Raw genomic sequence first — 115343 nt, 5'->3', positions numbered from 1 at the left:
AGCAGCACCGCGATCAGGAGTTCGAAGGGTGTGGTGAATGCCAGCTCGGTGGTCGGCTTCGGATTGGCGGCGCGAAAGCGCGTGAATATTTCTAAACGTTTGGCGGAATTCATCAGTTTTGCTCAGGTTTCCCCGGCGCCGTTCCGGATGCCGTCGCAGGCGCATTCGCGGCCGCCTTCTGGCGTGCCCTTTCCATCGCGGCCGCGATGATCGCGCGCTTGCGCTCCTTTTCCGCCAGTTCTTCCGGCGTATTGGCCGCCTCCGCCGTCACCGCGCGCATCTTTTCCAGCGCCTTGGCGGCCAGGCGCGCATCGTTCTCTTCCTTTTCGCGGCGCAGGCGCGCGCTGCGGAAGTCATGGCGGTCGCGCGCCGCGTCGGCGGCCTCCTGCGACCAGGCATCCCAGCCGGTGCGCTCGCCCGTCACCGGGACCATGGCGATGCAGTCGACCGGGCAGGGCGCCACGCACAGGTCGCAGCCGGTGCACAGGCTGGGCAGGATGGTGTGCATCTGCTTGGCCGCGCCCAGGATCGCGTCCACCGGGCAGGCCTGGATGCACAGCGTGCAGCCGATGCACAGCGACTCGTCGATGAAGGCGACCGGGCGCGGGCGCTCGATGCCGTTGGCCGGATTGATCGGGATGACCGGGCGCCCGGTCACGCTCGACAGTCGCCGCACGCCCTCGAGGCCGCCCGGCGGGCACTGGTTGATCTCCGCTTCGCCGCGCGCGATCGCTTCCGCATACGGACGGCAGGCGGGATAGCCGCACTTGGTGCATTGCGTCTGCGGCAGTACGTCTTCGATCAGGTCGGCGAGGGTCTTGGTCACGGTGCGGGGCAGCGGTAAAAGCGCCATTATCCGCCAAATCCGCGGGCGGCGCGACCTGGCCGCGGCGGACGGAGGGAGGCGGGACGGGTCTGCGTGCTGGAGCGAACAGACCGCCGCATCGGCGCGTGGTGTACTGGCGGCTCGACGCTGAGAGGAGCTCACATGAACAGACTCATTGCAACGGCGCTGGCCGCTGCCGTGCTGGCCGGTGGCGCCGCGGCCCAGGCCCACCAGCGCGCGGACCAGGAAGCCCGCGCCCAGCAGCAGGCCACGATGGCCAGGACCGGACCTTACCGCAGCGTGGCCGCCAGCGGCCAGCTGCGCAAGGGTGAACAGCTGCCGTCGCGCTACCGCACGCATCACTACGTGGTGGAGAACTGGAAGACGCATCGCCTGAGCGAGCCGCCGCCCGGGCACCAGTGGGTGCAGGCCGGGAAGGACTATGCGCTGGTGGCGATTGCCACCGGGGTGGTGCAGCAAGTGCTGGTCGGGCGCTGAACCGGCCTGCGTTCAAAGCAATACCGGAGCCATGGCTCCGGTATTGCTTCTTCATTCACGCATGCTTGCGGATGAACTCACCGATCTTCGGGCAGATGATCTCGCGCCAGCGGCGGCCCGAGAAGATGCCGTAGTGGCCGCACTTGGGCGCCACGAACTCCTGGTGCATCTCGGGCGGGATGCCGGTGCACAGGTCGTGCGCGGCGCGGGTCTGACCCAGGCCCGAGATGTCGTCCAGCTCGCCCTCGACGGTGAACAGGGCCACCGTCTTGATGTCCTGCGGACGCACCAGCTGGCCGCCGACTTCCCAGGTGCCCTTCGGCAGGCGGTGTTCCTGGAACACGGTCTTGATGGTCTCGAGGTAGTACTCGGCCGGCATGTCGAGCACGGCGTTGTATTCGTCGTAGAACTGGCGGTGCGCCTCGGCCGAATCGTCGTCGCCGCGCACCAGGTGCTGGTAGAACTCGCGGTGGCTCTGGGCGTGGCGGCCCGGGTTCATGGCGATGAAGCCGGCGTGCTGCAGGAAGCCGGGATAGACCTTGCGTCCGAAGCCCGGGTAGTTGCCTGGCACCGAATAGATCACGGTATTCTCGAACCAGGAGAAGGGCTTCTCGACGGCCAGGTCGTTGACCGCGGTGGGCGACTTGCGCGGGTCGATCGGGCCGCCCATCATGGTCATGGTCTTCGGCAGCTTCGGGTCCTTGTTGGTCGCCATCAGCGCGATCGCGGCCAGCACCGGCACCGTCGGCTGGCACACGGAAATCACGTGCACGTCCGGGCCCAGGTGGCGGATGAAGTCCTGCACGTAGTAGATGTAGTCGTCGAGGTGGAACGGACCCTGCGACAGCGGCACCATGCGCGCGTCGATCCAGTCGGTGATGTAGACGTCGTGTTCGACCAGCAGTGCGCGTACGGTGTCGCGCAGCAGGGTGGCATGGTGGCCGGACAGCGGCGCCACCACCAGCACGCTCGGCTGCTGCAGCGCGGCGAAGGCCTGGTCGCTCAGGTCCTTCTTGAAATGGAGCAGCTTGCAGAACGGCTTTTCAACGACCGTGCGTTCCATGATGCCGACGTCGGCGTCGCCGATGCGCACGCTCTTGATGCCGAAGGCCGGCTTTTCGTAGTCCTTGCCGAGCCGGTACATCAGTTCGTAGCCGGCGGCGATGCGCTGCGCGAAAGGCGTGTGCGCAAAGGGGGAAACGGGATTCGAGAACAGTTTCGAGGACGCATCGGCCCACTGCATGAGCGGGTTCAGGAAGGAGCGTTGCATCTCGTGCAGTTGGTAAAGCATAAATATTCCTTCGTGGGGAAAGGCGCGTCGCACTGGTTGCGCGGGGCTGCGTTCGATTATAGGGGATAGCGATTTACTTGTGGAAACAGTCGTTTTCACTTCCCGCGGATACAGCTCACTTGTAGCATATTTGTGCAGTGCGGCTCGGTGAGGCGGACCACATAAGCAGGTAGGTCCTGTCCGACAGCGCAGCGCGCCAAAGAAAAATGCCGCCGGGCTTGCGCCGGGCGGCATTTTTTACCAAGCGGTAAAAATCAGTCGAAGACCGGGGTCTCGACGCCGAGGATCTTGTGCAACTTCGGCGAGGTCGTCGTGTACTGCATGTGGATCTTCTTGTCCGGGAAGATGTAGGGCGCGGCGCCGAAGGCGGCCAGCGCGGCTTCGTGGAAGCCCGACAGGATCAGCTTCTTCTTGCCCGGATAGGTGTTGATGTCGCCCACCGCGAAGATGCCCGGGACATTGGTCTCGAACTTCTCGGTATCGACCACCTTGAGCTGCTTGCGCTCGATGTCCAGGCCCCATTCGGCGATCGGACCGAGCTTGGGCGACAGGCCGAAGAACACCAGCAGCATGTCCAGCGGCACGCGGCGGGTGACGCCGTCGGCGCCGGTGACCTTCACTTCGGTCAGCTGGCCTGCCTTTTCTTCGAAGCCGGTGACCTGGCCGATGATCAGCTGCATCTCGTACTCGTCACACAGGGCCTTCATCTTGGCGACCGAGGCCGGGGCGGCGCGGAAGTCCTCGCGGCGGTGCAGCAGCACGACCGACTCGGCCTTGCCGACGAAGTTCAGGGCCCAGTCGAGGGCCGAATCGCCGCCGCCGCAGATGACCAGGTTCTTGCCCTCGAACAGGACCGGGTCCTTGACGCGGTAGAACAGCTGGGTGTTCTCGAACTTCTCGATACCGTCCACCTTCATGGTGCGCGCCTGGAACGAGCCGACGCCGGCCGCGATGAAGATGGTCTTGGTGATGAACCGGGTGCCCGTCGAGGTCTCGACGTTGAAGCGGCCGTCTTCGCGGCGCTGCACGGTGGTCACTTCCTGGCCCAGGTGGAAGGTCGGCTCGAACGGCTCGATCTGCTTGAGCAGGTTGTCGGTCAACTCCTGGCCGGTGCACACCGGCACGGCCGGGATGTCGTAGATCGGCTTGTCCGGATACAGTTCCACGCACTGGCCGCCGACGGCCGGCAGCGAATCGATGACGTGGGCCTTGATCTCGAGCAGGCCGAGTTCGAAGACCTGGAACAGGCCGACCGGACCGGCGCCGATGATCACGGCATCGGCATCGATCGCGCCGGCGAACGAGCTGTTGGGAGCGATGCTGCCCGCTTCGTGGGAGGCACTGATAGTCATGCGCTTGTCTTTCTGTTGAATTGGGTAGGGACGGTAAGGATGGGTAAAGGATGGGTCAGAAGCGGACGATGGCCGCTAGTGTGCCATGATCGGGGAAGCCGCGCAGGAAGCGCGCCCGGGTAGGCAGGGCCGCGCGGGCGCGGCCCTGATCATGGTCAGCGCGCCAGCTGATCCAGCTTGTCCTTGACGTCTTTCCACTCGTCGGCGTCGGGCAGCGCCGGCTTGGTCTTGGTGATCGACGGCCAGAAACGCGCGAGGTCCGCGTTGAGCTTGATGAACTGCTGCTGGTCCGACGGCACGTCTTCTTCCGCGTAGATCGCGTTCACCGGGCACTCGGCCACGCAGACGGCGCAGTCGATGCACTCGTCGGGGTCGATGGCGAGGAAATTCGGGCCTTCCCGGAAACAATCTACCGGGCATACATCGACGCAGTCGGTATAGCGACAACGGATGCACGATTCGGTGACAACGTGGGTCATAACAGTCCTATTAGTTGGTGTAAGTGTCGCGGCACCGGGCGCAACAAGGGCCGGCGGGACTTGCAAAGCACTGTATTTTAGGGCAATTCGGGCTTTCCTACAAATCAGTCTTATACACAATATATATAAGCAAATGTAGGCGATGGTGGCGCGCCGCAGGACGCCGCGGCGCGTGGCGGGATCGGGCGCAGGCGCGTCCGCCGCCTCAGGCGGGGGCGGTGGCGGCGGGCGGCACGGCCAGCTGCAGCGGCGCGGCTGCCGCCACGGAGGACGAGGCATCCTGCGGCAACGCGCAGGCACCGGGACGGCCGTTCGCCGCGCACCAGCTGGCCAGCTCGCGCTCCTCGAGGGCGAGCACGCGTTCGACCCGGCGGTATTCGGGCAGGTTCATGGTGCCGCAGCAGGCATGCCGGTCCTGGCGCGCGCCGGGCGCATCGCAGACCTTCGGTGCCACCGGCGTGCCCGGTGCCCACGGTGCCATGGCGGCTGCGGCATCGATGACCTGGCGCCGCGCGAACTGGGCCCGGATGAAGGCGCCATAGATGGCCGGCTTGCCGTCTTCCTGCACCAGGCGCAGCATGGCGTTGACCACGTCGACGTAGGCGGCGGCGCGCTCCGGCGCGGCGATCAGGGCGCGCAGCAGCAGTCCGCGCAGGTAGGCCGCGACCCGGTGCAGCACGGCGGCATCGTCGTCCAGGGCCGGATTGCGCTCGTGCTCGAACATGTCGGCCAGCACGTCGTACACGGCGCCCGTGAACACCTGCGAGATCGCGTGCACCTCAGTGCCGGCCTCGGCCAGGGTCATGTCCTGGTCGGCATTGCGCAGGCCGCCGCCTTCGCCCAGCACCGCGCCGAACTGCTCGGCGATGTCGGCCAGGTAGCTGCGGTCGTGCAGGCGGGCCTTGGTGTGGGCGACGATGGCCTCGCACTGGTCGAGCTGGGACAGGGCCAGGAAGATCGCGGTCAGGTCGCCGAAGGCTTCGTGCAGGCCGCCGGTCTGGGGCGGCGCGTCGGCCAGCAGCCACTGCGGCTTGAGACCGTCGAGCACCGCGTGCGCGGTCTCGTGGGCCACGATGTCGAACGAGCGGCAGGTGTAGACGCGCGCGGCGGCGTCCGGCGCCGCGCCGCGTTCCCGGCTGTCGGGCAGGAAGTGGCCGAACTTCAGGCAGGCCTGGTGCCGGCTGTAGTAGGCGTTCATCACGTTCGGCAGGCCGTGCGGATAGACCGCCAGCGGACGCGTGTCGCTGCCGCTGTTCCATTGCCAGGGCAGGGGCATGGCCAGGCCGGCGGCCAGCAGGGCGCGCTGGTACATGGTGAGGGTCTGACGCACCACGGCGAAGGTGTGCACGGCGTCGAACTGCGCGGTGTCGGGGCGCGGCAGGAAGTCGCCACGCGTGTCCGGCTCGACCGCGGCGATGCCGGGGCTGCCGGGCGCGATGCGGGCGTCGCGCGGGCCGGCCAGTACCGGGCCGGGCAGGTAGGCGCTGCGGGTGCCGATCTCGCCCACCGTCGGGTCCTGCTTCCACATCAGCACGCGGGCGCCGAAGTCATGCGGCGGCGCGGCCGTGGCGGCGGGCGTGGGCAGGAAGCGGACCGGGGCCTGGCCGGCCTGCTGCGGGTCCGGGCCGTCCGGAAAGAGGGTGTCTGCGTCCATGGAAGCTCCTTGCGAAGTGAGGGCGGACTCCATGGTCGCGCGCTCTGCTGTATGGACATTGAGTATGCTCAATTGCCAAGCGGACTGGCCGACTCCGCCGCCAGCTGGCATCATGGCGGATTGTCTTTTTCAAGAAGAAGGATCGTCGAGCATGTCGGAAATTCGCATCGTCCAGGAACACAGCCTGAACCCGGAACAGGCGCGCGCCGCGGCCCAGCAGGTGGCGCAGCGGATCGCCGCCGAGTACGGGCTGGACTGCAAGTGGGACGGGGACGTGCTGCGCTTCGGGCGCAGCGGCGTGGAAGGAGACTTGAGCCTGGAAGACCAGCGCGCCGCGCTGCGCATCCGGCTTGGGGTGTTCATGGGGGTGTTCGCCCCGGCCATCGAGGCCAAGGTGACGGACAAGATGCGCAAGGTGTTCGCGCCCGCGTGAGCGGGCGCCCGCCCTGCGTGCACTCAGCCCTTCAGTTCCTCGATCAGGTCGATGTACTGCTGCATCGCGTCTTCCTGCGAAGTGCCCTTCAGGGCGGCCCAGGCGTCGAACTTGGCGCGGTTGACGAAGTCGGTCATGCCGGGACGTTCGCCGGTGGCGTCGCCGCTCGCGCCCTGCTTGTACAGCGCATAGATCTTCAGCAGGGTCATGTTGTCCGGGCGTTCCGGCAGGTTTTTCGATTCGGCCTGGGCCTGGGCGAACTGTTCTTGCAAGCTCATGGATGCTCCTCGTGTCTGGTTGCGTTAGCAAGGGGAAATTGCAGGGGGCGATCTTAGCGCAGGCGGGGCGTGTTCACGGCCAAACGGGCCGAACTTTAGAGGGGACGCTCGGGCAGGGAGGCAGGCCGGCCGGGCCGGCCGGCCACCCGGTATGGCGGATCAGACGGCGAGCAGCTCGACGTCGAAGATCAGGGTCGCGTTCGGCGGGATCACGCCGCCGGCACCGCGCGCGCCGTAGCCGAGGCTGGCGGGGATGGTCAGGCGGCGCTGGCCGCCGACCTTCATGCCCTGCACGCCTTCGTCCCAGCCGCGGATCACGTGGCCGGCACCCAGCGCGAACTGGAACGGGTCGTTGCGGTCCTTGCTCGAATCGAACTTGGCGCCCTGGCTGCCGTCGTCGTTGCGCAGCCAGCCGGTGTAGTGGACGGTGACGTGCTGGCCGGCCTTGGCTTCGGCGCCGCTGCCGACGACGGTGTCTTCGTATTGCAGGCCGGAATCAGTGGTAATGGTGGACATGGTTTTCCCTGTTGTTCAAGTTGAACGGGGATTGTAGTGCATGCTTCGCGGCCGCGCCAAACGGCGCAGGCTGGCGTGCCATGCGTAGAATGTGAAGATCGACAAGCATCCAAGGAGCCACGATGTCCCCTGCCAGTGTTCCGGCCATTGCCCGCATCAGCCTGTGCCCGTGCCGGGTGCGTCCATGAAGGGCGTCGGCAGCGCCTACCGGCGCGCGCTGCGCGCCCAGTTCTCGCGCCGCATGCTGCTGCTGTCCGGCGCCCCGCTGGCGCTGTCGCTGCTGCTGTGGGGCGCGCTCCTGTGGACCGGACTGCAGCCCCTGCTCGACTGGCTGCAGGGCGTGTTCGCCGACTACGGCCTGTTCCAGGCCAGCGGCAGCCTGCTGTCCAGCTTCGGCCTGGGCGCGCTCAAGGTGATGGTGGTGCCGCTGCTGGCCGTCGCGCTGCTGCTGCCGCTGATGATCGGCTCGGCGCTGCTGTTCATGGGCGTGATCGCGATGCCGGTCATCGAGCGCCATGTCGGCGCCAGCCAGTATCCCAAGCTCGAGAAGAAGGAGGGCGGCTCCTTCGTCGGCAGCGTGGCGATCAATGTGGGCAGCACCGCGGTGTTCGCGCTGCTGTGGCTGCTCACGCTGCCGCTGTACGCGCTGCCGCCGCTGGCCTGGCTGGTGCAGGCCTGCCTGTGGGCCTGGGTGACCTCGCGCGTGATGAGCTACGACGCGCTGGCCGCGCATGCCAGTGCCGAGGAAAGGCGCAGCCTGGTACGGCGCCACCGCGGCGCGCTGCTGGCGATCGGTTTCGTGTCCGGACTGGCCGGCGCGCTGCCCGGCATCGCCTGGATGGGCGGGGCGCTGCTGTCGATCGTCCTGTTCCCTTTCCTGGCCATGCTATCGCTCTGGCTGTACATCATGATCTTCCTGTTCGCCGGCCTGTGGTTCCAGTATTTTTGCCTTGGTGCGCTGGAAGAACTGCGCACCGGCGCCGTGAGCGCCTGAGCCGCCGGCGGACCTTTGTAGGACTAGACGCCGTCGGTTTCACTCTGCCGTTGTTTTTTTGCGAAAATGCTTCGCAGGGTTCAAAATTGTGAAACCGTGCCTCGCGTGTGTCGTATTGATGTGGTGGAATGATACCTGTGGAGGTGCAATCCTGAGTGAGTTTGCACCGCGCATTTTTGCGAACTGACGAGGACAATCACTCGAACGAACCAGCAGCAAGGATGGCGGGCAGGTTGGCGGGGATTGAACACGTATTGATTCAAACCGGTTGAGCCATCATGGATAGTATTCGCCGCATGAAGCGGCCCAGTCTTGTATTTCGTGCGCTTGGCATGTTTGGGATGTCGCGTGCCCGTCCCGCCCGGGCCATGGCCGGCGGCGCACCCGTGCTCGCATCCGCGGGCGGCAACGATGTTCCGCTGTACGAAGCCTTTCCGCACCTGGCGGTGGGCGGCGCGGCGTCCGGCGGCGCCGGGGCGCCGCTACCGCCCGATCTTCCTCCGGCATCGCCACCCGATGCGTCCGGCCGCTCCGATCCGCCCGAGGGCGCGCCGGCCCCGCGCAAGCGGCGCTGGCGCACCTGGTTCGTCGTCCTGCTGCTGCTCCTGCTGGTGCTGCTGGGCGGCTGGGGCGCGTTCGAGATGCGCACGTCGCACCTGCAGGCGCGCCTGTTCGCCGACCTGGCCAGCGAGCTGAACTACCGCATGGAAAAGGGGCCGAGCCCGTCCATCCGCTTCCCCGCCGCCAGTCCCTACGACACCCGGCTGGGCTACGCCAACCTGCCGGCCTATCTCGAGAAACTGCAGGCGCGCGGCTACCTGGTCGATGCCCAGGCGCGCATCTCGCCGCGCATGGTCGAAATGGCCGACCGCGGCCTGTACGCCACCTACCACGAAAAGACTAAGGTCGGCCTCGAGATCCTCGACTGCCGCGCCCAGCCGCTGTTCAACGCGCGCTTCCCGGAACGCACCTATCCGGCGTTCGAGGACGCGCCGCCGCTGCTGGTGCAAAGCCTGCTGTTCATCGAGAACCGCGAGCTGCTCGATCCCGCCTACCCGCAGCGCAATCCGGCGGTCGAATGGGACCGCTTCTCGAAGGCCGTGTTCGACAAGACCCTGAGCAGCATCGGCCTGGGCGGCGCCGGACGGGTGGCCGGGGGCTCCACGCTGGCGACCCAGATCGAGAAGTACCGCCATTCGCCGGAAGGACGCACCGGTTCGCTGCAGGACAAGATGATCCAGATGGCCTCGGCCGCGCTGCGCGCCTACCAGGACGGCGAAGACACGACGAAGGCGCGGCGCCGGATCGTGCTCGACTACCTGAACACCGTGCCGCTGTCGGCCAAGCCCGGCTATGGCGAAGTCAACGGCATCGGCGATGGCCTCTGGGTCTGGTACGGGCGCGACTTCGACCAGACCAGCCGCATGCTGCGCGGCCCGATGGACAGCGTCGAGGCGGTCACCGCCTACAAGGAGGCGCTGTCGCTGATGATCGCCCAGCGCCGCCCCGCCTACTACCTGGGCGCCGGCGAACACGACCTGGAAACCCTGACCAACAGCCACCTGCGCGTGCTGGCCCAGGCCGGCGTGATCTCGCCCCAGCTGCGCGACGCCGCGCTGCGGGTGGAGCTGCACCCGGCCCAGGGCTCGGGCGTGGCGGCGCCGGGCGCCGACGCCTTCGTCTCGCGCAAGGCCTCCAACGCGGTGCGCAACCATCTCGGCTACCTGGTCGGCGACTCGCGCCTGTACAACCTCGACCGCCTCGACCTGTCGGTGGTGTCCACCCTGGACGCCGGCGTGCAGGGGGCCGTCACCGACACGCTGCGCAAGCTGTCCGACGCCGAGCACGCAAAAGAGGCCGGCCTGACCGGCAAGGGCCTGCTCGGCAACGGCGACCCGGCCCAGGTGGTGTACAGCTTCACCTTGTATGAACGCGGCGAGCACGTGAACTACCTGCGGGTCCAGACCGACAACTACGACCAGCCGCTCGACATCAACGAAGGCGCCAAGCTCGACCTCGGTTCGACCGCCAAGCTGCGCACCCTGGTGACCTACCTCGACATCGTCGACCAGCTGCACAAGCGCTTCGCACCGCTGGACCAGATCGGCCTGATGGGCGTGGAAGTCGATCCGAAGGACCGCCTGTCGCAATGGGCGCTCGACTACTTCCGCGCGCTGCCGGCCGGCGCCGACCGTTCGCTGGCGCCGATGCTGGCCGCGGCCATGGAGCGCAAGTACTCGGCCAGCCCGGGCGAGGCCTTCTTCACCGGCGGCGGCCTGCACACCTTCGGCAACTTCAGCAAGCTGGACAACGGCAAGATCATGACCGTGACCCAGGCACTGCGCCAGTCGACCAACCTGGTGTTCGTGCGCATGATGCGCGACGTGGTGCGCTACTACATGTTCCAGCTGCCGGGTTCCTCGGCCAAGCTGCTGGCCGACGCCGACGATCCGCGCCGCGCCGCGTACCTGGCGCGCTTCGCCGACAACGAAGGCAAGGATTTCCTCGCCAAGTTCTGGAACAAGTACAAGGGCAAGACCCCGGCCCAGATCGAGGATCAGCTGTTCTCGGGCGTGCGTCCGCTGGCCTCCAAGCTGGCCGCCGCGTACCGTACCGTGATGCCGGACGCCACGCTGGCACAGTTCGCGGCCTTCCTCGACAAGACCCTGCCGCCGTCCAGCGACATGGACCCGGAACGGGTGCCGAAGATGTACGACATGTACGATCCGAGGAACATGTCGCTGGCCGACCGCGGCTACGTGGCCTCGGTGCACCCGCTCGAACTGTGGCTGGTGAGCTACCTGCGCACCCACCCGAATGCCGGCTGGACCGAAATCACCCAGGCCAGCGTCAAGGAACGCCAGGAAGTGTATTCCTGGCTGTTCAAGACGCACCGCAAGCATGCCCAGGACAAGCGCATCGCCGGCCTGATCGAGGTGGAAGCCTTCCTCAAGATCCACGCCCAGTGGAAGAAGATGGGCTACCCCTTCGATTCGCTGGTGCCGTCCTACGCGACCACGCTGGGCGCCTCGGCCGACCGTCCGGCCTCGCTTGCCGAGCTGATGGGCATCATCGTCAACGGCGGCGTGCGCAAACCGATCGAACGCATCGACTCGCTGCATTTCGCCAAAGGCACGCCCTACGAGACCCTGGTCAAGCGCAACAAGGGCGGCGGCAAGGAACAGGTGCTGGCGCCGGAAGTGGCGCGCGTGGTGGCCGACGCGATCCAGGGCGTGGTCAGCGACGGCACCGCCAAGCGCGTCAAGACCGCGTTCACGCAGCAGGACGGCAGCGTGATCGCCGTGGGCGGCAAGACCGGCACCGGCGACCAGCGCTTCGAAGTCTATGCGCGCGGCGGCCGCGTGATCGAGTCGCGCTACGTGAACCGTTCGGCCACCTTTGTCTTCAACATTGGCGAGCGCTACTTCGGCAGCATGACCGCCTACGTGCACGGCCCGCAGTCGGGCAACTACGACTTCACCAGCGCGCTGCCGGTACAGCTGCTGGCCAACCTGGCGCCGGGCCTGATGCCGATGATCGAGCCGCCGGCGGGCAGCGCCGCCGGGACGCCGCAGATCGCCCAGCGCCAGTGCGTCAGGTGAAGGAAGGAGAGGGGAGGCGCCGCGCTTCCCTGCAGCGCGCCGTGACGCGCATGCGCCAGTTCAGCTTCGTGTCCCTGCGCGACCTGCTGGTGGCGTCCGGGCCGACGCTGCTGGCGGTACTGGCCGTGGCGCTGCTGGCCTACTGGTGGGTCGATCCGGCCCCGCCGCGCCGCCTGGCGATGGCCACCGGCCAGTTCAACAGCGCCTACCAGGAATTCGGCCGCCAGTACGCCCAGGCGCTGGCGCGCGACCAGATCGTGCTCAATCTCCAGCCTTCGCTCGGCTCGGCCGAGAACCTGGAACGCCTGCGCAAGGGCGAGGTCGACGTCGCCTTCGTCCAGAGCGGCTCCAGCACCGAAGGCCAGCAAGCGGATACGGAGAACCGGGGCGCCGACACGCAAGGCCTGGTTTCGCTGGGCAGCCTGTTCACCGAACCGGTGTGGCTGTTCCTGCGCGAGGAAGCCGGCGTGCGCAAGCTGACCGACCTGCGCGGCAAGCGCATCAACCTGGGGCCGGAGGGCACCGGCGTGCCGCGCCTGTTCCGGCGCCTGCTGGACGCGAACGGCATCGCCGCCGATGAATTGCGGGTGGGGGCGCTGGAAAACACCCCGGCCACGGTGGAACTGCTGGCCGGCCGCATCGACGGCCTGGTGTTCAGTTCGGCGCCGGAGGCGCCCCTGATCCAGATGCTGCTGCAGACGCCCGGCATCCGCCTGTTCGACTTCGGGCAGGCCGACGCCTATACGCGGCGCCTGCCCTTCCTCACCCACGTGGTGCTGCCGCGCGGGATCGTCGACCTCGGGCGCGACATCCCGGCCCAGGACTACCACCTGATCGCCCCCACCGCGACCCTGGTGGCGCGCGAGGACCTGCATCCGGCCCTGGTGGGCCTTTTGGTGAAGGCGGCCGGCGACATCCACGGCAAGGCCGGCTGGTTCCAGCAGCAGGGCCAGTTCCCTTCGCCGAAGTACAGCGAGATCCCGGTGGCGCAGGAAGCCGCGCGCTACTACCGCGACGGTCCGCCCTTCCTGCAGCGCTACCTGCGCTTCTGGCTGGCCAACCTGTTCGAGCGCCTGTGGGTGGTGGCGGTGGCGCTGGCGGCGCTCCTGATTCCGCTGTCGCGGATCGTCCCGCCGATCTACGTGTGGCGGGTGCGCTCGCGCGTGTACCGCTGGTACGGCGAACTGCGCAAGGTGGAGCAGGCGCTGGAAGCGGCCGGCCCCGAGGGGCGCGAGACCGTGCGCGCCGAACTGCTGGCACGCCTGGACGAGATCGAGGAGCGCGTCAACCACATCGCGATTCCGCTCGCCTATGCGGAAGAACTGTACCGCCTGCGCAGCCACATCAACTTCGTGCGCGAGCGGGTGCGCGGCACCATCGACCGCAACGGCCTTGCCCTGTCCTTGACCGAATAGCAAGCCCGCTGCGGATTCGGATTACACTGGCGGTCTTTTATTTCGCTTGCCAAAGGAAGCCATGATCCGCCGTCCGATTTCGATATTCGCGCTGGGTGCGCTGCTGGCCTGCGGTACCGGGGCCCAGGTCGCCGCCGCTGCCACCACCGCCGCCGCCGCCGCCGCCGATGCCGACGCTCCCGCGCAAAAGCGCAGCCCGCGCGAGGCCTACACCAAGTACGAGTACCGTATCCCGATGCGCGACGGCGCGAAGCTGTTCACCACGGTCTACGTGCCGAAGGACGCTTCCAGGCCTTACCCCTTCCTGATGCAGCGCACGCCCTACAGCGCCGGCGTGTTCGCGCAGGGCGAGCAGCGCTACGGCGTGGACTGGTTCCCCGAGGCGCTCGGCCCCTCGCGCGAACTGGAGGACGCCGGCTACATCTTCGTGACCCAGGACGTGCGCGGCCGCTACATGTCCGAGGGCAGCTGGCAGGAGATGACGCCGCATGCGAAGGCCACCCGCGCCAGGGGAGAAGGGCAGGAGAGCGAGGACATGCACGACACCGTCGAGTGGCTGCTCAAGCACGTCCCCAACAACAACGGCCGGGTCGGGATCTGGGGCATCAGCTACCCGGGTTTCTATGCGGCGGCCAGCGTCATCGACTCGCACCCGGCGATCAAGGCCGCTTCGCCGCAGGCGCCGATCGCCGACCTGTACATGGGCGACGACTCCTACCACGGCGGCGCCTTCATGCTGGCGGCGAACTTCGGCTTCTATTCGTCCTTCCTGCCGCAGCAGAACCCAACCCCCGGCAACAAGGAGCGCTCGCGCTTCGAGTACGGCGAGGCCGACGCCTATGACTTCTTCCTGAAGCGCCTGACGATGCCGAACATCCTGGCCAGCCTGAGCGCGGAGCAGCGCACGCTGCTCGAGCCCACCATCGTGCACGACACCTACGACGAATTCTGGCGTTCGCGCGCGATCACGCCGCACATGAAGAACGTGAAGGCGGCGATGCTGACCGTGGGCGGCTGGTTCGACGCGGAAGATCCGGCCGGCCCGTTCGCGATCTACAAGGCGGTCGGCAAGCACAATCCATCCACCCCGAACGCGCTGGTGATCGGCCCCTGGGTGCACGGCGGCTGGGCGCGCAGCGATGGCGCGCGCCTGGGCCACGTGAGCTTCGATGCGAAGACGGGCGAATACTTCCGGCGCGAGATCCAGTTCCCCTTCTTCGAGCAGCACCTGAAGGGAGTGAAACCGGCGCGCCCGGTGCCCGCCGTGAGTGTCTTCGAGACCGGCACCAACGTGTGGCGCAGCTATGCGGCCTGGCCGCCGGCGCCGGCCCGCGCGCGCACCCTGTACTTCGGTCCGAACGGCACGCTGGGCTGGCAGCAGCCGGCCGCCGGCGGCGCCGGCTACGGCGCGGGCTTCGACGAGTACGTGGCCGATCCGAGGAAGCCCGTGCCCTACATCGGCTATCCCTCGCTGGGCGTGCCGCGCGAGTACATGGTATCGGACCAGCGCTTCGCCGCTACCCGTCCCGACGTGCTGGTGTACCAGAGCGAGGTACTGGAAGAAGACGTGACGGTGGTGGGTTCCGTGCTGCCCAGGCTGTTCGTCTCGACCACCGGCACCGATGCCGACTGGGTCGTGAAACTGATCGACGTGTATCCGAACGCCTACCCGACGCCGGCGGCCGAGCGCAAGGGCAACGACGTGGCCCCGCCCGCGCTGAACCTGGGCGGCTACCAGCAGCTGGTGCGTGGCAATCCGCTGCGCGGCAAGTTCAGGAACAGTTTCGAGAAGCCGGAAGCCTTCGTGCCGGGCAGGCAGGAAGCGCTGTCCTTCGACATCGGCGAGGTGAACCACACCTTCCGCCGCGGCCACCGCATCATGGTGCAGGTGCAGAGTTCCTGGTTCCCGCTGGTCGACCTGAACCCGCAGACCTTCACCCATATCCCGAGCGCGAAACCGGAAGACTTCAGGAAGGCGACCCAGCGCGTCTACCGCGCGCCGGGCGCGGCATCCGGCCTGCAGCTGATGGTCATGCCCGCCAACTGACGGGAGCCTTGCGGCGGCGCGCCTGCGGTCCGCTGACATAGCGGCCACGCGCGTACCACGGCCGCGCGCCCGGTTGCAGGGCGGCGCGCACCGCGCGCCGGATCGTCGTCGCATGGACCAGGTCGGTGGCAAGGCGGCGCAGGCGCGCCGCCTCCAGGTGCTGGCCGACGCCTTCCAGCACGGCCAGCATGTGGCGCACGTCGGTGGCGTAGTTGTGGATATGGGCCGCAATGCGCGGGGCGCGCGTGAAGCGCCGGCGGCGCCCGGCGAAGCCCGTGATCAGGGAGCGGCTGCTGCCGCGGATGAAGCCTTCGGCGTCCGGGACCAGGCTGTGCGCCAGCGCATGGTCGCCGGCCGCGACGATCGCGGGCAGCCCGATGGGAGCCAGCGCCATCGCCAGTTCAGGGGCACTGCGCGCCAGGTCGGCGAACAGCGCGTGGGTGCGCCATTGCTCGCCCAGCACGCGGTGGATGGCAAGCACGTCGTGGAACAGGCCGCGCTCGTTCTTGCAGGCCAGCAGGCGCGCCGTGTCGCGCTCGCGCTGCGCGTCCAGCGCCGCGCGGGCCGGCGGGTAGACCGCGGCCAGGTCGGCCCAGCCGCCGAGCGCGTACGACAGGCGCACGCCATGGAGTGCCGGCGACTCGTCCAGCGCGTGCGCATGGAACCACTGGTATTCGGCCAGCGCCTCGGCATGGCGGCCTTCGTGCGCCAGCCGGCGCGCCTCGCTCAGGCGCCCCTCGGCAGGGGTCAGGACGATCCGGGACGGGCGCATGTCTCAGGCCCCGATCCAGGGCAGGCCGGCCTTGCACCAGCCGCCGACGGTCTTGCGGTGTCCTTCGGTGTCGCGGTCGCCCTCGAAACCTTCCAGGATGTCGTAGGACTCGGCAAACCCGAGCTCGGTGGCCGCGCGCGCGCCGTGGCGCGAGCGCACGCCCGAGCGGCACAGGAACAGCAGGACTTCGTCCCTGTCCGCCACCTGTTCCAGCTGGGCGCCGAAATCGGGATTCGGCGCGCCGCCAGGATAGGTGACCCATTGCACCGCCACGTGCTGGGACTCGGGCACGGCGACCCGTCCTACCCAGTCGCGCTCGGCATTGGTACGCACGTCCACCAGCTTGACGCGCGGATCGCCGCACAGCAGCGCGTAGGCTTCTTCAGGGGTGACGGCGCCCGCATAGGGCTGGCCGGTGGCGCGCCGGCGGGCGGCGGCAAGGATGGATTCGCTCGTACTCATGTTCTCTCGTCCGGTAAGCGGTGACAGCCAACGGGTGCTCTTGCACCAGGCTGGTTCGGTGTATGCTGCGCTGCGATGGTGCATAATAGGCTGCTGCGCACCAAACTGGTGCGTCGGTAGCCAGGTGCACAGGCATGGTGAAACAGATTGTAGGACCAAACCCGGTGCTGTCCAACGACGCAATCGGCATGTGCGCATGACAGCTGGCTGGCACAGTTCATGCTTAGACTAAGGTAATGGTCGTGCACCGGCTTCGCCAGCACGGCACCCTTTACATCAGGAGAGATACGAATGGCAAAGACGGCTGCAGACGTAATGCAATTGATCAAAGACAACGAAGTCAAGTTCGTTGATTTACGCTTCGCGGACACCCGCGGCAAAGAGCAGCACGTGACCGTTCCTGTCTCGCACTTTGATGAAGACAAGTTCGAATCGGGCCATGCCTTCGACGGTTCCTCGATCGCCGGCTGGAAAGGCATCGAAGCCTCCGACATGCTGCTGCTGCCGGATCCGAGCACCGCCAACCTCGACCCATTCATGGAAGAGACCACGCTGTTCATGCAGTGCGACGTGATCGAACCGTCGGACGGCAAGGGCTACGACCGCGACCCGCGCTCGATCGCCAAGCGCGCCGAAGCCTACCTGAAGTCGACCGGCATCGGCGACACCGCCTTCTTCGGCCCGGAACCGGAATTCTTCATCTTCGATTCGATCCGCTGGAAGATCGACATGTCGGGCTGCTTCGTCAAGATCGACTCGGATGAAGCGTCCTGGTCGACCGACAGGAAAATCGAAGGCGGCAACAGCGGCCACCGTCCGACCGTCAAGGGCGGCTACTTCCCGGTCCCGCCGGTCGACAGCTTCCAGGACATGCGCTCGGAAATGTGCCTGATCCTCGAATCGATGGGCATCCCGGTCGAAGTGCACCACCACGAAGTGGCAGGCGCCGGCCAGAACGAGATCGGCACCCGTTTCTCGACCCTGGTCGAGCGCGCCGACTGGACCCAGAACATGAAGTACGTGATCTGGAACGTCGCCCACAGCTACGGCAAGACCGCGACCTTCATGCCCAAGCCCATGAACGGCGACAACGGCTCGGGCATGCACGTGCACCAGTCGATCTGGAAGGACGGCAAGAACCTGTTCGCCGGCGACGGCTATGCGGGCCTGTCGGAAACCGCGCTGTACTACATCGGCGGCATCATCAAGCACGCCAAGGCGCTGAACGCGATCACCAACCCCGGCACCAACTCGTACAAGCGCCTGGTGCCGGGCTACGAAGCCCCGGTCAAGCTGGCCTACTCGGCCAAGAACCGCTCGGCCTCGATCCGCATTCCGCATGTGGCAAACCCGAAGGGCCGCCGCATCGAGGTACGCTTTCCGGACCCGCTGGCCAACGTCTACCTGTGCTTCGCCGCACTGATGATGGCGGGCCTGGACGGCATCCAGAACAAGATCCACCCGGGCGAAGCCGCGACCAAGGACCTGTACCACCTGCCGCCGGAAGAAGACAAGCTGATTCCGACCGTGTGCGCCTCGCTGGAAGAAGCGCTGGAAGCCCTGAACAAGGACCGCGAGTTCCTGACCCGCGGCGGCGTGTTCAGCGACGCCATGATCGATGCCTACATCGACCTCAAGATGCAGGAAGTGCAACGTCTGCGCATGACCCCGCACCCGGCCGAATTCGACATGTACTACTCGTCGTAATCTGGCCAGAGCGGCAATCTCGGCGTTGCGCCCACGCGTCAACCGGCGCCGCATGCTGATCAAACGCGGGGAAAGCGAGGGCTTTCCCCGCGTTTTTTCATGCTTGCTGTATAGTCGGGCCACACTACAATGGGTGCACGTTTATTGTGCAGAGTGATTTCTGATGGGAAAGACAATTAGCCAGTTCCGCCATCCCGGCTTCCTCTTGCTGGCCGGCTTCGCCAGCGTGGCCATCTGCGGCAGCGCCCAGGCCCAGGCTGCCGTCTACAAGTGCGTGGACGAGCAGGGCCGCGTCGAGTTCACCGACACGGCACGGCGCGGCTGCAAGGCGCTCGACCTGCCCGGCTATGCGCCGCCGCCGGCGCCGCGCGCCTCCGCCCCGATCCCGGCGGTGCGCCCGCCGGGCAACAGTCCGGCGCCCACCGTCACCCCGGCCAGCTTCCCGCGCGTCGACAGCGCCCAGCAGCGTGCGCGCGACGACGACCGCCGTGCCATCCTCAACGACGAGCTGCGCATCGAGCAGAAGAAACTGGCGGACCTGCGCCGCGACTTCAACGGCGGCGAACCCGAGCGCCAAGGCAACGAGCGCAACTACGCCAAGTACCAGGAACGCGTGGCCTCGATGCGCGACGAGATCGGCCGCACCGAGCGCAATATCGAAGCGCTGCAGCGCGAGATCGGCAACATTCGGTGAGTGACCGCGGATGAATAACAAGGGATGAGCGCCCAGGAACCAGCCCTGCGTTTCGCCGGCCTCGACCTGCTGGCTTCCAGCGTGCTGCTGCTGGGGGCGGGTGGCGAGGTGCGCTACGCCAACCCCGCTGCCGAAAACCTGCTCGAACTGTCCCTCAAATCGCTGCAGCGCGCGCCACTGCCCGAGCTGTTCGTCAACGGCCAGGAACTGGCTGCGCTGTGCGCCCAGGCCCTGGCCCACCAGTACGCCGACCTGCGCCAGGACCTGGTCCTGCAGCGCAGCGGACGCGAGCCGCTGCACGTGAACAGCATCGTCAGCGCGCTCAAGGAAGGCGAGGGCGGCGAACTGCTGATCGAGCTGCGCGAGAACGTCCAGCAGCTGAAACTCGACCGCGAGGAACGCATCCTCGACCAGAGCCAGGCCAACAAGGAGCTGATCCGCAACCTGGCGCACGAGATCAAGAACCCGCTGGGCGGCATCCGCGGGGCGGCCCAGCTGCTGGAACGCGAACTGCCGCCCCAGCACCCGGCCGACCTCACCGAATATACCCAGGTCATCATCAAGGAAGCCGACCGCCTGCAGACCCTGGTCGACCGGCTGCTGGCGCCGCACCGCCGCCCGCACATCGTGGGCGACGTCAACATCCACGAAGTGTGCGAGCGCGTGCGCAGCCTGATCCTGGCCGAGTTCCCGGCCGGCCTGTCGATCCGGCGTGACTACGACGCCTCGATCCCCGAGTTCAGGGGCGACATGGAGCAGCTGATCCAGGTGGTGCTGAACATCGCCCACAACGCGGCCCAGGCGCTGCAGGCACGCATCGCGGCGGGCGACGCCGAGATCGTGCTGCGCACCCGGGTGGCGCGCCAGGTCACCCTGGCCAAGGTCCGCTATGGGCTGGCATTAGATTTGCATATCATCGACAATGGACCGGGCATCGCCCCCGAGATCCGCGACCGCATCTTCTATCCGCTCGTGTCCGGGCGTGACGGCGGCAGCGGCCTCGGGCTGACGCTGGCGCAGACCTTCGTGCAGCAGCACCTGGGTGTGATCGAGTGCGAAAGCCGGCCTGGACTCACGGACTTCCGCATCCTGCTGCCGCTGCCCTAGGCTGCCGCGGCGGCGGGTGCGCCGCGGGTTCCCCGACAATGCGGCAACAAGGAAGCACGAACACATGAAACCAATCTGGATTGTCGACGACGACGCATCGATCCGCTGGGTGCTGGAAAAGGCGCTGGCGCGCGAAAGCCTGGAAACGCGCAGCTTCGCCAACGCGCACGACGCGCTGGCCGCCTTCGAGAGCGACACCCCGCAGGTACTGGTTTCGGACATCCGCATGCCGGGCGACTCCGGCATCGAGCTGCTGGGCGCGGTCAAGGCCCGCCACCCCGGGCTGCCGGTCATCATCATCACCGCCTTTTCCGACCTCGATTCGGCGGTTGCCTCGTTCCAGGGCGGCGCCTTCGACTACCTGGCGAAACCCTTCGACATCGACAAGGCGGTCGGCCTGATCCGGCGCGCGCTGGACGAGAGCCTGCGCGAAGCGAGCGTGGAGGCGGCGCCCCTCGAATCGCCTGAGATCCTGGGGCACGCGCCGGCCATGCAGGAAGTGTTCCGCGCCATCGGGCGCCTGTCGCAGTCCAACGTGACGGTCCTGATCACGGGCGAGAGCGGCACCGGCAAGGAACTGGTGGCGCGCGCCCTGCACAAGCACAGCCCGCGCGCCCAGCAGCCCTTCATCGCGCTGAACACGGCGGCGATCCCGAAGGACCTGCTGGAGTCCGAACTGTTCGGCCACGAGCGCGGCGCCTTCACCGGCGCCCAGGCCATGCGGCGCGGCCGCTTCGAGCAGGCCGAGAACGGCACCCTGTTCCTCGACGAGATCGGCGACATGCCGTTCGATTTGCAGACCCGTCTCCTGCGGGTGCTGTCGGACGGCCACTTCTACCGCGTCGGCGGCCACCAGCCGGTCAAGGCCAACGTGCGCGTGATCGCGGCCACCCACCAGAACCTGGAACAGCGCGTGCGCGACGGCCTGTTCCGCGAAGACCTGTACCACCGCCTGAACGTGATCCGCCTGCGCCTGCCCTCGCTGCGCGAGCGCGGCGAGGACATCCCGATCCTGGCGCGCCACTTCCTGGTGCAGAGCGCACGCCAGCTGGGCGTGGAGCCCAAGCGCCTGAGCGAAGGCGCGATGCGCTTCCTGTCCGGCCTGGCGTTGCCGGGCAATGTGCGCCAGCTGGAAAACCTGTGCAACTGGATCACCGTGATGGCACCCGGGCAGACGGTGGAGGTGAAGGACCTGCCGCGCGACCTGATCCAGGGCGCGCCGGAGTCCGCCGTGGTGCAGGAAGCACCGGCAGCCGCAGCCAGCCTGCCCGCCGCATCCGCGCCCGCGTCGCCGGTCGCGCCTGCCGCGCCGGATGGCTGGGCGGCGCTGCTCGAGCAGCAGGCTGCCGGCATGCTCAGCGCCGGCGCGGTGGACGTGATGGACACGCTCGGCCGCCAGTTCGAGTCGGTCCTGATCAAGACCGCGCTGCGCCACACGCATGGGCGCCGCAACGATGCCGCGGTCCGGCTCGGGATCGGCCGCAACACCATCACCCGCAAGATCGCGGAACTGGGCATCGAAGGTGTTCGCGAAGACTAGGCGCGATGGTGTAAGCTGGCGCATCATGTCCTTTTGCCATCGTCAATGCTGATTAACTGTGTCGCCTACCAGGAAGGCAAGAAGCTGTCCGACGTTCCCGTCGCCGACATCAGTGAATACCTGAAACAGCCCGCTACCTTTGTCTGGGTCGCCCTGCGCGACCCGGACCCGGCCGAAATCGCCACTATGCAGGAAGAGTTCGCGCTGCACGAGCTGGCGGTGGAAGACGCCGCGCGCGGCCACCAGCGCCCCAAGATGGAGGAGTATGGCGACAGCGTCTTCGTGATCGTCCACATCGTGGAGCTGGCCGGCGACGAACTGCGTGCCGGCGAGCTGGCCATCTTCGCCGGGCCGAACTACGTGCTGTCGGTGCGGCGCGATGCCAACCAGGGCTTCCTGGGCGTGCGTGCGCGTGCCGAACGCGAGCCGCACCAGTTGAAGAAGGGTTCAGGCTTCGTGCTGTACGCGCTGGTCGATGCGGTGGTGGACCGCTACTTCCCGGTGGTCGACATGCTCGAATCCGAGCTCGAATCGATCGAGGACCACATCTTTGGCCAGCAGGGCGGGCAGCGCGCCAACATCGAGCGCCTGTACGAACTGAAACGCAAGTCGCAGGTGCTGCGCCACGCGGTGGTGCCGCTGATGGACGCGATCGGACGCCTGCATGGCGGCCGCGTGCCGGCCGTGGTGGTCGAGACCCAGGATTACTTCCGCGACGTGCACGACCACCTGCTGCGCATCCTCGGGCGCCTGGACACGGTGCGCGACACCATCAACACCGCGATCCAGGTGACGCTGTCGATGGTGGCGATCGAAGAGAACGACATCAGCAAGCGGCTCGCGTCGTATGCCGCGATCTTCGCCGTGTTCACCGCCTTTGCCGGGATCTGGGGCATGAACTTCGAGTTCATGCCGGAGCTGAAGTGGAAGTATGGCTACCCGCTGGCGCTGGCGACCATGGGCGGAGTGTGCTTCTACATGTACCGGCGCTTCAAGCGGGCCGGCTGGCTGTAGCCGCCGCCCCGCCACAGGCCACGATCACGAGCAGGATCGCCAGCCACTGCATGCCGGTGAGCCGCTCGCCCAGCACCACCCAGCCGGCCAGCGCGGCGAAGGCCGGCCCGGCGCTGACCAGGATCCCGAACACCCGCCGCGGCAGCCGCCGCAGCGCCGCCATCTCCAGCGTATAGGGCAGGGCGCTCGACAGCAGCGCCACCGCCAGGCCGCCCGCCAGCACCGAAGGCAGCAGCAGCGCTGGGCCCGCGTGCGCCGCGCCCAGCGGCACCGTGAACAGGGCCGCCGCCAGCATGCCCCAGGCCACGGCCTGGCCGCCGTCGAGCGTCGAGACGCGCTTGCCGAACACGATGTACATGGCCCAGCAGAAGGCCGCGCCGAGCGCGTACGCCACGCCAACCGGGTCCAGCGGCGGCACGCCGGCATGCACCGGCGCCAGCAGCCACAGGCCGCCCGCCGCCAGCAGCACCCAGCCGACGTCGCGCGCGCGGCGCGAGGACAGCACCACCACCGCGAGAGGACCGACCACCTCGATCGCTACCGCGATCCCGATCGGGATGCGGGCGAAGGCGGCGTAGATCAGGAGGTTCATGCAGCCCAGCATCAGGCCATACACCAGCAGGTTGCGCATGTCGGCGCGCGCCGGCGGCGTGCGCCAGGGGCGTACCACGGCCAGCATGACCAGGGCCGCCAGGCCGACCCGCAGCGCGGTCACCCCCTGGCTGCCCACCAGCGGGAACAGTCCCTTGGCCCACGCGGCGCCGGCGTTCACCGACACCATCGACGCCAGGATCGCCAGGCCCGGGCCGAGCGCCGTGGGCGTGGCGGCCGGCTTCACGCGGCCATCGCCATTGCCACGGCTTCCGCCACGCGGATGCCGTCCACGGCTGCCGACATGATGCCGCCGGCGTAGCCCGCGCCTTCGCCGGCCGGGAACAGGCCACGGGTGTTCAGGCTTTGCAGGTCGGCGTCGTTGCGCTTGATGCGGATCGGCGAGGAAGTACGGGTCTCGACTCCGGTCAGCACGGCGTCGTGCTTGTAGTAGCCCTTGATCTGCTTGTCGAAAGCGACGAAGGCTTCGCGCAGCGCGACAATCGCGTACTCCGGCAGCGAAGGCGCCAGGTCGGTCAGGTGCACCGCCGGCCGGAACGAGGGGACCACCGAGCCGAATTCGGTGGAAGGCACGCCCTTGACGAAGTCGCCCATCAGCTGGCCCGGGGCGTCGTAGTTGCTGCCGCCGAGGACATAGGCGCGCGACTCCAGCTCGCGCTGGAAGGCGATGCCGGCCAGCGGGTGGCCCGGGTAGTCCTCGGGCGTGATGCCGACCACGATGGCGCTGTTGGCGTTGCGCTCGTTGCGCGAGTACTGGCTCATGCCGTTGGTGACCACGCGGCCTTCTTCCGAAGATGCCGCCACCACGGTGCCGCCCGGGCACATGCAGAAGCTGTAGACGGAGCGGCCGTTGGAAGCGTGGTGCACGATCTTGTAGTCGGCGGCGCCGAGCAGCTTGTTGCCGGCGTTCGGGCCGAAGCGGCAGACGTCGATCAGCGACTGCGGGTGCTCGACCCGGAAGCCGATCGAGAACGGCTTGGCTTCGATGTACACGCCGCGCCCGTACAGCAGCTCGAAGGTGTCGCGCGCGCTGTGGCCGATCGCCATCACCAGGTGGCGGGTGGCGATCTCCTCGCCGTTCGAGAGACGCACGCCCTGGACCTGGCGCACGCCGTTCTCTTCGCCCACGTAGATGTCGTCCACGCGCGTCTCGAACCGGATCTCGCCGCCGAGCCGGGTGATCTCGGCGCGGATCTGCTCGACCATCTTCACCAGGCGGAAGGTACCGATGTGCGGCTTGCTGACGTACAGGATCTCTTCCGGTGCGCCGGCCTTGACGAACTCGGTGAGCACCTTGCGCCCGTAATGCTTCGGGTCCTTGATCTGGCTGTACAGCTTGCCGTCCGAGAAGGTGCCGGCACCGCCCTCGCCGAACTGCACGTTCGACTCGGTATTGAGCTTGCGCTTGCGCCAGAAGCCGAAGGTGTCGACGGTGCGCTCGCGCACGATCTTGCCGCGCTCGAGCACCAGCGGATTCAGGCCCATCTGCGCCAGGATCAGCGCCACGAACATGCCGCAGGGACCCATGCCCACCACCACCGGGCGCGGTGTGCCGGGTGCCGGGCGCGCTGCCGGGACGAACTTGTAGCCGGTGTCCGGCGAGGGGCCGACGTGCTGGTCGCGGGCCAGGCGCGCCAGCACGGCCGCTTCGTCGCGCAGCTCGGCATCGATCGCATAGATCAGCACGATGGCCGACTTCTTGCGCGCATCGTAGCTGCGCTTGAACACCGTGAAGCCGAGCAGCTCGGCGCTGGCGATCCCGAGGCGGGCCAGGATGGCCTCGCGCAGGGCGGCTTCGGGATGGTCGAGGGGAAGTTTGAGTTCGCTAATTCGGAGCATGGTGTGTGGTTGCTAGTGAGGCAACAATATAAGGCTGAGACAAACCGCTATTTTACCGGACTCGCCCGTCCTGATGCCGCCGCCAGGCGCCGCACGGTCGCCGCCGCGCCGATGCTATCTCTTTTGTGAGAAAAGCAGCGATATGCATGGCAAATCGCCGTTGTGTGGGTGCAACATTAAGCTGATGCGATCGCCTGTTTCGCAAGCGGGGGGCAAGGGGAATTTTGCCTTGTCAGAATGCGCTACAAGGCATGCAGACAGGAAGTTGCTGCTTAGGATAATTACCCTGATCTTGCCGGCTTTGCGCTGTCTTCCGCATTGAATTGAGCAAACTCACATGCATACCTCGCGCCCATTGATGCAGCGCACCATCTGACCGGGAAAACGAGCAGTACCCCAGTAAGGTGTTGTTTTTCGCTGAAGCGCGCTGGTGTGTTCAATTGACACTTTTCGTTTCAATATGGTTTTATGTATTCATTCAAATAACGTTTTCTTTTATTTAGCGGTTATTTGAGGGTAAGCGTCCTAGTAGTTCAGGTACGGAAGAATGCCGCCATTAAAAAGCGGCGATATACAGATGTCGTGTTGTATGAAATAAACCTTCAAGCCCCCGGCCGGCAACTGTCGCGGCAGGGCGTGCGCATTTTGCGCCCGGTTTGCAGGAGACGACCGCAGGGCGGGACGACCGCGCTGCGGTGGCAAAAACCACTTTAAGAAAAGCCCAGAAGGAGAAGTATTCATGACGTTCAAATTGAAGTCGCTGCCGTTCGCAGTTGCTTGCGCGCTCGCCAGCGGCGCCCTGGCCGGTAGTGCGCCGGCCTTTGCACAGACGACCGAAGCCGCAGGCGGCTCGACCCCGCAGCGCGTGGTCGTGACCGGCTCGCTGATCAGCCGCGCCAACACGGAAACCCCGACCCCGGTGCAGGTGCTGACCTCGGCCGACATCCAGAAGAGCGGCAAGACCTCGGTGGCTGAACTGCTGACCGACCTGGCCTCCAACGGTGCAGGTACCCTCGGCACCGGCTTCGCCGGCGCATTCGCGAACGGCGCATCGGGCATCTCGCTGCGCGGCCTGACCGTGGGCGCGACCCTGGTCCTGATCGACGGCCACCGCATGGCCGGCTACCCGCTGTCGGACGACGCCCAGCGCCAGTTCGTCGACGTGTCCTCGATCCCCTTCGACGCCATCGAATCGATCGAAGTCCTGAAGTCCGGCGCATCGTCGCTGTACGGCTCGGACGCGATCGCCGGCGTGATCAACATCAAGCTGAAGAAGAACCTGACCGGCACCCGCCTGGCCGCCGAATACGGCGACACCCAGCACGGTGGCGGCAAGACCAAGCGCGCCTCGATCAGCTCGGGCATCGGCGACCTCGACGCCGACGGCTACAACGCCTTCTTCACCATTGAAACCCGCAAGCAGGGCGCGATCAAGGTTGCCGAGCGCGACAACTTCGAATACGCGAACCGCGACTGGCGTTCGCGCGGCGGCAACAACATCACCCTGGGTGTGCCGACCAACCTGAACAACTACCTGACCCCGACCAACAGCCCGTTCCTGTACAACCCGTCGGGCGCGGGCGGCGTGGACAATCCGGCCAACTTCGTGTTCCTGGATCCGTCGAAGTGCAACTACACCGCCTACCGCGCCGGCCAGTGCGCCGTGCGCGATACTTTCGGCTTTATCCAGCCGGAAACCGAGAACGTCAACCTGCTGGTTGGCATGACCAAGAAGCTGAACGACAACTGGGAACTGGCGCTGAAGGCGTCCATGTTCCAGCGTGAAAGCACCAACAACCGCGGCGCCACCCCGCAGGCCTACAGCCCGACTTCGTTCAACGGTGTCACCACCCTGAACAACGGCGTGCTGGTCACCCGCGTCAACAACATCCCGAGCACCCTGTTCGCTCCGGGCGCACGCGTCGGCGCCGGCGTCACCAACCCGTTCCCGAACAATGCTCGCCTGTATGGCTACATTCCGGACATCGATCCCAACCTGACCACCAACAACAAGTCGACCACCACCCGCATCTCGGCCGACCTGACCGGTAGCGCCATGGGCTGGGACGTGCAGGCCGCAGCCGGCATGACCAAAGTCAAGGTTGACGCGAACTACAGCGGCTACATCAACCGCCGCAACCTGTACAACGCGATCAACAACGGTTCCTGGAACGTCCTGGGTGGCAACTCGCCGACCCTGGTCGACGCTGTCTCGCCACGCTTCAGCAACACCCTGGAATCGACCCTGAACTACATCGACCTGGTCGGTTCGCGTGAAATCCTGCCGTCGTTCGGCGCGGGTCCGCTGGCCTTCGCAGCCGGCTACCACTGGCACAAGCGCGAGCAGAACGCACCGGCATCCTCGCTGACCGCGATTGGCGCCGTGGCCAACACCTCGGCCTTCACCATCGGCGACGAGACCAACCAGGCAATCTTCGCCGAGTTGCGCGCGACCCCGGTCAAGAACGTCGAAGTCAGCCTCTCGAGCCGCTACGACCACTACGACACCTACGGCAACTCGTTCACCCCGGCGGCCAACTTCAAGTGGACCCCGGTGCAGAACTTCGGTATCCGCGGTACCTTCGCACGTGGCTTCCGCGCGCCGAACCCGGCTGAAGTGGGCAACGCAGGTTCGTTCTTCACCTTCAACGCGATCAACGACCCGATCCTGTGCGCCAACGGCAGCCGTACCACCGCCGGCAACGTGCCATCGGCTTGCGGCTTCGCTCCGCCGTACGTCCAGACCACCAACCCGGACCTGCAGCCTGAGAAGTCGAAGTCCTATACCCTGGGCCTGATCTATGAACCGATGCGCGGCCTGAACATGACCCTGGACTACTACAAGATCAGGATCAACAACCTGGTCGTGACCCAGGCAGGTAACGACCCGAACTTCGTCCCGACCTGGGTCCGTGGTCCGGCAGCGCCGATCGACATCGCGACCGGCAACGGCACCACCACCACCGTCGGCGTGCCGTCGGTCGGCCCGATCCTGTACGGCCTGTCGCCGTACATCAACGCGGGCGGCACCGAAACCCACGGCATCGAAGCGGACGTGCGCTACCGCTGGCGCCTGGCCAACGATGGCGGCACCGTCTCGGCAGCCCTGTCGGCGGCGCATACCTTCGGTTACGAGAACATCATCGGCGGCGAGCGCATCCAGCTGGCCGGCACCCAGGGCCCGTCGTCGGTCGGCGGCGCAACCGGTAACCCGAAAGACCGTGCACAGTTCACCCTCGGCTACAACCGTGGCCCGCTGGACGTGACCGCCACCGTGAACTACACGAGCGGCTTCTCGACCATCGACCCGGCACTGGGCGAGACCGACTGCGCCACCACCGGCGAACACGTCGGCGGCCGTGCCTACTTCTCGGGCCTGGTCCAGCCGGCGAACTACTGCACCGTTCCTTCGTTCACCACGACGAACCTGAACCTGCAGTACAAGCTGACCCCGAACCTGACCCTGCGTGCAGCGGTCCTGAACCTGTTCGACAGGCAGGCGCCGATCGACGTCGCTACCTACGGTAACGCCGGCGCGTCGACTTCGTACAACGCCTCGCTGCACCAGCCGGGCGCTGTGGGCCGCTTCTACAGCCTGGGCCTGACCTACGCGTTCTAATGTTTGACAGGGCGGCGGCAGCGATGCCGTCGTCCCGACGAACACAACCCCGCAGCAGGGCGACCTGCTGCGGGGTTTCTTTTTTACCGTTTGGTAAGAATTACATGCCGTCCCAGAGGCCGCCGAGCATGGCCAGCGCCGCCAGCGCCGCCGTCTCGGTACGCAGCACGCGCGGACCAACCGTCAGTGCCAGCGCCCCGGCGGCGATCGCCGCATCTTCTTCTTCACGGCTGAAACCGCCTTCCGGGCCCACCATCAGGCTCAGGTCCTGCGGACCGTTTTCCCTGGCCCACGCCGCCAGCGAGCGCTCGCCGCGCGGACTGAGCAGGATGCGCGCGGTGGGGCAGGGCGCCGCCAGCCAGCGGCCGACTTCCTGCAGCGGATGCAGCCGGGCCAGCCGGTTGCGGCCGCACTGCTCGGAGGCGGCCTCGATCACGCCCTGCCAGTGGGCCTGGCGTTTTTCCGCGCGCTCGCCCGACAGCCGCACCACGCTGCGCTGCGCCGCCAGCGGCTGGACCGCGGCCACGCCCAGTTCCACCGCTTTTTCGATGATCCAGTCCATCTTGCTCCCTTCGGGCAAGCCCTGGGCCAGCGTGACGGCATAGGGCAGTTCGGCCTCGACGTCTTCCAGTGCCTCGACCTGCGCGCTGGCGCGCCGCTTGGCGACTTCAAGCAGGGTGGCGCGGGCCTGGCCGCCTTCGCCATTGAACAGGACCAGGGCCTCCCCCGGCTGCAGACGCAGCACGTGCAAGTGATGGGCAACGGCTTCCGGCAGCGCGACGGCGGCGCCCACGACGAGCGGCTGTGGACAGTAGAAACGGGGCATGCGGTGCTTTCTGGCGAGTAAACAGGACTGCATTTTAATAGGGCAGCACGCTGGTCTGCTAAAATACAGGGTTACGGCCAGCTGCACGCCACCGTTTTCCAATCCAGACCTTCGTATCTCCATGAAATCTACGCAAACCACCACCCTGATGGCCAACGCGATCCGCGCGCTGGCGATGGACGCTGTCCAGAAAGCCAACTCCGGCCACCCGGGCATGCCGATGGGCATGGCCGAGATCGGCGTCGCGCTGTGGGACAAGCACTACCGCCACAACCCGGCCAATCCGGGCTGGTTCAACCGTGACCGTTTCCTGCTCTCGAACGGCCACGGCTCGATGCTGCACTACGCGATGCTGCACCTGGCCGGCTACGACCTGTCGATGGACGACCTGCGCGACTTCCGCCAGCTGCACTCGAAGACCGCCGGCCACCCGGAAGTGGGCATCACTCCGGGCGTGGAAACCACCACCGGCCCGTTGGGCCAGGGCATTGCGAATTCGGTCGGCATGGCGCTGGCCGAATGGCTGCTGGGCTATGAATTCAACCGTCCGGGCTACGACGTGGTGGATCACTACACCTACGCCTTCCTGGGCGACGGCTGCCTGATGGAAGGCATCTCGCACGAAGTGGCCTCGCTGGCCGGCACCCTGCGCCTGAACAAGCTGATCTGGCTGTACGACGACAACGGCATCTCGATCGACGGCCGCGTGGAAGGCTGGTTCACCGACGACACCCGAAAGCGCTTCGAAGCCTACGGCTGGAACGTGATCGGCCAGATCGACGGCCACAGCGTCGCCGACGTGTCCGCTGCAATCGAGCAGGCGAAACAGTCGGACCGTCCGACCCTGATCTGCTGCAAGACCATCATCGGCAAGGGCGCCCCGAACCTGGAAGGCGGCGATAAAGTCCACGGCGCCCCGCTGGGCGACAAGGAAATCGCGGCCGTGCGCCAGCACCTGCTGTGGGATCCGATCCCGTTCGACATCCCGGGCGAGATCTACGCAGCCTGGGACGCGAAGGCACGCGGCGCGCAGTATGAGAACGAGTGGAACGCCAAGTTCGCCGAGTACCGCGGCGCCCACCCTGAGCTGGCTGCCGAATTCGAGCGCCGCATGAAGGGCGAGCTGCCGGGCAATTTCGACGAAGTGCTGAACGCCGCCATCGCTTCCTGCGTCGACAAGAAAGAAACCATCGCCACCCGCAAAGCCTCGCAGAACGCGATCCAGGCCCTGGCCGCGACCCTGCCGGAATTCCTCGGCGGCTCGGCCGACCTGACCGGCTCGAACCTGACCAACTGGAAGGAATCGGTGGCGGTGCGCTCGGGCATCCCGGGCAACCACATCAATTACGGCGTGCGCGAATTCGGCATGGCCGCGATCCAGAACGGCGTCGCCCTGCACGGCGGCTTCATCCCCTTCGGCGCGACCTTCCTGACCTTCTCGGACTACAGCCGCAACGCCCTGCGGATGGCGGCGCTGATGAAGATCCGCTCGCTGTTCGTGTTCACCCACGACTCGATCGGCCTGGGCGAAGACGGCCCGACCCACCAGTCGATCGAGCACGTCTCGTCGCTGCGCCTGATCCCGAACCTGGACAACTGGCGTCCATGCGACACCGTCGAGTCGATGGTGGCCTGGGGCGCGGCAGTGCAGCGCAAGGACGGCCCATCGACCCTGATCTTTTCGCGCCAGAACCTGCCGTTCATGGAGCGCGAGGCCGCGACGGTCGCCGACATCGCCAAGGGCGGCTACGTGCTGCGCGACGCGCTTGAGCCGAAAGTCATCCTGATCGCCACCGGTTCGGAAGTCGAACTGGCCATGAAGGCCGCCGATGCGCTGGCAGGCGAGGGCATCGCCGCACGCGTGGTCTCGATGCCGTCCACCGACGTGTTCGAGCGCCAGGCGGCGAGCTACAAGGCAAGCGTCCTCCCGCGCGGGATTCCGCGCGTCGCCATCGAGGCTGGCGTGACCGACTTCTGGTACAAGTACGTGGGCCTGGACGGCGCGGTAGTCGGCATCGACACCTTCGGCGAATCGGCGCCGGCGCCGGTGCTGTTCAAGCACTTCGGCTTCACCGTCGAGAACGTCGTGGCCAAGGCCAAGGGCGTGATCGGGGCGTAAGGGTTCTCGCGGGCTGCCCTGGGGCGGCCCGTTTTGCATTCGCGGCATGAAAAAAGTTTTTTTCTAATCAGGAGCTAAGCAATGACGATCAAAGTTGCAATCAACGGGTATGGCCGCATCGGCCGCAACATCCTGCGCGCCTTCTACGAAGGCGGCAAGAAACAAGACATCCAGATCGTGGCGATCAACGATCTCGGCAACGCTGAATCGAACGCCCACCTGACCCGCTACGACACCGCGCACGGCAAGTTCCCGGGCACTGTGACGGTCGAGGGCGACAACATGATCGTCAACGGCGACAAGATCCGCGTGTTCGCGCAGCGTAACCCGGCCGAGATCCCGTGGGGCGAGTTGCAGGTGGACGTGGTCCTCGAGTGCACCGGCTTCTTTACCACCAAAGAGAAGGCATCAAGCCACCTGAAGGGCGGCGCCAAGAAAGTCATCATTTCGGCACCGGGCGGCAAGGACGTCGACGCCACCATCGTCTACGGCGTCAACCAGGATGTATTGAAGAGCACCGACACCGTGATCTCGAACGCTTCCTGCACCACCAACTGCCTGGCCCCGCTGGTCAAGCCGCTGCACGACGCCATCGGCCTGGAAACCGGCCTGATGACCACCGTGCACGCCTACACCAACGACCAGGTGCTGACCGACGTGATGCACGAAGACCTGCGCCGCGCCCGTTCGGCCACCCAGTCGATGATCCCGACCAAGACCGGCGCCGCCGCCGCGGTCGGCCTGGTGCTGCCGGAACTGAACGGCAAGCTGGACGGCTTCGCGATCCGCGTGCCGACCATCAACGTATCGATCGTCGACCTGTCCTTCATCGCCAAGCGCGACACCACGGTCGAGGAAGTCAACCAGATCATGAAGTCGGCTTCGGAAGGCGCCCTCAAAGGCATCCTGACCTACAACACCGACCCGCTGGTCTCGGTGGACTTCAACCACAACCCGGCTTCGTCGAACTTCGATGCCACTCTCACCAAGGTCTCGGGCCGCCTGGTGAAGGTCAGTTCGTGGTACGACAATGAGTGGGGTTTCTCGAACCGCATGCTGGACACCACCGTTGCCCTGATGAACGCCAAGTAAGCCCGGTGTAGCGCCCGCAAGGGCGCGATACGACCTGAGGAACGACCGTTTTCCGATGACGCCTGCCAGGCGGCAGGCGCATCGGCCGCGCTTACCCTGATGTCTGGTCGTACATACGGAAGTTTGCCAAAACGCCCCGAAAGGGGCGTTTTTCGTATAGTCATATGGTCTTTATGCAGAAGAATATTCTGCGTTGAGGAAAAACAACAGATATCAAGTTTTTTTCGTCATTCCTTAAGAAAATCGTTTTCTTTGTTGCAAGTTCCTGCGAGACTAATCCTCTGTATGCACCAAGTGCATATGGTTTGCATTGAGAAATATTAAAAATCGTAGGGACGAGAAAACGTGAATAAACCACTCTTGAAACACAGTGTCGTCGCAGTTGCCCTGGCAGTTGGCGCCGCACCGTTCGCCCTGGCGCAAAATTCCGCTTCGGAAGCGCCGGCCACCGTCTATGTGACGGGCTCGAACCTGAAGCGTACGGACAAGGAAGGCACCCAGCCGATCCAGACCATTACCGCCAAGGAAATCCGCGAGTCCGGCGCAGCCACCGTCACCGAGCTGATCCGCCTGGTGCCGTCGATGGGTACCGACAACAACATCGACACGAACGACGGCGGCTTCTCGCGCGGCGTCTCGACCGCGTCGCTGCGTGGCCTGTCGTCGACCTCGACCCTGATCCTGCTGAACGGCCGCCGCATGGCGCCGTCGGCCTATGCCGACCCGAACAACGGCAATTCGACCCTGTATGACCTGAACCAGATCCCGATCAACGCGCTCGAGCGCGTCGAGATCCTGAAGGACGGCGCATCGGCAGTGTACGGCTCCGACGCGATCGGCGGCGTCATCAACTTCATCACCAAGTCCTCGTTCCGCGGCTCGGAAATCAGCGCCCGCATGAGCGCCAACGATGATGGCGAATTCGCACGCAAGGGCGTGACCTTCTTCACCGGCCTGGGCGACGTCGAGACCGACGGCTTCAACGTGTTCTTCACGGCTGACCTGTCGAAGCGCGACCGCACCCTGCGCAAGGACGTCACCGACATCAAGTTCGACGAATACAAGCGCCTGCAGAACCGCTACGCGACCAACTACGGCAGCAACATCTCGCGCGCACCGCTGTTCTACCGCGAAACCACCCCGGGTTCGCGCCAGTTCACCGCGACCCAGGCCAACGCCGCCGAGCGCTTCCGCACCCCGCTGGACAACTGCCCGACCGACCGCCAGATCGTCGGCAGCGCCGCGATGGGCTTCGCCACCAACAGCGTGTTTTTCGGCCGCACCTTCTGTAACTTCGACACCACGCCGTACCTGGAAGGTACCAGCGAAGGCGAAGACGGCAGCTTCCTGAGCCGCGGCGTCCTGAAGATCAGCGACAACGTGCGCGCCTTCGCCGAAGTGGCCTATGCCCGCACCGAGCGCCGCTACACCGCGGCCCCGATCGCGATCAGCACCGGCCCGGTGACCAACTTCACCTCGGGCGGCGTGGCGCCGTCGTACCAGACCATCCTGCCGATCGGCCACCCGGACAATCCGTTCCCGAACGCGCGCGCTTCGTTCGCCTACCGCTTCGAGAACGCGCCGAACGGCACCGAGACCATCAACCAGACCGGCCGCTTCCTGACCGGCCTGTCGGGCTCGCACTTCAACTGGGATTGGGAAACCGCCTTCCTGTACAACGAGGCACGCAAGGAAGACGGCTACAACGGCCGCCTGTACCTGCCGACCCTGAACAAGATCAACCAGGGCGCCACCATCGCCCAGGTGGCAGCTGACCCGACCCTGTTCCGCAGCACCCGCAGCGACGACCGTTCGAAGATCGCCCACGTCGACGCCAAGGCATCGACCACCTTCGGCAACCTGCCGGGCGGCCAGATTGGCATGGCAGTCGGCGCCGAATTCCGCCGCGAATCGCTGAAGATGACCCCGGACGCCGAACTGGCAGCCGGTAACATCTACGGCCTGGCCAACACCATCATCGACGGCGAGCGCGACGTCAAGTCGGGCTTCATCGAGTTCCGCACCCCGTTCTTCAAGAACTTCGAGATGGACTGGGCTGGCCGCTGGGACAAGTACGAAGGCATGAAGGCCAACTTCGTGCCGAAGGTCGGCGCCAAGTGGAACGCCACCAAGACCCTGGCATTCCGCGGTACCTACGCCGAAGGCTTCCGTGCTCCGGCACTGTCGCAGGTGACCCCGGGCGGCGCCCAGTTCTTCGTCTCGGGCCTGCATGACCCGCGTCGTTGCGAAGCCGACGAGAAGACCCCGAAACCAGGCGCGACCGAAGCAGACTGCAACAAGTCGGCATCGGGCACCGGTGGCGCGAACCCGGACCTGCGTCCGGAAACCTCGAAGTCCTACTCGTTCGGCATCCTGTTCTCGCCGACCACCAACTGGGACTTCGGCCTGGACTTCTTCAAGATCCGCAAGATCGACGAAGTGGCCCTGGGTTCGGAATTCGAAGCCCTGCGTAACGAAGACAAGAACCCGGACCTGGTCGTGCGCGACACCAACCCGGACAACCTGCTGCGTGACGCACAGGGTCGCCCGATCCCGGGTACCGGTCCGCTGCTGGCCGTCCGCCTGCCATGGACCAACCAGGGTGCAATGGAAACCCGCGGCGTCGACATCGACGTGGCCTTCCGCAAGAACCTGGGCTCGATGGGTAACTTCAGCGCCAAGCTGACCTCGACCTACACCCACGGTTACTACCTGGCGCAGCACGACGGCGACACCGAGCACAACCTCGCTGGCTACAACGCCGGCCTGATCGACTGGAACCTGTCGAGCGGCCTGGACATCCCGCGCTGGAAGACCAACATGTCGGCATCGCTGACCCGTGGCGCCCACGCGTTCAGTGCCAACCTGAACTACACCGGCCAGGTCTCGCTGCGTCGCAAGTATGACGCCGACCGTACCTATCCGGCGGCGTTCTGCCACTACGCTCCGGCTGTGAACAGCAGCACCACGGCCAACTTCCCGAGCGCCAGCGCAGCCGTTCCTGGCTACCTGGCAGCGTTCCCGGATTGCGCGGTCAAGGAATGGGTCCGTGTCGGCGTGGGTTACACCTACACCGGCATCAAGAACCTGGCTCTGACCTTCAACATCCAGAACCTGTTCGACGAAGCCGCACCGTACGATCCGCGTTACGGCGCAATCGGTGGCGTGGGTTACAACTCGGGCCTGCACAACCCATACGGCCGTTACTTCACCGTCTCGGCGAAGTACAACTTCTAAGCGCATCGCGCCTAGCAAAAACCCGGCTTCGGCCGGGTTTTTTTTTGAAGGCAGTCCACAAGCAATCCAGGGCGCAGCCTTGCCGCGGCGTGAACGCAAGGCGCCGTACAACGGCGGCAATGGGCTGCCGATTCGGGAGGAAGTGCTCGCCCGCTTCGACGAGACCGTCATTACCCGCAATTCATATGGCGCGCGCTGCCTGAATACCCCAGGCGTGCTGTGTGCCGATATCGATTTCCCCGAGGCCCCCAGCTGGCGCATGGTGCGGAACACGACCCTGCTCCTGCTCGCCGCCGTGACGGCGGCGGTGTATCTGTCGGCCGCGGCTGGCGCCGCCCCGCGCAGCTTGTGGATAACGGGCGTGATCGGCACGCTGGCAAGCCTGTGGCTGGCATCCACGTTGGCGAAGCTGGTCCACCGCAAGCTGGTTGGGGCCAGGGGCGGGCCGGAAGCGATCGCCCGTGCGCGCGTGCTGCGCTTCATGCGCACGCGCCCCGACTGGCTGCTCCATGTCTACCGTACGCCAGCCGGCCTGCGCCTGCTCGCCACCCATCGCCTGTTCGATCCACGGGAACCCGAGGTGGCCGCATGCTTCCAGGCCTTGGGCGCCGATCCCATGTACGTGGCCATGTGCCTGAACCAGCACTGCTTCCGGGCACGCCTCACGGCCAAGCCATGGCGCATCGGGTTGCAGGAACGGCTACGGCCACGGCCCGGCATCTGGCCGGTTTCGCCCGAGCGGATGCCGCAGCGACGCGCATGGCTGGAACGCTACGACCGCGCAGCCGCGGGATTCGCTGCCTGCCGCTTTGTCGAGTCGCTCGGCAATGGTGTCAGCGTACCTGCGGCGCAAGTAGTGCGGCAGTTGCACGATGAACTGAGCCAGGCCCGTTCCGGTCTGCCGATCGCTTGACCGGCCTGCCGGCCAGGGTGCCTCATATGAATGGATGGCAAGCCGGATTCCGGCATGGCGCACTGGCCCTGCTGCTGGCGACTGCGTTTCCCCCTGCGTCGATGGACCTGGGCGCGGAAAGGGTCCTGCGCTTCACGGGCCCGATCGATGCGCCCGGCGCCGACCGCATCATCGCCTTCGTCAAGTAAAGCGCGGTCTCAGGCGTCCGGCCATGGCGTCAGGATCTCGACGCCGTTCTTCGTGACCGCCACCATGTGTTCCCACTGGGCCGACAGCGAACCGTCGCTGGTCACCACGGTCCAGCCATCGTCCAGCTGGTCGACGTCGGCGCCGCCAAGGTTGATCATCGGTTCGACCGTGAAGGTCATGCCTTCCTTGAGCAGCAGGCCGGTGTTCGGCCGCCCGTAGTGCAGCACCTGCGGGTCCTCGTGGTAGACGCGGCCGATGCCGTGGCCGCAGTATTCGCGCACCACCGCGTAGCCGGCGCCCTCGGCCAGCTTCTGGATCGCGTGGCCGACGTCGCCCAGGCGCGCGCCCGGCCTGACCTGCCGGATCCCGGCCATCATGGCGCTATAGGTAGTGTCGACCAGCTTCCTCGCTTCAAGCGCGGGTTCGCCGACAAAATACATGCGGCTGGTGTCGCCGTGCCAGCCATCCTTGATCACGGTGACGTCGATGTTGACGATGTCGCCGTCCTTCAGGATCTCCTTCTCGCTCGGGATGCCGTGGCAGACCACGCCGTTGACCGAGGTGCACAGGGTCTTCGGAAAGCCGTGGTAGCCGACGTTGGCCGGCGTGGCCTTCTGTATCTTGCGGATGTATTCGTTGCAGCGGCGGTCGAGTTCCTCGGTGGAGACGCCGGGCACGACGTAATCCTTGATCATCGCGAGGACCTCGGCGGCGAGGCGGCCGGACACGCGCATCTTCGCGATATCCCTGTCGTTCTTGATGTTGATTGCCATGGTGTTCTTCTGTGTTGCGTCCGGATGGACGCCAAGCGAGCATGATACCCGCGCCCAACGAAAAATGCCCGCCGGGCGAACCCGGCGGGCATCGTGGTCCTTCGGTTCAGGCCCTGGCGGGCCCGTTCATCAGAACGACTGGTTGTAGCGCACGTAGAAGAAGCGGTCGATCGGGTAGTCCGCATCCACGCGCGAGGACGAGGCGGCGGAGGTGGTGATCAGGCGCGGCTTCTTGTCGAACAGGTTGTTCACGCCGACCATGACCTGGCCATTCCACGCGGTCTTGTAGCCCACGCTCAGGTCGGTGTAGGTCACGCTACCCAGCTTGTTGTAGTTCTTGCCCCAGCTCGCCTGGCCGCCGATGTTCGAGCACTCTTCAGCGTTGACCTTGTAGCAGCGATCCTTCACGCCGCTGTGGTAACGCGAGGTCCAGGTGGCGCTCCAGTTGCCCAGGCTCCAGTCCAGCGCCAGGTTCGACTTGACGCGGTTGTAGAAGTACTGGCCTTCGTAGTTGGTCCACTCGCCGCCGGCTTCGGCCTGGTCGCGCAGCTTGTCGACATAGGCGGTGTCGGAACGGATGCCGAACTGGCCGTACTGGGTGCGCGGCAGGCGATAGCCGATCGACAGGTCGAGCCCTTCGGTTTCCAGCGCGCCGATGTTGGCGTTGCCGCGCGCCAGCGAGATGATCTGGCCGCTGAGCGGATCACGCTTGATGACCGAGCAGTACGGTGCCAGGCCTTGCACGTAGCAGTATTCCGCCACGTCGGTCGCCGTGATCTCGGTGATCTGGTTGGTGATCTTCACGTTGAACCAGTCCAGGCCCACGGTCAGGCCCGGCACGTAGGACGGGCTGTAGACGAAGCCGGCGGTCTTGGTGATCGCGGTTTCCGGGGTCAGGGCCGCATTGCCCGCGCCCGCCATGAACGGGTAGGGGCTCTGGTCGCCAGCGGCGCTGGTGATCGGTCCGGTCTGCGATTCCTGGCGGAAGCCGGCGCCCGCGCCCGCGGCCGCGCAGCGCTGCGCCACGGCCGGGTCGCTGGTCTGGCCGTACAGCGAGTCGCACGGATCGAGATAATCGTCGAAGGTCTGCTGGCCGCCACCAAAGGTGTCTCCCACCGACGGTGCACGGAAGCCTTCCGCCCAGGTGCCGCGCACCAGCAGGTCCTTGATCGGCTTCCACATTAAGCTGGCCTTGCTGTTGTTGGTCACGCCGAAGTTGCTGTAGTCGGAGTGGCGGGTGGCCAGGTTGACGCTCAGCAGGTCGGCGAGGGGGGCGCCCTTCAGCAGTGGGACGTTGAGCTCGGCGTAGGCTTCCCTCACCGTATAGCGGCCACGGGTCGGGTTGCCGGCCAGGTCGGTCGAGTAACCGGACTGCTCGAACTGGCCCGGCAGGTCGTAGCCGCGCACTTCGCGGTGCTCGATACCGGCTGCGATACCGATTGCGCCGGCCGGCAGGGTGAACACTTCACCGGCGATGTCGGCGGTGGCGCTGTTGATGGTCGAACCGTAGGTCGCCTGGCCGGTGGCCATCACGTAGTTGATGACTTCCTGGTTGGAGGCCGACGGGCCGCCCAGGATGTCCCACGGCTTGCACTCGGCCAGGGCGATCGGGGCGTCCGGAGTGCCGCACTGGACCACGCCGGAACCGTTGCGGAACGATGGGCCGAGGGCCTTCTTGAGGTTCAGCAGGTTGACGTTGCCGGTGCCCAGCAGCGAGCCGCGCAGGGCGCTGTGGTTATAGCCCACGCTCCAGTTCCATGGCAGCGAACGGAGTTCGAATTCGCCGGCCAGGGTCGCGTCGATATGCAGGGTGCGGTTCTGGTTCTCGGTCACGCGCGGCTGCTCGATCGTGCGGCGGATGAAGTACAGGTCCTGGCCATTGCCTGCGCCCTGCACCCAGTTGCCGTACGGGTTGTACCAGTTGTCCTTGTCGATGTAGACCGGGAAGTCAGGCTGCGATCCGCTCTGCAGCGGATAGCCCGCGACCTGCGACACGCCCTTGCGCTGCGAGTACATGGCCGTGGTGGTGAAGGTCATGTTGTACGGCAGTTCGACGGTACCCTTGGTGAACAGCGTGTCGAGCTTGGTCGGCATCGCGAACATCATCTGCGACGCGCTGTTGAAGTTGTCTTCCGGACGGCCGTCCCAGTCGTGGTAGTTGGCCGGGTTGCGCGAATCGGCGCCGGTGCCGTCGCCCAGGGCGCCGCCGGTGTGGTTCAGCACCTTGTCCCAGGAGAAGTCGAGCGGCAGGATCTCGCCCCATGGGCCGGCACCGAAGCCTTCGGTCGGGTATTTCGGACCGCGCGGGAAGCCGGTGATCGGGCGCTTGTTGGCCCATACCACGCCCTGCTCGGTATGCGACAGGCCGAACATCAGCGAGACCTTGTCGCTGTTGGCGCCCATGGTCAGCGAGAAGTCCTTGCTCTTGCCGTCGCCTTCGGAGTTCTGGCCGACGTAGACGCTCAGGTTGCCGCCGTCGATGCGTTTTTTCAGGATGATGTTGACCACGCCAGCAATCGCGTCCGAACCGTAGATCGACGACGCGCCATCCTTCAGCACTTCGATGCGGTCGATCATGGAAGCCGGCACGGTCGACATGTCGGTGAAGCCGTCCACCGACTGGGTCCAGCGCTTGCCGTCCACCAGCACCAGCAGGCGGTTCGAGCCCAGGTTGCGCAGGTTGATGTACTGGCCGCCATTCTCACGGTTCGAAGTCAGCGAGCCGCCTTTGCTGAAGTCCGGCGAACCGGCCGAGGACAGCTGGTTCAGGACGTCGCCGACGGTGATCAGGCCGGTCTTCTGGATCTGCTCCTGGGTCATGATCTGGATCGGCTGGGCCGTTTCCAGGTCGACCTGGCGGATACGCGAACCGGTCACTTCGACGCGCTGCAGCGGCTGGGCTGCGTCCTGGGCGAATGCGGCGCCCATGCTGAGGGTCATGCCGCCCAGGCAGATCGCGCGGACCGACCGGGACAAGATTGTTTCCATCATGTTGCAAAACTCCTAATGTGAAAACGCGGCCGTCCTTGGGGTGCGGCCAGCGGGAAGGTCGATGAAGACCACCTGAAAGTAGTTAATCTCATAACTGGAATTACTTTCAAGTCAGCAATAAGAGCACCGCCGCGGCAGGAGTGTCAACTGAATCAACTTTAGTAAATACACAATTGTTGCAATTATGTGTATTTACTTTACAAATTTAATTTAACGATTGACGTATGCATACTGCCTGATCCAAACAAAAAAGCCCGCCTGGCTTGCGCCGGACGGGCTTGAAACGCAATTAAATTGCGTGGAACGGATCAAACGCGACTATTTTCCAGAATCAGAAGTTCTGGTTGTAGCGAACGTAGAAGAAGCGGTCGATCGGCAGTTCCGGGTTGACCGAGCTCGACGAGTTCGGGCCACCGTAGCCGCTGTTCGCGTTGTAGTTCACGATCGGGCCCTTGTTGCCGATGTTGTTGATACCGGCCAGCAGCTTCGCGTTCCATGGCAGCGCGTAGCCAACCGACAGGTCGGAATACCACATCTCCTTGAACTTGTTGTAGCCGGTGCCCCAGGTGGCCAGGCCCTCCGGGTTCGAGCACTCGACAGCCGGCTTCACGGTCCAGCAACGGTTCTTCTGGCTGCTGTAGAAGCGGTTGCCCAGGGTCACGCTCCAGTTGCCCATGCTCCAGTCGAAGGCGATGTTCGCTTTCCACTTGAAGATGTCGAACTCGCCGGCGTACTCGGTGAAGTTGGCCGTGTTGCTCGACTTCAGGCGCCAGGAGTCGACGTAGGTGGATTCCGAACGGAAGCCGAACAGGCCATAGGCCGTACGCGGCATGCGGTAGCTCAGGCTCAGGTCGTAGCCTTCGGTTTCCATCGCACCCAGGTTGGCATTGCCGCGCGACAGGTTGACGATCTGGCCAGAGATCGGATCACGCTTGATCACATCGCAGAAGCTGGTCACGCCATCGACGTAGCACTGGTTCACGACGTAGGAAGCCGTGATGCCGGTGATGCGGTTGTTGACGCGGATGTTGAACCAGTCCAGGCCGACCGACAGGCCAGGCACGTAGGACGGGCTGTAGACGAAGCCGGCGGTCTTGGTGACCGCGGTTTCCGGTTGCAGGTTGGCGTTGCCGGCGCCGGTCTGGAACGGCGTCGGGGTCTGGGCGCCGCCGGCGGTGACCGGGGTGCCTGCCTGGTTGACCTGGCGGAAGTTGACCGGCACGCCGGCGGCGGTGCAGCGCGCCTTGGTGGCCGGGGTCGTCGCCGCGTTGCCGAACTGGCTGTCGCACGGGTCGAGGTAGCTGTCATAGGATTGCGAGCCGCCACCGAAGGTGTCGTTCAGGGTCGGGGCGCGGAAACCTTCGGCCCAGGTGCCGCGTGCCAACAGGTCCTTGATCGGCTTCCACATGAAGCTGGCCTTGCTGTTGGTGGTCGAACCGAAGTTCGAGTAGTCCGAATAGCGCGACGCCAGGTTCAGGTTCAGCAGCTCGGCCATCGGCACACCCTTGAGCAGCGGGATGTTGGCTTCGAGGTAGGCTTCACGGACGGTGAAGCGGCCGAAGGTCGAGTTGCCGGCCAGGCCGGTCGAGTAGCCCGATTGCTCGAACTGGCCTGGACGGTCGTAGCCGCGGACGGTGCGGTACTCGAGGCCGCCGGCGACGCCGACCGCGCCGGCCGGCAGGGTGAAGACTTCACCGCTCAGGTCGGCGTTGGCGTTGCTGATGGTCGAACCGTAGGTAGCCTGGCCGACTGCCATGACGTAGTTCAGGGCTGCCGGGGTCGAGGCCGACGGGCCGCCGACGATGTCAAACGGCACGCACTCGGCCAGCGGGATCGGGCTGGTCGGGGTGCCGCACTGGACTACGCCGGAAGCATTCATGAAGGATGGGCCGAGGGCCTTCTTCAGGTTCAGCAGGTTCAGGTCGCCGTAGCCGGTGTTGCTGCCTTCAACCTTGTTGTAGTTGTAGGCGAGCGACCAGTTCCACGGCAGGCTGCGCAGTTCGAAGCCGCCTTCCAGGGCCGCGTCGATGTGCAGGGTGCGGTTGGTGTTGTCGGTCTGACGCGGCACTTCGATGGTGCGGCGGGCGAAGAACAGGTCGATGCCCTTGCCGGCACCGGCCACCTGGTTGCCGTACGGGTTGAAGTAGTTGTCCTTGTCGATGTAGACCGGGTACTTGGACTGGGTGGTCGAGCTCAGCGGATAGCCGGCGATCTGGCGGCTCGAGTCGCGCACGGCGTACATGGCGGTCGAGGTCAGGCGCATGTCGAACGGCAGCTCGATCTCGCCCTTGGTGAAGATCGAGGTCAGCTTGTTCGGCGACAGCAGGTGCATCTGCTGGGTCGCGTTGAACACGTCGGCGTCGGCGCCGGTGTAGGGGTGGTAGCTGTTCGGGTTGCGCGAATCCGCGCCCGTGCCCACGCCGTCGAAGCTGCCGGTGTGGTTGATGATGCGGTTGAAGCCGCCGGCGGAGGCGGTGGTGTTCGAACCGCCCGATGCGTTCACCGGGGTGATGCGGCCCCATGGTCCGCCGCCGAAGCCGGAATTGTAGTGTCCCGGACCGAAGGTGAAGGCGGTCCTGTTGCGGTCCTTGGCCCACACTTCACCCTGGGTGGTGTGGGTCAGGCCGAACAGCAGGCTCGCTTTCTCGGCGGTGGCGCCGTAGGAGACCGAGAAGTCCTTGTTCTGGCCGTCGCCCAGTGCGTTCTCGCCATAGTAGGCGCTGGCGGTGCCGCCATCCATGCTCTTCTTCAGGATGATGTTGACCACGCCTGCGATCGCATCCGAACCATAGATCGACGATGCGCCGTCCTTCAGCACTTCGATGCGCTCGATCAGTGCCGACGGAACGGTCGACATGTCGGTGAAGCCCGCCACCGATGCCGTCCAGCGCTTGCCGTTGACCAACACCAGCAGACGCTGCGCACCGAGGTTACGCATGTTGATGTACTGGCCACCCTGTTCGCGGTTCGAGGTCAGGACCGAGCCGCGGCTGAAGGCCGGGGTGCCGACCGAGGACAGCTGGTTGACGATGTCGCCAACGGTCACCAGGCCGCTCTTCTGGATCTGTTCCTGGTTCACGACCTGCACCGGCTGCGCGGTTTCCAGGTCGACCTGGCGAATACGCGAACCGGTGATTTCGACACGTTGCGGGGCTTCTTGGGCCTGCACCGCGGCACTCATCATCGACTGGAGGGCGATGGCGACGGCCAGCGCGATCTTGGTTGGTTGTTGCATGTGTTCTCCGTCTTGCACCCCTTAGGGGCACGTTTCTGTTTTTCAAAAATTGCAACCTGTGTGGCGTGGCGTAACCGTGGGTAAACGGGTAGCCAATATGCATACACATCTTTATAAGATCATCACGCGTTGACTAGCGTCAATGCCATGGAAGGGGAAATATGTCGCGAAAACAACAGTTATGACGGGAAATCTCTGACCCAAAAGTCAATAGCATATGTATGCCAGATTAGCGGGCAGACGATAGGGAAAAGATATTGAAAAAGTGACATGCACCACTCTGGTGCATGTAACTGAAAAGTACAGGCGGGGTGACGCAATAGCCTCAGGGCGGCGCTACACCAAAACAGGCTTCCCACAGGCGCCGCACCTGGGCCGGATGCTCGCCCAGCAGCTGCGGATCGACGCGCGCCTTTTCCTGTCCCTGCAGGCGTACCTGGTGCTGCAGGCGGCGCATGGCGCGGTAGGCGTCGGCCACGGCCGCGCCCAGGCCCGGGTCGATCAGGCCAAGTTCGCCCGCCAGGCGCAGCAGGGCGATGTTGCCGGCATTCGCCGTCAGCTGCGGATAGACTGCCGCATGGCGCAGTACCAGGTACTGGACGATGAACTCGATATCGATCATGCCGCCTTGGTCCTGCTTGAGGTCGAACAGGGGGCCGGGATGCACGTTGGCCTCGCGCATCCGCCGGCGCATCGCGCAGACTTCAATCTTGAGCTGTTGTTCCTGGCCGCTGCGGTCCTTGCGCAGCACGGCCTCGCGGATGCGTTCGAAACGCGCGCCGATGGCGGCGTCGCCGGCGCAGAAGCGGGCGCGGGTCAGGGCCTGGTGTTCCCAGATCCAGGCCGACGCGTGCTGGTAGCGCTCGAAGGCGGCCACGGTGGACACCAGCATGCCGCTGGCGCCATCCGGGCGCAGCGCGGTATCGATGTCGAACAGGATCCCGGCCGCCGTGTGCGCCGTGTTCCAGGTGATGAAGCGCTGGGCCAGCTTGGCGTAGTTGGACGGTGCCATCTCGTCCTCGTCGTCGAACAGGAAGATGACGTCGAGGTCGGACACGTAGCCGAGTTCCTTGCCGCCCAGCTTGCCGTAGGCGATGACGGCGAAGCGCGGCTCCTCGATGTGGCGGCTGGCCACCGTGCGCCAGGCGTGGCGCACGGTGGCGCCGACGATGGTGTCGGCCAGCAGCGACAGGTGATCGGCCAGGCGCTCGACCGAGAGTTCGCCGGCCAGGTCCAGGGCCAGCAGGCGGAACAGCTGGGCGTGGTGGGCTTCACGCAGGATGTCGAGCTGGCGCTCGGTGTCGCCGGCCGCCGCCTCCAGCTGCTCGTCGACGCTGGCGGCCAGCTGGGCGAGCTGTTCCGGACTGCCGGCGTTCTCGTTGCGGTCGTCCAGCAGTTCGTCGAGCAGGAGCGGGTGCTGGGTCAGGAACAGGGCGGCCCAGCCACTGGCGTTCATCATGCGGATCACCCGTTCCAGGGTGTGCGGGTATTCGGTCAGCAGCGACAGGTAGGCCGAGCGGCGCGCGATCGCTTCGAAAAAATCGAGCAGGCGCCCGAGCGTGGCGGTGTGGCTGCCGACCCCGGCTTCGCGCACCACGGTGGCGATCTGGCCGAGCGCGGCGTCGCCCAGCGCCAGCAGGCGGGCACGGCTGGCGTCGGGCAGGCTGGACAGGCGCGGCCCCTGCAGGGTGGCCACCAGGCGGGCGGCGGCGGCGGGCGGATCGTCATAGCCGAGTTCGGCCAGGCGGGCCGCGATGGCTTCGTGGTTTTCCGGGTCGTCGGCCAGGGTCGGCGCCTGCGGCGCGGCCGGCTCGGTCTTGTCGGCGAAGATGGCGTCGAACTGGGCGGCGACGAAGGCGCGCTGCGCGTCCAGCCGGGCCAGCAGGGTCGCGGTGTCCGGCAGGCCCATCATGTGCGCCACCGTCAGCCGGTCGTCCTCGCTGGCGGGCAGGGTATGGGTCTGGGCATCGTCCAGGTATTGCAGGCGGTGTTCCAGGTTGCGCAGGAAGGTGTAGGCTTCCAGCAGGCGCGTCACCGTGTCCTCCGGCAGCAGTTCGCGCTCGGCCAGCAGGCGCAGGGTGGCGCGGGTCGAGCGGTTGCGCAGGGCCGGGTCGCGCCCGCCGCGGATCAGCTGGAACACCTGGGCCAGGAACTCGATCTCGCGGATCCCGCCGCGCCCCAGCTTGACGTTGTGGCTGCGTTCCGGATGCAGCCGCTCCTGGCGCTTCACTTCGGCCCGGATCTGGGCATGCATATTGCGGATCGCATCGATCACCCCGAAGTCGAGGTAGCGCCGGAACACGAAGGGCCGCACGATCGCTTCCAGCGCCGCGATGTCCTGCGGATCGCCGGTAACGGCGCGCGCCTTGACCCAGGCATAGCGCTCCCATTCCCGGCCCTGCACAATGAGGTACTCTTCGACCATGTTGAGGCTGGCCGCGAGCGGCCCGGAGTTGCCGTTCGGGCGCAGCGCCATGTCGACGCGGAAGGTGAAGCCGTCCTCGATGATTTCCGACAGGGCCGCGTTCAGGCGCCGGCCGAGGCGCACGAAGAACTCGTGATTCGACAGCTGGCGCTGGCCGGGGCCGGCCGCGGTATCGCCATCCTCGGGATAGACGAAGATCAGGTCGATGTCGGACGATACGTTGAGTTCGCCCCCGCCCCCCTTGCCCATGGACAGCACGATCAGTTCCTGGGGGCGGCCCGACTCCGCGCCGGTCGGGACGCCGTGCGCGGCGCGCAGTTCCCCGGTGAGGGCGGCGCAGTGGGTCTGGATGGCGAAGTCGGCGAAGCGGGTCATGGCGGTCACCACTTCGTCCAGGCTGGCCCGGCCTTCCAGGTCGCGCCGGACGAGGGCGCAGACCAGCAGGTTGCGCAGGCGCCGCATGGCGCGCGGCAGGGGCAGGGGAAGGGCAGCGCCCGCGGCGCCGGCCTGCTCGCGCGCCAACAAGGCGCCGAAGTCGGCATCGGCCAGCGATAATCGGGACAGCTCGTCGAGCCGGGCCTGGCGCGCCGGATCGGCGCCGAGCCAGCGCTGCAGGAAACGGGAGGCGCTCGCCGGTCCGGTGGAGGCAGGCGCGGGGGCGGCCGGGGAAGGAAGAGGCATGGTGTCGGTCCGGGTGAGTTTTGCCGTCCGGCAGGCATTCGTGCGGTAGAATTGCCCGCCGTGCCGCTTGGGGTGTGCACGATGGTAAGGTAGACGCCGCGACTGTTGCAAGCGATCTGTTATTAGAGAATCAATTTACGGCGAACCTTTTTGAGCACCTTGATGGACAACCGGGAACCGCGGGCGGCCGAGGCCCACCTGCCGCTGGCCGTGCGCTGGCAGCGGCTGCGCGCGGCCTATCGTTACGCCAACCTGGCTTCCCACCATTTCCTCGGGTTCGCCATCAAGCTGGTGCTGCTGCTGTATTTCGGCCTGGGGCTGCTGTTCCTCGCACTGCGCTACGCGATCCTCCCCAACATCGACCTATATAAGAGCGACATCGAGGCCGCCGCCGGGCGCGCGCTCGGCAACCAGGTCACCATCGGGCGCCTTGGCGCGTCCTGGCGCGGCATTCATCCGGTCCTGCGCCTGGATGACGTACGCCTGATCGAGCGCGGCGGACGCCAGGCGCTGGCCCTGCCGCGGGTCGAGGCGGCGCTGTCCTGGTGGAGCCTGGCCGCCTTCGAGCCGCGCCTGCACGCGCTCGAAATTACCCGCCCGCAGCTGGACGTGCGGCGCGGCGCGGATGGCGTGCTGCGGGTGGCCGGTGTGCGCCTCGATCCGCACAAGCAGGACGACGGGCGTGGCGCCGACTGGCTGCTGCGCCAGCGCGAGATCGTGATCCGCGAGGGCCGCGTCGCCTGGACCGACGAGCTGCGCGGCACGCCCACCCTGGTCCTGGACGACGTCACCCTGGCCCTGCTGAACCGCTTCGGCGGCGGCCACCGCTTCGCGCTGCGCGCCACGCCCCCGCGCGCGCTGGGCCAGCCGATCGACCTGCGGGCGCGCTTCCGCCACCGCTTCGCCGCCCGTCCGTCCGACCTGAAGCGCTGGAAAGGCGAACTGTATGCCGACCTGCGTGGCGCCGACCTGGCCGCCTGGCAGCGCTACCTGCCGCTGCGCGACATGCCTGTCGACGTGACGGCCGGACGCGGCTCGCTGCGCGCCTGGCTCAACGTCGACCAGGCCCGCGTGGCCGGCTTCACCGCCGACCTGGCGCTGGCCGGCGTCAACGCCCGCCTTGGCGCCGGCCTGGCGCCGCTGGAGCTGGCGCGGGTGACGGGCCGGCTGGCGGCGCGCGAGGAATTGCTGCCCGGGCGCGACGAAGGCCGGCCGACCTTTGGCGCCCACGGCCATGTGCTGAGCCTGACCGGCTTCTCGGTCACCACCCGCGACGGCCGCGCGCTCCCGCCGGCCACGCTCGAGCAGCGCTGGCATCCGGCGCGCGACGGCAAGCCCGAGCATGGCGAGCTGAGCGCGCACCAGCTCGACATCGGCGCGCTGGCGACCCTGGCCGGCTACCTGCCGCTGCCGCCGCAGCAGCGCCAGCTGCTGGTCGACTACGCGCCGCGTGGCCGCGTGCTCGACCTGTCGGCCGAATGGGACGGCCGCTATCCGGCCCTGCGCGCCATGCGGGTACGCGGCAACGTGGCCGGCCTGAGCGTGAAGGCGCAGCCGGCGCGCGCCGCCCAGCCGGCGCGCAATGGCCAGCCGGCGCTGCCGGCGCGCCCCGCCACGCCCGGCTTCCAGAACCTGAGCGGCAGCATCGATGCCAACGAGCAGGGCGGCAGCCTGACGGTCGATGCCCAGCACCTGGTGCTCGACATGCCGGCCTGGTTCGCCCAGCCCGCGCTGCCGCTCGACCGGCTCGACCTGAAGGCACGCTGGAAGTTCGAACCGGCCCGCCAGCTGCTGGTCGAGGTGGAACGGCTGGCCTTCGCGCACGGCGCGCTGACCGGTTCGCTGTCGGGTCGCCACCTGCTGCCGCTGCAATCCGACGGCGCCGGGGGCAGCCGCGGCGCCGGACCGGGCACGGCCGACTTCACCGGCACCCTGGACGGCTTCGCGATCGGCACCGTGGGCCGCTACCTGCCGCGCGCCACGCCCGAGCACCTGGCGCACTGGCTGGACGGCGCGCTGCAGGGCGGTACCCTGCGCGACGCCAGCCTGCGCCTGCGCGGCGACCTGGCCAACTTCCCTTTCCGCGCCAGCAACGTGCTCGAGCGCGCGCGCGGCGAGTTCCACATCGCCGGGCGGCTCGAGGATGCGCGCCTAGAATACGCGCCCGGCCACCGGCATCCGGACGGTACGCCGCTGTGGCCGCTGGCCGAGCACATCGACGGCCGCATCGAGTTCGACCGTGCGCGCATGGAGATTCACGGCGAGCGCCTGCGTACCATGGGCGTGGCGCTGTCGAACGTGAAGGCGGTGATTCCCGACCTCGGCGCGCACGAGCACATGATGCTGGAGATCGACGGCAGCGCCGCCGCCCCCTTGCCGGAATTCCTGCGCTACGTCGCGGCCAGCCCGGTGCCGGGCTGGATCGGCCATTTCCTGGACGAGACCCGCGCCACCGGCAATGCGCGCCTGGGCCTGAAGCTGCGCATGCCGCTCGCCCATCTGCCGGATACCAAGGTGCAGGGCAGCCTGCAATTGCTGGGCAATGAAGTGAGCCTGTTCCCCGAACTGCCGCCACTGCAGGCGGCGCAGGGCAAGGTGGCGTTCTGGGAGCATGGCGTGTCGCTGGACGGCATCGGCGCCAGTTTCCTGGGCGCGCCGCTGGCCCTGGGCGGCGGCACCCAGGCCGACGGCAGCATCGCGGTGCGCTTTGGCGGCACCCTGTCCGCCGAGGGCATGCGCCGCACCGCCCCGGCGCCGGCGCTGGCCCGCCTGGCGCAGCGCCTGTCGGGCAGCACGCCCTACAGCGGCAGCGTGGTGGTGCGCGACGGCCGGCGCAGCGTGACGCTCGATTCGAACCTGGCCGGCCTCGGCCTGGAACTGCCGGCCCCGCTCAACAAGCCGCAGGCCGAGGCGCTGCCACTGCGTTTCGTGCTGGCCGGCGAGCCCACCATGAACGGCGTGGCGCGCGACGAGATCCGGGTGGCGCTGGGCGAGCACCTGGCGGCGCGCTACCTGCGCGAAAAGTCCGGCCGTGGACCCTGGACCGTGCTGCGCGGCGGCATCGGCGCCAACGTGCCGGCGCCGGAGCCGGACGGCGGCATGATGATCCACGTGAACATGCGCGCGCTGAATGCCGATGCCTGGATTGCCGCCGGCAAGGCGATCGCGGGAGAAGGCGGAGATGGTTCCGGCCAGGGCGGCGTCGGCTTCGACCAGTACGTGCTGCCGACCGTGATCGCGGGCCGGGTGGGGGAACTCACCATCGGCGAACGGCGCGTGGCCGACGTCGTGCTGGGCGCCAGCCACCTGAAGGATACCTGGCAGGCCAACCTGCATTCGCGCCATGCCAGCGGCTACCTGACCTGGGCCGAGTCCGGCAGCGGCCAGGGCCTTGGCAAGGTCACGGCGCGCCTGGCCTCGCTGGTGATCCCGGAATCGGACGAGGCCGAGGTCAAGCACCTGCTCGAATCGAACCGCGGCGCCGGCGCGACCATCCCGTCGCTCGACATCGTGGCCGAGCAGTTCCAGCTCTTCAACAAGCGCCTCGGCCGCCTTGAGCTGCAGGCCAGCAACGTGCAGGCCCTGGCCGGGCGCGAGTGGCGCATCAACCGGCTCAGCATCGACAATCCGGATGGCCAGCTGAAGGCGAACGGGCGCTGGCTGACCAAGGACGGGCGCAGCAACACCAGCCTCAACTTCATCCTCGACATCATTGATGCCGGCAGGCTGCTGGACCGCCTGGGCTTCCCCGAGACCCTGCGCCGTGGCAAGGGCAAGATGGCTGGCGATATTTCCTGGAGCGGCTTGCCGTACGCGCTGGACATTCCAAGCCTGTCCGGCCAGATCGAGATGAACGTGGAGTCGGGCCAGTTCCTGAAGCAGGACCCGGGCGCGGCCAAGCTGCTCGGCGTGCTGAGCCTGCAGGCATTGCCGCGCCTGCTCAAGCTCGACTTCCACGACGTGTTTTCCGAGGGCCTGGCCTTCGATGGCATCAGCGCCAACGCCCTGATCCAGCGTGGCGTGCTACGCACCGACAACCTCAAGATGCATGGGGTGGCGGCCACCATCCTGATGGACGGCACGGCCGACATCGCGAACGAGACGACCAACCTGCGCGTGGTGGTGATCCCGGAATTCAACCTGGGTACCGGGCCGCTGGTGTACGGGCTGGCGGTGAACCCGATCATCGGCATCGGCAGCTACCTGGCCCAGCTGTTCCTGCGTGCGCCGGTGATGAAGGCGCTGACTTACCAGATGCGGATCTCGGGACCCTGGAAGTCTCCCACCATCGTCAAGATCGACAATCCCGCGCCGCCACCGGCCCCGGCCCCGCCCCCGGCCGCCAGGCGCCCGAACGCCAGGAAGGAGTGACAGCAATGACCAAGGTAGCCGCAGTGCAGATGGTGTCCACCCCGCAGGTGGAAGAGAACCTGGCCAGCGCGCGCCGGCTGGTGGCCCGGGCCGCGGCCGAGGGCGCGCAGCTGGTGGCGCTGCCGGAGTACTGGCCGATCATGGGCATGAGCGACAGCGACAAGCTGGCGCATGCCGAGCGTGACGGCAGCGGCCCGATCCAGGACTGCATGGCCGCGCTGGCCCGCGAGCACGGTATCTGGCTGGTGGGCGGCACCCTGCCGCTGGTCTCGCCCGACGCCGCCCGGGTGCTCAATACCACCCTGGTCTACGATCCGCAGGGCGCGCGCGTGAGCCGCTACGACAAGATCCACCTGTTCGGCTTCAACAAGGGCAGCGAATCCTACGACGAGGCGCGCACCATCGTGCCGGGCGAAGCGGTGGGCATGTTCGACGCCCCCTTCGGCCGGGTTGGATTGTCGGTCTGCTACGACCTGCGCTTTCCGGAGCTGTACCGGGCGATGGGCGAGTGCGCGCTGATCGTGGTGCCGGCCGCTTTCACCCATACCACCGGCCTGGCGCACTGGGAAGTGCTGCTGCGCGCGCGCGCCATCGAGAACCAGTGCTACGTACTGGCCGCGGCCCAGGGCGGCACCCACGCCAATGGCCGCCGCACCTTCGGCCACAGCATGCTGGTCGACCCCTGGGGCGAGGTGAAGGCCGTGCTGCGCGAAGGCGAGGGCGTCATCACCGGCACGCTCGACGATGGCTTCCTGGCCAGCGTGCGCGAGAGCCTGCCGGCCCTGAAGCATCGCAAGCTGTAAAAATGGGGTCAGAGTCGAATTATTTGCCAAGGGCTTTCGGTCAATTTCCGTAAGCCTCGTTTCCGAGCTGTCGCGTAATGAATGTGGCGACCATGCCCGATAATTCGGCGCAGACTCGCATTGTTTCGAGCGGATCTGCTGTCCGGTACGAAGCGGCCGGATATGGCACAATGCCCGTTCCACACGAAGGACCGAACGCAAAATGAAACCATTCGAACCGAACCTTTCCTCCCTGGCTGTCGCACGCGACGTGCTGCTGACCCCATTCGGCCTGGACGAAGGCAAGCTGCTGAACGCGCTGGGCTCGATGTTCACGCACAAGGTCGACTACGCCGACCTGTATTTCCAGTTCACGAAAAGCGAGGGCTGGAGCCTGGAAGAAGGCATCGTCAAGACCGGCAGCTTCTCGATCGACCAGGGCGTCGGCGTGCGCGCCGTCTCCGGCGACCGCACCGCGTTCTCGTATTCGGACGATATTTCCGAAGCGGCGCTGCTGGATGCGGCCGCCGCCACCCGCACCATCGCCCGCGCCGGCGCTGGCCGCGTCAAGATCGCGGGCGCGACCCGCCCGACCGGCGGCCGCTCGCTCTACCTGCCACATGATCCGCTGGCTTCGCTCGACGCCACCGCCAAGGTGAAGCTGCTCGAGCGCGTCGAGAAGATGGCGCGCGCCAAGGATCCGCGCGTGGTGCAGGTGATGGCCGGCCTGGCCGGGGAATACGACGTGGTGCTGGTGGTGCGCAGCGACGGCGTGCTGGCGGCCGACATCCGCCCGCTGGTACGCGTGTCGGTCACCGTCATCGCCGAGCAGAACGGCCGGCGCGAAGTCGGTTCTTCCGGCGGCGGCGGACGCTACGACTACGGCTACTTCAGCGACGAACTGCTCGACCGGTACGCGACCGAGGCGGTGAAGTCGGCCTGCGTCAACCTGGAAGCGCGTCCGGCGCCGGCCGGTCCAATGACCATCGTGCTCGGCCCGGGCTGGCCCGGCGTGCTGCTGCACGAGGCGGTGGGCCATGGCCTGGAAGGCGACTTCAACCGCAAGGGTTCCTCGGCCTACGCCGGCCGCATCGGCGAACGCGTCGCGGCCAAGGGCGTCACCGTGGTCGACGACGGCACCCTGCAGGACCGCCGCGGCTCGCTCAACATGGACGACGAGGGCAACCCGACCCAGTGCACCACCCTGATCGAGGACGGCATCCTGAAGGGCTATATCCAGGACACGATGAACGCGCGCCTGATGAAGATGCCGGTCACCGGCAACGCCCGCCGCGAATCCTTCGCCCACCTGCCGATGCCGCGCATGACCAATACCTACATGCTGGCCGGCGACAAGGATCCGGAAGAAATCCTGGCCTCGGTGAAGAACGGCCTGTATGCGGTGAACTTCGGCGGCGGCCAGGTCGACATCACCAACGGCAAGTTCGTGTTCTCGGCCAGCGAAGCCTACATGATCGAGAACGGCAAGATCAGCTATCCGGTGAAGGGCGCGACCCTGATCGGCAACGGCCCGGAAGTGATGAACAATATCTCGATGATCGGCAAGGACATGCGCCTGGATTCGGGCGTCGGCGTGTGCGGCAAGGAAGGCCAGAGCGTGCCGGTCGGCGTCGGCCAGCCGACCCTGCGCATCGAAGGCGTGACCGTGGGCGGCACCGCCTGAGCGCTGTGCGGCCCGGTACCAGGGGAGCTGCTCGGAAAAGGCTTGCCAGCCTTACACAATGGGGTTATAGTCGATTGAACACGGTCCCCAGGACCCTTTCGGACTTTCCATGCGCGCATACGCCGTTTTTGCCTGCTATTTTTACTTTAGCCATTCCAGCCCCTTGGCGGTGGAGTAGCGGCAGGTTCACGAATATCAGGAAACAGTCCGACGCAACCCAGACAAACCGCCAGCGATGGCGGTTTTTTCGTTTTCAGACCAGGTAACCAGCTATCACGGAGTACAGCATGCCCCGCACCGACGACCTGCGCATCCGCGCAATGAAGGAACTGACGCCGCCCTCGCACCTGATCCGCGAGTTTCCGGTAAGCCCGGCGGCCGAGCAGACCGCGGCCGGCGCGCGCGTCGCCCTGCACCGCATCCTGCACGGCCAGGATGACCGCCTGATGGTGGTGGTGGGCCCGTGCTCGATCCACGATCCGAAGGCGGCGCTCGAGTATGCGCGCGGCCTGGCCGCACAGCGTGTGCGCTTCGCCGGCGAACTCGAGATCGTCATGCGCGTGTACTTCGAGAAGCCGCGCACCACGGTCGGCTGGAAGGGCATGATCAACGACCCCTACATGGACAACAGCTTCCGCATCAACGACGGCCTGCGCATGGCGCGCTCGCTGCTGCGCGACATCAACGAACTCGGCCTGCCTGCCGGCACCGAGTTCCTCGACGTGATCAGCCCGCAGTACATCGCCGACCTGGTCAGCTGGGGCGCGATCGGCGCCCGCACCACCGAGTCGCAGGTGCACCGCGAGCTGGCGTCCGGCCTGTCCTGTCCGGTGGGCTTCAAGAACGGCACCGACGGCAACATCAAGATCGCGGCCGACGCCATCAAGGCGGCTTCGCAGCCGCATCACTTCCTGTCGGTGACCAAGGGCGGCCATTCGGCCATCGTGTCCACCGCCGGCAACGAGGACTGCCACATCATCCTGCGCGGCGGCAAGGCCCCGAACTACGACGCGGCCAGTGTCGAGGAGGCCTGCCGCCAGCTGGCGGCCAATGGCCTGGCCAGCCGCCTGATGATCGACGCCTCGCACGCCAACAGCAGCAAGAATCCGCAGAACCAGGTGCCGGTGTGCGCCGACATCGCGCGCCAGGTGGCGGCGGGCGACGACCGCATCGTCGGCGTCATGATCGAATCGCACCTGGTGGGTGGGCGCCAGGACCTGGTGCCCGGACGCGAGCTGGTCTACGGCCAGTCGGTGACCGATGGCTGCATCGACTGGACCACCAGCGTCGAGGTGATGGAAGGCCTGGCGGAGGCGGTCAGGCTGCGCCGGGTGCGGCCGGAATAAGCGGGCTGCCCCATAAAAAAACGGCGCACCGAGGTGCGCCGTTTTTCATGTGACATGCCGGATCAGAACTTGGCGGTCAGGTTCAGGAACACATGGCGGCCCATGGCGTCATACACCTGCGGGTAGGTATTGCCGTTGCCGAACACCGCAGCCACGACACCGGTCACCGGCGGATCCTTGTCCAGCGCATTGTTCATGCCGACGCGCAGGGTGAAGTTCTTGTTGATCGCCCACTGGCCCACCAGGTCCAGGTAATTACGGGCGGCCAGTTTCTCGTCAGCCGGTTCGAAGTCGGTGGCCAGGAGCGGGTTGTCGCTGGTTGCGTCCAGCTTCACACCCTTGATGTAGCGCCAGGTGACGCCCAGTTCCAGGCCGGCCCAAGGCGTGCCCCAGACGGCGCGCACCTTGTGGCGGTACTTCGGCAGCGGCGTGCCGCAGCTGGTGCCGTGCAGGCCGGCGCAGTCATACTCGCCCGAACCCGGGAAGTCTTCCTGCTTGAACTCGTCCAGGATGGTGCCGATGTACGACAGGTCGAGGCTGCCCATGCCGGACATCTTCATGCCGTAGTTGGCACCAAGGTCGAGGCCGCGGGTCGAGCTCATGCCCAGGTTCTGGTTGGTCGCGACGATGCGGCCGGCCGGCAGGGCCCACAGGGTGCCGAGGCGGTCGCGCTGGATCAGCGAGCAGAACTTCGGATCGCCGGTCTGGAGGCACTGGGTCAGGGTGGTCGACGCCGACAGGCCGCCGATCGTGCCTTCGACTTTCATGTCGAAGGCGTCGATGGTCAGGCTCAGGTTGCGCATCGGGGTCAGCACCAGGCCCAGGGTGTAGGAATCCGACTTCTCGGGCGCCAGACCGGTATTGCCGCCGGTGATGTTGTTGTACTGCTGGGCCGGGCTATCCTCGATCTTGCCGTACTGGGCAGCGGTCACGCCGGTCAGCTGGCACTGCGCCAGGGTGGCCGATGGCGTGGCGCCGGCGCACGGGTCGCTCGACATGCCGAACAGGCTCAGGCCGCTCGGCGTGAACAGTTCGACCACGTTGGCAGCACGCGCGGCACGCTGGTAGCTGAAGCGGACCTTGGCGGCCTGCACCGGCGACCATTCAGCACCGACGCCGTAGGAATTGGTCTTCTGGCCAGTCGAATAGTCCGACTTGCGGTAGGACGCATTCAGGGTCAGCGAGTCGGCGAACGGCATTTTTTCCAGCACGGGGATACGCGCTTCGGCGTAGTAGTCGCGCACGCTGAACTGGCCGGACACGCCGAAGGTCGGGCCGCCCTGGCCGGCCAGGTCGCCGGTCTGGTAGGCCGTGTCGGTATCGAGGGACAGCTTCTCGGTGCGGTGTTCCCAGCCCAGCGCCAGGCCGATGCCGCGGCTGGTGGTCGGCAGCTTGATGCCGTATTCGCCGAGGTCGGTCGACAGGTTGATGCCCTGCACCGACTGGTGGGTGCTGCCCTTCTGGAAGCCCGGCGTCTGCAGGTAGGCCAGGGCTTCAGGCGAGACCTTGCCCAGTGCCCAGATGTTGTACGGGACGCAGTTCGGATCGGTGCCGTCGATGACGCTCTGGCAGACCGGCTGGCCGGCGGCGTTGTTGACCACGTTGAGCGCGCGGCCGATGCGCACGTTCGAGAAGTCGTTGAAATAGGTTTCCGAGTACAGCACCTTGCCGACCTGTGCGAAGGCGTCGTAGCTCCAGTTGCCGACGTCACCCTTGACGCCAATGACGCCACGGTAGGAAGTGTGGCGCTGGTCGTCCTGGCGGCCGCCGCCTTCCACGTTGCGGCGGAAGATCAGTGCGTCCGCGGTGTCGCCCGGACCGGTCAGGCCGAGGTCGCTCTTCCAGGCCGGCGACAGGAACGGGTTTTCCCAGCGGATCGCGTTGGCGCCCGAGGCGTCGAAGCCGAACAGGCCGGACGGGGCGATCTGCGCCACCGTGTGGTCATCGTGGAAGCTGGCTTCGGTGTACAGGCGCGCCTGATCGCTGATGTCGTAGTGCGTGAAGCTGCTGAAGGTATAGCGCTCGGACGGACGGCGGAAATAGTTCAGCGGACCATAGTTGTACTGGTCGGTGGCGGCGACGTAGGGACGGGTGTTGCCGTTGGCATCGGCCACGGTACGCTGGCCGGCGTCGGTGAAGAAGCGACCCGGGAAGCTGGTGCCGGAGCCGCCGCAGTTGAAGGTGTTGCCCGAGCTGAAGCCATCCAGCGAGCAGGCGGTGAAGTCGCGCTCGGACTGCAGCAGCGGATCTTCCTTCTTGTAGCCGATGAAGGCGACGGCGTTGCCGCGGCCATCGGCGAAGTTACCGCCCAGCAGCAGGTTGACGTCCTTGACCTTGCCGTCGGCGCCCTTGTCGCCCGGTACCGGGAAGTTGCGGCGCTTGGCCGCCTCGGCCGCGGCGCCACCGTTCTGCTGATGGTTGTAGAACGCGTAGTTCGATTCGATCTGCACGCCCTGGAAGTTGTCGTTCATGATGAAGTTGACGACGCCCGCCACCGCATCCGAGCCATAGATGGCCGATGCGCCGCCGGTCAGCACTTCGACGCGCTTGATCAGCGCCGCCGGAATCTGGTTCAGGTCGGCCGCGGTGTTGCGTGGCGAGCCGGCCGGCAGGCGGCGGCCGTTGACCAGCACCAGGGTGCGGTCGGCGCCGAAGTTGCGCAGGTTGACAGTCGCGGTACCGGTCGAGCCGTTCGAGATCGAGCCGCCCTGGTCGGCGAAGACCTGGGGCAGGTTGTTCAGCAGGTTTTCCACCGAACGCGTGCCTTCCAGTTTGATGTCCTTGGCGCCCACCACGGTCACCGGGCTCACGCTTTCCAGATTGGCGGTCGCGATGCGCGAGCCGGTCACTTCCACGCGCTGCAGTTGCTGGCCTTCAGGGGCGGCAGGAGCCTGTTGCGCTTCCTGCGCATAGGCAGTGGCGGCGAATGCCATGCCGCCTGCGAACATCAGTCGTACCGAACGAGAGATTACTGTTTCAACCATCATGTCGAGCTTCCCAGGTAAACTCCGCAGCGCCGCGGCTGGCCACGGAGAGGGTTCATCACATTACCGCCAAATGCACATACAAAAGCGGCATCTTTTCCTACAGGGCAATAAATACAATCCTATATGTACGTTGTCAATCGGAATGTCTGTACAAGTTAAAAATACAACTGTTGCACATATGTCTTTACAAAAAATACCTTTAGGGTTATAGGCCGGAAACGAAATGGAATGGAAGGCTGCCCTCATGGCGGGCTGCCAAGCCGCCACAATTGCGCTATCTTGTCGCCCTTGATCGATGTTCACTTTGCAGGAGATCCATGCTCAGCTTTATTGTCCGGCGTCTCTGGCAAATGTTGCCGACCATGCTCGGCGTGGTCGTGCTGGTGTTCGTGCTGTTTAACTGGGTCGGCGGCGACCCTGCTTATTTGCTCGCCGGCAAGATGGCCGACACGGCCGCGATCGAGAACATCCGGCGCCAGCTCGGCACCGACCAGCCGTACTACGTGCAGCTGGGCATCTTCATCGGCCAGATCCTGAGCTTTGACTTTGGCAATGCCTGGAGCACGGGCGAGCCGGTGTCGCAGATCATCGCCAGCCGCCTGGGACCGTCGCTCACCGTGCTGGTGCCGCTCACCATCCTCGAAACCGTGCTCGGCATCGCGCTGGCGCTGGCGATCGCCTTCGTGCGCGGCTCGCTCACGGACCGCGCCGTGATGGTGGCCTGCACGGTCGGCATGTCGATCTCGATCCTGGTCTACATCATCGTGTTCCAGTACCTGTTCGCCTACAAGCTGGGCCTGTTCCCGGTGCAGGGCTGGGGCGACAGCCTGGGCGAGAACCTGCTGCGCTATGCGCTGCTGCCGATCATCATCGGCCTTGCGGTATCGATCGCGCCAACCTTGCGCCTGTACCGCAGTTTCGTGCTGGACGAAGTAGGGCAGGACTACGTGCGCACGGCGCGCGCCAAGGGTCTTCCGGAGCGGCGCGTGGTCTGGGTGCACGTGCTGCGCAACGCGGCGATCCCGATCATCACCCATGTCATGGCCAACCTGCCGGCCCTCCTGATCGGTGCCTTCCTGCTCGAGCGCTTCTTCGGCATTCCGGGCATCGGGCGCGAAGTGATCCTGGCCGTGGAGCGCAGCGACTTCCCGGTGATCAAGGCGATCACGGTCTACGTCGCCGCCGCCACCATGCTGTTCAACCTGCTGGCCGACCTGCTGTACCGGGCGGTCGATCCGAGGGTGCAGCCAGGATGAGCGCGCAGCTGCATTCGCCGGGCCTGTGGGCACTGGCCTGGCGCCGTTTGCGCGCCGACCGCATCGCGATGGCCGCGCTGGCGGTCGTGTGCGGTTTCCTGCTGATGCTGCTGGCCTCGAGCGCCGGCCTGGTCGCCGCCGACTGGGAGCGTGAAGTGGCGGTCAACTACGCGCCGCCCACCTTCATCGGTGAAGATGCCGGCACGCGTGCGCTGGCCGCGGCGCAGGCGCCGGAAGCGCAGGCAAGGCCGCCGAACGCCTTCGACCCGCTCGCCGCCGACCTGGCCGAACTCAGGGCGCAGCTGGCCACCGTCGCGCCGCCGCCGCCAAAATCGGGCACGCTGCCTTTCGGCGCCGACAAGTGGGGGCACGACGTGATCAAGAAGACCATCAAGGGCGGCGAGACCTCGATCGTGGTGGGCCTGGTCGCGGCCTTCGTGGCGGTGGCGCTGGGCACCCTGTTCGGGGCGCTGTCGGGCTTCTACGGCGGCCTGGTGGACGACCTGTTCAACTGGTTCTACAGCATCTTCACGGCGATTCCCTCGATCCTGATGATCCTGACGGTGGCCGCGGTGCTGCAGCAGAAAGGGGTGATGACCATCGTCCTGATCCTCGGCCTCACCGGCTGGACCGGGCCCTACCGCCTGATGCGCGCCGAATACATCAAGCACAAGGCGCGCGAATACGTGATGGCGGCCGACGCCATCGGCGCGTCCGCCTGGCGCCGCATGTTCGTCCACATCCTGCCCAACGTCTCGCACGTGGCCCTGGTGCAGATGTCGATCCTGGTGGTCGGCTTCATCAAGGCCGAGGTGATCCTGTCCTTCCTCGGTTTCGGGGTGCCGGTCGGCGTGGTGTCCTGGGGCAGCATGCTGAACGAGGCGCAAAATGAGCTCATCCTCGGCAAGTGGTGGCAGCTGGCGGCCGCCGCCAGTGCGATGGCGCTGCTGGTGACGGCCTTTTCGCTGTTCGCGGACGCCTTGCGCGACGCGCTCGATCCGAAACTCAAATGATGGACCAGAACACTCCGCTGCTGCAGGTGCGCGACCTGCGCATCGCCTTCCGCGTCGACAAAAAGAACACGGTCGAGGCGGTCAAGGGCATTTCCTTCGACGTGCCCGCCAACAGCACGGTGGCGCTGGTAGGCGAGTCCGGCAGCGGCAAGTCGGTCAGTTCGCTCGCCGTGATGGGCCTGCTGCCGCCCGAGACCACGCTGATCCAGCCTGGCTCGAGCGCGCGCTTCGCGGGCCGCGAGCTTCTCGCACTGCCGCCGGCCGAGCGCCGCAAGCTGTGCGGCAAGGAGATCGCCATGATCTTCCAGGAGCCGATGTCCTCGCTCAACCCGGTGTTCACGGTGGGCTACCAGATCGGTGAAGTGCTGCGCCGGCACATGGGCATGAACGCGAAGCAGGCGCGCGCGCGCACGCTCGAGCTGCTGGCCGAGGTCGGGATTCCCGAGCCGGCGCTGAAGATCGACGCCTACCCGAGCCAGATGTCGGGCGGCCAGCAGCAGCGCGTGATGATCGCGATGGCGATCGCCTGCGAACCGCGGCTCCTGATCGCGGACGAACCGACCACGGCGCTCGACGTCACCATCCAGAAGGCGATCGTGGAGCTGATCGTGCGCCTGCAAAGGAAGCATGGCATGGCGGTGCTGTTCATCACCCACGACCTCGGTCTGGTGGCCGAGATCGCGGACCGTGTGATCGTGATGCGCCATGGCGAGGTGCGCGAGGAGGGCGCCGCAGCCCAGGTGTTCGGCGCCCCGGCCGACGCCTACACCCGCGCGCTGCTGCATTGCCGCCCGCGGCTGGACGAGCGCCCGCTGCGCCTGCCCGTGATCGACGACTACCTGGAAGGCAGGCTGCGCGCCGATGAACGGCTGCCGCAGCGCAGCCGCGGCAGCGCGCCGGACGACCAGCCGCTGCTGGTGGTGCGCAACCTGTCCAAGAGTTTTCATGTGCGCGAAGGCCTGTTGCGCAAGCGCGAATTCAAGGCCGTGCAGGACGTGTCCTTCACGCTGGCGCGCGGCAAGACCCTGGGCGTGGTGGGCGAATCCGGTTCCGGCAAGACCACGGTCGGCCTGACCCTGCTGCGCCTGCACCGTGCCACCGGCGGCAGCGCGCTGTTCGAAGGGCGCGACCTGCTCTCGATGCCGGAGCGCGACTACCAGGCCTACAAGCGGCGCATCCAGATCGTGTTCCAGAACCCGTATGCTTCGCTGAATCCGCGTTTCACGGTGGGCCAGATCCTGCTCGAGCCGATGCGCATCCACCGCATCGGCGCGGGCGACGGCGAACGGGTACGGATGGCGCAGGCGCTGCTGGCGCGCGTCGGCCTGCCGGAGCAGGCTTTTCATCGCTACCCACACGAGTTCTCTGGCGGCCAGCGCCAGCGCATCGCGATCGCCCGTTGCCTGACCATGAAGCCGGAAATCCTGGTGTGCGACGAATCGGTGTCGGCGCTCGACGTGTCAGTGCAGGCCCAGGTGCTGAACCTGCTGCAGGACCTGCAGGACGAATACGGCATGAGCTATATCTTTATCTCGCACGACCTGTCGGTGGTGAAGTACATCGCCGACCAGGTGATGGTGATGCACCATGGGCGCGTGGTCGAGATGGCGGATTCGGACGAGCTGTACCGCAATCCTCGGCACGAATACACGCGCAGCCTGCTGGCGGCGATTCCAGGCCAGGGGAAGGCTGCTTAAACAAGTATTTAATTTACATATTATGTTAAGATGAAGCCCTATCCTGAGAGAAAGGGTTTATCGTGAACATCGAGAAGTTCAGGCACCAGCACACCGACATCCTGTCCAGCATCGCGCGCCTGCGCCAGTTGTCGCACGCAGGGGTGGCGGAAAACGCTGCGGCGATCGCGGCGCAGATCGTGGAAGTCAGCGGGATCATCAAGCTGCATCTCGCGGTCGAGGACCGCAGCCTGTACCCGGCGCTGGAAGCATCCGCGGATACGCGCCTGGTGAACATGAGCCGCGCCTACCGCACTGAAATGCAGGACATCGCCCAGGCTTACCTCGGCTTTGCGGCGACGTGGAACACGGCGCGCCAGGTTGCGCGCGAACCGGAAGGCTTTCGCCGGGACGCCAACCAGGTGTTGCGTCATCTATTTGAACGGATCAAGCGCGAAGACCGTGAATTCTATCCGGCCATCGACGCCGCCGCGATTGCCGCCTGAAGAAGGGCGGGCCCATCTACCCCTGGCGTTTTTGCAGTACCATGGCGCGATGAGCCAACTTGCCGAACTCATCCAGACTTATGGTGTGCTGATCGTGTTCGGCATCGTCCTCGTCGAGCAGTTCGGCCTGCCCATTCCCGCGTTCCCGATCCTGGTCGTGGCCGGCGCGCTGTCGATCGATAGCGAACTCAGCTGGCAACTGTGCCTGCTCGCCGCGGTGGGCGCCTGCCTGATCTGCGACATGTTCTGGTTCCGTGCCGGACGCATCTACGGCAAGCGCATCCTGCGCCTGCTCTGCACGATCTCGCTGTCGCCCGATTCCTGCGTCAACCAGACCGAGGACCGCTTCCGGCGCTTCGGCGCGAAGTCGCTGCTGGTCTCGAAGTTCGTTCCCGGTTTTAACACCATCGCTGCGCCGCTCTCGGGGGCGATCGGCACCCCGGTCCGTGCGTTCCTGGCCTATTCGGGGGCCGGGGCGGCCCTGTGGAGCGGCACCGGCATCCTGCTCGGCATCCTGTTCCACGACAGCGTCGAAGACCTGCTCGGCTGGCTGCAGACCGCCGGCGGCACCGCGCTGGCGGTCGTGGCCACGCTGCTGGCCCTGTTCATCGCCGCCAAGTACATGGAACGACGGCGCCAGCGCGCCCACAAGGCGGTGCCACGCATCGACATTGTCGAACTCAAGGCGCTGTTCAAAGACGGCCATGACCCGCTCATCGTTGATGCACGCAGCCTGACGGCCCACCAGCTCGAGGCGGCGATTCCCGGTGCGCTGCTGTTCCACGCCTGCGAGCCAGGCCAGTTGATGGCGTCCATCGATCGCGACCGCCATATCGTCATTTACTGCAGCTGTCCGGACGACGTAACGGCGGCCGAGCTGGCCAGACGCTTCCTGGCCAAGGGCTTCCACCGCGCCCGTCCGCTGCGCGGCGGCCTGGATGCCTGGAACGCGCAGCGCGATGTCGATCCGGAACTGACGCCAGTGAGCTGCTGAGGTAATTCGACTACTTAAATCGTGTATGAAACCGATACAGCGATAGCAGCCCTTACTGCAGATGTACCTAAACTACAGAATGTACTTGTAAGAGTACTACAAAGTTTAGTAAGCTTGGTCATCGCTCCTTCATTAGCTGCAATGACCGCCTTCTCTTCCAGCCCCGATCCTGTCTCCATTGCCCACGCCGGCGGCGCGCGCCTGCTTGCCGATATTGGCGGCACCAACGCCCGCTTTGCGCTGGAGAGCGGCCGGGGGTGCTTCGAAGCCATCGAGGTCCTGTCCTGCCAGCAGTACCCGACTCTGGCCGATGCGATACGCGCTTATCTGGCGCTGCCTTCGGTGGACGGTGTGAGCAGTGGCATCCGCCACGCCGCGATCGCCATCGCCAATCCGGTGACCGGGGACCAGGTCCGCATGACCAATCACCACTGGGCCTTCTCGATCGAGGCGCTGCGCCAGGAGTGCGGTTTCGACACCCTGCTGGTTGTTAACGATTTCTCGGCGCTGGCGCGTTCGCTGCCGCACCTGGGCGAGCACAGGCGCCAGGTCGGCGGTGGCGCACCCGTGCCGGACGCTCCGCTCGGCCTGCTGGGCGCCGGCACCGGCCTCGGCGTGTCGGGCCTGATCCCCTGCGGCGCCAGCTGGACCGCGCTGCGCAGCGAGGGCGGCCACATCAGCTTCTCGCCGGTGGACGAGACCGAGGTCGCGATCCTGCAGTACGCCTGGCGCGAATTCCCGCATGTCTCGAGCGAGCGCCTGCTGTCGGGCGCCGGCGTGGAGCTGATCTACCGCGCGCTGAGCGAGCGGGCAGGGCGGCCCGACAGCCTGGCCGCGCCGGAAATCTCGCGCCGCGCGCTGGCCGGCGAGTGCGCCGTGTGCGACGCGGTGCTGGAAGCCTTCTGCGGCATGCTCGGCACCGCGGCCGGCAACCTCGCCATCACCCTGGGCGCCCAGGGCGGCGTCTACATCGGCGGCGGCATCGTGCCGCGCCTGGGCGAGCGTTTCGTGGCATCGTCGTTCCGCCGCCGCTTCGAGCACAAGGGGCGCTTCAGCGCCTACCTGGCCCAGGTGCCGACCTACGTGATCACGGCCGAGTACCCGGCTTTCCTGGGTGTGTCGGCGATTCTGTCGGAAAAACTGGGCGCCGCTTGACCCGAAAGGGCAAAGTCTGCGCGGCAGGCGCCGTCAGCTTGTCCGTTTCCGTGTTTTATCGGTTACAATGGCCGTCAGTTGTCGGAAATGCCGCCGTCCGTTCGCCTGCCTGCGCCGCATCCCGGGAAGCCAGCCTTCCTGACGGGCAGTTCACCGGCGCCGCGTTTCGCCTGAAAGACCAGCAGCTTGCACCCGCCTGACACGCGGGCAGCCGTGATGGGCGCCAGTCCCGTCACCTTTGTCAGCCCGGCGCATTCCGGCCCGGGCCACGGATTCCAGAGTTTTTCGCGCAGCACCTTCGCACCGCGGCCGGTTTCGGCGCGTGCTGGCATCCGCCAACCGGTTAGAGATTGATGTGTGCATTCGAGCGTGATGACACCGCGATATGAATACTGACGAGGCCAAGCGCGTCCTCGAGACCGCCCTGCTGTGCGCGCGCGAGCCCTTGACGATCCATGGCATGAAGAAATTGTTTGCCGAAGTCGATGCCCATGGACGCCAGCTGAACGCGGGCGTCGGTAGCGACACGATCAAGATCTTGCTGGAAGAATTACGCCAGGACTGGCAGGGGCGCGGCATCGAGATCGTCAGCCTGGCTTCTGGCTGGCGTTTCCAGAGCCGGCCCGAGATGAAGCCCTATCTCGAGCGCCTGGCGCCGGAGAAGCCGCCGAAGTATTCGCGGGCGACGCTGGAGACGCTCGCGATCATCGCCTACCGCCAGCCGGTGACGCGCGGCGATATCGAGGAGATCCGCGGCGTGGCCGTGAACTCGCAGACCATCAAGCTGCTCGAGGACCGCGGATGGATCGACGTGCTTGGCCACCGCGAGGTGGTGGGGCGGCCGGCGCTGCTGGGTACCACCAAGGCTTTCCTGGACGACCTCGGGCTGGCCTCGCTGTCGCAGCTGCCGCCGCTGCAGGCGGCCGGCGACGGCCCCGACAGCCGCAGCCTGGAAGCGCTGGAAGCGGCATTGAACGAGAATTTTGACAGGGCGCCCGCGCTGGCGGACGCCGACGAGACAGATACGGAAACTGGTGCGATGGCGCCCGAGGTCCCGACTTTTGACCCCAATCTTGACCATGAGTCGGCGGCAGCCGCTGGGCCGGGTCAGCACAATAAAGATACGAACGATGAACCCAACTGAACCGAACGACAAGCCCGTCGACGCCGAAGGCGCTCCCGCCAAACCCAAGCGCAGCCGCAAGCCGGCAGCGTCTGCTGCCATTGCGGCCGAGCCGCAGGACGCGAGCGCGCCGGAAAGCGCGCAGCCGGAAACGGCCAAGCCGAAGCGCACCCGCAAGGCCGCCGTGAAGGCCCCGGCCGATGCCGTTGCCGCCACCACCGCGGCTAGCGCCGCGGCCGAATCCACGGACTCGGCTGCCGCCAGGCCCCGCAAGAGCCGCGCCAAGGCCGCCACCGTGCCCGCCACCGAGCCGTTGGCTGCCGCCGAAGCGCCGGCCACGGCAGTGGAAGGCGAGCAGCGCAAGCCGCGCGGTCCGCGCCAGATGCGCGAAAAGCGCCAGGAGCGTGAGGCGCGCCAGCAGGAGCAGGCCGCCGTCGCGCCCGTGACGGCCGCTGCGGCTCCGTCCGCGGTCCCGGTTGCAGACGCTTCCGGCGAAGCCGCCCCGGCACAGCCCGAGGGCAGGCGCGAAGGACGCGGCCGCAACCAGCAGGGCAAGCGCGGCCAGCAGGGCGGGCAACAGGCCCAGCCGGGGCAGCAGAACGCCAGGGGCGGCAAGCCGGGCCAGCCGGGCAGGCTGGGCGGCAAGCAGGATGGCAAGCAGCGCGGCAAGGCCAACGATGCCGACGCCGTGTTCTCGTTCGTGACCTCGGACGCCTTCGACGCCAACGAGGGCGGCCGTGGCCAGGGCCAGAGCAAGCCCGCGCGCCGCGACCTGACCGCCGACGACGACGCGCCGAAGCTGCACAAGGTGCTGGCCGAGGCCGGCCTGGGCTCGCGCCGCGACATGGAAGAACTGATCATTGCCGGCCGCGTGTCGGTGAACGGCGAGCCGGCCCACATCGGCCAGCGCATCCTGCCGACCGACGCGGTGCGCATCAACGGCAAGCTGATCCAGCGCCGCGTGAACAACAGCAAGCCGCCGCGCGTGCTGGTGTACCACAAGCCGGCCGGCGAGATCGTCAGCCACGACGATCCGGAAGGCCGTCCGTCCGTGTTCGACCGCCTGCCGACCATGAAGACCGGCAAGTGGCTGGCCGTGGGCCGCCTCGACTTCAATACCGAGGGCCTGCTGTTGTTTACGACCTCGGGCGACCTTGCCAATCGCCTGATGCACCCGCGCTACAACATCGACCGCGAATACGCGGTACGCACCCTGGGCGTGCTGGAAGAAGGCATGCGCCAGAAACTGCTGGCCGGCGTCGAGCTCGACGACGGCCTGGCCTCGTTCTCGAAAGTCCAGGACGGCGGCGGCGAAGGCATCAACCGCTGGTACCGCGTGGTCATCGGCGAGGGCCGCAACCGCGAGGTGCGCCGCATGTTCGAGGCGGTCGGCCTGACCGTCTCGCGCCTGATCCGCACCCGCTACGGCGCCATGACCCTGCCGACCGGCCTCAAGCGCGGTCGCTGGGAAGAACTGCAGGAAAACGACGTGCGCGCCCTGATGGCCGCGTTCGGCGTCGAGAAGAAGGGCGGCGAAGCCAAGGGCAAGGCGGGCGGCAAGGGCCAGCGCGACGACGCGCGCCGCTCGGACGGCAACCGCATCGACCGCGCCGACGCCAACCGCAACGTGGACCCCTTCGGTCCGCCGGTGGTGCGCGCCGGTGTGCCGCGCCAGCAGGGCCTGGGCCAGCCGGGCTTTGGCAGCGGCGCGGGCCGCGGCCAGGGGCAAGGGCAGGGCGCCGGCAAGGGCAAGGGCCGCGGCGGCAGCAATGCCAGCCCGTTCGGCGCCAAGACCAGCAACCGTCCCAAGCAGCCGGATCCGCTGCAGACCACCTTCGGCTTTGCCGGTACCGGCGGTGGGCGCCGGGGCGGCCAGGGCCCGCGCGGTTCCGAGCACGGCCTGCCGCGCCGCGGCCGCCGCGGCTGAGTGCCGGGACGGACGGCCTGCCGTTCGTCCGCTCGGTGACATTTGAATTACGGAGAAATTTCCGTAACGATGGGCACGCAATGCTGCAATGCCGTAGAATGCAGCCCATGCCCGCTATGGTCATCCTGCCAACTGTTGCTTTTCTCGCCAGCGCCTGTCCCATTTTTGGCCTGGCGATTGCGAGCAGGGCGGGAACACTGTATAATTTGCAGCCTAATCAAAGTTCTTCCCAGTATTTTCTTGGTGCAAGTGCTTTCATCTGGTTGGGTTGTGAATACAAAAAGATGGGCAGATGCCCATTTTTTTTTTGTTATTTCGATTTACGAGTCGTGGAGAAGCGCCGTGCAGCAGTTTGAACTTATCGCCAAGACAGTCGGTGGCCTCGGCTACGAACTCGTGGATGTCGAGCGGGGCGAACGCGGCATCCTGCGCGTGTACATCGACTTTCCCGCCGACGTCGTGGAAGAGAAGGGCCCGATCACGGTCGAGGACTGCGCCACGGTCAGCCACCAGTTGACGCACGTGTTCACCGTCGAGAATGTGGATTACGAACGGCTGGAAGTATCGTCGCCGGGCCTCGATCGCCCGGTACGGACCCTGGCCGACTTTGCGCGCTTCGCCGGGCACGAATGCACGGTGAAACTGCGGGCCGCGATGCCGGGCACCGCGAACCGGAAAACCTTCACCGGTATCCTGCGCGGCGTCGAGGGCGACAAGGTCGGTCTGGAATTTGATAATAAAGATGGCGCAGCGTTGTTGGAATTTACGCTGGCCGAATTGGACAAGGCACGCCTGGTGCCACAGGTGGATTTTAGGAGTCGCAAAGCATGAGTCGCGAAATTTTATTGCTGGTGGATGCGCTCGCGCGCGAAAAGAACGTCGATAAGGAAGTGGTTTTCGGAGCGCTCGAATTCGCGCTCGCGCAAGCCACGAAAAAACGCTATGAAGGCGAGGTCGACATTCGCGTGAGCATCGATCGCGACACCGGCGAATTCGAGACCTTCCGCCGCTGGCACGTCGTTCCCGACGACGCCGGCCTGCAGCTGCCCGACCAGGAAATCCTGCATTTCGAAGCCGTGGAACAGATCCCGGACATCGAAGTGGACGAATACATCGAAGACCCGATCGAGTCGGTCGAGTTCGGCCGCCGCTTTGCCCAGGACACCAAGCAGGTCGTGCTACAGCGCGTGCGCGATGCCGAGCGCGAGCAGATCCTGCAAGACTTCCTCGAGCGCGGCGACTCGCTCGTGACCGGCACCATCAAGCGCATGGAGCGCGGCGATGCCATCGTGGAATCGGGCAAGATCGAAGCGCGCCTGCCGCGCGACCAGATGATCCCGAAAGAGAACCTGCGTATCGGCGACCGCGTCCGTGCCTACATCCTGCGCGTGGACCGCAACATGCGCGGCCCGCAGGTGATCCTGTCGCGCACCGCGCCGGAATTCATCATGAAGCTGTTCGAGCTGGAAGTGCCGGAGATCGAACAGGGCCTCCTGCAGATCAAATCGGCTGCCCGTGATGCCGGCGTGCGCGCCAAGATCGCCGTGTTCACCGCGGACAAGCGCATCGATCCGATCGGCACCTGCGTCGGCATGCGCGGTTCGCGCGTGCAGGCCGTGACCGGCGAGCTGGGCGGCGAGCGCGTGGACATCGTGCTGTGGTCGGACGATCCGGCCCAGTTCGTCATCGGCGCCCTGGCCCCGGCCAACGTCTCCTCGATCATGGTCGATGAAGACAAGCACGCCATGGATGTGGTGGTCGACGAAGAAAACCTGGCGATCGCGATCGGCCGTTCGGGCCAGAACGTGCGCCTGGCCTCGGAGCTGACCGGCTGGAAGATCAACATCATGACGGCCGAGGAATCGGCGAATAAGGTGGCCCAGGAAACCGCTGCGATCCGCACCCTGTTCATGGAAAAACTGGACGTCGACCAGGAAGTGGCCGACATCCTGGTGGACGAAGGTTTCTCGAGCCTTGAAGAAATCGCGTACGTCCCGATTTCCGAAATGCTGGAAATCGAGTCCTTCGACGAGGACACCGTCAACGAGCTGCGCACCCGCGCCCGTGACGCGCTGGTGACCGAAGCGATCGCTTCCGAAGAAGGCCTCGAAGGGATGGAAGAAGCCCTCGTGAACCTGGAAGGCATGGACCGCACCACCGCCGGCAAGCTTGGCCTGGCCGGGATCAAGACGGTCGAAGCCTTTGCGGCACTCGCCTATGACGAATTCGGCGCCATCCTGGCGCTGTCGTCGGACCGTGCCCGCGACCTGATCAAGAATGAATTTAACGATGTGACCGACGAAGAGATGAAGCTGGTCGACAGCAAATACGATGACCGCGCCAAGGCGCTGCAGGCGAAAGCCTGGAGCCTGGCAGAAACGGCCAAGGCGTAATTTGCAAATCTTTATCATCTCAGCGACACATAGAAAAGAGGACTGAATGGCGAGTAACAACGTAGCCCAATTTGCCACCGAACTGAAGATGCCCGCAGACCTGCTGCTGACACAGCTGCGCTCGGCCGGCGTCGAAAAAAGTTCGACGTCAGATCCCTTGTCGAAAGATGATAAGGACAAGCTGCTGAACCACCTGCGCCGTACCCACGGCGCCGCCGATACCGGCGAAAAGAAGAAGATCACGGTGACCCGCAAGGAAACCACCGAGATCAAGCAGGCTGACGCCAGCGGCAAGTCGCGCACCATCCAGGTCGAAGTGCGCAAGAAGCGCACCTTCGTGCAGCGCGACGACCTGGTCACTACCCCGAAGGCGGAAGCCGCCCCGGTGATCGATGCCGCCGAGCAGGCGCGCCGCGAAGAAGAAGCGCGCCGCCAGTCCGAGCTGATCGCCCGCCAGGAAGCGGACCTGCGTGAAAAGCAGGAACGCCTGGCCAAGCTGGAGGCGGAAGAAGCCGCCAACGCCAAGGCGGCCGCGGAGGAAGCCAAGCGCGACGCGGCCGAGAAGGCCAAGCGCGAAGCCGCGGAAGCCGCCGCAGCCGCCAAGGCCGCCTCGAGCGCCTCGGCACCGGCTGCGCCGGTGTCGGCGGCCGCCGAGGAAGCTGCCCAGGCCGCTGCCGCGGAAGCGAAGAAGCGCTCCGAGGAAGCTGCCAAGGAAGCCGCCGAACGCGCAGCCGCCACCGAGCGCGCGCGCAAGGCCGTGGCCGACGAAGTGGCCCAGATCAAGCTCATGATGAGCCAGCCGCGCCGCGTCATCAAGGCGCCGGAACCGGTCGCCAAGCCGGCCGCGCCGGCCGCGGCCGCGGGCACCCTGCACAAGCCGGCGGCATCGGCCGACAAGAAGCCGGGCGACGCCAAGCCGGGCGACAAGAAGCCGGGCGACAAGAAATCGATCAAGTCGGCGAACGTTTCCTCGACCTGGTCCGACGACGCCAAGAAGCGCGGCGCGCCGAGCGGCCCGAAAGGCCGTGGCGGCCCGGGCACCGGCGGCGGCCGCGACGGCTGGCGTGCGGGTGGCCGCAGCGGTGGCCGCCGTTCCTCGCACAACGAGGACCGCGAATCGAACTTCCAGGCGCCGACCGAAGCCATCGTGCGTGAAGTCCACGTGCCGGAAACCATCACCGTGGCCGAACTGGCGCACAAGATGTCGGTCAAGGCATCCGAGGTCATCAAGCAGCTGATGAAGCTGGGCCAGATGTGCACCATCAACCAGGTGCTGGACCAGGAAACCGCGATGATCCTGGTGGAAGAGATGGGCCACAAGGCCTTCCCGGCCGCCGTGGACGATCCGGAAGCACTGCTGGCCGACCAGGGCGAACACGCCGAGTTCGAAGCCAAGCCGCGCGCACCGGTCGTGACCGTCATGGGCCACGTCGACCACGGCAAGACCTCGCTGCTGGACTACATCCGCCGCGCCAAGGTCGCTGCGGGCGAAGCCGGCGGCATTACCCAGCACATCGGCGCCTACCACGTGGACACCCCGCGCGGCATGGTCACCTTCCTGGATACCCCGGGTCACGAAGCCTTCACGGCGATGCGTGCCCGCGGTGCGAAAGCGACCGACATCGTCATCCTGGTGGTGGCGGCGGACGACGGCGTGATGCCGCAGACCAAGGAGGCGATCGCCCACGCGAAGGCCGCCGGCGTGCCGCTGGTGGTGGCGATCAACAAGATCGACAAGCCGGGCGCCAACACCGACCGCGTCACCCAGGAACTGGTGGCCGAAGGCGTGGTGCCGGAAGAATACGGTGGCGATTCGCCGTTCGTGCCAGTGTCGGCCAAGATCGGTACCGGTATCGACGACCTGCTGGAACAGGTGCTGCTGCAGGCCGAGGTGCTGGAACTGACCGCGCCGAGCGACGCCCCGGCCCGCGGCCTGGTGGTCGAAGCCCGTCTGGACAAGGGCCGCGGCCCGGTCGCGACGATCCTGGTGCAGTCGGGCACCCTGAAGCGCGGCGACGTCGTGCTGGCCGGTTCCTCGTTCGGCCGCGTCCGTGCGATGCTCGACGAGAACGGCAAGCCGGTGAGCGAAGCCGGTCCGTCGATCCCGGTCGAGATCCAGGGCCTGACCGAAGTGCCGAGCGCCGGTGAAGAAGCGATGGTGATGGCCGACGAGCGCAAGGCGCGCGAAATCGCCCTGTTCCGTCAAGGCAAGTTCCGCGACGTCAAACTGGCGAAGCAGCAGGCCGCCAAGCTGGAGAACATGTTCGACCAGATGGCCGAAGGCGAAGTCAAGAACCTGCCGCTCATCGTCAAGACCGATGTGCAGGGTTCGCAGGAAGCGCTGGTCGGTTCGCTGCAGAAGCTGTCGACCTCGGAAGTGCGGGTCCAGATCGTCCACGCGGCGGTCGGTGGCATCACCGAGTCGGACGTCAACCTGGCGGTGGCCTCGAAAGCGGTCATCATCGGCTTCAATGCCCGTGCCGACGCGTCGGCGCGCAAGGTGGCCGAGGCGAATGGCGTCGACATCCGTTACTACAGCATCATTTACGATGCGATCGACGAGATCAAGACGGCACTGTCGGGCATGCTGGCGCCGGAGAAGCGCGAGACCGTCACGGGCCAGGTGGAAATCCGCCAGGTCATCATGGTGTCGAAGGTCGGCGCGATCGCGGGCTGCCTGGTCACCGATGGCGTGGTCAAGCGGTCCTCGTCGGTCCGCCTTCTGCGCAACAACATCGTCGTGTGGACTGGCGAGATCGACTCGCTCAAGCGCTTCAAGGACGATGCCAAGGAAGTGCGCGCGGGCCTCGAGTGCGGCCTGTCGCTGAGGAACATGAACGAAATCCAGGTCGGCGACGTCCTGGAGGTGTTCGAAGTCACCGAAGTGGCGCGTACGCTGTAATTTCGACTTTGGGCGTAGCATGAGGGCCAGGACGCTTCGCGGCGAATGCCGCGGAGGGCCTGGCCCTTGTTTTTGGCCCTTGTCTTTGGTCGTTCCCCCCCCTCACAAGAACAACATCCGCAACATCATGGCAAAACACAGCAAAAGCATTCCCCAGCGCGGTCTGCGCGTGGCCGACCAGATCCAGAAAGACCTGTCGGAACTGATCGCCTTCGAACTGAAGGATCCGCGGGTCGGCATGGTGACCATCAGCGAAGTCAAGCTGACGCCGGACTATGCCCACGCCAAGGTCTATTTCACCCTGCTCAAGGACAGCCCGGAGGAAGTGAAGCAGACCCTGGAAGGCTTGACCAAGGCTTCCGGCTACCTGCGCAACCTGCTCGGCAAGCGGCTCCACATCCACACCCTGCCGCAACTGCATTTCGTGCACGACACCTCGACCACGCGCGGCCTGGCGATGTCGGCCCTGATCGACCAGGCGAACGCCGTCCGTGCGGCCGACTTTGGCCAGGACGAAGATTCGGACAGCGAGTGAATTCCCGCCCCATCAAGAAGCCACGCGACCCTGTCGACGGCGTGCTGCTGCTGGACAAGCCGGTCGGCCTGTCCTCCAACGACGCGCTGATCAAGGCCAAGCGCGTGTTCAACGCGAAGAAGGCCGGCCACACCGGCACCCTGGACCCGTTCGCCACCGGCCTGCTGCCGCTGTGCTTCGGCGAAGCGACCAAGTTCTCGGAGGACCTGCTGGAAGCGGACAAGACCTACGAGGCGACCGTCCACCTGGGCATCATGACCACTACCGGCGACACCGAGGGCGAGATCATCGAGCAGCGCGAGGTGGATGTCACGCGCGAGGGGATCGAAGCGGCGCTGGCGCGCTTCCGCGGTCCGATCTTCCAGGTGCCGCCGATGTATTCGGCACTCAAGCGCGACGGCAAGGCGCTGTACGAATATGCGCGCGAAGGCATCACGCTGGAACGCGAGGCGCGGCCGGTGACCATCCACGGCCTGTCGCTGGTCGAGTACAAGGCCCCTTTCCTGAAGATCCTGGTTACCTGCAGCAAGGGCACCTATGTGCGCGTGCTGGGCGAGGACATCGGCGCCGCGCTCGGCTGCGGCGCGCACCTGAACGCGCTGCGCCGGGTGCAGGTGGGGGCGCTCACGGTCGAGCGCATGATCAGCCTGGAAGACCTGCAGGCGCATCCGGACCCGCTCTCGCTGCTGGCCCCGGTCGACGCGCTGCTGTCGAGCTTTCCGGCGGTCGTGCTCACGCCCGAACTGGCCAAGCGTTTCCTGAACGGCCAGCGCCTGGCGCTCGGCAAGGAAGACGTCAGCCTGCCGGCCGGACTGGGCCGGGTACGGGTCTACCTGGACAGCAAGCTGCTGGGCACCGCCAAGCTGCAGGAATACGGGATCCTGGCTCCGGAGCGGCTGATCGCGGTACAGCCGGCGGCTTAGCGGCGCATATTCGGCACATATCCGGCGCATGTCCGGCACAGGGCGCCGGACATCCAGGGCTTGTCCGCGGACGGCCCGGCGCAGCCTTCTCGCTGGGGGAGCCCCCTGGCACGGCGTTTGCAGTGGAAAGTTGACCAACTACGGGAGACTTTCATGCAACGCTATTTTCCACGCGCGGTCCTGCTGGCCGCATCCCTGCTGAGCTGCTCCATCCTGCACGCCGCCGCCCCGGCCGAACGTGATCGCGTGGTCGACGAGGTCCTGGCGCGCATCAAGGACGAATATGTCCATCCCGACCGCTATCCGGCGATCGAAGCCAATGTGCGCAGGCACCAGCGGCAGGGCGCGTATACCGCCGCGCCGGCGGACGAGGAGTTCGCCAGACTGCTCACCGGCCACCTGCAGGAGATCACGCATGACAAGCACATGAGCATCCGCTACCAGCCGAACGTGCGCGCCCTGCGCCCCACGGCGAACGCCAGCACGGCCGCCAAGCGCGAGCAGGAGCGTCGCGAGAACTACGGCTTGCGCAAGGTCGAGATCCTGCCAGGGAACGTCGGCTACCTGGAGATCCATCATTTCCATGACGATGCCGACCTGGTGGAAGCAAGCTATGCGGCCGCGATGGCCTTCCTGGCCCATACCGACGCCCTGATCATCGACTTGCGCGCCAACCGCGGCGGCGGGGAAGCCATGCTACTGCTGGCGAGTTATTTCTTCGATCGTGAGCGAGCTTTGATGGAATTGCGCTACCGCGGCAGGCCACCGATGCAGGCATCGACCCGGGCCACCGTCGCCGGCCCGCGCTACCTCGGCAAGCCGGTGTATGTGCTGACCTCGAACCGCACCTTTTCAGCCGGCGAAGCCTTTTCCTATTCGATGCGCAGCCTGAAGCGCGCGACCCTGGTCGGCGCCACCACCCGTGGCGGCGGCAATCCGGTCACGCTGCAGCCCTTGCGAGACAACTACCTGCTGTCGGTGCCCATCGGCGAATCCGTCAGCCCGGTCGATGGCGGCGGCTGGGAAGGCAAGGGGGTCACACCCGACCTGGAGGTGGAAGACGGCAGGACGCTGGAGGTCGCCCACCGGCAAGCCCTGGAGCGCTTGCGCGAGACTGCCAGGGACGAGGGACAGCGCGCCAGCCTGGCCGGGCAGATCGAGGCGCTCGGCAAGAGCTGAAGTCGATACAGGTTACCGCGAGCGGCGCGCCTTGAAAAGCATGCCCGCATCCCCACCTGGAGTCCTGTTCCGGAATGGGCGGCAGCACGCCGCCCGGCGGCGTCCGGACCCATCTTTCGTATCGCTACCCCGCCGCCCACGCGCCCTGCCGTTCCATCCGTGCGTCGATTCGACCCGGATGCGTCGAAAAAGACGCCTTGTTTTCCGCTGCAACGCAGCAAGCCCCGATAAGCGTGCTATAGTAGCGGGTTACGGAAATCGGTAATGCGTTCCATCGTCGCCGCTCCATCCATCACGCAACATTCACTGTTGAATACACACATGTCAGACACCAAACGCGCAATTCGTAATATTGCAATCATCGCCCACGTTGACCACGGCAAGACCACCCTGGTCGACCAGCTTCTGCGCCAGTCGGGCACCTTCCGTGAAAACCAGGCGGTGGACACCCGCGTGATGGACTCGAACGACCTCGAAAAGGAACGTGGCATCACGATTCTGTCGAAGAACTGCGCGGTCGAGTACGAAGGCACCCACATTAACATCGTCGATACCCCCGGCCACGCCGACTTCGGCGGCGAAGTCGAGCGCGTGCTGTCGATGGTGGACTCGGTGCTGCTGCTGGTCGATGCCCAGGAAGGCCCGATGCCGCAGACCCGCTTCGTGACCCGCAAGGCGCTGGCCCTGGGCCTCAAGCCGATCGTCGTCGTCAACAAGATCGACCGTCCGGGCGCGCGCGCCGACTGGGCGATCAACCAGACCTTCGAGCTGTTCGACAAGCTCGGCGCCACCGACGAGCAGCTGGACTTCCCGATCGTCTACGCCTCGGGCCTGAACGGCTACGCCGGCATGGACGAAAGCGTGCGCGGCGGCGACATGAAGCCGCTGTTCGACGCCATCCTGAAATATGTGCCGGTGCGTGACGACAACCCGGACGGCCCGCTGCAGATGCAGATCACCTCGCTGGACTATTCCTCGTACGTCGGCAAGATCGGCATCGGCCGCATCAACCGCGGCCGCGTGCGTCCTGGCATGGACGTGCTGGTCGTGAACGGCCAGGACGACAAGAACCCGATCAAGGGCCGCATCAACCAGGTGCTGAACTTCAAGGGCCTGGAGCGCGTGCAGGTGGAAGAAGCGGTCGCCGGCGACATCGTCCTGATCAACGGTATCGAAGACATCGGCATCGGCGTGACCGTGACCGCGCCGGACGTGCCGGAAGCGCTGCCGATGCTGACCGTCGACGAGCCGACCCTGACCATGAACTTCATGGTCAACACCTCGCCGCTGGCCGGCCGCGAAGGCAAGTTCGTCACCAGCCGCCAGCTGCGCGAGCGCCTGGAGCGCGAACTGAAGGCCAACGTGGCGCTGCGCGTGCTGCCGACCGACGACGATACCATCTTCGAAGTGTCGGGCCGCGGCGAACTGCACCTGACCATTCTGCTGGAAAACATGCGTCGTGAAGGCTTCGAGCTGGCCGTGTCGCGTCCACGAGTTGTCTTCAAGGAAATCGATGGCGTCAAGTGCGAGCCGTACGAGAACCTGACCGTCGACGTGGAAGAAGTGAACCAGGGCGGCGTGATGGAAGAGCTGGGCCGCCGCCGTGGCGACCTGCAGAACATGGAATCGGACGGCAAGGGCCGTGTCCGTCTCGAATACCTGATCCCGGCGCGTGGCCTGATCGGCTTCCAGGGCGAATTCATGACCCTGACCCGCGGCACCGGCCTGATGAGCCACGTGTTCCACGAGTACGCACCGGTCGACAACACCAAGGGCGACCTGGCCGGCCGCCGCAACGGCGTGCTGATCTCGCAGGACGATGGCGCCGCCGTCGCCTACGCGATCTGGAAACTGCAGGATCGCGGCCGCATGTTCGTCGAGCACAATACCCCGGTGTACGAAGGCATGATCATCGGCATCCACTCGCGCGACAACGACCTGGTCGTCAACCCGATCAAGGGCAAGCAGCTGACCAACGTGCGTTCGTCGGGTACCGACGAGGCGGTGCGCCTGGTGCCGCCGATCCAGATGTCGCTTGAATATGCCGTCGAGTTCATCGAAGACGACGAACTGGTCGAGATCACGCCGAAGTCGATCCGCCTGCGCAAGCGTTTCCTGAAGGAACACGAGCGCAAGAAAGCCAGCCGCGAAGGCGCATGATCGGATCTCAGGTTCCGCAAAAAACCCGCTGCTTGCAGCGGGTTTTTTATTATCGACCCTATCGCACGGTGTCGCGAGCCTTATGCGTCATGCATTTTCATCTATCGTCGGTGAACTGGCGAACATAAGTGCGGATATGGTCTTCATTTTGCATCTTGTTACAGTTCTTACCACTTGTTCCCTTGGGCGTAGGCGCAATCCTTGTTATTGTGATCACAACGCGATTCACTGGGAATTGCGACACAGTTCGAGATGATTGAAGGGAGTTAGTATGAAAAAGCTGATGATTGCCATGATCGCCACCGCTTCGGTCGCCACCGCCTTTGCCGGTAGCGCCCAGGCCCAGACCAACGCCGGCCGCGGCTATGTCGGCGCCGCCGCGGTGAGCGCCAAGAACACCACCCTGGATGCGCACAAGGCGGACGGCAAGCTGTTCGGTGGCTACCAGTTCGACGAGCGCCTTGGCGTGGAAGCGGGCTGGACCAACCATCACAAGACCGACTTCGCCGGTGCCAATGGCCTGCGCGGTAGCACCGAAGGCTACGGTACCTACGTCGCGGCCAAATACACGGTGCCGGTCAACGAACAGGTATCGGCTTACGGCAAGCTGGGCATTTCGCACAGCGAGCGCAAGCTCAGCAACAACCTGGGACAGCGTTTCAAGGACGATGACACCGGCGGCTACGGCGGCGTGGGCGTCGAGTACAAGCTGAACCAGAACGTGGCCCTCATGGCCGAGTACGAGCGTTATGGCAAGAGCAAGGCCTATGGCGCCAAGCCTGACGTCTGGAGCGTGGGCCTGAAGTACGGCTTCTAAGCCAGACTCCGCTGCTCGGCGAGAAAGCTCCTGCGTGCCCCGGCGCGCGGGAGCTTTTTTCATGCCAGGACACGGCGGCGCGCGCTGGAAAGCGGCAAGGCTGGCGGGTTTCGCTTATGATGTCGGGTTTTCCGGCAGCCGCCGGTGCTTCTTCGCCACCCATGAGTTCCCAGAATCCCGCCGCCGTCCTTCCTGCAACTTCGCTGCCGAGCCGCCGCCTGTCGGTGGCCCCGATGATGGACTGGACCGATCGCCACTGCCGCATGTTCCACCGCCAGATCACCCGCCACACCTGGTTGTATACGGAGATGGTCACCACCGGCGCCCTGGTCTATGGCGATGTCGAGCGCCACCTGCGCTACGACGGCGCCGAGCACCCGGTCGCCCTGCAGCTCGGCGGCAGCGATCCGGCCGACCTGGCCAGGAGTGCGAAGCTGGGCGAGCAGTGGGGCTATGACGAGATCAACCTGAACTGCGGCTGCCCGTCGGAGCGGGTGCAGAAGGGCGCCTTCGGCGCCTGCCTGATGGGCGAGCCGCAACTGGTGGCCGATTGCGTCAAGGCGATGCGCGATGCGGTGTCGGTCGACGTCACGGTCAAGCACCGCATCGGCATCGACTACAACGAGGAATACGGCTTCGTGCGCGACTTTGTCGGCACCATCGCCGATGCCGGTTGCCGTACCTTCATCGTGCATGCCCGCAACGCCGTGCTGAAGGGCCTGTCGCCCAAGGAAAACCGCGAGATCCCGCCGCTGCGCTACGAGGTGGCCTACCAGCTCAAGCGCGAGTTCCCGGCGCTCGAAATCCTCATCAATGGCGGCATCAGGACGGACGAGGAAATCGCCCTGCACCTGCAGCATGTCGATGGCGTGATGCTGGGGCGCGAGGCCTATCACAATCCCTGGGTAATGGCAGACTGGGATCGCCGCTTCCATGGCGACCTGGAGGCGCCAGTGAAGACCCGGCTGCAGGTACTGGAAGCGATGCTGCCCTATATCGCCGAGCAGCTGCGCCTGTATGGCCAGCATGGGCTAAAACTCAACAGCATCACACGCCACATGCTCGGCATCATGACCGGGCTGCCGGGCGCACGCGCGTTCCGCCAGCTGCTTTCCGATTCGAAAAAGCTCGCCAGTGGCGACCCGGCACTGCTGCTGGAGGCCGCCGCCCGCATGCCTGCCGCTGCCTGACTCCGCCCCCGGTTGCTCCCTCAAAAGCGTACCTGCGTACGCCTTTTTCTCATTTCCTGTCGGCAAATTGACACATTTCGTTGCGGAAATTGTAACGACAACGGTCAATAAGCTTGCCGTAAGGAAAGTCCACCCGCATAATTTCTCTCGTTCTTAAGATATTGATCTAGATCAATGTCGTTGTTGAGCTGAAACAAGTTCGGAGACTGCAGTCGATTTCGACTTTCCGGGCAGAATTTTTGATTTATCCTGTCGGAAATAACCGTAGCTATCCAACAGCCTACGGACGCGTCGCACGGCGCACGCACCGCGCGAATTCGATCAATAGATACAGGGAAGAACTGAATGGCTTTTTTGAATAACTTGAAGGTCGGTACCCGCCTGGTACTCGGCTTCGCGCTGGTCGTCATGCTGCTGATCGTGGTGACCGTGGTCGGTATCATGCGCATGGCCCAGATCCAGGATCGCCTGGACCAGGTTGTGAGCGTGAACAATGTCTCGACCGGTCTGGTGATCGACATGCGTAACAACGTGAGCGAGCGTGTCGCTTCGCTGCGCGTGCTGACCCTCATGACCGACCCGGCCGACATGGAACCGGAAATGGTCAAGTTCAAGGAGCAGACCCGCAAGTACGACGACGCCCAGAAGAAGCTGTCGGCCATCTTCGCCGCCCACGCTTCCGACAAGGAAAAGGCGCTGCTGGCCCAGATCAAGCAGTTCGAGGGTGAAGCCATGCCCGCCATCCAGAAGGCCTCGGATCTTTACCTGGCGAACAACGCGATGGACGCCACCCGCGTCATGATCCGCGAAGTGCGTCCGGTGCAGAAGAAGTGGACCGAAGCGCTCGACCAGCTCGCTGCGCTGGAAGACAAGCAGAATGCCCAGAGCAAGGCCGACGCCGAGTCGGAGTTCGTGAACGCCCGTAACTTCATGATCGGCATGCTGCTGACCGCCGTCGCCATGGGCGTGGCGGCAGCCTGGATGATCGCCCGCAGCCTGCGCAAGCAGCTCGGCGGCGAACCGGCCTACACCGCCCAGATCGCCGGCAGCATCGCCCACGGCGACCTGTCGATCGCGATCGAGACCGATGAGTCGGACCGTGGCAGCCTGCTGGTGGAAATGAAGGAAATGCGCAACAGCCTGGTCGGCATCGTCGAACAGGTGCGCCGCGGCACCGAAACCATTGGCACCGCATCGCGTGAAATCGCGGCCGGCAACATCGACCTGTCCTCGCGTACCGAATTGCAGGCCAGCTCGCTGGAAAAGACCGCCTCGGCCATGGAAGAGCTGACCTCGACCGTCAAGCAGAACGCCGACAACGCCCGCCAGGCGAACGCCCTGGCCGCGACTGCCTCGGACGTGGCGCGCAAGGGCGGCGAAGTGGTGTCGCAGGTGGTGGGCACCATGGGCGAGATCAACACCTCGGCCAGCAAGATCTCGGACATCATTGGCGTCATCGATGGCATCGCCTTCCAGACCAACATCCTGGCGCTGAACGCCGCGGTGGAAGCCGCCCGTGCCGGCGAACAGGGCCGCGGCTTCGCCGTGGTGGCCTCGGAAGTGCGCAACCTGGCCCAGCGTTCGGCTGCGGCTGCGAAAGAGATCAAGACACTGATCGGCGACTCCGTCGAGAAGGTCGAGCGCGGCAGCAAGCTGGTCGGCCAGGCCGGCGTGACGATGGATGAAGTGGTGACGAGCGTGAAGCGCGTGACCGACATCATGAGCGAGATCGCCAATGCCAGCGCCGAGCAGAGCGCCGGCATCGAACAGGTCAACCTGTCGATCATCGAGATGGACAGCATGACCCAGCAGAACGCCGCCCTGGTGGAAGAGGCCGCCGCCGCCGCGCAGAGCCTGCAGGACCAGGCGGACGAACTGACCCGCGTCGTCAGCATCTTCAAGCTGACCGAGGGCGAGAAGTACCAGGCCGAGGCGCCGGTTGCCGCGGCGCCGGTCGCCAGCACCGCCGTGGCGGTGCGTCCGGCAGCCGCCAAGCGTCCGGCACCGGCATTGAAGAAGCCGGCGGCCAGGAAGCCCGCCGCGGCCGCGGCCGACCCGGCCGATGCACCGGCCGCGCCTGCCGCCAAGGCCAAGAAGGCCGCCACCGTCGCCAGCGACGAGTGGGAAGAATTTTAAGAGAGAAGGCGCCGGCCTGCGGGCCGGCAAGCAGCAATCAAGACTGCCAAACCTGAACAACGACTTATTGGGGAAATCATGAAAAACCTGAGCACCAAACTGATCGCAGCAACCCTCCTCGCCAGCGCCGCCGGCGCCAGCTTCGCCGCCGAAGTGCCGGCATCGTTCGATCCGAAGAAATGCGCGGTCGAGTACCCGAAGGCGTCGCTGATGAACGAAGAGCAGGGCACCACCTCGGCCTCGTTCCTGGTCAGCGCCGACGGCACCGTAACCGAATCGAAGCTGGAAAAGTCGAGCGGCTTCAAGAACCTGGACAAGGCAGCACTGAAAGGCCTGTCCTCGTGCAAGTTCAAGCCGGGCACCAAGGATGGCGCACCGGCGGCGACCTGGACCAAGATCGACTACGCCTGGAAACTGGACTGATCCGGTTTCAGCAGCAAGAGCGAAGACAGCCGGCATTGCCGGCTGTTTTGTTTTCAGCGCTGCCGTGATTGCCCTGCGCCGTTACATTTTCATCGCAGCATGTTTCGATTGTAAGAACTTTTTTCATTTCTCCCGTGTGCACCTGGGCCTGGCTATAGTGGTTCCAACACAACCGAAAGGAGAAGTACCATGAAAAGCATTCTTGCCGCTACCGCAGCTGTCCTGATCAGTGCCGCAGCCTTCGCGCCGGCCCAGGCACAGGCCCAGGGCCGCACCGAAGTGATCGTGGTCCACAAGGCTCCGCCGCCGCCGCGCCACGAGGCAATCCCCATGGCCCGTCGTGGCTACGAATGGGTGCCAGGCTACTGGAACTGGAACGGCCGCCGTTATGAATGGGAGCGTGGCCATTACGAGCGGGTCCGCAGCGGCTATGTCTACCAGCAGCCGGTGTGGCGCCAGGACCGCAGGGGCTGGTATCTCGACCGCGGCGGCTGGGTGCGTGACGACCATCGCATGGCGCGCCGCGACCGCGACGGCGACGGCGTCCCCAACCGCATGGACCGCGACCGTGACGGCGACGGCGTCCCGAACCGTCACGACAACCGCCCGAACAACCCGACCCGCTACTAAACTGCCGGGTTGCGACACTGAACCGCCTGCATCGCAGGCGGTTTTTTTTATATCGCGAGGGACGGCTGGGCGGGCAGGCTGGAACTGTCGAGGTCGCTACAAATGCGGTTGCGGCCATTCGCCTTGGCGCGGTAGAGCAGGGCGTCGGCGCGCCGCACGAAGGTGTCGGGATCGACCTCTTCGCCATGGGTGCCATGATAGGTGCAGGCGCCACCGCTGAGGGTGGCCACCCCGTACGGATTGTCGGCGTGGACGATGCCCAGATCCATCAGCGCCAGGCGCAGGCGCTCGGCCACGTAGCGCGCCCCGACCTGCCCCGTGGCGGGCAGGATCACGGCGAATTCCTCGCCGCCGTAGCGGGCCGCCAGGTCGGTCGGGCGGGCCAGCTTGGCCTGCAGGGTGGCGGCGACCTGGCGCAGGCAATCGTCGCCGGCGACGTGGCCGTAGCGGTCGTTGTATTTCTTGAAGAAATCCACATCGAACAGGAGCAGCGACAGCGCTACCCCGGTACGCCGTGCCCGCTTGAGCTCGAGCCGCAGCGTGTCCTCGAAATGGCGGCGGTTGGCGATGCCGGTGAGACCGTCATTGGTCGCCAGCACCGTCAACTCGCGATTGCGCTCCTGCAGGTCGGCCTTGGCGATGCGCAGCTCGGCATCGAGCTCGTCGCGAATCATGATCTGGCGCACCAGGCGCGTGCCCACGCCAACCAGCAGCAGCACCACCAGCAGCGTCACGCCCGACATCAGGAGCGAGGACTGCTGCCATTCCTCCAGGATGTCCTGCTTGGACTGGGCGGTGGCCACGATCAGGGGCAGCTTGTCCAGATGGCGATAGCTGTACAGGCGCACGACGCCATCGATCTTCGAACGCAGCATCGCGGTGCCCACCGGGCCGGACCTGCGGACCATCTGGAATACGGGGCCGTCGCGCACGTCGGTGCCGACCAGGCTGTCCGTGAAGGGGCGGCGGTAGAGCAGGGTGCCGTCGTCGCGCGCCAGGAAGATCACGCCATCCTTGCCCACATCGAAGCTGCCGTACAGGTCGGCGAAGAAAGCGATCCGGATGGTGCCAAGGGCCACGCCGCCGAAGCTGCCATCGGGCCGGTCCACCCGGCGCGATACGGGCAGTACCCAGACCCCGCTGGAGCGGCTGCGCACCGGCTTGCCGATATGGACCCCGCGTCCCGGATTGTTCCGGTGATACTGGAAATATTCACGGTCGGCGTTGTTGCCGGCGACCGGGCGCTCGAGCGAGGTGACCAGCCAGCTGCCATCGGCGCCATACACGAACAGGCCGTGCAACTGCCTGACCTCGCCGACCATGTTGCGCACATGGCTGTGCAGCCGGTCGGCGGCGGCCGGCGTCATGCCGTCATGTTCGACGCGCTCGACTACGCCCGCCAGCACGGTGTCCACGATGCGCACCGTGCTTTCCGCCTGGGAGGCGAGGGCGCCGGCCATGTTCGAGGTGGCGGCCGCGTGCTCGGCCAGCCTGCTCTGGCGCGCGCTCCATGCGCTCCAGGCCTGGGCGCCGACCAGCAGGACACCGAACAGCACCAGGAGCCAGATCGCGTAGGTTACCGCTGGACGCTTCTCGGCCGTCAAGCGCAGGATCGGGGTCAGGGGAGACTGGCTATTCGGCATCAGGGGGGCCGCAGGGAAGCGGCAGGTATGCAGGTGCCTCGAGCATAGCGATCCCGCCTGTAAAAGTCGAGCGCCGGGCCTGGACGGCTCGAAAAGGTGCCGGAACACAGGAAGGGCGTCCGATGCCGGGAGCTACACGGACGCGGCGCCGGTTCATGCGCCATGCCGGGGCAGGCCCAGGTTCTGGTTGGCCGGCACCGCCACGTCGATCAGCTTCGGCTTGGGGAGATTGAGCCCGGCCATGAGCTGGACGAAGTCGGCGCGGCTGCGGTTGGCCAGGCGCGCATTGTTGCGCTTCTCCCAGCCGATCGTCGACACCGCCTGGCCCTTGTAGTCGTGGCCCGGCCACATCAGGGTGTCGTCGGGCAGCGTGAACAGCTTGTCGTTGACGCTGTCATACAGGGCATCCGCACTGCCGCTCTGGAAGTCGGTACGCCCGCAGCCATCGATCAGCAGGGTGTCCCCCGTGAAGACATTGCCACGCCACACATAGCTCATGCTGCCGGCGGTATGGCCGGGTGTATGCAGGACGCGGATTTCCTCGCCCTTGCCGAAGCGGATCACATCACCATCCCCGAGCTGCATGCCGGCGCCGGCGATACCGCAGCCGCCCGGCACCGCGGCGACGGCGCCGGTGAGCTCGCACAAGCTGCCGGCCGAGGTGACATGGTCCGCGTGGGCGTGCGTCTCGAGCACGTAGCGCAGTTTCAGGCCCAGGCGCTGGAGATGCTGGAGGTCGCGTTCCCGGTGGCGTTCCACCGGGTCGATGATGACCGCGTCATTGTCGCCCGGCGCCGCCAGGATGTAGGTGAAGGTGGAAGATTCCGTATCGAACAGCTGGATCGGGTTCATGTTCATGTCGTTCTCCAAAAAAACCAGGTAATGCAATCAAGAGAGCAGGGCCTTCGCGACCATGCCGAGCGCCACCAGGGCCGAGACCACGGCGAATGCTTTTTGCAGAGCCGGGCCGGCGACCCTGGCCGCAAGCGAGCGGCCGCCAAGCATTCCAGCGAGGGCACCGCCTGCGAACGGGGCTGCAGTCAACCAATCGATGCCTCCCTGGGCCGCCGAGGTGGCGACTCCCGCGACTGAAATGATGGCGATGACGGCCAGAGACGTGGCGACCGCCGATTTCATGGTCAGGTCGGTGTAGCGTTGCAGGGCCGGTACCATCACGAAGCCGCCGCCAACCCCGAGCAAACCGGAGAGGAAGCCAGCAAGCGCGCCTGACAGGCCGAGTACGCGCATGCACGGGCGGGTCCAGACGAAGCGGCCGGTGTGTTCCCCACGCACACATACGGGCTTGTCCGTCCCCAGTGCCGCCCCGCGCCCGGCAGCCTGGCGCCAGGTCCGGAACGCCACGTATAGCAGGGTCAGGGCGAACATCACGCCCAGCCACTGTCCATCGACCTGGCGCGCCGCCCACAGTCCGGCCGGCGACAGCAACATGCCGGCCGCGGCGATGAGCAAGGCCGCGCGGTAGCGCACCAGCCCATCGCGAAGCCCCAGCATGGCGCCGAGGGCTGCCGCCATTCCGACCGCCAGCAGGCCGATCGGCCCGGCCTCGGCGACGCTCATTCCGGCGCCGAATACCAGCAGGGGGACGGCCAGGATGCCGCCGCCAGCACCGGTCAGCGCCAGTATCAGCCCGACGACGAGGCCGAGCACGGCGGCCAGCGGCAGCGGGTCCATGGCTCAGGCCTTCCCGGCAGCAGGGGCGCTGCTGCGCTTGAACCACTCGATCAGCTCGAACATGCTCATGCCTGCCACCATGGCCAGCGCGAAGATCCACGGCTGGGAACCGCCGGTCGCCAGCGACGCGAGTGCCGGGCCAGGGCAGTAGCCCGCCAGGCCCCAGCCGGCACCGAAGGCCAGCGAACCGAGTACGAGGCGACGGTCGATCCGGGTCGCGGTCGGCAGGCGCATTGGCTCCCCAAGCAGCGAGCGCTCGCGCTTGCGTGCGATGCGGAATCCGACCAGGCCGACCAGGATCGCACCACCCATGACGAAGGCGAGCGACGGGTCCCAGTTGCCGGCCAGGTCGAGGAAGCCAGTCACCTTCGCGGGATCGGTCATGCCTGACACGATCAGGCCGATGCCGAATACCAGTCCAACAATCAATGCCATCAGGATGTTCATTTCGATGTCCTTGTGTATCAAGTGAAGAGGTGGCGCATCGCGAAGACGGTGGCGAAGCCGGCCAGCATGAAGGCGGCGGTGGCGGCCAGCGAACGCGGCGATTGCCGCGACAGGCCGCAGACGCCATGCCCGCTAGTGCAGCCCGCACCGTAACGGGTTCCCAGACCGACCAGCAATCCGGCGATGACCAAGGTCGGGGTGTCGGCGACGACCGTGACGGCAGGAAGCGCCGCGAACATCGCGTAGGCGAGGGGAGCGCCAACCAGGCCAAGCAAAAAGGCGAGGCGCCAGCCGATGTCGCCGCGCGCAGGCCGCAGCAGGCCACCGAGAATGCCGCTGATGCCGGCGATCCGGCCGTTGAACAGCACGAACGCGGCCGCCGCGGCGCCGATGATCAGCCCACCCGCGAGCGAGGTCCAGGGGGTGAAATGGATCCAGTCGATACTCATGCTTTTACTCCTTGGATAGGGAGGCAGAATTGCTGGTACAGGACCTGCATGATCGCCAGTGCCTCCTTGCTGTCGATACTGTAGAAAATCTGTTTTCCTTCGCGGCGCGTGCTGACCAGCTTTTCCTCGCGCAGTACGCCGAGTTGCTGGGACAGCGTCGGCTGCGCAATGCCCAGCAGGGACTCCAGGTCGCTGACGCAGGATTCGCCCTGAGTCAGCTGGCACAGGAGCATGAGCCGGTCGGGGTTGCTCAGAACTTTCAGGAGAGCGCAAGCCTGCGCCGCTGCGGCCTGCATGTCATGCAAATTGAGTGTTTGTGTGTCCGGCATAATCTACCTCTGTTAGTCTATTGAGACACATTATATCGACATACAATCTATATTTCAATATACTGTTGTTTTCCATCGAAACAGGAGTGCACCATGACCATCCGCTACCTCAGCAAGGACTATGCAGTAGGGCCGCAAATCACCCCGGCAGACATTGCACAATTGAAGGCCCAAGGCTTCGCCACGCTGGTCTGCAACCGCCCGGACGGGGAGAGCGGCGACCAGCCCCCGTTCGCCGAGATCGCCGCCGAAGCCCGGAAGCACGGCCTGGAAGCGCTGCATCTCCCGGTTGTCCCGGGCAAGATCACGCCAGCCGACCGCGATGCCTTTGCGGCGCTGTACGCAGCGGCGCCCAAGCCGGTATTCGGATTCTGCCGCACCGGCCTTCGCGCCGAGACGCTCTGGGCGGACACGCGGGACCGCACGCAGGGCGACTCCCCGGCTGACGCCGCCGGCCGCCGATGACTTGACGGCGCCACTGCGGCGTCGAGCCGGCGCAGCAGTGGCCTCGCTGCGGGTGTTGTTCATTCCACCTTCATCCCGGCTACCTAGCATTGCTCCCGGCAACAAGTTATTTCAATGTGGGGACAACGATGCAGGCATCCCATTCGCACCCGGACGACGTCTACAAGGAAGCGCCAGGCTATTTTGGTCGCCTGACGGGTATCGACTGGATCTTCGGCGCCGGCCTGCTGGCCGCCGCGCTGTTCGCGCTGAACCGTTACGCCGCGTTCATGGATGGCTAGGAGCGCGCCATCCTGCTGCTGAGCGCGCCTGCGATGGCAGCGCTCGGCTGGTACTGGAAGTCGAAGAAGCTTTCACGAATGTCGCCGCAGAAGACAAGCTGCGTCCGGTCGGCGAGTGGTTTCTCTCGAATGAACTGGCGCTGCGCTCCGGACAGGCGCAACGCTTCCTGAAAATCTATTCGTACTGCGATCCCGATACCGCGCGCGATCGTCGACTTCAGTCCGGCCATGGCAGCAGGAACTGCGGGCGAGAGTACAGGAATGACAAGGAAGCCAAGCTGTGCGCCGCCCGGCGGCGTACCGTGCGATGCTGGGACAGCGAACGCAGTCGTCCCGCAAGCATGACTGACTCTCGACGAAAGGAACGGAACCATGTTTTTTCAACGGGTAAAAACGCAGGGATTGGGCCACAACGCCTATGTGCTCGGATGCGGCGACAGGCTTGCGGTGGTCGTTGATCCGCGGCGCGACGTGACGGAGTACCTGAAGCTGGCGCGCGACAATGACTTGAGCATTGCGTATTGCATCGAAACGCACCGCCAGGAGGATTTCGAGTTCGGCTCCGCCAGCCTGGCGGAAGTCACGGGCGCCAAAATACTGGCGGGAAAACATCCCCTGTTCGGCCGCGTCGATGTACAGGTCGGGGATGGCGAGGAATTCAGGGTGGGTAGGACCCGCTTCGTCGCGCTCGCCACCCCGGGACACACGCCTGAAAGCATGTCCTACGCGGTGTATCCCGCTGACGCTGGCGATCAGTGCTGGGGCGTGTTTACCGGAGACGCCCTGTTCGTGGGCGATACCGGACGGACCGACCTGTCGGACCCGGAAAAGACCGCGGAAAATGCGGGCGTGCTCTACGATTCGGTGCACCAGAAGCTGGCGCCGCTCGGCGACCAGGCCATCCTGTTGCCGGCGCACGGAGCGGGATCGGCGTGTGGGGGCAATATTTCCGAGCGCGACCAGTCGACGCTCGGCATTGAACGCGCGACCAATCCCGTCTTCACGAAAACCCGCGCCGAGTTCATGGCGCAGAAGGCTGGTGAGAACCTGCCGCGGCCGCCGTATTTCTCGCACATGGAAGTGGTCAACCTGGAGGCCGGACGGCCCGTGCCCCCGTCCCCGGACGACCGCGTGCTGCAGCCCGAGGCCTTCCGCGATCGCGCCAGGGGCGGGATCGTGATCGATACCCGGTCGCCCGATGCCTTCGCGGGCGCGCACATCCCGGGTTCGTACAACGTCTGGCTGGAGGGCCTGTCCACGTTCGGCGGATGGCTCGCGGACGAACAAACGCCCGTTTTCCTGGTCGTCGAGCAGCCGGCCAAGGCGCCTGTGGCGATCGCACAGCTTGCCCGCATCGGCATCGACCGCGTCGAAGGGGTGCTCGCGGACGGGGTCGAGGCATGGCGCGAAGCGGGCTTGCCCATCGAAGCGCTGGGCACGACAAGCGCCAGCGAAGCCGCGCGCTGGAAAGAGAACGGGAATCTGACCATCCTGGACGTGCGCGATGACATGGAATGGAAGGAGAAACACATACCGGGCGCGCATCATACTTTCGTAGGCCATCTCGAAGAAAACCTGCCCGCGATTCCCAAGGACCAGCGGATCGTCGCCCACTGCAGCGTGGGACATCGCTCGGGACTTGCAGTCAGTATTCTTCGACGCAATGGGTACACAAACGTCTTCAATATGCTTGGTGGTATGACGGCGTGGGACAAGCTCGGGCTGCCATTGGACAGGAACCAGGCCGAATAAGGCGCGAAGGAGACCGATATGAACACGGCTGGCGGCGCATGGAATCCCTATCTCGTCGGCGCCCTGATCGGCGTCCTGTCGATGGCGACGTTCTACTTCTCCAGCAAACCCTTGGGGGTGTCGACCGCTTTCGCACGCATGGCGGGCCTGCTGGGCTACCTGGTCTCGAAGAAGCACACGGATTCCTTGTGCTTCTATCAGGACAAAACTCCCAAGATCGAGTGGGAAGTCATGCTCGCTTTCGGCATCATCGCAGGCGCATTCTTGGCCGCCTGGTCGGGCGGTGAGTTCCATGCCAGCGTGATTCCGCCGCTGTGGGAGGCCCATTTCGGCGACTCGGTAGCGCTGCGCCTGTCGGTCGCTTTCATTGGCGGCGCGATCATGGCATTCGGCGCCCGGGTCGCAGGCGGTTGTACCAGTGGTCATGGCATCAGCGGCGCACTGCAATTGTCGGTCGGATCGTGGATTGCGCTGGCATGCTTCTTCGTGGGGGGGGCTGTAGTCGCACAGGTGATGTATGGATAAGGAACCCCAGCAATCCGGCGCCGCGGCCGAGAAGAGTGACGCGCCAAAGCAGCTCGTATTGGGCCTTCTGTTCGGGATTGTGTTCGGATTCCTGCTGCAGAAAGGCGGTGTTGCCAAGTACGACGTCCTGCTGGGCGCGCTTCTGCTGACCGATTTCACGGTCATGAAAATCATGCTGAGCGCAATTCTGGTCGGGATGATCGGCATCTTCGGCATGCATGCGCTCGGACTGGTCAAGCTACAGCTGAAACCCACGAAATATGCGGCCAATGTCATTGGGGGGCTGATATTCGGCGCCGGCTTTGCCTTGATCGGGTATTGCCCGGGCACCGGAGCGGCAGCCCTGGGGCAGGGCAATCTGGATGCCGTTGCCGGAATTGCCGGGCTGCTGGCCGGCAGTTATCTCTATGCCGAACTGTCCGGAAACCTCAGCAAGAATGTGCTGGCCTGGGGGGACCGCGGCTGCATCCAGCTTCCTGATCTGATTGGCGTGCGCACCATGCCCTTTCTGATCGTGTTCGCGCCTTTTCTGGGTGTGGCGCTTTGGCTGCTGCACCTGTATTTTCCGTAGTTCGACAAGCGTGCGCCGGGCTCGCCGGTGCACCTCAGACGCCGGACGCGGCCCCGCCAGCCCCGAGTACATCTGCTGCTTCGCCCGACTGTGCGGTGACCAGCGCTTCCAGTGCCACGGCCTCCATGGGCCGTCCGAAAAGGTAGCCCTGGCAACAGCCGCAACCGATCTTCGCCAGGAAGGCGCGCTGGGCCTCTGTTTCCACACCTTCGGCAATGATCCCGAGCCCCAGCGACTGGCTTAGCGCCACGATACTGCGCGCGATCGACGCATCGTTCGGGTCTTCCAGGATGTCGCGTACGAACGAACGGTCGATCTTGAGCTGGTCGAGCGGCAGCCGCTTCAGGTAGCTGAGCGACGAGTAGCCGGTACCGAAATCGTCGAGTGCGAAACCAATGCCGAGCGCCTTCAGTTGCAGCATCTTGTCGACCGTATCATCGACGTCGTCGATCAGGAGAGTCTCCGTCAGTTCCAGCTTCAGCAGCCGCGGGTCGATGCCGCTTTCGTCCACAATCTCCAGTACGTCGCTCACGAAGCCGGGCTGGCGGAACTGGTGTGCGCTGACGTTGACTGCCACGCTCAGGTGGTCCATCGCGGGGCTGCGGTGCCATTGGGCCAGTTGCGCGCATGCGGCGCGCAAGACCCAGCGGCCGAGCGGCAGGATCAATCCCGACGCCTCCGCAACCGGTATGAATTCCACTGGGCTTACTGCGGTGCCAGCAGTATTGATCCAGCGTAGCAGCGCCTCGACGCCGCTGATGCGGCCTGCGCTGTCGACCTGGGGCTGGTAATGGAGTGCGAACCTGGTATTGCCGAGCGATTCCCGCAGTTCCCTTTCCAGGGCGAGGCGGTGGTTGACTTCCGATTCCATGTCCGCATGGAAGAAGCAGAGCGTGTTCTTTCCTTCGCGTTTGGCACGGTACATGGCCATGTCGCCGCGCTTCATCAAGGTATCGGTCGTTCCGTCGGTGCTGAGGGCGGCACCCAGACTGCACGTGGCGTGATGCGTCATGCCGTCGATGTCGAAAGGTTCGCGCACCGCGTCGAGGATCTTTTTGCCGGTCGTGGCGGCGTGGCGGGCAGCTTCCTTTTCGCCCTGCCCGACGTTCTCGAGGAGGATGACGAACTCGTCCCCTCCAAGGCGGGCAACCGTGTCGCAGTCCCTGGTGCAGGCGCTGATGCGCGCCGCCACCTGCTGCAGCAGCAGGTCCCCGACGCCATGTCCGCGCAGGTCGTTCAGGTCCTTGAAATTGTCGAGATCGAGGAAGAGCAATGCCGCTATGTGTCCAGTCCTCTGGTGCAGCGGCAGGGCATGGTGTAGCCGCTCCAGCAGCATGCGGCGGTTCGCCAGGCCGGTCAGCGGGTCGGAGTAGGCCAGCCGGACGATTTCGTCCTGCGCCGTTTTTTGCGCGGTGATATCGCCCTGTGTGCCGACATAATGGGTAATACTTCCAGAGCTGTCGCGAACCGCCGTGACCGTGAGGCGGGCCGGATAGGTGCTGCCGTCCTTGCGCGACGTCCAGATCTCGCCCTGCCATTTTCCATCGGCCTCCGCAAGCTTCCACATGGCGGCGCCGGCATTGCTGCCTTCGCGTGACAGCGAGAACGGCGGCAGCAAGTCGCCGGCCAGTTCGTCCGCGCTATAGCCGGTCATCGCGCAATACGCTTCGTTCACGCGCAGGATACGGCGATCACGGCCGGCAATGAACATGCCTTCGGCGGACTGGAATACGGTCGCCGCCACCCTGTTCGATTCCTCGGCCGCCCTGCGCTCGGAGATGTCGAAGGAAATCCCGCACAAGCCATGGACACGGCCGTCCTCGTGGAACAGCGGTATCTTCGTCGTGAACACGGTTACCTGCCGGCCATGGGCATCGGGCACGGTCTCTTCTGATACCACCCGTTGCCGTTCCATGATCGTTCGCTGGTCGTTGCGACCGATTTCCGCGGCAACCTCGGGCGCAAACAGGTCGATGTCGCTGTGTCCGACGATATCCTTGTCGTCCCGGCCAAGGAAGGTGCGCAGCGCCTGGTTGGCATAGGTGTAGCGGTAGGCCGCATCCTTGATGTAGATGAGGCTGTCAACGCTGTCCAGGATGGTGCCCAAGCGTTGTTCAGTTTCCCGGAGTGCACCGGACTTGCGCAGGTTCTGGTGCCGCAGCCATGCGGCCGTAGCCAGTGCAAGGACCAGCAGGACAAGCACCAGGCCCGCCGTCCACCGCAAGTACGCAGGAATCTGCGCCAGCACGCCGCGCGACTGCCAGCGTTCGAGGATGGCGAAGTATGCCGAGTCCGGATCTCCCTGCCAGGCGCGGAGCCGCCGGTCGAACGCCGCCAGCAGCTCGCCATTGCGGTTCTTTCCCACCGCGTAATAGAGGCGCGTTGGCTGGAACATGATCGGTGTCGCCACGATACCGCGGCCGCTCGCGTGATAGCCACCCACGAAGTGGCTTGCGACGACAGCATCGGCTTTTCCCGTTGCCACGAGGTCGAAGCCTTCGGCGATCGATGCGACCGGCACGACCCGCGGCGCGACCCCGAATTCTCGTGCGAAATCGGTAAAGTAGCGTTGCTGGATCGAGTCGGACAGGACCGCGACGCGCTTTCCGCCAACGTCGGTCATGGAGCTCAGGGCCACGCCCGCCCGCCGGAATACCTGCGACCAGCTGTACAGGGCGGGAACCCGATGAAAGTCGAGTTGCCGGCTGCGCTCTTCTGACCAGGCGACGTCGGGCAGCACGTCGATGCTGCCCTGGTTGAGTGCGGCAAGGCACTGCGCCCATTGGCACCGGATGAAGCGAAGCTCCCATCCCTCGGCCTTGGCGACCTCGCGGAGCAGATCGATAAGGATGCCGTCAGCCTGTCCCTCTTCATTGGAATAAAGCTTTGGAGGATTGGCATACACGCCGACACGAACTACGCGCGGAGGAGCCACTGCCTGGGCAAGCAAGGGCAAGCCGAGCAGTAACAGGAGAAGAGTCTGACGCAGCAAGGTGGTCGAGCCTTTCGCGAGATGGGCAGTTACTACCGGCCTTCTCGTACGTTTGCGCGACGGCTGACCGATAGTTACATTTTACCCTTCTTGCCCGGAATGCCGCGCTTCAAAAGTTGGGCTGGGCTGGAAGTAAAGGGAATAGCCGCGCGCCGGCGCCTGCTCAGGCCTGTGCATGTCCCACCCGGCATGACGCCAAAGCGAAACGCGCCGGAACTTGGCGTATTCCACGGGCACGGTATGCATCGGTCGCAGCGCATCGCGGATTGTAAGCAAAGTTTTCATTTGGGAAACTTCCTTAATCCTGATTTAATCCGTATTGCATAGCATTGCTGACCGCAACAGAAATTGCTCTTCCTAAATATGCGGCTCCGGCGAATATTGGGAGGTGCTGGGTTCCCAGCACGCTGTTGCAACCGAAGTACTCGCCCTCGCGGCGCGGGCGGAAGCGGACGTCGCGCATCCGGTGGCGCGCGCGATCCTCGCGGCGGCCGGAACACTCGGCGCCGACAGCCGCGGCGATGGACAGGTGCAGCGTCATGCGCGGGGCAGCACGTGGTGCAGCGGGGATGGGCAGGACATGGTACTGGTAGGTAGCGCGGGCTTCGTCGCAGAGCAGGGCGTGACCTTGCTTGCAGGCAGGCCGGAGAACTGCACCAGGGTTGAAGTAGCGCGCAACGGCACGTGGATCGGGGCCGTCCTGTTGCAGGATCGGGTACGCGAAGATGCCGCCAGCGCCCTGCGTGCGTTTGCGCAGGCAGCGATTAGGACGCGCCTGGTGACCGGAGACAGTGCCGCGGCGGCGGCTCCGGTTGCACAAGCCGTCGGCCTCAAGGCGTCTGACGTCCACGCGCACTGTCTGCCCGAGGACAAAGTAAAGGTTCTCGAACAGGCAGGCAATCCCTCCGTGTTCGTCGGCGACGGTGTCAATGACGCACTTGCCCTGGCTGCTGCCGATTGCGGCGTCGCGGTGCAGGGCGCCACGCCGCCGGCTGTAGCGACTGCAGGGGTGGTCATTGCAAGCGGCGGAGTGGAGCAGGTGGCGGTGGCCTGGCGGCATGCCCGGCGAACCATCAGGGTCGTGCGCCAGAACCTGGCGTTCTCGATGGTATATAACGTTGGAGTGCTGGCGCTGGCCGCGGGCGGCATGGTGACGCCGGTTGCCGCCGCTTGTGCCATGCTGGCCAGCAGTCTGAGCGTCATGCTGAATTCGGGGCGGCTGCTATCCGCCAGGAGTGCGCTGCCGCGCGCATGAACCCACGTCCGGCTTGGGCGCTTATGCCACAGGGAAGGCAAGGTGTGCGGCCAGTCCGCCGCCTTCGCGGCGCTCGAGCTTCCAGCTGCCGTCGTAGCGCGCGACGATCGCCCTGACGATCGATAGGCCAAGGCCGCTGCCCTGGCCGCTGCCTTTGCGCCAGAAGCGCTGGCCGGCCTTGGCGAGCTCCTCGTCGCTCATGCCGCTGCCCTGGTCCTCCACTGTGAACCCCGCCAATCCGTCATGGCGCACGACGCGCAGTACGACCGCGGCCTCGGCATCGCCGTAGCGCAGCGCGTTGTCGACGATGTTTCGCAGCGCCGTCACGGCCAGGGAGGCAGGTATGCGAAGGGCGCACGCCGCGCCGCCTTCGTCGCGGACGGACACCCTGGCAAGCTGCTGCGCCGGAAGCTGCATCACGACCTGCTCTGCGACCAGGCCGGCCGGCAGGCGCTCGTCGTCGTCGAAAGCCAGGGAACCCTCGACCCGCGCCAGCATGAGGAGCTGGTTGATGATGCCCTGCAGGCGGCCCACCCCACGCTCGGCCTGCTGGAGTGCAACCGCCGTGTCCGGTCCGTCGCCGCTCAACTTGGCGACCTGGAGATGGGTTTTCACGGCGGTCAGCGGCGTGCGTAATTCGTGCGCGGCATCGCCGGTGAAGCGTCGTTCGCGCTCCATGGTGCATTCGATCCTGGCGAGCAGGCCGTTGACGGTCGTGACCAGCGGGGCGAGCTCGCGCGGCAGATCCTGCTCGGGCAGCGGGTGGAGCGCACCTGGCTTGCGCGCTTCAAGGGCGACGCGTATCCGTTCGAGCGGCCGCAGCCCGTGGCGTACGGCGAACCATAGCGCGATCAAAGTCGCTCCCATGGCGACCAGGAAGGGCACGAAGGTGGCGAACGCGATATTCCGGAACAGCTGCTGGCGGCGCTCCACCTTGTCGGCGGTGGTGATGCGCATCCCGTTGTGCTCGATGGTGTAGCTGCGCCAGGTAACCCCATCGATCACGCGGGTGCGATAACCGGGTGATACCAGACCGAGGTGTGCCGGGCTGTTCTCGGTGCGGCCCACGATGCCGCCCCGCAGCAGCCGGATCTCGCAGGCCACGTTGTCGGTACGGACGAGGTAGGGAATCGGGCTGGCTCCGCGCGAACCCGGCTGCACCGAAAGATGGGGCGAATCGACGATCAGCGCGGCGACCATGCGCGCCGATGCAGCAAGCCGCTCGTCGAGTGCGTCGCGGAACTCGTGGCGCAGGTCGACCAGCGTCCAGACCGACGACAGGGTCCAGAACAGCGCGAACGAGGCGCCGATCATGACCAGGAGGCGCAGGCGCAGCGTCTTCATGCTCCCGCCTTGCCGAGCCGGTACCCAAGGCCGCGCACCGTTTCCACGATATTCGGGCCGAGTTTGCGGCGCAGGTGGTAGATGTGAACGTTGAGAGCGTTGCTTTCGACACCGTCGGTCAGTCCGTACAGGCTGTCCTTGACCTGCTCGGTACTGAGGATGCGTTGGCCGCTGTTGAGGAGGGCCTGGAGCAGGGCCAGTTCGCGCCGCGACAGTTCGACCGGAGCCCCATTCAGCGTCACCACCTGGGTGGCGGGATCGAAGGCAAGCGGACCATGCTCGATGCGGTCGACGCTGCGGCCGGCACTGCGCCGCTGCAGGGCATGCAATCGTGCGACCAGTTCGTCGAGCTCGAACGGTTTCACGAGGTAGTCGTCGGCGCCGCTGCGCAGGCCGGCCACCTTGTCCTGCACGTCGTCGCGTGCGGTCAGGATCAGCACGGGCCAGTCCTTGCCCGCGCTGCGCCAGCGCTTGAGCAGCTTGAGCCCGTCCGTATCCGGAAGGCCGAGATCGAGGATGAGGACATCAAAGCAGCCGGTCTGCACAGCCATGTCCGCTTGCGAGGCATTGGCGACATGGTCGGCCCCGATTCCGGACAGGCGCAAGCCGGCCAGGATGCCGCTGGCAACCAGTTCGTCGTCTTCAATGACGAGTACACGCATGAATAACCCGGGTAGTAAGAACAGGAACCGCGATCTTACCGCTTTACGGTTATGCCGCGATTAACGGGAATTGCCGGAGCAGGCAGCCTGGGGATTCGGCCGATTCGTTAATGCCGTGCTAATCGGCAAGGCATAGGATGCCTCCATTCGCCAGGCGCCATGCGCAGGAAAGCACAACATCATGACTGTCACACTCGGACCACTCGCCTTGCCCGGGCAATTGCTGGTCATCTTTGCCACCATCATTCTCGGCTCCGCCATTGGCAACCGGGTTGCAACCGCACGCGGCGTGAAGGCCGAGGGATCGCTGTGGCTGATCATCGCCGGGGGGGTAATCGTTGCACGCATTGCCTTCGTTGCCCGTTACTGGTCTCTCTACGCGCAGGAGCCCTGGCGGCTGGCGGACCTGCGCGACGGTGGATTGGCGCCAATCGCGGGCTTCACGGCGGCCGTCGTCATTGGCGCCATCCTGGCATGGCGCAGGACCGACCAGCGCGCAGCGATCGTCAGCGCCGTATGGGCCGGCCTCTTCATCTGGATCGGCGGGAACGGGCTGCTTCGCCTGGCTACCGACACCCAAACCTTGCCAGAGGTGACGCTGAAGGATCTCGACGGGCGTGCCGTTCCCTTGTCCGCGTTTGCGGGCAAGCCGATGGTGGTCAACCTCTGGGCCAGCTGGTGCCCGCCCTGCAGGCGGGAAATGCCTGCGCTGGGCAAGGCACAGCGGGAAGCGAGCGACCTCAATTTCGTGTTCGTCAACCAGGGCGAAGACAGCGCCACCGTACGTGCCTACATGAAGGGCGAGGGGCTGCCGCTGCGCAATGTGGTGCTCGACCCCGGCGGCGAACTTGCCAAGGCAGCCGGCGCCCCGGGCTTGCCAACCACGCTGTTCTTCGACGCGAAGGGAATACTGGTCGACAAGCGGATGGGCGAGGTATCGAGCGCCACGCTGGCCGAGCACCTCGCCGTCCTGCGCGGCAGGCGCTGAACCAAAAAGCCTGCGATAGCCACATCAACAAACAGGAGACAGCGCATGGTTTTCATATCCCGGACGGTACCCAAATTTTATCAATGCCTGCGTGCGCTTCTGCTGGCGCAGCTAGCCGCTCTGCTGCTTGCAGCCTCCGGCATCGCGACAGCAGCCGACGACGATTTCCTGCCTCCCGAGCAGGCATTCCGCTTCGCCGCCACCATGGTCGACGGACGGACGGCCGAAGTGCGCTTCGACATCGCGCCAGGGTATTACATGTACCGCGAGCGCTTCGCATTCGAAGCCGCACAGGCCCGGCTCGGACAGCCTGCCTTCCCGGCTGGCGAAAAGCACTTCGACGAAACCTTCCAGAAGGAGATGGAAACCTACCGGGGCGTCGTCAAGCTGCGTATTCCCGTAGACCGGAACGGAAATTTTACGTTGAAGACCACGTCGCAGGGTTGCTCGGACAAGGGCTTGTGCTACCCGCCGATGGTATCGAGCGCAGTCCTGGCCGCCGGCGGGCCCACGGGTTCGTCCCCGGCCCCCGCCGTGCCGGAGAGTGTGCCCGCGAACGACAGCGATAGCGGACGCATCGAACGGGCATTGATCAGCCGCGAGCTGGCGGTGATCGTCCCGATGTTCCTTCTGCTCGGCCTTGGCCTGTCGTTCACGCCCTGCGTGCTGCCGATGTTGCCGATCCTTTCGTCGATCATCGTCGGCGCCAAGGGTTCCGCGTCGCGCCTGCGGGGGCTGGGCCTGTCGGTATCGTATTCGTTCGGCATGGCGATCGTGTACACCGCGATGGGCGTGGCGGCAGGCCTGGCGGGCGAAGGACTGGCGGCGGCACTGCAGAACGCCTGGGTGCTGGGCGCGTTCGCCTTCCTGATGGTCGTGCTGGCGCTGCCGATGTTCGGCGTGTTCGAGCTGCAGATGCCAGCGGTGATCCAGTCGCGCCTGACGGGAGCGTCCAAGCGCCAAGGGGCAGGCACCCACGCCGGCGTGTTTGCGATGGGAGCGATCTCGGCATTGATCGTCGGGCCCTGCGTCGCCGCGCCGCTCGCGGGCGCGCTGGTGTACCTCAGCCAGACCAGGGATGCCTTCATCGGCGGCAGTGCGCTGTTCGCCATGGCCGCCGGCATGAGCTTGCCGCTGCTGCTGGTCGGCGCCTCGGCGGGCGCATTCCTGCCGCGAGCCGGGGCCTGGATGGTCGGCGTCAAGCGCTTCTTTGGCGTGCTGATGCTTGGCACCGCGCTGTGGATCGCTGCGCCAGTCCTGCCGTCTCGCGCTTTGATGCTGGGCTGGGGCTTGCTGGGCCTGGGTTCTGCCGTGTCGCTGCTGCTGCCGCGTCCTCGCCGTCTGGCCGCGGTGGCGGCCGGCCTGGTCGCCGGGGTGCTTGGCCTGACGCAGCTGGCAGGGCTGGCCGCCGGCGGCAGCGATCCCCTGGCGCCGTTTGCAACAGCCGAGGCGCATGGAGAGACACCGTTCCAGCGTGTCCGCTCGGTCGACGAGCTCGATGCCATCCTTGCAAGCAGCCCCGGCAAGACCGTCATGCTCGACTTTTACGCGGACTGGTGCGTGTCGTGCAAGGAGATGGAACGATTCACCTTCTCCGATCCCCGTGTCCAGGAGCGCTTCGGACAGATGCTGCTGCTCCAGGCCGACGTCTCCGCCAACAATGCGGCGGACCAGGCCCTGCTCAAGCGCTTCGGCCTGTTCGGGCCGCCGGGGATCATCTTCTTCGGCGCCGACGGCCGCGAGCTCGGCGGCACCAGGGTCATCGGCTACGAGGATGCCGATGCCTTCCTCGCTTCGTTGCGCAAGGCCGAGGCCGCGCAAACGGGCCGCCAACCGTGACCACCACCTTCACTACCTTGTTTATCGGAGTTGACATGCAGGTTTTCCACCACGCGCGACCAGTCGCACTCGTTGCCGCACTCGCGGCAGCATCCATCCACAGTGCGGTCTTCGCCGCCCAGCAGACCCCGCCGGTGCTCGAGCGCGCCGTGGGCGCCGGCGTCAAGGTGGTCAAGCAGTTCCCGGCGACGTCCGGGTTGACCGGCTGGGTCTTGTCCCAGGGCGGCCGCCACTCGATCGCCTATACGACCGCAGACGGCAAGACGCTGCTGGCGGGCATGCTGATCGACGAGCGCGGGCAGAACCTGTCGGCCCAGCACGAAGACATGTATGTCCCCAAGCCGGATTTCGCGGCGGCGTTCGCGCAGCTGGAGAAATCGGCCTTCATCGCCGAGGGTACCGTCAAGCACCCGAAGAGCATCATCTATGCCTTCGTCGACGCGAACTGCCCTTACTGCCACTTCATGTGGCGCGCCGTGCAGCCGTACCAGGCGGCAGGACTCCAGGTGCGCTGGATCCCGGTGGCGACGCTCGGTCCGACCAGCATGCCGAAAGCGCTCGAGGTTCTTGCTGCGGCCGACAAGACTGCAGCGTTCAGGCGCATGGAACAGAACCACGGCAAGCCATGGAAGCCGGCGGCGGGCATGACCGAACAAGGACATCCGTCGGTTGCGGCGTCGATTCGCAGGAACGGCGAATTGATGGAGAGCTTCGGCATCGCAGGCACTCCCGGTGTGGTGTGGCGGGACAAGGAGGGCAAGGTTCAGGTGAAGAGTGGAATGCCGCGCTTGTCCGAACTACCGTCGATCACTGGACTGCCTGAGCAGCGTGTTACCGATCCATCGCTGGCAAAGTTCAAGTGATGCGCCGAGAGGGTTGGATAGGTAATCATCAAAGCGCGTTCAGGGGCGACGTGAGCTGATCTGCCGCCCGTGTTGCAAATGACATGACGACAAGCTTGCCAATTCAGCCTGCTTATTTTGCAACGAGCAGGCTGGTCACATTTGCTTATCCCAGGAATGTATGTTGTTCGGCCGCGTCATCCCGGCAGAAAACACGCACTCCTGCCTATTTATTTCTGTGAGGAATTACATCTTTCCTCTCATAATTTCCCTAATTGCTGTGCACGCGGCGTAATGGAATTATGTGAGGAAAGAATGAAGCTACGGAACAAGATGGCGCTGTGCATGGCCATTGTCTTTGTGTTGTTCGCGGTCGCGTTGGCTGTCGCGATTTCGGGAATGCGTGATGCAAGCTCGCGCTTTGGCAGCTTCGTGGACCAGGACCAGGCATTCCTGGGCGAAGCTAACACGATGTATGCGCAGGGCCTGCAGATGGGGCAGGCGCTTCGAAATATTGTCTTGTCCCCAAACAATGAGGGTGGCTACAAGAACCTGGCGACTGCGCGCAAGGATTTTGAAGCCGCCATGAAGGGAGCGCGCGCACTCGCAAAAAACGATGCTGCATTGGATGCCGTGCTGGCGAGGCTGGAAAACATGCAGCAGCAACGCGCCGCGATTCAGGATCGTATCGTCATGCTGGTAAAGACTGATGAAGCCGCAAGCGTCAGCACGCTGAACGCAGAGGAAACCCCGGTATGGCGCGAAATGCGCGCGGAAATGCTGAAGATCCTAAAGGATAAAAATGCCGCTGCAGACCAGGTCAAGACCGAACTGGCCGCACAGACGCAGGCCATGTTCTCGCTAAGCCTGGTCCTTGCGGCCTTCGCCATCATCGCCGGCGGCGCCGTCGCGTTCTGGCTCACCCGCAGCATCACCCGCCAGCTTGGCGGCGAGCCGGACTATGCCGCGCGCATCGCCGGTGCGATCGCGGCCGGCGACCTGACCGTGCAGATCGCCCTCGATGACGAACGCAACCAGGCCAGCTTGATGTTCGCCATGCGCCAGATGCAGCAGAGTCTTGCCACCCTGGTGCAGAAGGTGCGCAACGGCACGGATGCGATCACGGCCGCGTCGGGCGAAATCGCCGCCGGCAACCTCGACCTGTCCGCACGCACCGAAGAGCAGGCCAGTTCGCTCGAAGAAACCGCGGCCTCGATGGAGGAACTCACCAGTACCGTGCAGCAGAACACCGACAGCGTGCGCCATGCCAACGAGCTGGCCACGACAGCTTCCCAGGTCGCATTGCGCGGCGGCCAGGTGGTGGAAGAAGTGGTGGGCACGATGGGGGCGATCAACGACGCCTCCAGGCGCATTGCCGACATCATCGGCGTGATCGACGGCATCGCCTTCCAGACCAACATCCTGGCGCTGAACGCTGCGGTGGAGGCGGCGCGAGCGGGCGAGCAGGGCCGTGGTTTCGCGGTCGTGGCCTCGGAAGTGCGCAACCTGGCCCAGCGTAGCGCGGCGGCGGCGAAAGAGATCAAGACGCTGATCGAAGACTCGGTGGGCAAGGTCGATGCTGGTAGCAAGCTCGTCAATGCCGCTGGCGACACCATGAGCGAGGTGGTGGTCAGCGTGAAGCGCGTCACCGACATCATGGCTGAAATCACGCTGGCCGGCCAGGAGCAGAGTGCCGGGATTGCCCAGGTCAACCAGGCCATTGCCCAGATGGACCAGGTCACGCAGCAGAATGCGGCACTGGTGGAAGAGGCGGCAGCGGCGGCGGACTCCATGCAGGTGCAGGCACAGGAGCTGCTGGCGGTCGTCAGCACCTTCAAGCTCGCCGTGGAACCGTCCGTGCCCGCGCAGCGCCTGGCGCGCGGTGCTGCGCAGGCGTCCCGCCTGGCGCTGACGGCGGCAGCCTGAGCGCGGCGGACGGGGGATGAAGGGCCTGCGGGCCCTGGTCAGCGCTGGCCCGCGCTTCCCGTCATGAACTTCTCCAGGCGGCGGTCGAGGCCGTCGCGGTCGAGTTCCCCCATGTGACGCAGGACCAGGCGCCCGTCCTTGTCGTAGAACAGCGTGGTCGGCATGGCAAACGAGCCGGTGCGGCGCCCCGCCTGCCGCGCCCGATCGGTGAACACGTTCCCGAGCCCCAGTTCTTGCTGCGCCATGAAGGCCTGGATCGTTGCCGCGTCCTCCCCCTGGTTGATGAACACGAAGCGGATGCCGGGGTAACGCCGCTGGGCCTCTTCCAGCGCGGGCATCTCGCGCCGGCAGGGCGGGCACCACGTCGCCCACAGGTTCACCACCATCGGCTTGCCGGCCAGCGCATGCAACTGCACCGGTGTGCCATCCAGGCGTTTCAGCGCCACCAGCGGTAGCGGCGTACTGCGTGGGCCGAGGCCGGCGGTGGCGATGGCGCCGCCTGTCCAGGCCACGGCGCCGGCCACGAAGGCGGCCAGGAGCGGGCGGCGCGGCGTGCCGCTGCGCGCCGTCAGGTGCAAGCCCAGCACCAGCGCGGTCAGGATGCCGGCGGCATCCGAGAATCCGCCGTCGCCGAGGTTCGCGATCGACAGCGGGTCGGCCAGGTAGTCCGCTGCGTTCTGCAGCACGAAGGTAATGCGCGCCGCTGCCAGGCTGCCGAGGACAGTTTTCCAGATCACCGGCCAGCTGCGCCAGCCGCGGCTGTGCTGGTACCACCAGCTGACCATGGCAAGGGCGCACAAGCCGAGCGCCGGTGCCATCCATCCATTCCAGTCCATCCCATCCACCAGGGCGCTCCTTACCGTTAAGCTGCATCGCAGTCGTCCATGGCCGCGGCGTCCGCAGGGCCTCCGGAAAGCATCATACGGGTACAGGATGAACGGCGCGTTAGCGCCCGGGACGAAGGGCGATGGCGCGCGCCCGGCTTCGCGGCGCCCCCCTATACTGGTGCGAAGGGGGCGCAAGCCTGCGCCCAGAAGGAGATAGCGCATGATCTTCCGCCAGCTGTTCGAACCCTTGTCCAGCACCTACACCTACCTGATCGGTTGCCCGGAAACCGGACAGGCCGTCCTGATCGACCCGGTGGTCGTGACGCTCGAGCGTGACCTGGCCGAAGTCCAGCGCCTGGGCCTGAAGCTTGCCTACAGCGTCGACACGCACGTGCATGCCGACCACATCACGGCCGCCCTGGAGCTCAAGAACAGGGTCGGGAGCGCGATTGCCGCGCCCGCCGCCGAGCGCGTGGCATGCGCCGATGTGCAGCTGGAGGAGGGCAGGCCATTCGAGGTCGGCACGATGGTGTTCCAGCCGCTGCATACGCCAGGCCACACGGCGGGACATTTCGCCTACGTGCTGGGCGAGCGCGTGTTCACGGGCGACGCGCTGCTGATCGAAGGATGCGGGCGGACCGACTTCCAGCAGGGCGATGCCGACGCGCTGTATCACAGCGTGCGCGGCAAGCTGTTTGCGCTGCCCGATGAAACGCTGGTGTATCCGGCCCATGACTATCAGAAGCGTTGGGTATCGTCTGTAATTCAGGAGAAACAGCGCAATCCCCGCCTGGGTGGCGAGCGCAGCATCGAAGAGTTCCGGGAAATCATGGCGGGCCTGAATTTGCCATATCCGAAGTTCATTGATTATGCGGTGCCCGGTAACCAGCAGTGCGGCGTCTGCCCAGCTGATTTACCTGAGAACCTGAGCAATTACTGCCGCCAAATGACGGAGAGTCCGCAAGGATAAGAATCGTCGGCAATATTTACACGCAGGCCACGACGAGTTTATGCGACACGAATAGTCGCCATGGATTCAAGGCCTTACGAAAAGAAAACTTCCTTGGCATCAGTCTTGCATCAGGCATGCGCAGCACAACGATACGGGGAAACCATGAAATGCTTATCGGCCTTGGCCTGCGCTATCTTGTTGAGCGCTTCGCCGCTCGCCACCGCCGGCATCTGGTACAAGTGGCACGCGACAAACGACATTGCGCCGCATGGCATTTCACTGTTGCTTGAGTTCAACAAGGCAGTCGTGCGATCCGGTATCTTCCAGATGCGCATCGATGTGGACGAAAACGCTTTTCAGGACACCTTGTTTCCGCAATCCGGCCTGCTCAGTTTCTATTACGGCACCGGCACGGAAGGCGAAATCACATGGAAGCCACGCAAGGGCATTACCGACCCCGGTCCGGTCATCCTGGACATGGACATCCGCTTCGGCCCGGGCCGGCACCTGACAGGTGGCATCTATGCCCACAACTACAATAGCCAGTTCGGCATGTCGACGGGCTTCATGGGTGGGCCGAATTTCACCATCTATGAGGCTGAAAGCGATGCCGGCATGAAAGGCTGCGGGTGGGTGAGCGAGGAGGGCAGGCCCTGCTTCGGCGCGACCGGGCAGATCCGGCAGATTCCCGAGCCGGCGTCGGTCGCACTTATCGGCCTCGGCGTGCTTGGGGCAGCGCTCACGCGTCGCCGTAATACCAGGAAAGCGGTTCGCTGAGCGCCTGGCGCTGGCCGCGTCGCGCTACAAGACGGAGGAGCCAGGCAGAGCAAACAGCAAAAAGCCCAGTCCGAAGACTGGGCTTTTGCTTGAATTCTTGGGGTGGCTGATGGGACTCGAACCCACGACAACAGGAATCACAATCCTGGACTCTACCAACTGAGCTACAGCCACCATTGTCTTGCTACATCTACTTTGTCTCGCTGTTTCCGAGACAGAACAAGATTATACAAAGGTCTTCAGGAACTGGCAAATTTAAATGTGCGTGCCCAGCGGATTCGACAGCGTGGCCCCGACCGCGACCTCGCGTACCGGCACCTGCTGGCCCAGCAGGCTGGCAAAGGCGGCGGTCAGTGCCGTGCCGCTGGCGCTGGTGAAGCCCTCCAGGTGCGCGGGTTCATGGCCCGTGCCACGCAGCAGGTTCGCGGCCTCGAGCAGCCGCGCCAGCTGGCGCGCCACGGCCTCGCCGGTATCGATCAGCACCACCTCCCTGGCGGCATGTTGACGGAGCACCCGTTCGATCGAGGCCTGCACCAGCGGATAGTGGGTGCAGCCAAGCACCAGCGTGTCGGCGCCTTCCGCCAGCAGCGGGGCGATATAGCGTTCCAGCATCGCGTCGAGCGCAGGCGCGCCGGGTTCGCCGAATTCGATCTGGTCGGCCAGGCCGACGCAGGCTTGCAGCAGGAAGCGCGCGCCGGTGGCTGCGGCGACCTGGTCGCGCAGCAGCAGGAATTTCTCTCCGCGGAGGGTGCGCTCGGTGGCCAGCACGCCAACCGTGCCATTGCGGGTGCTTGCCGCGGCGGGCTTCAGGCCCGGTTCGACACCGACGATCGGCATCGCGGGATAGCGCTCGCGCAGGACGCGCACGGCGGCGACGGTGGCGGTATTGCAGGCCACGACCAGGGCTTTGGCGCCGCGGCTTGCCAGGAAGGCGGCGATGTCGAGGACGCGCTGGACGACGACGTGTTCCGGCTTGTCGCCGTAGGGGGCGAAGGCGGAGTCGGCGAAATAGAGGAGATGTTCGTTCGGCAGCTGCGCCTGGATGTGACGCAGCACCGACAGGCCGCCGACGCCCGAGTCGAAGATGCCGACCGGGGCGTCGTGGTGATCGTTGGATAAGATCATGTAGCGGCGCGAAGGGAAGTTGAACGCGTGGGCGGGAGACCCGCCCACCCTACGTTAAGCCGTTGCGACCGGAATGCCCTTCAGCGACTCGATCCTGGCCGACCATTCCTTCGGACCGGTGGTGTGCACCGAGGTGCCGGTCGAATCGACGGCCACGGTGACCGGCATGTCGGTCACATCGAACTCGTAGATCGCTTCCATGCCCAGGTCCTCGAAGCCGACCACCTTGGCCGACTTGATCGCCTTCGAGACCAGGTAGGCCGAGCCGCCGACCGCCATCAGGTAGGCCGACTTGTGCTTCTGGATCGACTCGATCGCTGCCGGGCCGCGCTCGGCCTTGCCGATCATCGAGATCAGGCCGGTCTTCTCCAGCATCATGTCGGTGAACTTGTCCATGCGGGTCGCAGTGGTCGGGCCTGCCGGGCCGACGACTTCATCGCCCACCGGGTCGACCGGGCCCACGTAATAGATCACGCGGTTGGTGAAGTCCACCGGCAGTGGTTCACCTTTGGCGAGCATGTCCTGGATGCGCTTGTGCGCGGCGTCGCGGCCGGTCAGCATCTTGCCATTCAGGAGCAGGGTCTGGCCCGGCTTCCACGCGGCGACTTCTTCCTTGGTGAGGGTGTTCAAGTCGACGCGCTTGGACTTCTCGGTGTCAGGCAGCCAGTGCACTTCCGGCCAGGTGGACAGCGCCGGCGGTTCGATGTAGGCCGGGCCCGAGCCGTCCAGCACGAAGTGGGCGTGGCGGGTGGCGGCGCAGTTCGGGATCATCGCCACCGGCTTCGAGGCCGCGTGGGTCGGGTACATGTTGATCTTCACGTCCAGCACGGTGGTCAGGCCACCCAGGCCCTGGGCGCCGATGCCCAGCGCGTTGATCTTGTCGCACAGCTCGATGCGCAACTCTTCGAGCTTGTTTTGCGGGCCGCGCTGCTTCAGCTCGTACATGTCGATGTCTTCCATCAGCGACTCTTTCGCCATCAGCATCGCCTTCTCGGCGGTGCCGCCGATGCCGATGCCCAGCATGCCCGGAGGGCACCAGCCGGCGCCCATCAGCGGCACGGTCTTGATGACCCAGTCGACCAGCGAGTCGGACGGGTTGAGCATCACGAACTTCGTCTTGTTCTCCGAGCCGCCGCCCTTGGCAGCGAGCTTGACGTCGACGGTGTCGCCTTCCACCAGTTCCATGTGGACCACGGCCGGGGTGTTGTCCTTGGTGTTCTTGCGCTCGAAATGCGGGTCGGCCACGATCGAGGCGCGCAGCTTGTTGTCTTCGAACGCGTAGGCGCGGCGCACGCCTTCGTTGACGGCGTCGGTGACGGTGCCGGTGAAGCCTTCGAAGCGCACGCCCATGCCGATCTTCAGGAACACGTTGACGATGCCGGTGTCCTGGCAGATCGGGCGCTTGCCTTCCGCGCACATGCGCGAGTTGGTCAGGATCTGGGCGATGGCGTCCTTCGCGGCCGGGCTTTGCTCGGTCTCATACGCGCGCGCCAGGTGCTGGATATAGTCGGCCGGATGGTAGTAGCTGATGTACTGCAGGGCTGCCGCGACCGATTCGATGAGGTCGCTCTGGGTGATAACGGTTGCCATGGATTTCTCGATCAGGGGGAATGAATGTGCGATTCAGTGCTTCGAATGGGTGGTCATGACGATGCGGTCGGTATAGGCGATGGCCATGGCCGACAGCAGGAAGGCGATGTGGATGACGGTCTGCCACATCATCGTTTCGGTCTTGTAGTTCGCCGCGTTGATGAAGGTCTTCAGCAGGTGGATCGACGAGATGCCGATGATCGCCATCGCCAGTTTCGTCTTGAGTACCGAGGCGTTCACGTGGGACAGCCATTCGGGCTGGTCCGGGTGGCCTTCGAGGTGCATGCGCGAGACGAAGGTTTCGTAGCCGCCGACGATGACCATGATGAGTAGGTTCGAGATCATGACCACGTCGATCAGCCCCAGTACCACCAGCATGATGGTGGTTTCGGTCAGCTTGGTCGGGCGGGTCGCGCCCGGCACGGTGACGACGTCGAGGATGTGCTGCAGCGACGCGGCGTTGCCCATCGCGGCGCCGATCAGGTCCTTCAGCTCGACCCAGAAATGGAAGACATAGACGCACTGCGCCAGGATCAGGCCGAGGTACAGCGGCAGCTGCAGCCAGCGGCTGGCAAAGATCAGGCTGTTGAGGGGGCTGAGTTTCTTTGCTTCGGACGGGGGAATCAACTGCGCCATCGGGGGCCGGCTCCTGGATGCGGGTAAATTACAGCCGAGCATTCTACACCTGCCGGCGCGTCCTTGCGGGTTCCTTCTCCGCTTTGCAGCCAGCTTGGTAGAATGCCATGCAAAACAGGGCGCCCTGCCGGGACCCAGTGTAAGGGCTCAGTAAGCGAGCACCCCTAAGGTGTCTGGTAAAACTGACTACACTACGATGGAGGAGACAAGAATGGCCGAGAACGAAAGCAATCAAGAATTCACGCTGCAGGAAAACCGCGTGTTCCCGCCACCTGCCGGCTTCGCCGGCCAGGCCGCGATCTCCGGCATGGAAGCCTACGAAAAGCTGTGCGCCGAGGCGGCCAGCGACTACGAAGGCTTCTGGGCCCGCCTGGCGCGAGAACACATCGACTGGCACAAACCATTCACCAGCACCCTGGACGAATCGAACGTGCCTTTCTACAAGTGGTTCGCCGACGGCCAGCTGAACGCATCCTACAACTGCCTCGACCGCAACCTTGCCAATGGCAACGCCGACAAGACCGCGATCATCTTCGAGGCCGACGATGGCAGCGTCACCCGCGCCACCTACCGCGAGCTGCACGCCCGCGTCTGCCAGTTCGCCAACGGCCTGAAATCGCGCGGCATCAAGAAGGGCGACCGGGTCATCATCTACATGTCGATGTCGATCGAAGGCGTGGCCGCGATGCAGGCCTGCGCCCGCATTGGCGCCACCCACTCGGTGGTGTTCGGCGGCTTCTCGGCGAAGTCGCTGCAGGAACGCATCATCGACGCCGGCGCCGTGGCCATCATCACGGCCGACGAGCAGCGCCGCGGCGGCAAGTCGCTGCCGCTGAAAGCCATCGTCGACGAGGCGCTGGCGCTGGGCGGCTGCGACAGCATCCGCGACGTCATCGTCTATCGGCGTACCGGCGGCGAGGTCGCCTTCAAGGAAGGGCGCGACACCTGGCTGCACGACCTGGTCGACGGCCAGGGCACGGAATGCGAGCCGGAATGGGTCGATGCCGAACACCCGCTGTTCATCCTCTACACGTCGGGTTCGACCGGCACGCCGAAAGGCGTCCAGCACTCGACCGGCGGCTACCTGCTGTGGGCCGCGCTGACGATGAAATGGACCTTCGACATCAAGCCGAACGACGTGTTCTGGTGCACCGCCGACATCGGCTGGGTGACCGGCCACACCTACATCGCTTACGGTCCGCTGGCCGTGGGCGCGACCCAGGTGGTGTTCGAGGGCGTCCCGACCTTCCCGCATGCGGGCCGCTTCTGGGAAACCATCGCCAAGCACAAGGTCTCGATCTTCTACACCGCGCCGACCGCGATCCGTTCCCTGATCAAGGCCTCGGACGTGGACCCGAAGGTGCACCCGAAGAACTTCGACCTGTCCAGCCTGCGCCTGCTGGGATCGGTCGGCGAGCCGATCAACCCGGAAGCGTGGATGTGGTACTACCGCAACGTCGGCCAGGAACGCTGCCCGATCGTCGACACCTTCTGGCAGACCGAGACCGGCGGCCACATGATCACCCCGCTGCCGGGCGCGACCCCGCTGGTGCCGGGCTCCTGCACGCTGCCGCTGCCGGGCATCATGACCGCGATCGTGGACGAATCCGGCGCCGACGTGCCGAACGGGCAGGGTGGCATCCTAGTCGTAAAGCGTCCGTGGCCGTCGATGATCCGCACCATCTGGAACAACCCGGACCGCTTCCGCAGCAGCTACTTCCCGGACGAACTGGGCGGCAAGTACTACCTGGCCGGCGACGGCGCGGTGCGCAACAAGGACACGGCCTACTTCACGATCACGGGCCGGATCGACGACGTGCTGAACGTGTCGGGCCACCGGATGGGCACGATGGAAATCGAATCGGCCCTGGTGGCCCACCCGATGGTGGCGGAAGCGGCGGTGGTCGGTAAACCAGACGACACCACCGGCGAGGCGATCTGCGCCTTCGTCGTCCTCAAGCAGGCCCGTCCGAGTGGCGAGGAGGCGAAGAAGCTGGCGGCCGAGCTGCGCAACTGGGTGGCGAAGGAAATCGGTCCGATCGCCAAGCCGAAGGAAATCCGCTTCGGCGACAACCTGCCCAAGACCCGCTCCGGCAAGATCATGCGCCGCCTGCTGCGTGTGCTGGCCAAGGGCGAAGCGATTACCCAGGACGTGTCGACGCTGGAAAACCCGGCGATCCTGGAGCAGCTGAAAGAAACCGCCTAAGCCCGCGCCATCCTGGTAGAAAGCCCGCTTCTCGTATAGAAGCGGGCGTTATTGTAGGGTGCGCGGATTTTTGCGCCCACGCGGTGATCGGTGGTGCCGATGCTGCCGTGGTAGTGCCGGCGATCGTTGACCGCGTGGGCGGGAAGACCCGCCCACGCTACATTTTCCCTAGTTGCTGCTTTGCGTAGGAAGCGCCCGATCCGGACGGCGCCAGCTCCAGGTAGGTCTGGTACGCGCCCTTCGCCTTGTCCCTGTCCCCGCCACGCGCATAGGCATCGCCCAGGTTCATGTAGGCGATCGCCCTCGACGGGTCCATCTTCACCGCATTCTCGAACCAGCGCGCCGCTTCCGCATACCGCTCCTGCTTGTAGAACACGAAGCCGAGATTGTTCGCCGCCAGCGCGAAGTTCGGCCGCAGCCTGAGCGCCTCGGTGAACTGCGCTTCCGCCTGCGCATACTGTTTTTCCTTGTACAGCAGCAGGCCCTGGTCGTTGGCGCGCTGCGCCTTCTGCCGGCTCGATACCGGCACCGCGGCCGGCGCGCTGATGCGCGTTTCGCCGCCTTGTAGATCCTTGACCACCACCGAGGCGGCCGGCGCCGACGCCTGCGCATCGAGCTTCGTGTTCATTGCGATCGCATCGTTCGACAGCTGTGCGGTAGCGGTATTCAGGAACTCGCTTTCCTCGGGCAACTCGAACACGAACTCGCCGCCTTCCGAGCCCGGCAGGCTGCCGAAGGCCGGCGTCTGCTGCGACACGCTCGACACCGCCGGCGCCACGTAAGCCGCCAGCTCGGTGCCGGTGATCAGGCTGTCGCCGTTCAGGTCGGCCTTGCCGCTCAGGCCCTGCAGCAGGGTCCAGGTAAACACCGAGTGTCCGTTCGGGCCGCCGTCCGACACCAGCTGGTCGGTACCGCCGGCGGTGAGCATCTGGCGGCCCAGGCGCTTCGCGTTATCGCGCAGGAAGGATGCGTTCGCCGCGCCGCGCGTCAGGCCCAGGCCGCTGTAGCAGGCGTCCATTACGAACAGCGCGTGCTTGGCCGGCAGGCTCTCGGCGATATTCTGGATCTCGGTCATGGGAATCGCGTCCGTGGCCAGCCGGTCCGGATCGGCATCGACCGGCACGATGTAGCCGAGGTCGCGTCCGGAACTCAATCTGCGGGTGGCGCCGTGTCCGGCGAAGAACACGAAGATGCGGTCGTTCGGCTGCAGGTTGCCATGCGCCAGCCGCTCATGGAAGGCGGCCAGGATGCCGCTGCGGGTCGCCTGCTCGTTCTTCAGCGTGATCACGTGCTCCGGCGCGAACCCGAACTTCTGCACCAGCAGCTGCCCCACGCCCTCGGCATCGCGCACCGCGTACTGCAGCTGCGGCCACTTCTGGTACTTGTCGATGCCGACCACGAGCGCCCACGAATTGGCATAGCCGGTGGCCGCCGCGCGTGCCACCGGCGCCGGGGCCGCCTCGCCGGACACCGTGAAGCGCTCGCCATCCCAGCCGGCGAACTGGTAGCCATCGGCCACCAGGCGGTCGAGGATGGCAGGGAGCGCCTTGACGGTGCGCTCGTGGATGTCATGGAACAGGATGATGCCGCGGCCCTCCTTGTCGACGCTGCGCAGTACGCGGTCGGCGATGGAGGAGGGCACCGGGTCGGCCCAGTCGAGCGAATCGATGTTCCACATCACCGAGGTCAGCTGGGCGCTCTCCAGCGCCTGCATGGCTTCGCGGTTGCGCGCGCCGTAGGGAAAGCGGAACAGGGCCGAGCGCTGCGGATCGACGGCTTTGAGCAGGGTATCCGTATTCAGGATTTCCGCGCGCAGGCCTTCGCCCGACTGCTTGGACAGCTGGGCGTGCGAGAAGCTGTGGTTGGCCAGCACATAGCCCGACTGCTTCAGGCGCCGCATCACGTCCGCGCCGCCATTGAGCCTGGCCTTGCCCTGGGCGTCGAGCGAGCCGATGTTGCGTCCCACGCTAAAAAAGATCGCCGGCGCGTTGTACTGCTTGAGGATGGCGGCGATCTCTTCGGTGTAGCGGCGATGCGGGCCGTCGTCGAAGGTCAGCACCACGGTTTTCTTCGGCAGCGTCTTGCCGAAGATTTCGCCTTTTTCCACGGCGGCTTGCGCCGCGGCGGCCGGCGCCGGCGGCTCCGGCCTGGCCGGGTAGGCGAGGATGACGCCGTATTCCTTGAGGATGTCGTCGCGCCGGTACAGGGTGTTCAGGTGGGCGACGTAGCTGTCCCATTTCTCGCGCTTGAGCGCGATCGCGCGCGATTCGAAGCGGCCGAACACGGCGCGGATTTCCTTCTCATAGTTGCGCTCGATTTCAGCGAGCGCGTCCAGGTCTTCCGAGATCCGCTTGTGCAGCTTGATCGCGGGCAGAGAGGAATCCTTCGCCACCAGCGCCAGCAGCGACTGCATGGTTTCGCGGAAAGCCAGGCGGTCGGCGTCATACAGGCCTTCGCCGGACTCCACATAGTCGAGCAGGCTGCCGACGGCGTCGAAGCGGGCCGGCGTGCCGGAAGCGAGCAGGGTGGCCAGGGCCGCCTCGAGCTTGCCGATACGTTCCTGGTTCTCGTGGAACAGCTGCTGGCCCACGCGCCTGGCCTGCTCGCGTCCCTCGGCGGACAGGGCGGCTTCGTCTTGGGTCAGCACGATGATCTTGCGGTGCGCGGCCAGTACCGTCCGCAGGTCGGCGCCGATGGCGCTGACATCGGGGGACTGGGTGGGAAGGGGAGCGCTGGCGGGCGCGGACGGGGATCCCAGGCTGGCGATCCAGCTGCCGGCCGCGGCACCGGCCGCCGCGACGGCGAACACGACGTAATACAGGACTTTGCGTTTCACGGCTTGGTGGCGTGCGAGAGTTAATTTGGGGCAACAATATCATCCCGCGGCCGTGGCCTGTTGAGGAAACCCTTGCGTTCACTGCCAAACAACGGCGATGCCGCCCTGGCGCCTGCATTTCCATGCACCAGGCGTGGAAGCTGTATCAGGAAGACGACAGCACGAAGGTATTGCCATCCGGGTCGCGAAATTTCGCATAGGCGCCCCAGGGCTGCACGGTGGGCGGCTCGATGAATTCGACGCCACGCTGGCTCAGCTGGCGATAGGTGGCTTCCACGTTGTCGCAGGCGAAGGAGCCGTTGAAGAAGCTGCCGATACGATCTTCCTGGCCGTCCGGCGTAAACAGCACCACGCGCGTGGCGGAGTGGGCGATGCGCAGCTCGATCCAGCGCTTGCCCGGACCCATCGGCTGGTCGGTCGCGATGTCGAAGCCGAGCCGTTCGGTGTAGAAGGCGAGGGCGCGGTCCTGGTCGGAAACCGGGATGCTGACGAACTTCAGTTGGGTGATCATGGTGAGGGGGCATGTTGTTGTGGTGAGTGGCATTATCGTGGCAGACTCGCTGCCGGACGTATTTTTTACTACTATAGTATTCATGACTACCCGCCAGTACTCGGTCGACGCCTATGTGTTCGATGTATTGATGCCGGATCTTGTCGGTCACGACCGCCGGCCGGCTGCTTTTGTCGTCTATCTTTGTCTGCTCACCAGTGCGCAGGCGCTGGGGCGCGACCTGGTGCCGGCGAGCCTGCAGGCGATCGCGGTCCGGACCGGGCTGTCGAAGTCGGCGGTGCAGGTGGCGCTGCGCCACCTGAAGCGGCGCGGGCTGGTGGAGGATAGCGATGCCGGCACGCAGCTCAATCCGGTTCGTCGGGTGCTGCGGCCGTGGCGGCGGCGCTGGGCGGCCGGGACAAGTGCATGAGGGCAGTCCAACAGTCTGTCAACGCTAAATAGAAATGTCCCCTGTTCTGCAAAGTAGAAATGTCCCCTGGGGTCATGAAGCAGGAGCCAAGGCTAAAGGCGCCTTGATGTGCTCGAACTGAGCGCATGGCGG

At 65.6% G+C, this 115343-nt stretch carries 91 protein-coding genes and 1 tRNA gene (1 of these 92 running past the window's edge); 56 read left to right on the top strand and 36 right to left on the bottom strand.

Annotation, left to right across the window (positions count from 1 at the left end):
- Together nth and rsxB are read right to left on the bottom strand one after the other, a co-directional pair.
- Positions 1–113: the start of an endonuclease III gene (gene nth / locus LCI23_RS05510; RefSeq protein WP_224945150.1), read on the bottom strand. It extends 580 nt beyond the left edge of the window; 113 of the gene's 693 nt are visible here — the first part of the coding sequence; its start codon is at positions 111–113; the stop codon falls past the left edge of the window.
- Entirely contained in the window at positions 113–853 is a 741-nt protein-coding gene (gene rsxB / locus LCI23_RS05505; protein WP_224945148.1) for an electron transport complex subunit RsxB, read from the bottom strand. The genes nth and rsxB overlap by 1 nt, the downstream gene beginning before the upstream one ends.
- A gap of 135 nt (positions 854–988) precedes the next feature.
- Between rsxB and LCI23_RS05500 the strand changes: the two genes are divergently transcribed.
- Positions 989–1324 carry an RcnB family protein gene (locus LCI23_RS05500; protein ID WP_224945146.1) on the top strand — a complete coding sequence of 112 codons (336 nt, stop codon included), beginning with the start codon at positions 989–991 and terminating at the stop codon, positions 1322–1324.
- A gap of 55 nt (positions 1325–1379) precedes the next feature.
- Here LCI23_RS05500 and LCI23_RS05495 read toward each other — a convergent pair whose 3' ends face one another.
- The 4 genes from LCI23_RS05495 to LCI23_RS05480 all read right to left on the bottom strand — a co-directional run bounded on the left by LCI23_RS05495 (position 1380) and on the right by LCI23_RS05480 (position 6100).
- Positions 1380–2615, bottom strand: coding sequence for a polyhydroxyalkanoate depolymerase (locus LCI23_RS05495; RefSeq protein WP_224945144.1), 1236 nt, complete (start codon positions 2613–2615; stop codon positions 1380–1382).
- 254 nt (positions 2616–2869) lie between these two features.
- The gene (locus tag LCI23_RS05490) at positions 2870–3967 is read right to left on the bottom strand and encodes an NAD(P)/FAD-dependent oxidoreductase (RefSeq protein ID WP_224945141.1); all 1098 of its coding nucleotides are present in this window, start codon (positions 3965–3967) and stop codon (positions 2870–2872) included.
- A 155-nt stretch (positions 3968–4122) separates the two neighbouring features.
- Positions 4123–4446, bottom strand: a complete 324-nt coding sequence (fdxA, locus tag LCI23_RS05485) for a ferredoxin FdxA (RefSeq protein WP_224945139.1) — start codon at positions 4444–4446, stop codon at positions 4123–4125.
- Positions 4447–4651: 205 nt separating this feature from the next.
- Positions 4652–6100, bottom strand: coding sequence for a hypothetical protein (locus LCI23_RS05480; protein ID WP_224945137.1), 1449 nt, complete (start codon positions 6098–6100; stop codon positions 4652–4654).
- A gap of 151 nt (positions 6101–6251) precedes the next feature.
- On the opposite strand from LCI23_RS05480, the gene LCI23_RS05475 reads away from it, so the two are divergent.
- Complete coding sequence (locus tag LCI23_RS05475; protein WP_224945135.1) at positions 6252–6533, top strand: polyhydroxyalkanoic acid system family protein; 282 nt, start codon at positions 6252–6254, stop codon at positions 6531–6533.
- Positions 6534–6556: 23 nt separating this feature from the next.
- On the opposite strand, the gene LCI23_RS05470 is transcribed toward LCI23_RS05475, so the two are convergent.
- A complete protein-coding gene (locus tag LCI23_RS05470; protein ID WP_159696209.1) occupies positions 6557–6811 on the bottom strand; it encodes an acyl-CoA-binding protein in 255 nt (84 codons plus the stop codon).
- A gap of 159 nt (positions 6812–6970) precedes the next feature.
- Entirely contained in the window at positions 6971–7327 is a 357-nt protein-coding gene (locus tag LCI23_RS05465; protein ID WP_224945133.1) for an FKBP-type peptidyl-prolyl cis-trans isomerase, read from the bottom strand.
- Between the two features lie 184 nt (positions 7328–7511).
- Between LCI23_RS05465 and LCI23_RS05460 the strand changes: the two genes are divergently transcribed.
- The 4 genes from LCI23_RS05460 (at position 7512) to LCI23_RS05445 (ending at position 15385) form a co-directional block, all read left to right on the top strand.
- Positions 7512–8321 carry an EI24 domain-containing protein gene (locus LCI23_RS05460; protein ID WP_224945131.1) on the top strand — a complete coding sequence of 270 codons (810 nt, stop codon included), beginning with the start codon at positions 7512–7514 and terminating at the stop codon, positions 8319–8321.
- Between the two features lie 341 nt (positions 8322–8662).
- The gene (locus tag LCI23_RS05455; RefSeq protein ID WP_374041143.1) at positions 8663–11923 is read left to right on the top strand and encodes a transglycosylase domain-containing protein; all 3261 of its coding nucleotides are present in this window, start codon (positions 8663–8665) and stop codon (positions 11921–11923) included.
- A 50-nt stretch (positions 11924–11973) separates the two neighbouring features.
- Positions 11974–13338, top strand: coding sequence for a TAXI family TRAP transporter solute-binding subunit (locus LCI23_RS05450; RefSeq protein ID WP_224945316.1), 1365 nt, complete (start codon positions 11974–11976; stop codon positions 13336–13338).
- Positions 13339–13399: 61 nt separating this feature from the next.
- Positions 13400–15385, top strand: coding sequence for a CocE/NonD family hydrolase (locus tag LCI23_RS05445; protein WP_224945128.1), 1986 nt, complete (start codon positions 13400–13402; stop codon positions 15383–15385).
- Here LCI23_RS05445 and LCI23_RS05440 read toward each other — a convergent pair.
- Both LCI23_RS05440 and LCI23_RS05435 read right to left on the bottom strand, forming a co-directional pair.
- Complete coding sequence (locus tag LCI23_RS05440; protein ID WP_224945127.1) at positions 15369–16157, bottom strand: hypothetical protein; 789 nt, start codon at positions 16155–16157, stop codon at positions 15369–15371. The genes LCI23_RS05445 and LCI23_RS05440 overlap by 17 nt on opposite strands.
- A 3-nt stretch (positions 16158–16160) precedes the next feature.
- Positions 16161–16619, bottom strand: a complete 459-nt coding sequence (locus LCI23_RS05435) for a rhodanese-like domain-containing protein (RefSeq protein ID WP_224945126.1) — start codon at positions 16617–16619, stop codon at positions 16161–16163.
- A gap of 291 nt (positions 16620–16910) precedes the next feature.
- Between LCI23_RS05435 and glnA the strand changes: the two genes are divergently transcribed.
- The 5 genes from glnA to corA all read left to right on the top strand — a co-directional run bounded on the left by glnA (position 16911) and on the right by corA (position 22681).
- Positions 16911–18326, top strand: coding sequence for a type I glutamate--ammonia ligase (gene glnA, locus LCI23_RS05430; protein ID WP_224945125.1), 1416 nt, complete (start codon positions 16911–16913; stop codon positions 18324–18326).
- A gap of 163 nt (positions 18327–18489) precedes the next feature.
- Entirely contained in the window at positions 18490–19020 is a 531-nt protein-coding gene (locus tag LCI23_RS05425) for a DUF4124 domain-containing protein (protein WP_224945124.1), read from the top strand.
- A gap of 24 nt (positions 19021–19044) precedes the next feature.
- On the top strand, positions 19045–20127 hold the full coding sequence (gene glnL, locus LCI23_RS05420) for a nitrogen regulation protein NR(II) (RefSeq protein ID WP_224945123.1): 1083 nt from the start codon (positions 19045–19047) through the stop codon (positions 20125–20127).
- A 64-nt stretch (positions 20128–20191) separates the two neighbouring features.
- Positions 20192–21667 carry a nitrogen regulation protein NR(I) gene (gene ntrC, locus LCI23_RS05415; protein WP_224945120.1) on the top strand — a complete coding sequence of 492 codons (1476 nt, stop codon included), beginning with the start codon at positions 20192–20194 and terminating at the stop codon, positions 21665–21667.
- A 45-nt stretch (positions 21668–21712) separates the two neighbouring features.
- The gene (corA, locus tag LCI23_RS05410) at positions 21713–22681 is read left to right on the top strand and encodes a magnesium/cobalt transporter CorA (RefSeq protein WP_224945118.1); all 969 of its coding nucleotides are present in this window, start codon (positions 21713–21715) and stop codon (positions 22679–22681) included.
- On the opposite strand, the gene LCI23_RS05405 is transcribed toward corA, so the two are convergent.
- Both LCI23_RS05405 and LCI23_RS05400 read right to left on the bottom strand, forming a co-directional pair.
- Positions 22659–23462, bottom strand: coding sequence for a DMT family transporter (locus LCI23_RS05405; RefSeq protein ID WP_224945314.1), 804 nt, complete (start codon positions 23460–23462; stop codon positions 22659–22661). The two genes, corA and LCI23_RS05405, sit on opposite strands and share 23 nt — an antisense overlap.
- Positions 23463–23515: 53 nt before the next feature.
- Positions 23516–25132 carry an NAD(P)/FAD-dependent oxidoreductase gene (locus tag LCI23_RS05400; RefSeq protein WP_224945116.1) on the bottom strand — a complete coding sequence of 539 codons (1617 nt, stop codon included), beginning with the start codon at positions 25130–25132 and terminating at the stop codon, positions 23516–23518.
- Between the two features lie 739 nt (positions 25133–25871).
- Between LCI23_RS05400 and LCI23_RS05395 the strand changes: the two genes are divergently transcribed.
- A complete protein-coding gene (locus LCI23_RS05395; protein ID WP_224945113.1) occupies positions 25872–28751 on the top strand; it encodes a TonB-dependent receptor in 2880 nt (959 codons plus the stop codon).
- 100 nt (positions 28752–28851) lie between these two features.
- On the opposite strand, the gene LCI23_RS05390 is transcribed toward LCI23_RS05395, so the two are convergent.
- On the bottom strand, positions 28852–29577 hold the full coding sequence (locus LCI23_RS05390) for a 16S rRNA (uracil(1498)-N(3))-methyltransferase (protein ID WP_224945111.1): 726 nt from the start codon (positions 29575–29577) through the stop codon (positions 28852–28854).
- 121 nt (positions 29578–29698) lie between these two features.
- Between LCI23_RS05390 and tkt the strand changes: the two genes are divergently transcribed.
- The 5 genes from tkt (at position 29699) to LCI23_RS05365 (ending at position 37126) form a co-directional block, all read left to right on the top strand.
- The gene (tkt, locus tag LCI23_RS05385; protein ID WP_224945109.1) at positions 29699–31696 is read left to right on the top strand and encodes a transketolase; all 1998 of its coding nucleotides are present in this window, start codon (positions 29699–29701) and stop codon (positions 31694–31696) included.
- 81 nt (positions 31697–31777) lie between these two features.
- Positions 31778–32788 carry a type I glyceraldehyde-3-phosphate dehydrogenase gene (gap, locus tag LCI23_RS05380; protein WP_224945107.1) on the top strand — a complete coding sequence of 337 codons (1011 nt, stop codon included), beginning with the start codon at positions 31778–31780 and terminating at the stop codon, positions 32786–32788.
- 345 nt (positions 32789–33133) lie between these two features.
- A complete protein-coding gene (locus LCI23_RS05375; protein ID WP_224945104.1) occupies positions 33134–36025 on the top strand; it encodes a TonB-dependent receptor in 2892 nt (963 codons plus the stop codon).
- A gap of 79 nt (positions 36026–36104) precedes the next feature.
- Complete coding sequence (locus tag LCI23_RS05370; RefSeq protein ID WP_224945102.1) at positions 36105–36938, top strand: hypothetical protein; 834 nt, start codon at positions 36105–36107, stop codon at positions 36936–36938.
- A 26-nt stretch (positions 36939–36964) separates the two neighbouring features.
- Positions 36965–37126, top strand: coding sequence for a hypothetical protein (locus tag LCI23_RS05365; protein WP_224945100.1), 162 nt, complete (start codon positions 36965–36967; stop codon positions 37124–37126).
- Between the two features lie 9 nt (positions 37127–37135).
- Here LCI23_RS05365 and map read toward each other — a convergent pair whose 3' ends face one another.
- From map to glnE, 4 genes are all read right to left on the bottom strand, one after another.
- Complete coding sequence (gene map / locus LCI23_RS05360) at positions 37136–37900, bottom strand: type I methionyl aminopeptidase (protein ID WP_224945098.1); 765 nt, start codon at positions 37898–37900, stop codon at positions 37136–37138.
- Between the two features lie 129 nt (positions 37901–38029).
- On the bottom strand, positions 38030–40876 hold the full coding sequence (locus LCI23_RS05355) for a TonB-dependent siderophore receptor (protein WP_224945097.1): 2847 nt from the start codon (positions 40874–40876) through the stop codon (positions 38030–38032).
- A gap of 346 nt (positions 40877–41222) precedes the next feature.
- Positions 41223–44126 carry a TonB-dependent receptor domain-containing protein gene (locus tag LCI23_RS05350; RefSeq protein ID WP_224945096.1) on the bottom strand — a complete coding sequence of 968 codons (2904 nt, stop codon included), beginning with the start codon at positions 44124–44126 and terminating at the stop codon, positions 41223–41225.
- Positions 44127–44451: 325 nt separating this feature from the next.
- A complete protein-coding gene (gene glnE / locus LCI23_RS05345) occupies positions 44452–47232 on the bottom strand; it encodes a bifunctional [glutamate--ammonia ligase]-adenylyl-L-tyrosine phosphorylase/[glutamate--ammonia-ligase] adenylyltransferase (protein ID WP_224945095.1) in 2781 nt (926 codons plus the stop codon).
- Positions 47233–47394: 162 nt separating this feature from the next.
- Between glnE and LCI23_RS05340 the strand changes: the two genes are divergently transcribed.
- From LCI23_RS05340 to aroG, 4 genes are all read left to right on the top strand, one after another.
- A complete protein-coding gene (locus LCI23_RS05340) occupies positions 47395–51603 on the top strand; it encodes a YhdP family protein (protein ID WP_224945094.1) in 4209 nt (1402 codons plus the stop codon).
- A gap of 5 nt (positions 51604–51608) precedes the next feature.
- Positions 51609–52406: a carbon-nitrogen hydrolase family protein gene (locus tag LCI23_RS05335; RefSeq protein ID WP_224945092.1), complete on the top strand. Its 798-nt coding sequence runs from the start codon at positions 51609–51611 to the stop codon at positions 52404–52406.
- Positions 52407–52608: 202 nt separating this feature from the next.
- On the top strand, positions 52609–54069 hold the full coding sequence (gene tldD / locus LCI23_RS05330; RefSeq protein ID WP_224945090.1) for a metalloprotease TldD: 1461 nt from the start codon (positions 52609–52611) through the stop codon (positions 54067–54069).
- Positions 54070–54356: 287 nt separating this feature from the next.
- Entirely contained in the window at positions 54357–55415 is a 1059-nt protein-coding gene (gene aroG, locus LCI23_RS05325) for a 3-deoxy-7-phosphoheptulonate synthase AroG (protein ID WP_224945086.1), read from the top strand.
- 62 nt (positions 55416–55477) lie between these two features.
- Here aroG and LCI23_RS05320 read toward each other — a convergent pair whose 3' ends face one another.
- On the bottom strand, positions 55478–58348 hold the full coding sequence (locus LCI23_RS05320; protein ID WP_224945083.1) for a TonB-dependent receptor domain-containing protein: 2871 nt from the start codon (positions 58346–58348) through the stop codon (positions 55478–55480).
- A gap of 371 nt (positions 58349–58719) precedes the next feature.
- On the opposite strand from LCI23_RS05320, the gene LCI23_RS05315 reads away from it, so the two are divergent.
- The 6 genes from LCI23_RS05315 (at position 58720) to LCI23_RS05290 (ending at position 65002) form a co-directional block, all read left to right on the top strand.
- Complete coding sequence (locus LCI23_RS05315; protein ID WP_224945081.1) at positions 58720–59658, top strand: ABC transporter permease; 939 nt, start codon at positions 58720–58722, stop codon at positions 59656–59658.
- Positions 59655–60671 (top strand): ABC transporter permease, encoded by a 1017-nt coding sequence (locus LCI23_RS05310; RefSeq protein WP_224945079.1) that lies wholly within the window; start codon positions 59655–59657, stop codon positions 60669–60671. Before LCI23_RS05315 ends, LCI23_RS05310 begins: the two co-directional genes overlap by 4 nt.
- Positions 60671–62368 (top strand): ABC transporter ATP-binding protein, encoded by a 1698-nt coding sequence (locus LCI23_RS05305; RefSeq protein WP_224945311.1) that lies wholly within the window; start codon positions 60671–60673, stop codon positions 62366–62368. Before LCI23_RS05310 ends, LCI23_RS05305 begins: the two co-directional genes overlap by 1 nt.
- 62 nt (positions 62369–62430) lie before the next feature.
- Positions 62431–62853 (top strand): hemerythrin domain-containing protein, encoded by a 423-nt coding sequence (locus LCI23_RS05300; RefSeq protein WP_224945077.1) that lies wholly within the window; start codon positions 62431–62433, stop codon positions 62851–62853.
- A gap of 49 nt (positions 62854–62902) precedes the next feature.
- Positions 62903–63847: a VTT domain-containing protein gene (locus LCI23_RS05295; RefSeq protein WP_224945075.1), complete on the top strand. Its 945-nt coding sequence runs from the start codon at positions 62903–62905 to the stop codon at positions 63845–63847.
- A 141-nt stretch (positions 63848–63988) separates the two neighbouring features.
- Entirely contained in the window at positions 63989–65002 is a 1014-nt protein-coding gene (locus LCI23_RS05290) for a glucokinase (RefSeq protein ID WP_224945073.1), read from the top strand.
- Positions 65003–65076: 74 nt separating this feature from the next.
- On the opposite strand, the gene LCI23_RS05285 is transcribed toward LCI23_RS05290, so the two are convergent.
- The gene (locus LCI23_RS05285; RefSeq protein WP_224945071.1) at positions 65077–65334 is read right to left on the bottom strand and encodes a hypothetical protein; all 258 of its coding nucleotides are present in this window, start codon (positions 65332–65334) and stop codon (positions 65077–65079) included.
- 53 nt (positions 65335–65387) lie between these two features.
- On the opposite strand from LCI23_RS05285, the gene scpB reads away from it, so the two are divergent.
- From scpB to LCI23_RS05210, 15 genes are all read left to right on the top strand, one after another.
- Positions 65388–66146 carry an SMC-Scp complex subunit ScpB gene (gene scpB, locus LCI23_RS05280; protein ID WP_224945069.1) on the top strand — a complete coding sequence of 253 codons (759 nt, stop codon included), beginning with the start codon at positions 65388–65390 and terminating at the stop codon, positions 66144–66146.
- On the top strand, positions 66133–68052 hold the full coding sequence (gene rluB, locus LCI23_RS05275) for a 23S rRNA pseudouridine(2605) synthase RluB (RefSeq protein ID WP_224945057.1): 1920 nt from the start codon (positions 66133–66135) through the stop codon (positions 68050–68052). Before scpB ends, rluB begins: the two co-directional genes overlap by 14 nt.
- 107 nt (positions 68053–68159) lie before the next feature.
- The gene (locus LCI23_RS05270; protein WP_224945056.1) at positions 68160–68408 is read left to right on the top strand and encodes a hypothetical protein; all 249 of its coding nucleotides are present in this window, start codon (positions 68160–68162) and stop codon (positions 68406–68408) included.
- Complete coding sequence (rimP, locus tag LCI23_RS05265; RefSeq protein ID WP_224945055.1) at positions 68395–68883, top strand: ribosome maturation factor RimP; 489 nt, start codon at positions 68395–68397, stop codon at positions 68881–68883. Before LCI23_RS05270 ends, rimP begins: the two co-directional genes overlap by 14 nt.
- Positions 68880–70445, top strand: coding sequence for a transcription termination factor NusA (gene nusA, locus LCI23_RS05260; protein WP_224945053.1), 1566 nt, complete (start codon positions 68880–68882; stop codon positions 70443–70445). The genes rimP and nusA overlap by 4 nt, the downstream gene beginning before the upstream one ends.
- A 46-nt stretch (positions 70446–70491) precedes the next feature.
- Positions 70492–73347 (top strand): translation initiation factor IF-2, encoded by a 2856-nt coding sequence (infB, locus tag LCI23_RS05255; protein ID WP_224945052.1) that lies wholly within the window; start codon positions 70492–70494, stop codon positions 73345–73347.
- Positions 73348–73474: 127 nt separating this feature from the next.
- Positions 73475–73882 (top strand): 30S ribosome-binding factor RbfA, encoded by a 408-nt coding sequence (rbfA, locus tag LCI23_RS05250; protein ID WP_224945051.1) that lies wholly within the window; start codon positions 73475–73477, stop codon positions 73880–73882.
- Positions 73879–74805, top strand: a complete 927-nt coding sequence (gene truB / locus LCI23_RS05245) for a tRNA pseudouridine(55) synthase TruB (protein WP_224945050.1) — start codon at positions 73879–73881, stop codon at positions 74803–74805. The genes rbfA and truB overlap by 4 nt, the downstream gene beginning before the upstream one ends.
- A gap of 153 nt (positions 74806–74958) precedes the next feature.
- Positions 74959–75984, top strand: coding sequence for a S41 family peptidase (locus LCI23_RS05240; protein WP_224945045.1), 1026 nt, complete (start codon positions 74959–74961; stop codon positions 75982–75984).
- A 321-nt stretch (positions 75985–76305) separates the two neighbouring features.
- Complete coding sequence (gene typA, locus LCI23_RS05235) at positions 76306–78144, top strand: translational GTPase TypA (protein ID WP_036248654.1); 1839 nt, start codon at positions 76306–76308, stop codon at positions 78142–78144.
- 271 nt (positions 78145–78415) lie between these two features.
- Entirely contained in the window at positions 78416–78961 is a 546-nt protein-coding gene (locus LCI23_RS05230; RefSeq protein WP_224945044.1) for a porin family protein, read from the top strand.
- Positions 78962–79122: 161 nt separating this feature from the next.
- Complete coding sequence (gene dusA, locus LCI23_RS05225) at positions 79123–80151, top strand: tRNA dihydrouridine(20/20a) synthase DusA (protein WP_224945043.1); 1029 nt, start codon at positions 79123–79125, stop codon at positions 80149–80151.
- Positions 80152–80496: 345 nt separating this feature from the next.
- Complete coding sequence (locus tag LCI23_RS05220) at positions 80497–82287, top strand: methyl-accepting chemotaxis protein (RefSeq protein WP_224945042.1); 1791 nt, start codon at positions 80497–80499, stop codon at positions 82285–82287.
- Between the two features lie 78 nt (positions 82288–82365).
- Positions 82366–82710 carry an energy transducer TonB gene (locus tag LCI23_RS05215; protein ID WP_224945041.1) on the top strand — a complete coding sequence of 115 codons (345 nt, stop codon included), beginning with the start codon at positions 82366–82368 and terminating at the stop codon, positions 82708–82710.
- A gap of 189 nt (positions 82711–82899) precedes the next feature.
- Positions 82900–83340 (top strand): thrombospondin type 3 repeat-containing protein, encoded by a 441-nt coding sequence (locus LCI23_RS05210; RefSeq protein WP_224945040.1) that lies wholly within the window; start codon positions 82900–82902, stop codon positions 83338–83340.
- 47 nt (positions 83341–83387) lie between these two features.
- On the opposite strand, the gene LCI23_RS05205 is transcribed toward LCI23_RS05210, so the two are convergent.
- The 6 genes from LCI23_RS05205 to LCI23_RS05180 all read right to left on the bottom strand — a co-directional run bounded on the left by LCI23_RS05205 (position 83388) and on the right by LCI23_RS05180 (position 87900).
- On the bottom strand, positions 83388–84983 hold the full coding sequence (locus LCI23_RS05205) for a sensor domain-containing diguanylate cyclase (protein WP_224945039.1): 1596 nt from the start codon (positions 84981–84983) through the stop codon (positions 83388–83390).
- A 153-nt stretch (positions 84984–85136) separates the two neighbouring features.
- The gene (locus LCI23_RS05200; RefSeq protein WP_307727704.1) at positions 85137–85841 is read right to left on the bottom strand and encodes an MBL fold metallo-hydrolase; all 705 of its coding nucleotides are present in this window, start codon (positions 85839–85841) and stop codon (positions 85137–85139) included.
- A 30-nt stretch (positions 85842–85871) separates the two neighbouring features.
- Positions 85872–86675 carry a sulfite exporter TauE/SafE family protein gene (locus LCI23_RS05195; RefSeq protein WP_224945037.1) on the bottom strand — a complete coding sequence of 268 codons (804 nt, stop codon included), beginning with the start codon at positions 86673–86675 and terminating at the stop codon, positions 85872–85874.
- Between the two features lie 3 nt (positions 86676–86678).
- Entirely contained in the window at positions 86679–87122 is a 444-nt protein-coding gene (locus tag LCI23_RS05190; RefSeq protein WP_224945036.1) for a YeeE/YedE family protein, read from the bottom strand.
- Positions 87123–87139: 17 nt separating this feature from the next.
- Entirely contained in the window at positions 87140–87571 is a 432-nt protein-coding gene (locus LCI23_RS05185) for a YeeE/YedE family protein (protein ID WP_224945035.1), read from the bottom strand.
- Positions 87568–87900 carry a metalloregulator ArsR/SmtB family transcription factor gene (locus LCI23_RS05180; protein WP_224945034.1) on the bottom strand — a complete coding sequence of 111 codons (333 nt, stop codon included), beginning with the start codon at positions 87898–87900 and terminating at the stop codon, positions 87568–87570. Before LCI23_RS05180 ends, LCI23_RS05185 begins: the two co-directional genes overlap by 4 nt.
- Before the next feature lie 93 nt (positions 87901–87993).
- Here LCI23_RS05180 and LCI23_RS05175 point away from each other — a divergent pair, with 93 nt between their 5' ends.
- Both LCI23_RS05175 and LCI23_RS05170 read left to right on the top strand, forming a co-directional pair.
- A complete protein-coding gene (locus LCI23_RS05175) occupies positions 87994–88365 on the top strand; it encodes a TIGR01244 family sulfur transferase (protein WP_224945033.1) in 372 nt (123 codons plus the stop codon).
- Positions 88366–88493: 128 nt separating this feature from the next.
- Positions 88494–88646, top strand: coding sequence for a hypothetical protein (locus tag LCI23_RS05170; protein ID WP_224945032.1), 153 nt, complete (start codon positions 88494–88496; stop codon positions 88644–88646).
- Here the strand turns inward: LCI23_RS05170 and LCI23_RS05165 are convergent.
- Positions 88643–89020, bottom strand: a complete 378-nt coding sequence (locus LCI23_RS05165) for a hypothetical protein (RefSeq protein ID WP_224945031.1) — start codon at positions 89018–89020, stop codon at positions 88643–88645. The genes LCI23_RS05170 and LCI23_RS05165 overlap by 4 nt on opposite strands.
- Here LCI23_RS05165 and LCI23_RS05160 point away from each other — a divergent pair.
- From LCI23_RS05160 to LCI23_RS05150, 3 genes are read left to right on the top strand one after another with little or no spacing between them, the layout of a single operon-like run.
- Positions 89019–90398, top strand: coding sequence for a rhodanese-like domain-containing protein (locus tag LCI23_RS05160; protein WP_224945030.1), 1380 nt, complete (start codon positions 89019–89021; stop codon positions 90396–90398). The two genes, LCI23_RS05165 and LCI23_RS05160, sit on opposite strands and share 2 nt — an antisense overlap.
- An 18-nt stretch (positions 90399–90416) precedes the next feature.
- A complete protein-coding gene (locus LCI23_RS05155) occupies positions 90417–90923 on the top strand; it encodes a YeeE/YedE thiosulfate transporter family protein (RefSeq protein ID WP_224945027.1) in 507 nt (168 codons plus the stop codon).
- Positions 90916–91494, top strand: coding sequence for a YeeE/YedE thiosulfate transporter family protein (locus LCI23_RS05150; protein WP_224945025.1), 579 nt, complete (start codon positions 90916–90918; stop codon positions 91492–91494). Before LCI23_RS05155 ends, LCI23_RS05150 begins: the two co-directional genes overlap by 8 nt.
- Positions 91495–91528: 34 nt before the next feature.
- Here the strand turns inward: LCI23_RS05150 and LCI23_RS05145 are convergent, their stop codons facing one another.
- A complete protein-coding gene (locus LCI23_RS05145; RefSeq protein WP_224945023.1) occupies positions 91529–94486 on the bottom strand; it encodes an EAL domain-containing protein in 2958 nt (985 codons plus the stop codon).
- A gap of 388 nt (positions 94487–94874) precedes the next feature.
- Between LCI23_RS05145 and LCI23_RS05140 the strand changes: the two genes are divergently transcribed.
- Positions 94875–95741 carry an HAD-IC family P-type ATPase gene (locus LCI23_RS05140; RefSeq protein ID WP_224945021.1) on the top strand — a complete coding sequence of 289 codons (867 nt, stop codon included), beginning with the start codon at positions 94875–94877 and terminating at the stop codon, positions 95739–95741.
- Between the two features lie 21 nt (positions 95742–95762).
- On the opposite strand, the gene LCI23_RS05135 is transcribed toward LCI23_RS05140, so the two are convergent.
- Both LCI23_RS05135 and LCI23_RS05130 read right to left on the bottom strand, forming a co-directional pair.
- Positions 95763–97085: an ATP-binding protein gene (locus tag LCI23_RS05135; protein ID WP_224945018.1), complete on the bottom strand. Its 1323-nt coding sequence runs from the start codon at positions 97083–97085 to the stop codon at positions 95763–95765.
- A complete protein-coding gene (locus LCI23_RS05130) occupies positions 97082–97747 on the bottom strand; it encodes a response regulator (protein ID WP_224945016.1) in 666 nt (221 codons plus the stop codon). Before LCI23_RS05130 ends, LCI23_RS05135 begins: the two co-directional genes overlap by 4 nt.
- A 181-nt stretch (positions 97748–97928) precedes the next feature.
- Here LCI23_RS05130 and LCI23_RS05125 point away from each other — a divergent pair, with 181 nt between their 5' ends.
- From LCI23_RS05125 to LCI23_RS05110, 4 genes are all read left to right on the top strand, one after another.
- On the top strand, positions 97929–98735 hold the full coding sequence (locus tag LCI23_RS05125) for a TlpA disulfide reductase family protein (RefSeq protein WP_224945014.1): 807 nt from the start codon (positions 97929–97931) through the stop codon (positions 98733–98735).
- A 45-nt stretch (positions 98736–98780) separates the two neighbouring features.
- Positions 98781–100574: a protein-disulfide reductase DsbD gene (gene dsbD, locus LCI23_RS05120; RefSeq protein ID WP_224945012.1), complete on the top strand. Its 1794-nt coding sequence runs from the start codon at positions 98781–98783 to the stop codon at positions 100572–100574.
- Positions 100571–101437, top strand: a complete 867-nt coding sequence (gene dsbG, locus LCI23_RS05115) for a thiol:disulfide interchange protein DsbG (protein WP_224945010.1) — start codon at positions 100571–100573, stop codon at positions 101435–101437. The genes dsbD and dsbG overlap by 4 nt, the downstream gene beginning before the upstream one ends.
- Before the next feature lie 312 nt (positions 101438–101749).
- Positions 101750–103342 (top strand): methyl-accepting chemotaxis protein, encoded by a 1593-nt coding sequence (locus LCI23_RS05110; protein WP_307727702.1) that lies wholly within the window; start codon positions 101750–101752, stop codon positions 103340–103342.
- 38 nt (positions 103343–103380) lie between these two features.
- Here the strand turns inward: LCI23_RS05110 and LCI23_RS05105 are convergent, their stop codons facing one another.
- Positions 103381–104160 carry a TlpA disulfide reductase family protein gene (locus tag LCI23_RS05105; protein ID WP_224945007.1) on the bottom strand — a complete coding sequence of 260 codons (780 nt, stop codon included), beginning with the start codon at positions 104158–104160 and terminating at the stop codon, positions 103381–103383.
- A 229-nt stretch (positions 104161–104389) separates the two neighbouring features.
- Between LCI23_RS05105 and LCI23_RS05100 the strand changes: the two genes are divergently transcribed.
- Positions 104390–105139 carry an MBL fold metallo-hydrolase gene (locus tag LCI23_RS05100; protein ID WP_224945005.1) on the top strand — a complete coding sequence of 250 codons (750 nt, stop codon included), beginning with the start codon at positions 104390–104392 and terminating at the stop codon, positions 105137–105139.
- A 144-nt stretch (positions 105140–105283) separates the two neighbouring features.
- Entirely contained in the window at positions 105284–105898 is a 615-nt protein-coding gene (locus LCI23_RS05095; RefSeq protein WP_224945003.1) for a PEP-CTERM sorting domain-containing protein, read from the top strand.
- 98 nt (positions 105899–105996) lie between these two features.
- Here the strand turns inward: LCI23_RS05095 and LCI23_RS05090 are convergent.
- The 4 genes from LCI23_RS05090 to LCI23_RS05075 all read right to left on the bottom strand — a co-directional run bounded on the left by LCI23_RS05090 (position 105997) and on the right by LCI23_RS05075 (position 109249).
- A tRNA-His gene (locus LCI23_RS05090) sits at positions 105997–106072 on the bottom strand.
- An 81-nt stretch (positions 106073–106153) separates the two neighbouring features.
- Positions 106154–107023 carry a glutamate racemase gene (gene murI / locus LCI23_RS05085; RefSeq protein WP_224945001.1) on the bottom strand — a complete coding sequence of 290 codons (870 nt, stop codon included), beginning with the start codon at positions 107021–107023 and terminating at the stop codon, positions 106154–106156.
- A 54-nt stretch (positions 107024–107077) separates the two neighbouring features.
- Entirely contained in the window at positions 107078–108613 is a 1536-nt protein-coding gene (locus tag LCI23_RS05080) for a fumarate hydratase (protein WP_224945000.1), read from the bottom strand.
- Positions 108614–108646: 33 nt separating this feature from the next.
- A complete protein-coding gene (locus tag LCI23_RS05075; RefSeq protein WP_224944998.1) occupies positions 108647–109249 on the bottom strand; it encodes a TIGR00645 family protein in 603 nt (200 codons plus the stop codon).
- A gap of 211 nt (positions 109250–109460) precedes the next feature.
- On the opposite strand from LCI23_RS05075, the gene acs reads away from it, so the two are divergent.
- Positions 109461–111455 (top strand): acetate--CoA ligase, encoded by a 1995-nt coding sequence (gene acs / locus LCI23_RS05070; protein ID WP_224944995.1) that lies wholly within the window; start codon positions 109461–109463, stop codon positions 111453–111455.
- Positions 111456–111612: 157 nt separating this feature from the next.
- On the opposite strand, the gene LCI23_RS05065 is transcribed toward acs, so the two are convergent.
- Positions 111613–114291 carry a polysaccharide deacetylase family protein gene (locus LCI23_RS05065; RefSeq protein WP_224944993.1) on the bottom strand — a complete coding sequence of 893 codons (2679 nt, stop codon included), beginning with the start codon at positions 114289–114291 and terminating at the stop codon, positions 111613–111615.
- Between the two features lie 145 nt (positions 114292–114436).
- Complete coding sequence (locus LCI23_RS05060; protein ID WP_224944991.1) at positions 114437–114802, bottom strand: VOC family protein; 366 nt, start codon at positions 114800–114802, stop codon at positions 114437–114439.
- Here LCI23_RS05060 and LCI23_RS05055 point away from each other — a divergent pair.
- The gene (locus LCI23_RS05055) at positions 114774–115211 is read left to right on the top strand and encodes a helix-turn-helix domain-containing protein (RefSeq protein ID WP_224944989.1); all 438 of its coding nucleotides are present in this window, start codon (positions 114774–114776) and stop codon (positions 115209–115211) included. The two genes, LCI23_RS05060 and LCI23_RS05055, sit on opposite strands and share 29 nt — an antisense overlap.
- The last annotated feature ends 132 nt before the right edge of the window (positions 115212–115343 follow it).

This window comes from Massilia sp. MS-15 (assembly GCF_020176695.1).
Taxonomy (GTDB): domain Bacteria; phylum Pseudomonadota; class Gammaproteobacteria; order Burkholderiales; family Burkholderiaceae_D; genus Telluria; species Telluria hydrophila.
The sequence above is the reverse complement of the archived record's forward strand: the minus strand, read 5'-3'. Positions and strand labels throughout refer to the sequence as shown.

What these genes read in the sequence shown, in the direction of transcription:
- LCI23_RS05475 (WP_224945135.1), top strand. Translation starts at nt 6,252, where the DNA reads ATGTCGGAAATTCGCATCGTCCAGGAACACAGCCTGAACCCGGAACAG.
- glnL (WP_224945123.1), top strand. Translation starts at nt 19,045, where the DNA reads ATGAGCGCCCAGGAACCAGCCCTGCGTTTCGCCGGCCTCGACCTGCTG.
- LCI23_RS05405 (WP_224945314.1), bottom strand. Translation starts at nt 23,462, where the DNA reads ATGGTGTCGGTGAACGCCGGCGCCGCGTGGGCCAAGGGACTGTTCCCG.
- LCI23_RS05080 (WP_224945000.1), bottom strand. Translation starts at nt 108,613, where the DNA reads ATGGCAACCGTTATCACCCAGAGCGACCTCATCGAATCGGTCGCGGCA.
- LCI23_RS05315 (WP_224945081.1), top strand. Translation starts at nt 58,720, where the DNA reads ATGCTCAGCTTTATTGTCCGGCGTCTCTGGCAAATGTTGCCGACCATG.
- LCI23_RS05100 (WP_224945005.1), top strand. Translation starts at nt 104,390, where the DNA reads ATGATCTTCCGCCAGCTGTTCGAACCCTTGTCCAGCACCTACACCTAC.
- LCI23_RS05435 (WP_224945126.1), bottom strand. Translation starts at nt 16,619, where the DNA reads ATGAGTACGAGCGAATCCATCCTTGCCGCCGCCCGCCGGCGCGCCACC.
- acs (WP_224944995.1), top strand. Translation starts at nt 109,461, where the DNA reads ATGGCCGAGAACGAAAGCAATCAAGAATTCACGCTGCAGGAAAACCGC.
- LCI23_RS05270 (WP_224945056.1), top strand. Translation starts at nt 68,160, where the DNA reads ATGCCCGCTATGGTCATCCTGCCAACTGTTGCTTTTCTCGCCAGCGCC.
- LCI23_RS05095 (WP_224945003.1), top strand. Translation starts at nt 105,284, where the DNA reads ATGAAATGCTTATCGGCCTTGGCCTGCGCTATCTTGTTGAGCGCTTCG.
- LCI23_RS05110 (WP_307727702.1), top strand. Translation starts at nt 101,750, where the DNA reads ATGGCGCTGTGCATGGCCATTGTCTTTGTGTTGTTCGCGGTCGCGTTG.
- LCI23_RS05195 (WP_224945037.1), bottom strand. Translation starts at nt 86,675, where the DNA reads ATGGACCCGCTGCCGCTGGCCGCCGTGCTCGGCCTCGTCGTCGGGCTG.
- dsbD (WP_224945012.1), top strand. Translation starts at nt 98,781, where the DNA reads ATGGTTTTCATATCCCGGACGGTACCCAAATTTTATCAATGCCTGCGT.
- LCI23_RS05175 (WP_224945033.1), top strand. Translation starts at nt 87,994, where the DNA reads ATGACCATCCGCTACCTCAGCAAGGACTATGCAGTAGGGCCGCAAATC.
- LCI23_RS05290 (WP_224945073.1), top strand. Translation starts at nt 63,989, where the DNA reads ATGACCGCCTTCTCTTCCAGCCCCGATCCTGTCTCCATTGCCCACGCC.
- LCI23_RS05455 (WP_374041143.1), top strand. Translation starts at nt 8,663, where the DNA reads ATGTCGCGTGCCCGTCCCGCCCGGGCCATGGCCGGCGGCGCACCCGTG.
- LCI23_RS05365 (WP_224945100.1), top strand. Translation starts at nt 36,965, where the DNA reads ATGAATGGATGGCAAGCCGGATTCCGGCATGGCGCACTGGCCCTGCTG.
- LCI23_RS05180 (WP_224945034.1), bottom strand. Translation starts at nt 87,900, where the DNA reads ATGCCGGACACACAAACACTCAATTTGCATGACATGCAGGCCGCAGCG.
- LCI23_RS05310 (WP_224945079.1), top strand. Translation starts at nt 59,655, where the DNA reads ATGAGCGCGCAGCTGCATTCGCCGGGCCTGTGGGCACTGGCCTGGCGC.
- scpB (WP_224945069.1), top strand. Translation starts at nt 65,388, where the DNA reads ATGAATACTGACGAGGCCAAGCGCGTCCTCGAGACCGCCCTGCTGTGC.
- LCI23_RS05470 (WP_159696209.1), bottom strand. Translation starts at nt 6,811, where the DNA reads ATGAGCTTGCAAGAACAGTTCGCCCAGGCCCAGGCCGAATCGAAAAAC.
- LCI23_RS05200 (WP_307727704.1), bottom strand. Translation starts at nt 85,841, where the DNA reads ATGAACATGAACCCGATCCAGCTGTTCGATACGGAATCTTCCACCTTC.
- LCI23_RS05490 (WP_224945141.1), bottom strand. Translation starts at nt 3,967, where the DNA reads ATGACTATCAGTGCCTCCCACGAAGCGGGCAGCATCGCTCCCAACAGC.
- LCI23_RS05185 (WP_224945035.1), bottom strand. Translation starts at nt 87,571, where the DNA reads ATGAGTATCGACTGGATCCATTTCACCCCCTGGACCTCGCTCGCGGGT.
- LCI23_RS05210 (WP_224945040.1), top strand. Translation starts at nt 82,900, where the DNA reads ATGAAAAGCATTCTTGCCGCTACCGCAGCTGTCCTGATCAGTGCCGCA.
- LCI23_RS05190 (WP_224945036.1), bottom strand. Translation starts at nt 87,122, where the DNA reads ATGAACATCCTGATGGCATTGATTGTTGGACTGGTATTCGGCATCGGC.
- LCI23_RS05335 (WP_224945092.1), top strand. Translation starts at nt 51,609, where the DNA reads ATGACCAAGGTAGCCGCAGTGCAGATGGTGTCCACCCCGCAGGTGGAA.
- fdxA (WP_224945139.1), bottom strand. Translation starts at nt 4,446, where the DNA reads ATGACCCACGTTGTCACCGAATCGTGCATCCGTTGTCGCTATACCGAC.
- dusA (WP_224945043.1), top strand. Translation starts at nt 79,123, where the DNA reads ATGAGTTCCCAGAATCCCGCCGCCGTCCTTCCTGCAACTTCGCTGCCG.
- LCI23_RS05170 (WP_224945032.1), top strand. Translation starts at nt 88,494, where the DNA reads ATGCAGGCATCCCATTCGCACCCGGACGACGTCTACAAGGAAGCGCCA.
- LCI23_RS05215 (WP_224945041.1), top strand. Translation starts at nt 82,366, where the DNA reads ATGAAAAACCTGAGCACCAAACTGATCGCAGCAACCCTCCTCGCCAGC.
- aroG (WP_224945086.1), top strand. Translation starts at nt 54,357, where the DNA reads ATGCCCCGCACCGACGACCTGCGCATCCGCGCAATGAAGGAACTGACG.
- LCI23_RS05135 (WP_224945018.1), bottom strand. Translation starts at nt 97,085, where the DNA reads ATGAAGACGCTGCGCCTGCGCCTCCTGGTCATGATCGGCGCCTCGTTC.
- infB (WP_224945052.1), top strand. Translation starts at nt 70,492, where the DNA reads ATGGCGAGTAACAACGTAGCCCAATTTGCCACCGAACTGAAGATGCCC.
- LCI23_RS05480 (WP_224945137.1), bottom strand. Translation starts at nt 6,100, where the DNA reads ATGGACGCAGACACCCTCTTTCCGGACGGCCCGGACCCGCAGCAGGCC.
- ntrC (WP_224945120.1), top strand. Translation starts at nt 20,192, where the DNA reads ATGAAACCAATCTGGATTGTCGACGACGACGCATCGATCCGCTGGGTG.
- LCI23_RS05460 (WP_224945131.1), top strand. Translation starts at nt 7,512, where the DNA reads ATGAAGGGCGTCGGCAGCGCCTACCGGCGCGCGCTGCGCGCCCAGTTC.
- glnE (WP_224945095.1), bottom strand. Translation starts at nt 47,232, where the DNA reads ATGCCTCTTCCTTCCCCGGCCGCCCCCGCGCCTGCCTCCACCGGACCG.
- LCI23_RS05425 (WP_224945124.1), top strand. Translation starts at nt 18,490, where the DNA reads ATGGGAAAGACAATTAGCCAGTTCCGCCATCCCGGCTTCCTCTTGCTG.
- LCI23_RS05390 (WP_224945111.1), bottom strand. Translation starts at nt 29,577, where the DNA reads ATGCCCCGTTTCTACTGTCCACAGCCGCTCGTCGTGGGCGCCGCCGTC.
- LCI23_RS05285 (WP_224945071.1), bottom strand. Translation starts at nt 65,334, where the DNA reads ATGCCAGCACGCGCCGAAACCGGCCGCGGTGCGAAGGTGCTGCGCGAA.
- LCI23_RS05295 (WP_224945075.1), top strand. Translation starts at nt 62,903, where the DNA reads ATGAGCCAACTTGCCGAACTCATCCAGACTTATGGTGTGCTGATCGTG.
- LCI23_RS05060 (WP_224944991.1), bottom strand. Translation starts at nt 114,802, where the DNA reads ATGATCACCCAACTGAAGTTCGTCAGCATCCCGGTTTCCGACCAGGAC.
- LCI23_RS05320 (WP_224945083.1), bottom strand. Translation starts at nt 58,348, where the DNA reads ATGGCATTCGCCGCCACTGCCTATGCGCAGGAAGCGCAACAGGCTCCT.
- typA (WP_036248654.1), top strand. Translation starts at nt 76,306, where the DNA reads ATGTCAGACACCAAACGCGCAATTCGTAATATTGCAATCATCGCCCAC.
- rbfA (WP_224945051.1), top strand. Translation starts at nt 73,475, where the DNA reads ATGGCAAAACACAGCAAAAGCATTCCCCAGCGCGGTCTGCGCGTGGCC.
- LCI23_RS05395 (WP_224945113.1), top strand. Translation starts at nt 25,872, where the DNA reads ATGACGTTCAAATTGAAGTCGCTGCCGTTCGCAGTTGCTTGCGCGCTC.
- LCI23_RS05160 (WP_224945030.1), top strand. Translation starts at nt 89,019, where the DNA reads ATGTTTTTTCAACGGGTAAAAACGCAGGGATTGGGCCACAACGCCTAT.
- murI (WP_224945001.1), bottom strand. Translation starts at nt 107,023, where the DNA reads ATGATCTTATCCAACGATCACCACGACGCCCCGGTCGGCATCTTCGAC.
- LCI23_RS05340 (WP_224945094.1), top strand. Translation starts at nt 47,395, where the DNA reads ATGGACAACCGGGAACCGCGGGCGGCCGAGGCCCACCTGCCGCTGGCC.
- LCI23_RS05230 (WP_224945044.1), top strand. Translation starts at nt 78,416, where the DNA reads ATGAAAAAGCTGATGATTGCCATGATCGCCACCGCTTCGGTCGCCACC.
- LCI23_RS05075 (WP_224944998.1), bottom strand. Translation starts at nt 109,249, where the DNA reads ATGGCGCAGTTGATTCCCCCGTCCGAAGCAAAGAAACTCAGCCCCCTC.
- nusA (WP_224945053.1), top strand. Translation starts at nt 68,880, where the DNA reads ATGAGTCGCGAAATTTTATTGCTGGTGGATGCGCTCGCGCGCGAAAAG.
- LCI23_RS05130 (WP_224945016.1), bottom strand. Translation starts at nt 97,747, where the DNA reads ATGCGTGTACTCGTCATTGAAGACGACGAACTGGTTGCCAGCGGCATC.
- rsxB (WP_224945148.1), bottom strand. Translation starts at nt 853, where the DNA reads ATGGCGCTTTTACCGCTGCCCCGCACCGTGACCAAGACCCTCGCCGAC.
- LCI23_RS05150 (WP_224945025.1), top strand. Translation starts at nt 90,916, where the DNA reads ATGGATAAGGAACCCCAGCAATCCGGCGCCGCGGCCGAGAAGAGTGAC.
- LCI23_RS05440 (WP_224945127.1), bottom strand. Translation starts at nt 16,157, where the DNA reads ATGCGCCCGTCCCGGATCGTCCTGACCCCTGCCGAGGGGCGCCTGAGC.
- LCI23_RS05105 (WP_224945007.1), bottom strand. Translation starts at nt 104,160, where the DNA reads ATGGCACCGGCGCTCGGCTTGTGCGCCCTTGCCATGGTCAGCTGGTGG.
- LCI23_RS05465 (WP_224945133.1), bottom strand. Translation starts at nt 7,327, where the DNA reads ATGTCCACCATTACCACTGATTCCGGCCTGCAATACGAAGACACCGTC.
- rluB (WP_224945057.1), top strand. Translation starts at nt 66,133, where the DNA reads ATGAACCCAACTGAACCGAACGACAAGCCCGTCGACGCCGAAGGCGCT.
- LCI23_RS05125 (WP_224945014.1), top strand. Translation starts at nt 97,929, where the DNA reads ATGACTGTCACACTCGGACCACTCGCCTTGCCCGGGCAATTGCTGGTC.
- LCI23_RS05445 (WP_224945128.1), top strand. Translation starts at nt 13,400, where the DNA reads ATGATCCGCCGTCCGATTTCGATATTCGCGCTGGGTGCGCTGCTGGCC.
- LCI23_RS05205 (WP_224945039.1), bottom strand. Translation starts at nt 84,983, where the DNA reads ATGCCGAATAGCCAGTCTCCCCTGACCCCGATCCTGCGCTTGACGGCC.
- LCI23_RS05055 (WP_224944989.1), top strand. Translation starts at nt 114,774, where the DNA reads ATGCTGACGAACTTCAGTTGGGTGATCATGGTGAGGGGGCATGTTGTT.
- LCI23_RS05400 (WP_224945116.1), bottom strand. Translation starts at nt 25,132, where the DNA reads ATGCTCCGAATTAGCGAACTCAAACTTCCCCTCGACCATCCCGAAGCC.
- glnA (WP_224945125.1), top strand. Translation starts at nt 16,911, where the DNA reads ATGGCAAAGACGGCTGCAGACGTAATGCAATTGATCAAAGACAACGAA.
- LCI23_RS05305 (WP_224945311.1), top strand. Translation starts at nt 60,671, where the DNA reads ATGGACCAGAACACTCCGCTGCTGCAGGTGCGCGACCTGCGCATCGCC.
- LCI23_RS05500 (WP_224945146.1), top strand. Translation starts at nt 989, where the DNA reads ATGAACAGACTCATTGCAACGGCGCTGGCCGCTGCCGTGCTGGCCGGT.
- LCI23_RS05450 (WP_224945316.1), top strand. Translation starts at nt 11,974, where the DNA reads ATGCGCCAGTTCAGCTTCGTGTCCCTGCGCGACCTGCTGGTGGCGTCC.
- corA (WP_224945118.1), top strand. Translation starts at nt 21,713, where the DNA reads ATGCTGATTAACTGTGTCGCCTACCAGGAAGGCAAGAAGCTGTCCGAC.
- LCI23_RS05350 (WP_224945096.1), bottom strand. Translation starts at nt 44,126, where the DNA reads ATGCAACAACCAACCAAGATCGCGCTGGCCGTCGCCATCGCCCTCCAG.
- gap (WP_224945107.1), top strand. Translation starts at nt 31,778, where the DNA reads ATGACGATCAAAGTTGCAATCAACGGGTATGGCCGCATCGGCCGCAAC.
- map (WP_224945098.1), bottom strand. Translation starts at nt 37,900, where the DNA reads ATGGCAATCAACATCAAGAACGACAGGGATATCGCGAAGATGCGCGTG.
- LCI23_RS05220 (WP_224945042.1), top strand. Translation starts at nt 80,497, where the DNA reads ATGGCTTTTTTGAATAACTTGAAGGTCGGTACCCGCCTGGTACTCGGC.
- LCI23_RS05155 (WP_224945027.1), top strand. Translation starts at nt 90,417, where the DNA reads ATGAACACGGCTGGCGGCGCATGGAATCCCTATCTCGTCGGCGCCCTG.
- tkt (WP_224945109.1), top strand. Translation starts at nt 29,699, where the DNA reads ATGAAATCTACGCAAACCACCACCCTGATGGCCAACGCGATCCGCGCG.
- LCI23_RS05165 (WP_224945031.1), bottom strand. Translation starts at nt 89,020, where the DNA reads ATGGTTCCGTTCCTTTCGTCGAGAGTCAGTCATGCTTGCGGGACGACT.
- LCI23_RS05495 (WP_224945144.1), bottom strand. Translation starts at nt 2,615, where the DNA reads ATGCTTTACCAACTGCACGAGATGCAACGCTCCTTCCTGAACCCGCTC.
- tldD (WP_224945090.1), top strand. Translation starts at nt 52,609, where the DNA reads ATGAAACCATTCGAACCGAACCTTTCCTCCCTGGCTGTCGCACGCGAC.
- LCI23_RS05240 (WP_224945045.1), top strand. Translation starts at nt 74,959, where the DNA reads ATGCAACGCTATTTTCCACGCGCGGTCCTGCTGGCCGCATCCCTGCTG.